Source organism: Spirosoma sp. KUDC1026, assembly GCF_013375035.1.
Taxonomy (GTDB): domain Bacteria; phylum Bacteroidota; class Bacteroidia; order Cytophagales; family Spirosomataceae; genus Spirosoma.
This window is the reverse complement of the sequence record NZ_CP056032.1, coordinates 621,227-717,500: the sequence shown is the minus strand read 5'-3', so window position 1 is coordinate 717,500 and position 96,274 is coordinate 621,227. Positions and strand designations below refer to the sequence as shown.

91 protein-coding genes, 1 tRNA gene and 1 riboswitch (2 of these 93 cut by a window edge) are annotated in these 96,274 nt (G+C 50.7%); of the genes, 36 read left to right on the top strand and 56 right to left on the bottom strand.

What is annotated here, in order from left to right:
* Positions 1 to 699, bottom strand: partial view of an aminotransferase class IV gene (locus tag HU175_RS03105; RefSeq protein WP_176565192.1) — the 5' portion only. The gene continues 132 nt to the left of window position 1, outside the view; the window shows 699 of its 831 coding nt (coding positions 1-699); the start codon lies at positions 697 to 699; the stop codon falls past the left edge of the window.
* 79 nt (positions 700 to 778) lie between these two features.
* Positions 779 to 2,446, bottom strand: coding sequence for an energy-dependent translational throttle protein EttA (ettA, locus tag HU175_RS03100; protein WP_176565191.1), 1,668 nt, complete (start codon positions 2,444 to 2,446; stop codon positions 779 to 781).
* Between the two features lie 74 nt (positions 2,447 to 2,520).
* On the opposite strand from ettA, the gene HU175_RS03095 reads away from it, so the two are divergent.
* Together HU175_RS03095 and HU175_RS03090 are read left to right on the top strand one after the other, a co-directional pair.
* Positions 2,521 to 3,798: a DUF349 domain-containing protein gene (locus HU175_RS03095; protein ID WP_176565190.1), complete on the top strand. Its 1,278-nt coding sequence runs from the start codon at positions 2,521 to 2,523 to the stop codon at positions 3,796 to 3,798.
* A 79-nt stretch (positions 3,799 to 3,877) separates the two neighbouring features.
* The gene (locus HU175_RS03090; protein WP_176565189.1) at positions 3,878 to 4,150 is read left to right on the top strand and encodes a hypothetical protein; all 273 of its coding nucleotides are present in this window, start codon (positions 3,878 to 3,880) and stop codon (positions 4,148 to 4,150) included.
* On the opposite strand, the gene serS is transcribed toward HU175_RS03090, so the two are convergent.
* The 8 genes from serS to HU175_RS03050 form a co-directional block, all read right to left on the bottom strand.
* Complete coding sequence (serS, locus tag HU175_RS03085) at positions 4,147 to 5,433, bottom strand: serine--tRNA ligase (protein WP_176565188.1); 1,287 nt, start codon at positions 5,431 to 5,433, stop codon at positions 4,147 to 4,149. The genes HU175_RS03090 and serS overlap by 4 nt on opposite strands.
* A 2-nt stretch (positions 5,434 to 5,435) precedes the next feature.
* Positions 5,436 to 5,657 (bottom strand): hypothetical protein, encoded by a 222-nt coding sequence (locus HU175_RS25080; RefSeq protein ID WP_410528594.1) that lies wholly within the window; start codon positions 5,655 to 5,657, stop codon positions 5,436 to 5,438.
* A gap of 167 nt (positions 5,658 to 5,824) precedes the next feature.
* Complete coding sequence (locus tag HU175_RS03075) at positions 5,825 to 6,133, bottom strand: nucleotidyltransferase domain-containing protein (RefSeq protein WP_176565187.1); 309 nt, start codon at positions 6,131 to 6,133, stop codon at positions 5,825 to 5,827.
* Between the two features lie 43 nt (positions 6,134 to 6,176).
* Positions 6,177 to 7,517, bottom strand: coding sequence for an aspartate kinase (locus tag HU175_RS03070; protein ID WP_176565186.1), 1,341 nt, complete (start codon positions 7,515 to 7,517; stop codon positions 6,177 to 6,179).
* 111 nt (positions 7,518 to 7,628) lie between these two features.
* Entirely contained in the window at positions 7,629 to 8,129 is a 501-nt protein-coding gene (gene ribH, locus HU175_RS03065) for a 6,7-dimethyl-8-ribityllumazine synthase (RefSeq protein ID WP_176565185.1), read from the bottom strand.
* Positions 8,130 to 8,226: 97 nt separating this feature from the next.
* Positions 8,227 to 8,922, bottom strand: a complete 696-nt coding sequence (locus HU175_RS03060; protein ID WP_176565184.1) for a tetratricopeptide repeat protein — start codon at positions 8,920 to 8,922, stop codon at positions 8,227 to 8,229.
* Between the two features lie 82 nt (positions 8,923 to 9,004).
* Entirely contained in the window at positions 9,005 to 9,232 is a 228-nt protein-coding gene (locus HU175_RS03055; protein WP_176565183.1) for a DUF4926 domain-containing protein, read from the bottom strand.
* Between the two features lie 41 nt (positions 9,233 to 9,273).
* Entirely contained in the window at positions 9,274 to 10,119 is an 846-nt protein-coding gene (locus HU175_RS03050; protein WP_176565182.1) for an IS982 family transposase, read from the bottom strand.
* 157 nt (positions 10,120 to 10,276) lie between these two features.
* Positions 10,277 to 10,373: riboswitch (TPP riboswitch) on the top strand.
* A gap of 63 nt (positions 10,374 to 10,436) precedes the next feature.
* On the opposite strand from HU175_RS03050, the gene HU175_RS03045 reads away from it, so the two are divergent.
* Positions 10,437 to 12,833 (top strand): TonB-dependent receptor, encoded by a 2,397-nt coding sequence (locus HU175_RS03045; protein ID WP_228724306.1) that lies wholly within the window; start codon positions 10,437 to 10,439, stop codon positions 12,831 to 12,833.
* A 37-nt stretch (positions 12,834 to 12,870) separates the two neighbouring features.
* On the opposite strand, the gene HU175_RS03040 is transcribed toward HU175_RS03045, so the two are convergent.
* Complete coding sequence (locus HU175_RS03040) at positions 12,871 to 14,010, bottom strand: cystathionine gamma-synthase (protein WP_176565181.1); 1,140 nt, start codon at positions 14,008 to 14,010, stop codon at positions 12,871 to 12,873.
* A gap of 57 nt (positions 14,011 to 14,067) precedes the next feature.
* On the opposite strand from HU175_RS03040, the gene HU175_RS03035 reads away from it, so the two are divergent.
* Entirely contained in the window at positions 14,068 to 14,739 is a 672-nt protein-coding gene (locus tag HU175_RS03035; RefSeq protein WP_228724305.1) for a TVP38/TMEM64 family protein, read from the top strand.
* On the opposite strand, the gene HU175_RS03030 is transcribed toward HU175_RS03035, so the two are convergent.
* Positions 14,683 to 15,534, bottom strand: a complete 852-nt coding sequence (locus tag HU175_RS03030) for an alpha/beta fold hydrolase (protein ID WP_176565179.1) — start codon at positions 15,532 to 15,534, stop codon at positions 14,683 to 14,685. The genes HU175_RS03035 and HU175_RS03030 overlap by 57 nt on opposite strands.
* 31 nt (positions 15,535 to 15,565) lie before the next feature.
* On the opposite strand from HU175_RS03030, the gene HU175_RS03025 reads away from it, so the two are divergent.
* The 3 genes from HU175_RS03025 (at position 15,566) to HU175_RS03015 (ending at position 18,360) form a co-directional block, all read left to right on the top strand.
* Entirely contained in the window at positions 15,566 to 15,988 is a 423-nt protein-coding gene (locus tag HU175_RS03025) for a MaoC family dehydratase (RefSeq protein ID WP_176565178.1), read from the top strand.
* 104 nt (positions 15,989 to 16,092) lie between these two features.
* Positions 16,093 to 17,262, top strand: coding sequence for an acyl-CoA dehydrogenase (locus HU175_RS03020; protein WP_176565177.1), 1,170 nt, complete (start codon positions 16,093 to 16,095; stop codon positions 17,260 to 17,262).
* Between the two features lie 171 nt (positions 17,263 to 17,433).
* Complete coding sequence (locus HU175_RS03015) at positions 17,434 to 18,360, top strand: helix-turn-helix domain-containing protein (protein WP_176565176.1); 927 nt, start codon at positions 17,434 to 17,436, stop codon at positions 18,358 to 18,360.
* Between the two features lie 74 nt (positions 18,361 to 18,434).
* Here the strand turns inward: HU175_RS03015 and HU175_RS03010 are convergent, their stop codons facing one another.
* The 5 genes from HU175_RS03010 to HU175_RS02990 all read right to left on the bottom strand — a co-directional run bounded on the left by HU175_RS03010 (position 18,435) and on the right by HU175_RS02990 (position 21,276).
* On the bottom strand, positions 18,435 to 18,860 hold the full coding sequence (locus HU175_RS03010; RefSeq protein WP_176565175.1) for an energy transducer TonB: 426 nt from the start codon (positions 18,858 to 18,860) through the stop codon (positions 18,435 to 18,437).
* Positions 18,857 to 19,609 carry a geranylgeranylglyceryl/heptaprenylglyceryl phosphate synthase gene (locus HU175_RS03005; protein ID WP_228724304.1) on the bottom strand — a complete coding sequence of 251 codons (753 nt, stop codon included), beginning with the start codon at positions 19,607 to 19,609 and terminating at the stop codon, positions 18,857 to 18,859. Before HU175_RS03005 ends, HU175_RS03010 begins: the two co-directional genes overlap by 4 nt.
* Positions 19,587 to 20,114, bottom strand: a complete 528-nt coding sequence (locus HU175_RS03000; protein WP_176565173.1) for a hypothetical protein — start codon at positions 20,112 to 20,114, stop codon at positions 19,587 to 19,589. The genes HU175_RS03005 and HU175_RS03000 overlap by 23 nt, the downstream gene beginning before the upstream one ends.
* A gap of 79 nt (positions 20,115 to 20,193) precedes the next feature.
* Positions 20,194 to 20,619: a phage holin family protein gene (locus HU175_RS02995; RefSeq protein WP_176565172.1), complete on the bottom strand. Its 426-nt coding sequence runs from the start codon at positions 20,617 to 20,619 to the stop codon at positions 20,194 to 20,196.
* A 270-nt stretch (positions 20,620 to 20,889) separates the two neighbouring features.
* On the bottom strand, positions 20,890 to 21,276 hold the full coding sequence (locus HU175_RS02990) for a TraR/DksA family transcriptional regulator (protein WP_176565171.1): 387 nt from the start codon (positions 21,274 to 21,276) through the stop codon (positions 20,890 to 20,892).
* A gap of 331 nt (positions 21,277 to 21,607) precedes the next feature.
* Between HU175_RS02990 and HU175_RS02985 the strand changes: the two genes are divergently transcribed.
* Positions 21,608 to 22,882: a Glu/Leu/Phe/Val family dehydrogenase gene (locus HU175_RS02985; protein ID WP_176565170.1), complete on the top strand. Its 1,275-nt coding sequence runs from the start codon at positions 21,608 to 21,610 to the stop codon at positions 22,880 to 22,882.
* A gap of 73 nt (positions 22,883 to 22,955) precedes the next feature.
* On the opposite strand, the gene HU175_RS24930 is transcribed toward HU175_RS02985, so the two are convergent.
* Both HU175_RS24930 and HU175_RS02980 read right to left on the bottom strand, forming a co-directional pair.
* On the bottom strand, positions 22,956 to 23,087 hold the full coding sequence (locus tag HU175_RS24930) for a hypothetical protein (protein ID WP_255433107.1): 132 nt from the start codon (positions 23,085 to 23,087) through the stop codon (positions 22,956 to 22,958).
* 141 nt (positions 23,088 to 23,228) lie between these two features.
* On the bottom strand, positions 23,229 to 24,707 hold the full coding sequence (locus HU175_RS02980) for an arginine decarboxylase (RefSeq protein ID WP_176565169.1): 1,479 nt from the start codon (positions 24,705 to 24,707) through the stop codon (positions 23,229 to 23,231).
* A gap of 301 nt (positions 24,708 to 25,008) precedes the next feature.
* On the opposite strand from HU175_RS02980, the gene HU175_RS02975 reads away from it, so the two are divergent.
* Complete coding sequence (locus tag HU175_RS02975) at positions 25,009 to 26,391, top strand: UDP-N-acetylmuramate--L-alanine ligase (RefSeq protein WP_176565168.1); 1,383 nt, start codon at positions 25,009 to 25,011, stop codon at positions 26,389 to 26,391.
* 14 nt (positions 26,392 to 26,405) lie between these two features.
* Positions 26,406 to 26,966 carry a TIGR00730 family Rossman fold protein gene (locus HU175_RS02970; RefSeq protein WP_176565167.1) on the top strand — a complete coding sequence of 187 codons (561 nt, stop codon included), beginning with the start codon at positions 26,406 to 26,408 and terminating at the stop codon, positions 26,964 to 26,966.
* A 57-nt stretch (positions 26,967 to 27,023) separates the two neighbouring features.
* On the opposite strand, the gene HU175_RS02965 is transcribed toward HU175_RS02970, so the two are convergent.
* Together HU175_RS02965 and HU175_RS02960 are read right to left on the bottom strand one after the other, a co-directional pair.
* Positions 27,024 to 27,941, bottom strand: a complete 918-nt coding sequence (locus tag HU175_RS02965; protein ID WP_176565166.1) for a PfkB family carbohydrate kinase — start codon at positions 27,939 to 27,941, stop codon at positions 27,024 to 27,026.
* Positions 27,941 to 29,143 carry a hypothetical protein gene (locus HU175_RS02960; RefSeq protein ID WP_176565165.1) on the bottom strand — a complete coding sequence of 401 codons (1,203 nt, stop codon included), beginning with the start codon at positions 29,141 to 29,143 and terminating at the stop codon, positions 27,941 to 27,943. The genes HU175_RS02965 and HU175_RS02960 overlap by 1 nt, the downstream gene beginning before the upstream one ends.
* A 257-nt stretch (positions 29,144 to 29,400) precedes the next feature.
* Here HU175_RS02960 and cysS point away from each other — a divergent pair, with 257 nt between their 5' ends.
* From cysS to HU175_RS02945, 3 genes are all read left to right on the top strand, one after another.
* Positions 29,401 to 30,888 (top strand): cysteine--tRNA ligase, encoded by a 1,488-nt coding sequence (gene cysS, locus HU175_RS02955; RefSeq protein ID WP_176565164.1) that lies wholly within the window; start codon positions 29,401 to 29,403, stop codon positions 30,886 to 30,888.
* Positions 30,889 to 30,957: 69 nt separating this feature from the next.
* The gene (locus tag HU175_RS02950) at positions 30,958 to 31,974 is read left to right on the top strand and encodes a M28 family peptidase (protein ID WP_176565163.1); all 1,017 of its coding nucleotides are present in this window, start codon (positions 30,958 to 30,960) and stop codon (positions 31,972 to 31,974) included.
* A 58-nt stretch (positions 31,975 to 32,032) separates the two neighbouring features.
* The gene (locus HU175_RS02945) at positions 32,033 to 32,407 is read left to right on the top strand and encodes a hypothetical protein (protein WP_176565162.1); all 375 of its coding nucleotides are present in this window, start codon (positions 32,033 to 32,035) and stop codon (positions 32,405 to 32,407) included.
* 17 nt (positions 32,408 to 32,424) lie between these two features.
* Here HU175_RS02945 and nadD read toward each other — a convergent pair whose 3' ends face one another.
* From nadD to HU175_RS02910, 7 genes are all read right to left on the bottom strand, one after another.
* A complete protein-coding gene (gene nadD, locus HU175_RS02940) occupies positions 32,425 to 32,997 on the bottom strand; it encodes a nicotinate (nicotinamide) nucleotide adenylyltransferase (RefSeq protein ID WP_176565161.1) in 573 nt (190 codons plus the stop codon).
* Between the two features lie 68 nt (positions 32,998 to 33,065).
* Positions 33,066 to 33,665 carry a guanylate kinase gene (gene gmk, locus HU175_RS02935; RefSeq protein WP_176565160.1) on the bottom strand — a complete coding sequence of 200 codons (600 nt, stop codon included), beginning with the start codon at positions 33,663 to 33,665 and terminating at the stop codon, positions 33,066 to 33,068.
* Between the two features lie 96 nt (positions 33,666 to 33,761).
* Positions 33,762 to 33,965, bottom strand: a complete 204-nt coding sequence (locus tag HU175_RS02930) for a hypothetical protein (protein WP_228724303.1) — start codon at positions 33,963 to 33,965, stop codon at positions 33,762 to 33,764.
* 168 nt (positions 33,966 to 34,133) lie between these two features.
* A complete protein-coding gene (locus HU175_RS02925) occupies positions 34,134 to 34,820 on the bottom strand; it encodes a sigma-70 family RNA polymerase sigma factor (protein WP_228724302.1) in 687 nt (228 codons plus the stop codon).
* Positions 34,821 to 35,069: 249 nt separating this feature from the next.
* A complete protein-coding gene (locus HU175_RS02920; protein WP_176565159.1) occupies positions 35,070 to 35,576 on the bottom strand; it encodes a hypothetical protein in 507 nt (168 codons plus the stop codon).
* A 107-nt stretch (positions 35,577 to 35,683) separates the two neighbouring features.
* Complete coding sequence (locus HU175_RS02915) at positions 35,684 to 36,484, bottom strand: (Fe-S)-binding protein (RefSeq protein WP_228724301.1); 801 nt, start codon at positions 36,482 to 36,484, stop codon at positions 35,684 to 35,686.
* 100 nt (positions 36,485 to 36,584) lie between these two features.
* Positions 36,585 to 37,964, bottom strand: coding sequence for a 4Fe-4S dicluster domain-containing protein (locus HU175_RS02910; RefSeq protein WP_176565158.1), 1,380 nt, complete (start codon positions 37,962 to 37,964; stop codon positions 36,585 to 36,587).
* A 140-nt stretch (positions 37,965 to 38,104) separates the two neighbouring features.
* On the opposite strand from HU175_RS02910, the gene HU175_RS02905 reads away from it, so the two are divergent.
* Positions 38,105 to 38,177, top strand: a tRNA-Phe gene (locus HU175_RS02905).
* Between the two features lie 243 nt (positions 38,178 to 38,420).
* Here the strand turns inward: HU175_RS02905 and HU175_RS02900 are convergent.
* From HU175_RS02900 to HU175_RS02885, 4 genes are all read right to left on the bottom strand, one after another.
* Positions 38,421 to 40,229, bottom strand: a complete 1,809-nt coding sequence (locus HU175_RS02900) for a MutS-related protein (RefSeq protein WP_176565157.1) — start codon at positions 40,227 to 40,229, stop codon at positions 38,421 to 38,423.
* Between the two features lie 93 nt (positions 40,230 to 40,322).
* Positions 40,323 to 40,739 (bottom strand): Fur family transcriptional regulator, encoded by a 417-nt coding sequence (locus HU175_RS02895; protein WP_176565156.1) that lies wholly within the window; start codon positions 40,737 to 40,739, stop codon positions 40,323 to 40,325.
* A 23-nt stretch (positions 40,740 to 40,762) separates the two neighbouring features.
* The gene (locus HU175_RS02890) at positions 40,763 to 42,562 is read right to left on the bottom strand and encodes an ABC transporter ATP-binding protein (RefSeq protein ID WP_176565155.1); all 1,800 of its coding nucleotides are present in this window, start codon (positions 42,560 to 42,562) and stop codon (positions 40,763 to 40,765) included.
* Positions 42,563 to 42,626: 64 nt separating this feature from the next.
* On the bottom strand, positions 42,627 to 43,622 hold the full coding sequence (locus HU175_RS02885; protein ID WP_176565154.1) for a gliding motility protein: 996 nt from the start codon (positions 43,620 to 43,622) through the stop codon (positions 42,627 to 42,629).
* A gap of 37 nt (positions 43,623 to 43,659) precedes the next feature.
* On the opposite strand from HU175_RS02885, the gene HU175_RS02880 reads away from it, so the two are divergent.
* A complete protein-coding gene (locus tag HU175_RS02880) occupies positions 43,660 to 44,541 on the top strand; it encodes a porin family protein (RefSeq protein ID WP_176565153.1) in 882 nt (293 codons plus the stop codon).
* A 78-nt stretch (positions 44,542 to 44,619) separates the two neighbouring features.
* On the opposite strand, the gene hisF is transcribed toward HU175_RS02880, so the two are convergent.
* Both hisF and HU175_RS02870 read right to left on the bottom strand, forming a co-directional pair.
* Positions 44,620 to 45,444 (bottom strand): imidazole glycerol phosphate synthase subunit HisF, encoded by an 825-nt coding sequence (gene hisF, locus HU175_RS02875; RefSeq protein WP_176565152.1) that lies wholly within the window; start codon positions 45,442 to 45,444, stop codon positions 44,620 to 44,622.
* A 3-nt stretch (positions 45,445 to 45,447) separates the two neighbouring features.
* The gene (locus HU175_RS02870; protein ID WP_176565151.1) at positions 45,448 to 45,870 is read right to left on the bottom strand and encodes a GNAT family N-acetyltransferase; all 423 of its coding nucleotides are present in this window, start codon (positions 45,868 to 45,870) and stop codon (positions 45,448 to 45,450) included.
* Between the two features lie 208 nt (positions 45,871 to 46,078).
* Here HU175_RS02870 and HU175_RS02865 point away from each other — a divergent pair, with 208 nt between their 5' ends.
* Positions 46,079 to 47,137 carry an IS4 family transposase gene (locus tag HU175_RS02865; protein ID WP_176565150.1) on the top strand — a complete coding sequence of 353 codons (1,059 nt, stop codon included), beginning with the start codon at positions 46,079 to 46,081 and terminating at the stop codon, positions 47,135 to 47,137.
* Between the two features lie 501 nt (positions 47,138 to 47,638).
* Here the strand turns inward: HU175_RS02865 and HU175_RS02860 are convergent.
* The 8 genes from HU175_RS02860 to HU175_RS02825 all read right to left on the bottom strand — a co-directional run bounded on the left by HU175_RS02860 (position 47,639) and on the right by HU175_RS02825 (position 52,132).
* A complete protein-coding gene (locus HU175_RS02860; protein ID WP_176565149.1) occupies positions 47,639 to 47,896 on the bottom strand; it encodes a hypothetical protein in 258 nt (85 codons plus the stop codon).
* A gap of 32 nt (positions 47,897 to 47,928) precedes the next feature.
* A complete protein-coding gene (locus HU175_RS02855) occupies positions 47,929 to 48,594 on the bottom strand; it encodes a hypothetical protein (RefSeq protein ID WP_176565148.1) in 666 nt (221 codons plus the stop codon).
* An 8-nt stretch (positions 48,595 to 48,602) separates the two neighbouring features.
* Complete coding sequence (hisA, locus tag HU175_RS02850) at positions 48,603 to 49,325, bottom strand: 1-(5-phosphoribosyl)-5-[(5-phosphoribosylamino)methylideneamino]imidazole-4-carboxamide isomerase (protein ID WP_176565147.1); 723 nt, start codon at positions 49,323 to 49,325, stop codon at positions 48,603 to 48,605.
* 43 nt (positions 49,326 to 49,368) lie between these two features.
* Positions 49,369 to 49,794, bottom strand: coding sequence for a four helix bundle protein (locus tag HU175_RS02845; protein WP_176565146.1), 426 nt, complete (start codon positions 49,792 to 49,794; stop codon positions 49,369 to 49,371).
* Between the two features lie 33 nt (positions 49,795 to 49,827).
* Positions 49,828 to 50,424: an imidazole glycerol phosphate synthase subunit HisH gene (gene hisH / locus HU175_RS02840; protein ID WP_176565145.1), complete on the bottom strand. Its 597-nt coding sequence runs from the start codon at positions 50,422 to 50,424 to the stop codon at positions 49,828 to 49,830.
* Positions 50,425 to 50,629: 205 nt separating this feature from the next.
* Positions 50,630 to 50,983: a DUF5615 family PIN-like protein gene (locus tag HU175_RS25075; RefSeq protein ID WP_176565144.1), complete on the bottom strand. Its 354-nt coding sequence runs from the start codon at positions 50,981 to 50,983 to the stop codon at positions 50,630 to 50,632.
* Positions 50,934 to 51,206, bottom strand: a complete 273-nt coding sequence (locus HU175_RS02830; protein ID WP_176565143.1) for a DUF433 domain-containing protein — start codon at positions 51,204 to 51,206, stop codon at positions 50,934 to 50,936. Before HU175_RS02830 ends, HU175_RS25075 begins: the two co-directional genes overlap by 50 nt.
* 14 nt (positions 51,207 to 51,220) lie before the next feature.
* Positions 51,221 to 52,132 carry a DUF72 domain-containing protein gene (locus tag HU175_RS02825; RefSeq protein WP_176565142.1) on the bottom strand — a complete coding sequence of 304 codons (912 nt, stop codon included), beginning with the start codon at positions 52,130 to 52,132 and terminating at the stop codon, positions 51,221 to 51,223.
* A 161-nt stretch (positions 52,133 to 52,293) separates the two neighbouring features.
* Between HU175_RS02825 and HU175_RS02820 the strand changes: the two genes are divergently transcribed.
* The 3 genes from HU175_RS02820 (at position 52,294) to HU175_RS02810 (ending at position 56,463) form a co-directional block, all read left to right on the top strand.
* Positions 52,294 to 54,915: a valine--tRNA ligase gene (locus HU175_RS02820; RefSeq protein ID WP_176565141.1), complete on the top strand. Its 2,622-nt coding sequence runs from the start codon at positions 52,294 to 52,296 to the stop codon at positions 54,913 to 54,915.
* 227 nt (positions 54,916 to 55,142) lie between these two features.
* Entirely contained in the window at positions 55,143 to 55,661 is a 519-nt protein-coding gene (locus tag HU175_RS02815) for a D-glycero-alpha-D-manno-heptose-1,7-bisphosphate 7-phosphatase (RefSeq protein WP_176565140.1), read from the top strand.
* A 133-nt stretch (positions 55,662 to 55,794) separates the two neighbouring features.
* Complete coding sequence (locus tag HU175_RS02810; protein WP_176565139.1) at positions 55,795 to 56,463, top strand: phosphatidylserine decarboxylase family protein; 669 nt, start codon at positions 55,795 to 55,797, stop codon at positions 56,461 to 56,463.
* Positions 56,464 to 56,533: 70 nt separating this feature from the next.
* On the opposite strand, the gene HU175_RS02805 is transcribed toward HU175_RS02810, so the two are convergent.
* The 5 genes from HU175_RS02805 to HU175_RS02785 all read right to left on the bottom strand — a co-directional run bounded on the left by HU175_RS02805 (position 56,534) and on the right by HU175_RS02785 (position 61,484).
* A complete protein-coding gene (locus tag HU175_RS02805; protein WP_176565138.1) occupies positions 56,534 to 57,340 on the bottom strand; it encodes an SMP-30/gluconolactonase/LRE family protein in 807 nt (268 codons plus the stop codon).
* A gap of 200 nt (positions 57,341 to 57,540) precedes the next feature.
* Positions 57,541 to 58,641, bottom strand: coding sequence for an alginate O-acetyltransferase AlgX-related protein (locus tag HU175_RS02800; RefSeq protein ID WP_176565137.1), 1,101 nt, complete (start codon positions 58,639 to 58,641; stop codon positions 57,541 to 57,543).
* A 3-nt stretch (positions 58,642 to 58,644) separates the two neighbouring features.
* The gene (locus HU175_RS02795; protein ID WP_176565136.1) at positions 58,645 to 60,087 is read right to left on the bottom strand and encodes an MBOAT family O-acyltransferase; all 1,443 of its coding nucleotides are present in this window, start codon (positions 60,085 to 60,087) and stop codon (positions 58,645 to 58,647) included.
* A 105-nt stretch (positions 60,088 to 60,192) separates the two neighbouring features.
* On the bottom strand, positions 60,193 to 60,813 hold the full coding sequence (locus HU175_RS02790; RefSeq protein WP_176565135.1) for a hypothetical protein: 621 nt from the start codon (positions 60,811 to 60,813) through the stop codon (positions 60,193 to 60,195).
* A gap of 38 nt (positions 60,814 to 60,851) precedes the next feature.
* Positions 60,852 to 61,484, bottom strand: coding sequence for an MgtC/SapB family protein (locus HU175_RS02785; RefSeq protein WP_176565134.1), 633 nt, complete (start codon positions 61,482 to 61,484; stop codon positions 60,852 to 60,854).
* A gap of 141 nt (positions 61,485 to 61,625) precedes the next feature.
* Between HU175_RS02785 and uvrA the strand changes: the two genes are divergently transcribed.
* The 3 genes from uvrA to HU175_RS02770 all read left to right on the top strand — a co-directional run bounded on the left by uvrA (position 61,626) and on the right by HU175_RS02770 (position 65,947).
* Entirely contained in the window at positions 61,626 to 64,544 is a 2,919-nt protein-coding gene (gene uvrA, locus HU175_RS02780) for an excinuclease ABC subunit UvrA (RefSeq protein ID WP_176565133.1), read from the top strand.
* Positions 64,545 to 64,722: 178 nt separating this feature from the next.
* Positions 64,723 to 65,646, top strand: a complete 924-nt coding sequence (locus HU175_RS02775; protein ID WP_176565132.1) for a DnaJ C-terminal domain-containing protein — start codon at positions 64,723 to 64,725, stop codon at positions 65,644 to 65,646.
* Position 65,647: 1 nt separating this feature from the next.
* Complete coding sequence (locus tag HU175_RS02770) at positions 65,648 to 65,947, top strand: chaperone modulator CbpM (RefSeq protein WP_176565131.1); 300 nt, start codon at positions 65,648 to 65,650, stop codon at positions 65,945 to 65,947.
* Here HU175_RS02770 and HU175_RS02765 read toward each other — a convergent pair whose 3' ends face one another.
* A complete protein-coding gene (locus HU175_RS02765; protein ID WP_176565130.1) occupies positions 65,948 to 67,273 on the bottom strand; it encodes an APC family permease in 1,326 nt (441 codons plus the stop codon).
* A 104-nt stretch (positions 67,274 to 67,377) separates the two neighbouring features.
* On the opposite strand from HU175_RS02765, the gene crcB reads away from it, so the two are divergent.
* From crcB to HU175_RS02740, 5 genes are all read left to right on the top strand, one after another.
* On the top strand, positions 67,378 to 67,752 hold the full coding sequence (crcB, locus tag HU175_RS02760; protein WP_176565129.1) for a fluoride efflux transporter CrcB: 375 nt from the start codon (positions 67,378 to 67,380) through the stop codon (positions 67,750 to 67,752).
* Positions 67,753 to 67,819: 67 nt separating this feature from the next.
* A complete protein-coding gene (locus tag HU175_RS02755; RefSeq protein ID WP_176569107.1) occupies positions 67,820 to 69,076 on the top strand; it encodes a M14 family zinc carboxypeptidase in 1,257 nt (418 codons plus the stop codon).
* Positions 69,077 to 69,285: 209 nt separating this feature from the next.
* Positions 69,286 to 72,174, top strand: a complete 2,889-nt coding sequence (locus tag HU175_RS02750; protein ID WP_176565128.1) for a TonB-dependent receptor — start codon at positions 69,286 to 69,288, stop codon at positions 72,172 to 72,174.
* A gap of 52 nt (positions 72,175 to 72,226) precedes the next feature.
* Positions 72,227 to 73,921 (top strand): IPT/TIG domain-containing protein, encoded by a 1,695-nt coding sequence (locus HU175_RS02745; RefSeq protein ID WP_176565127.1) that lies wholly within the window; start codon positions 72,227 to 72,229, stop codon positions 73,919 to 73,921.
* Positions 73,922 to 74,286: 365 nt separating this feature from the next.
* Positions 74,287 to 74,781, top strand: a complete 495-nt coding sequence (locus HU175_RS02740; RefSeq protein WP_176565126.1) for an RrF2 family transcriptional regulator — start codon at positions 74,287 to 74,289, stop codon at positions 74,779 to 74,781.
* An 82-nt stretch (positions 74,782 to 74,863) separates the two neighbouring features.
* On the opposite strand, the gene HU175_RS02735 is transcribed toward HU175_RS02740, so the two are convergent.
* Complete coding sequence (locus HU175_RS02735) at positions 74,864 to 76,384, bottom strand: DUF4301 family protein (RefSeq protein ID WP_176565125.1); 1,521 nt, start codon at positions 76,382 to 76,384, stop codon at positions 74,864 to 74,866.
* Positions 76,385 to 76,561: 177 nt separating this feature from the next.
* On the opposite strand from HU175_RS02735, the gene HU175_RS02730 reads away from it, so the two are divergent.
* Positions 76,562 to 77,281, top strand: a complete 720-nt coding sequence (locus tag HU175_RS02730; protein WP_176565124.1) for an HAD family hydrolase — start codon at positions 76,562 to 76,564, stop codon at positions 77,279 to 77,281.
* On the opposite strand, the gene HU175_RS02725 is transcribed toward HU175_RS02730, so the two are convergent.
* From HU175_RS02725 to HU175_RS02705, 5 genes are all read right to left on the bottom strand, one after another.
* Entirely contained in the window at positions 77,278 to 78,063 is a 786-nt protein-coding gene (locus HU175_RS02725; RefSeq protein ID WP_176565123.1) for an amidohydrolase, read from the bottom strand. The two genes, HU175_RS02730 and HU175_RS02725, sit on opposite strands and share 4 nt — an antisense overlap.
* Positions 78,064 to 78,173: 110 nt before the next feature.
* On the bottom strand, positions 78,174 to 78,746 hold the full coding sequence (def, locus tag HU175_RS02720) for a peptide deformylase (RefSeq protein WP_176565122.1): 573 nt from the start codon (positions 78,744 to 78,746) through the stop codon (positions 78,174 to 78,176).
* 8 nt (positions 78,747 to 78,754) lie between these two features.
* Positions 78,755 to 79,168, bottom strand: coding sequence for a Holliday junction resolvase RuvX (ruvX, locus tag HU175_RS02715; RefSeq protein ID WP_176565121.1), 414 nt, complete (start codon positions 79,166 to 79,168; stop codon positions 78,755 to 78,757).
* Between the two features lie 162 nt (positions 79,169 to 79,330).
* Complete coding sequence (locus HU175_RS02710) at positions 79,331 to 79,930, bottom strand: NTP transferase domain-containing protein (protein ID WP_176565120.1); 600 nt, start codon at positions 79,928 to 79,930, stop codon at positions 79,331 to 79,333.
* 8 nt (positions 79,931 to 79,938) lie between these two features.
* Positions 79,939 to 81,096: an XdhC family protein gene (locus HU175_RS02705; RefSeq protein ID WP_176565119.1), complete on the bottom strand. Its 1,158-nt coding sequence runs from the start codon at positions 81,094 to 81,096 to the stop codon at positions 79,939 to 79,941.
* A gap of 159 nt (positions 81,097 to 81,255) precedes the next feature.
* Here HU175_RS02705 and HU175_RS02700 point away from each other — a divergent pair, with 159 nt between their 5' ends.
* The 7 genes from HU175_RS02700 (at position 81,256) to HU175_RS02670 (ending at position 90,033) form a co-directional block, all read left to right on the top strand.
* Positions 81,256 to 81,666: a ketosteroid isomerase-related protein gene (locus HU175_RS02700; protein ID WP_176565118.1), complete on the top strand. Its 411-nt coding sequence runs from the start codon at positions 81,256 to 81,258 to the stop codon at positions 81,664 to 81,666.
* Positions 81,667 to 81,668: 2 nt separating this feature from the next.
* Positions 81,669 to 82,274, top strand: coding sequence for a GNAT family N-acetyltransferase (locus HU175_RS02695; protein ID WP_176565117.1), 606 nt, complete (start codon positions 81,669 to 81,671; stop codon positions 82,272 to 82,274).
* A gap of 58 nt (positions 82,275 to 82,332) precedes the next feature.
* Positions 82,333 to 83,505, top strand: coding sequence for a Gfo/Idh/MocA family protein (locus HU175_RS02690; RefSeq protein WP_176565116.1), 1,173 nt, complete (start codon positions 82,333 to 82,335; stop codon positions 83,503 to 83,505).
* A 145-nt stretch (positions 83,506 to 83,650) separates the two neighbouring features.
* The gene (nagB, locus tag HU175_RS02685) at positions 83,651 to 85,624 is read left to right on the top strand and encodes a glucosamine-6-phosphate deaminase (RefSeq protein ID WP_176565115.1); all 1,974 of its coding nucleotides are present in this window, start codon (positions 83,651 to 83,653) and stop codon (positions 85,622 to 85,624) included.
* Between the two features lie 195 nt (positions 85,625 to 85,819).
* Positions 85,820 to 89,344, top strand: a complete 3,525-nt coding sequence (locus HU175_RS02680) for a DEAD/DEAH box helicase (protein WP_176565114.1) — start codon at positions 85,820 to 85,822, stop codon at positions 89,342 to 89,344.
* An 18-nt stretch (positions 89,345 to 89,362) separates the two neighbouring features.
* On the top strand, positions 89,363 to 89,695 hold the full coding sequence (locus tag HU175_RS02675) for a DUF433 domain-containing protein (protein WP_176565113.1): 333 nt from the start codon (positions 89,363 to 89,365) through the stop codon (positions 89,693 to 89,695).
* On the top strand, positions 89,695 to 90,033 hold the full coding sequence (locus HU175_RS02670; protein WP_176565112.1) for a DUF5615 family PIN-like protein: 339 nt from the start codon (positions 89,695 to 89,697) through the stop codon (positions 90,031 to 90,033). Before HU175_RS02675 ends, HU175_RS02670 begins: the two co-directional genes overlap by 1 nt.
* A 21-nt stretch (positions 90,034 to 90,054) precedes the next feature.
* Here HU175_RS02670 and HU175_RS02665 read toward each other — a convergent pair whose 3' ends face one another.
* Positions 90,055 to 91,002 carry a CPBP family intramembrane glutamic endopeptidase gene (locus HU175_RS02665; RefSeq protein WP_176565111.1) on the bottom strand — a complete coding sequence of 316 codons (948 nt, stop codon included), beginning with the start codon at positions 91,000 to 91,002 and terminating at the stop codon, positions 90,055 to 90,057.
* Positions 91,003 to 91,189: 187 nt separating this feature from the next.
* On the opposite strand from HU175_RS02665, the gene HU175_RS02660 reads away from it, so the two are divergent.
* Positions 91,190 to 91,543, top strand: a complete 354-nt coding sequence (locus tag HU175_RS02660; protein ID WP_176565110.1) for a SnoaL-like domain-containing protein — start codon at positions 91,190 to 91,192, stop codon at positions 91,541 to 91,543.
* A 68-nt stretch (positions 91,544 to 91,611) separates the two neighbouring features.
* On the opposite strand, the gene HU175_RS02655 is transcribed toward HU175_RS02660, so the two are convergent.
* Positions 91,612 to 96,274, bottom strand: partial view of a hypothetical protein gene (locus tag HU175_RS02655; protein WP_176569106.1) — the 3' portion only. It continues 158 nt past the right edge of the window; the window shows 4,663 of its 4,821 coding nt (coding positions 159-4,821); its start codon lies beyond the right edge, outside the window; the stop codon is at positions 91,612 to 91,614.

Here is a 96,274-nt window from a genome sequence, read left to right as displayed (position 1 = left end):
GGCTTCTTCGGCGTCGTACAATTCGGACAGCAAAACTGGACGTTCTACAACCTCGAAATCCTCTTGGGCCAACTGCATGACCGTGCGTCGAGTAATACCATGCAGGATATTTTTGTCTGGTGTAATAAGCTGATCACCTTTTACGATAAAGAAATTACTACGGCTCAATTCACTGATTTCGCCGTCTTTATAATACAGAATATCGGATGCTCCAGCAGCTCGAATAGCTTCGGCCATAAGAATAACGTGCTTATAATCTGTAGTCTTTACTTCGGCCATCTCACGAACATAGTCATCCAGTATCACTTTCACACCCTGCTCGTATTGATTCGTTGGTACAGGATGAATGTCCTCCGTCATAATCAACAGATTGGGCTTGACAATACTGATACTATCGGCTGAGTACCCACCTGTCATAACAAACCGGAATCCCACATCGGTACCACCGTTGCGGGTGCTACGTTCCAGCAGATCCATCACAATTGCGTAGGTTTCATCCTTAGTGACAGGCAGAGACAGATGCATACGCGTTGCTGAGTTCTGAAAGCGCTCCCAATACCAGTCCCACTGAAAGGGCCGACCGTTATAAGTGAGAAAATAGTCAAACAAGCCATATCCACGTAACAGCGAGAGATCTGTAACGCCAATAGCTAACTGATCGACGGGAGCAACTGTACCATTCAAATATCCGTAATGCATATGGGAACAAAACTAAATACCGTGCCTGACGAAACTGATACGTAATACATATCAGTTTCGTCAGGCACGGTAAATGACTTTATACGAGTTTCTTGTATTTAATACGGGTTGGAGTAGCTTCGTTACCCAACCGTTTCCGACGGTTTTCCTCGTACTCAGAAAAATTACCTTCAAACCAATACACCTGCGAGTCGCCTTCGAAAGCCAAAATATGCGTCGCTATACGATCCAGGAACCAGCGGTCGTGGCTGATGACTACGGCACAACCCGCAAAATTCTCCAGACCTTCTTCCAGCGCCCGGAGCGTATTAACGTCAAGATCGTTCGTTGGCTCATCAAGCAGAAGTAGATTTGCACCTTCTTTAAGTGTCATAGCGAGGTGCACTCGATTTCGCTCTCCACCGGATAACGTACCAATTTTCTTTTCCTGATCGGCACCGGCGAAGTTGAAGCGGCTGACATAGGCGCGGGCGTTGCTTTGTTTACCGCCCATCATGATCCACTCATTACCGCCGGAGATGGTTTCATAAACGCTCTTGTCTGGATCAAGACCATCGTGTTCTTGGTCGACGTAAGCCACCTTCACGGTCTCACCAACGTCGAATGTACCAGCATTGGGTTTATCCCGGCCAGTAATGAGTTTAAACAACGTCGTTTTACCAGCGCCGTTGGGACCAATAATACCAACGATACCGCCCTGGGGTAGCCGGAAATTTAAATGTTCGAACAGAAGGCGATCACCGAAGGCCTTGGCAACATCTTCTGCTTCGATTACTTTCGCACCCAAGCGTGGACCAGCCGGAATGAATATTTCAAGCTTTTCATCGCGTTGTTTGGCATCTTCGCTCAGCAATCGCTCATAGGCTCCTAAACGTGCTTTTGATTTCGCCTGACGAGCTTTAGGAGCCATACGTACCCACTCCAGTTCACGCTGTAGAGTTTTCTGGCGTTTGGATTCGGTTTTTTCTTCTTTGGCTAGGCGAGTTTGCTTCTGATCGAGCCAGGAAGAGTAGTTTCCTTTCCAGGGGATACCTTCGCCCCGATCGAGTTCCAGAATCCAGCCCGCTACATTATCCAGGAAGTAACGATCGTGAGTAACGGCAATAACGGTACCGGCGTACTGACGAAGGTGCTCCTCGAGCCACAAAACGGATTCAGCATCCAGGTGGTTGGTTGGTTCATCCAGCAGTAAAACGTCGGGCTGCTGTAGCAACAGGCGGCACAGGGCTACCCGTCGCTTTTCACCGCCGGACAGGTTATCGATGAGGGCATCGGACGGAGGGCAACGTAACGCATCCATTGCCCGTTCGAGCTTCTGGTCGAGTTCCCAGGCGTTATAATGGTCAAGTTTTTCCTGGACCTCACCCTGACGTTCGATGAGTTTATCGAAGTCGGCGTCGGGATCACCAAAGGCCTCGTTGATCTCGTCAAACTCTTTGAGCAGGTTGACAACTTCCTGAACACCTTCCTCTACAACCTCCCGAACAGTTTTACCCGGTTCAAATTTTGGCTCCTGGTCGAGCATGCCAACCGAATAACCGGGCGAGAAAACAACTTCGCCCGTATAGCTTTTATCCAGTCCGGCAATGATGCGCAGCAGGGTGGACTTTCCAGAGCCGTTCAGACCCAATACCCCTATTTTTGCACCATAAAAAAAGGAAAGGTATATGTTCTTTAGGATTTGTCGGTTAGGGGGAATATTTTTACTCACGCCCGCCATGGAGAAGATTATGGTTTCCTGGCTCATTAATTTCTGATAGATTTGTGGTTGGCAAATGTGCCCAAATTTAACCCTCAGCGCAGCCTTAACCAAAAACAGTAATGGAAAACGCTTCACTGGTAGACGAATACGGTTACGTCAAAGACGGAAAGGTATTTTTAAAGGGCTACCTGAATTACGAAGACCGCCAGATCGGCGAAGTCAAACGAACCGAGCAGGAAGCGCTCGATTATTTTAAAAACCGCTTCATTATTGCCGAAAACAAAGTCAGCCAGCTAGAGAAAGACATCACCGAAGCTCAGAACAAAGGCTCTTATCTGACTAAGCTTGTTCAGCTCCGAAAGAAACTGATTGGCTTCGACGCACTCGGTGACTTTCCTCCTCTGCTCGAGCGACTGGATGCGCAGGAGTCTCTCCTGGCTGATCTCATATCGGTCAATCAACTCAAAAACTTAGAAATTAAACGGGCGCTGATTGGTGAAGCCGAAGCGCTGGTTGATAGTACAGACTGGCGCCCAACGGCCGATGCGCTCCAGGAGGTTAAAACCAAATGGATTAAAACAGGACCCGTTGATAAATCGGTTGAAGCGGAAATCGAGGGACGTTTTCAGGAGTTGCTGGATAATTTCTTTCAGCGTCGTCGTGAGTTTTTCAACGAGCAAAATAAAATCATTCAGGAACGTCTGGATAAATACGACGAGTTGATTCGCCTGGCGTTCCGGGCTAATCGGCTTGGTGATCTGGACGCTGCATTTCAGGAAGTTCGTCGGTTGAATAACGCCTGGAAACAGGTGGGAGAAGTACCGATCAAGAAGAGCGGAAAGCTGTATAAGTCGTTCAAAAAAGCGACGACGACGTTCTACGCCAAGTATAACGAAGCCAAAGGGATCGTTATCGAGAAGAAAATCGATCCCCGGATTGAGGCCCAGATGAAGATGGCCGACGAGGCAGAACGGCTAGCTAAACAGGACGATATTGTAGCAGCGGCCGACCGGGCCAAGGTGTTGCTCAATAGCTGGAAGGAGATTAAGATTCCGTTCAAACTGCAGGATAAAGACATCAACGAGCGTTTCCGGGCTGCCTGTGATAAGATTTTCGAGTTAAGCTACCTGAATCGCGTTCTGACGCGCAAATACCCGGCTTTTGAACTGAAAAGCCAGCCAGAACAGATCCGGACGAAAATCCGGGAAATGGAATACCTGGTCAAGCGGGAAAAAAACGATCTCCAGTTTGCCCTGCAGGACGCCGACGGACTTGATCCAAATGACCCGAACGATAAGATGGTGCTTAATAAAATCAATACGCAGAAGCGGAAAATTGCGATGAAGGAAATAATTCTGAAAGAGTTTCAGAAGCAACTGACTGCGGTTGGTTATTAGACGTTAATTCCCCCAAACGACGAAACGTGCCCTGGATTGCTCCAGGGCACGTTTCGTCGTTTGGGGGTGTTTATACAGTATGGAAACGAATTTGAAACAACTTGAACCCGTCTCCGAATCTGAGTTTCGGGAAGCCATTATTCCGGGAAAATTTGTCCGGATTGAATACTTGACGGATCTGAATGAGTTTATCAAAGCCGACGTACTGATCAAAGAGTACTTAAAGCAGGACGGCGCGGAATCAATCAAACTGGCCACGGGCGAAACGATTCCACTCGACCGCGTTGTCAGCTTGGATCGACGGCTATCACCGAATTTTCCCGGTTATGGCAACTACTCCTGCGACTGTTAACTGAGTTGTTCAAAGCCGCAGTAAGGAACCAGTACACTCGGTATGCGAATACCCTCCGGCGTCTGGTTATTCTCCAGAATCGAGGCCAGAATACGCGGTAACGCCAGCGCCGAGCCATTCAGTGTATGTAATAGCTGCATTTTGCCGTCAACTTTGGAACGTAGCTTCAGGCGGTTGGCCTGATACGTTTCAAAGTTTGATACCGAGCTGACTTCCAGCCAGCGCTGCTGAGCGGCCGACCAGACTTCCATGTCATACGTTAGTGCCGAGGTAAAGCCCATATCGCCCCCGCAGAGACGTAGCACCCGATAGGGAAGCTCCAGCTTTTGCAGAAGCATTTGTACGTGCAGGCTCATCTCTTCCAGTGCGGCATACGAATTTTCCGGCTTTTCAATACGCACCAGTTCAACTTTATCAAATTGGTGCAACCGGTTCAGGCCACGAACGTGGGCACCCCACGAGCCCGCTTCCCGCCGGAAACAGGGCGTATAACCAGCATTCCTAATCGGCAGCTGCCCTTCTGGTACGATCGTGTCCCGATAAATATTAGTGATCGGTACCTCGGCCGTTGGAATCAGATAAAACTTCTCCTCATTGATCAGATACATCTGTCCTTCCTTGTCGGGCAACTGACCTGTAGCAAATCCTGAATCCTCGTTGACAACGATAGGCGGCTGAATTTCGAAATAGCCTGCATCTAATGCTTCGTCGAGGAAGAAGTTAATTAATGCCCGCTGAAGCCGGGCACCTCTCCCCCGGTAAACCGGGAAACCGGCACCAGTAATTTTAACCCCTAATTCAAAGTCGATCATCGACCCGCCAAGACCGTCATATTTCTTGATTAGCTCCCAGTGCGGTTGGGCGTCGGCATGGAGTGTCGGTTTTTCGCCATGTTCCAGTACTACTTCATTATCATCAGCTGAACGACCTTCCGGAACGCTGTTGTGGGGAAGGTTTGGAATCGTTACCAGTACGGCCTGAAGTTGCTGTTCGGCCTGGGTCAGCAGCTCGTCCAGCTCTTTGGAGCGACTTTTCAGTACTGCCGTTTCGGCTTTGGCGGCTTCGGCAGCTTCCTTCTGTCCGCTTTTCATCAAAGCCCCAATTTCCTTTGCTTTTGCATTGGACTGAGCCAGCACCTCATCTAATTCCTTTTGGGCATCCCGGCGCTGCTGATCGAGGGCCAGCACCTGATCGACAACTGCCTCGGCGTTCGCAAAATGCTTTTTGCGCAGACCGGCCAGCGTCGTTTCTTTATTATCGCGTATGAAAGACAGTTGAAGCATCGTTAACGTGCGTTGATAATAGTTTTGATGACTGAAATAAACATTTCGGTCTCGGGATATAAAGGGAGAATATCTTCTTCTGTAAGCGTAGTGAACGCCCCATAATCGCTATCATGGCGAGCGCTGGACAGGCGTGAATAAAGTTTACTCCATTTGATTTCGACACGGCCAGTTTTAACAAAATGCAGTTCAAACATCGCTTTAGCACCAGCATGCGATTTAATTAGAATATCCTCACCGGTCAGCAGAGCAGAGATAATCTGATAAACGGCCTAATACAAGCGATTAGCTGCGCTAAACCAATCCTGATCATCAATCAAGTTTTTCACAGTCTTTAATAGAGCATCTGCTCGCTCAATCCGATACGTAATTAAGTCTTGCTTGTAGGAATTCATAGTCGCCTACCTTCGTCTAGAACGTTCTTGTACAAATCCGTTACTGCATACCGTGGCTGTTCGTGCTTAGGCCAGACGATCGGGCTTATTACTCGTCCTGATTCGAGTTCTAGCTCTGTTAATTGATCACTAAATACCCATCGTTTACCCGAAGAAAGATCGAGTTGTGTAAAGATTAGAAAATCCCAGTCAGAATCATCCCGTGCGTCGCCCCTCGCTCGTGAACCAAACAGCCATATTTCAGCTTCGGGATCAACCTTGTTAATGTACCGTTTGACTTCCTGCAAGAACAACGCGTCGTTCATGTCACATGAGTTTTAATCAATCCTATAACAGCCTTCTACAAAATTATGCGATAAACAAGCCCTCATTCAGCGCGTTCAGGGCGTCGGCTTTGTAACGACCGTGGATGAGTATTGATAAGTTGCTTTCGGTGCCGCCGTACGAAACCATCCGGATTGGAATGTTCTTCAATGCGCTAAAAACACGTAACGCAACCCCTTCATTGTCGGCACTGAAGTTTCCAACAATACAAACAATCGTCTGATCATGGTCGGGTTCTTCCAGTGTACAGAAAGTGCTCAACTCATCTGAAATTTCCTGCAAACGATCCGTATTGTCTATGGTTACTGAAACGGATACTTCTGAGGTGGCCAGCATATCAACCGGCGTTTTGTACTTCTCGAAAATCTCGAAAATCCGACGCAGAAACCCATAGGCATTCAACATACGGGTCGAGTGAATATACAGGGCTGTGATACCATCTTTGGCGGCAACGGCTTTGAATACCTGGTTTGATTGCTCTGCCGACGTAGGTCTGTCGGCGATGAGCGTACCGGGGGCGCTGGGCTCCATTGTGTTTTTTAACCGCACAGGAACACCAAACATACGGGCGGGCGTGATCGTCGATGGGTGCAGAATCTTAGCACCGAAATAAGCCAGCTCAGCTGCTTCATCAAAGGTCAATTCACGTACCGGAAAGGTGTTTTTAACGATTCTTGGGTCGTTATTGTGCATTCCATCGATGTCAGTCCAGATCTGGATTTCTTCGGCCCGGATAGCACCACCAATTAGCGAAGCTGTATAATCGGAACCGCCCCGTTTGAGGTTATCAACCTCAGCCCGTGGATTCCGGCATATGAAACCCTGCGTTACGATGATCTGCTTATCATCGTGCTGCGGCAGCATATCGGCCAGTTTTTGTTCCGTAAATGAGATAACTGGTTCGTTGTCCGCGTCGATCTGCATGAATTCAAGTGCAGGCAGGAGGACCGACGGAACACCTTCTTCGTTCAGGTACGACTGGAAAAGTTGCGTACTCAGCAATTCACCTTCGGCTACCAGCTCTTTTTCCTGCTTCAGCGTAAAGGGCTTAATTGTCGTTAGCGAGCGGATAAATGAAAACTCCTTATCAACGATCTGCCGGCCAGCCGCCTTACCGGCTTCGGTACTGTACAACTCACCGACAAACGTATCGTAATGCGCTTTGAGCGCGTCGATTGTCTGATTCGCCTGAGCCTCGTTGTTTTCTTTGAGGGCTTCACCAATAGCCAGGAGTGAGTTCGTTGAACCCGACAGCGCTGATAATACGACAATTTTACGTGTATCATCAGCCGTAACCAATCGACGGATGGACTGCATGCGTTCGGGCTTCCCGACCGATGTACCGCCAAATTTCCAGACGTGCATTTTTAAAGAGTGAAAGAGTGAATGAGCGAAAGAGCGAAAGAGCGAAAGAATGAAACTTAGCTGATCGCTCTTTCACTCTTTCATTCTGCATCGGCGGTCCGATTTCGCTCTTTATATTTTGCTATAAACTTGCTTCTGTAAGCCGAGCATTTTGATGGCGGTGATGGCGGCTTCATCACCTTTGTTGCCGTGTTTGCCGCCCGCCCGGTCAAGGGCCTGCTGCTGATCGTTTGGGGTCAGGACGCCAAAAATGACGGGCTTGCTGGTTTTTAAACTAACATTGGTCAGGCCCTGCGCTACGGCGTGGTTGATGTAATCGTTGTGCTTTGTTTCACCCTGAATCACGCAGCCCAGGGCGATCACTGCGTCGATATCATCACGCTGCGCAAACCACTGCGAGCCCAGTGTCAGCTCATAACTGCCCGGAACGTTCGCCCGAACAATGTTTTCTGCCTTAACACCGTACTGAAGCAAGGTTTGGTGAGCGCCGTTGTAGAGCGCTTCTGTCACTTCGGTATTCCATTCGGAAACCAGAATGGCAAAACGCCGGTGACTGACATCGGGTAGCGCATCCGTTGAGAAGACGCTGAGATTTTTTAGTTCAGAAGCCATATAACCTTGAAAATTTCGTCTGTGGGAGAATGAAAACAAAAAAGGACAAAACCCCGATCGGTTTTGTCCTTTGCTGTATTTATGGTGTCAAATACGCTTACGACTCACCGACCGCTGCCTCCAGCAACGATTTGTATTTTCGAGCACTAACGGCTTCGGTCGACTGCGCGTATTTTTCGATGATCGTGTTGTACGTATCGATCGCTTTATCGTTCTGTTTAGCTTGTTCCTGGGCAACAGCCAGTTTCATCAGGTATGATGGGCTAAAGAATTTATTCGGCTTGTAATCAGCGGCCTTCTGATAGTAGCTAGCTGCCTCTTCGAAGTCTTTTTTCTCCATATACGCATCACCAATGAGCGAGTAGGCACGCGCCTGCACCAAGAGGTCCGATGAACTGAAGTTTTTGAGCTGATCAATAGCTTCGTCGTATTTACCCTGTTTCAACAGAGCAGTTCCAGCATAGAAAGCAGCGAGGTTACCAGCGGGTGTCGAACCGTAATTGTCAGCAACGGAAATCAGACCGGGTGTTTTGCCATCGCCATTCAGCGCCTGCTTCAGAGAATCAGCTTCGAGTTGATAGACAGACGGAAAAAGCTCAACCTGGGCGGTTTCATCCTGACTGCTCACGTAATACCGATAGCCGAAGAAACCGACAATCAGCAGCACAATACCACCAAGGACGCCGAAAAGGACATTCCGGTTCTCCTCAAAAAAATATTCGGCCCGTTCAAACTGACCAGTTAACGCGTCCGGGTCTTCTAAAAAATCCAATCCGCTGTTCTTCTTGCTCATGCTTTTGCAATTTGGATTGCAAAATTAGAAATAATTAGACTTGTGGAAAAGTGTAAGCCTCAAAACTTTACATAAAGATTTTTTATCCAATGGCTGTATCACGGACAGACATTACTTCGGACGGTCGAACGCAGCGAATCTGATGCGGCAGTAAAATTTCGATGGCTACCGTTTCGCCAGTCAACGTAACAAACTCAACCTCGAATCCTTTTCCGTCTCCGTATACAGTCAAAATCGTGCCAACATCACCCTGTTTCAGTCGGCCGTCACCAGAATCTTCCTGGAGTACAACCAAATCAAACTCATTCATATGGGTACTAACTGATTTGTTTAATTAATCTAAGTTGTATGTCATAAGCTTGTTTCGAGGGCATAAGCCAGCAGAAACAAGACGATCTTGATCAGAAAACCGGCTTCCGTAACCGCATGAATCTTTTTGGGAAACCGCATCGTGATTTGACCGCCGGGCGGCCCCGTGAAGGCTTGCTCAATACGCTGACGCAACGCCTTTTTGTAAGCAACTTGCCAAGCTGGGTCGGGCCGCTTGCTGTTGCGTTTACGTTGAATCTGCAGGTAAATCTGTTCACAATCGGCATAAAACGTTTCCTGTTCATAGTCCGTATAACCAGCATCGCCAAACACCTCGCTGCCCGCTGTCAAGTTCAGGTGCATCATCTGCAAGGCCGTTACGTCCACCATCGAGCCAGGTAAAAGAAAAAACTGCACCGGCTGTTTATCAACAGTGGTGATGAGTTGAACGCGAAACCCAAAGAAGAACCGACGTTTGGATGCGATCTTACCCCGGTAGTCTTCCCCTTCTACCAAGCGCGAGCGACCAATGCGAATGTTATCACAGACGGCCACAGGGAAGGAGTCAATCAAGTACTGGCCACCCAAGTTGAGCGCTTTAAAAAAGTCAGCCAGATAGTAAAACAACACACTCAGTGTGTGCGCCAAGCGATGCAACCGCCGATTAAAAGCCGACTTTTCCAGCATCAGAACGCCTTGCTTGTCAGCCATATAGAGCATAGCAGAGGCTTGATTTCCGCCGAAGAAGCGGGCCGATATGATGGCGGTCGTCAGCACGATACTATCCGGTACTTTTGGTGTGGCCTGTGGTTTGCAGGAGCCACGATGATTGGTTTCCAGAAAAAAGTCATCCAGAAAGCAGTAAATTGCCAGCACTTTTTCAGACATAGCCAGAGCGGGTTATCAATGTTTTCGCACCTCAAAGGTACGCCTGCTCTACGCTATGTCTTTTTTTGTGCTCGTATCAATCGGCTTTCATGCAACTTAGATTAATTAACGACACATCAATGATCTTGTTTTTAGAAATGGTGTAGATTTGTGCCGCTAATCTTCTAAGGGGTGCCCTAAAACGACGGGCTGAGATTATACCCATTGAACCTGATCCGGGTAATGCCGGCGAAGGGAAACGGAGTTCATGTATACTAACTTTTTGACAACCAAAAGGTAGGTTTGGCCCCTTGGCCTATCATCATGTTTTTTTCGCAATGAAAAAACCGATGATTGGGCGGTATAACCGCTTTTATCTGTTGGCAGCCCTGTGTTGGCTGTCAGTGCTACCCGCATGGGCGCAGTTTACAATTTCAGGTTCTGTGGTTGACGCCGACGGAGCCGAGACCTTACCCGGCGCGGCCATTACCATTGAAGGGACTTACAAAGGCACCTTCACAAAGACAGATGGTACGTTTCAGTTAACTAACGTACCGTCGGGACCTTTGTCTTTACGAGTTTCGCTCCTGGGCTACGAGCCCCAAATCAGAGAGCTGCAACCAACGCAGAACGAAACCATCTCGATACGCCTTCAGAGGACCGCCGTTGTTGTGGATGAAGTAACGGTGAGCGCTACCCGGGCCGATCAGAAGTCAGCGATTGCCTACACGAACGTATCGCGCCGGGATCTGAACAAGCTTAACTTAGGACAGGATATTCCGCAGCTGCTCAATTTCACGCCTTCTATTGTTACTACCTCCGATGCGGGTGCTGGCGTGGGTTACACAGGCATCCGGATTCGGGGATCGGATGCCACGCGGGTAAACGTAACGCTGAACGGAATTCCGTACAACGACGCTGAGTCGCAGGGAACCTTCTTCGTGAATATGCCCGACTTTGCGTCGTCGGTGAGTAGTATTCAGATTCAGCGGGGCGTTGGTACGTCGACGAACGGGGCCGGCGCGTTCGGTGCTTCGCTGAACATTCAGACAAACCAGCTTCAGGAAAAGCCGTATGCCGAAGCAAATGTCTCGGCGGGTTCGTTCGGTACCCGAAAAGTGAACGTACTAGCCGGAACGGGTCTGCTCAATAACCATTTCGTACTTGATGCCCGCCTGTCCAAAATTTATTCGGATGGCTACGTCGATCGGGCTTTCTCGGATCTGAAATCGTTCTATATCTCCGGTGGCTACTACACCAAGAAAAGCTTTTTCCGGCTGAATGTTTTCTCCGGGCAGGAGCAGACTTACCAATCGTGGGGTGGAGTACCCGCAGATTTACTACGTACCAACCGGACATACAATGTCTATACGTACGACAACGAAACGGATAACTATCAACAGGATAACTACCAGCTCATTACGTCGCACGAGCTGAGCCGAAACTGGCGACTGAATGTGTCGGCCTTTTACACGAAAGGGCGGGGGTATTACGAGCAGTATCGCCCGAATGACCGGTACAGCAATTATGGTCTGCCCAACGTCGTGATCGGCGATTCGGTCATCACGCGGACGGACATTATCCGCCGTCGCTGGCTGGATAATGACTTTTACGGCAGTGTATTTTCGCTCGACTTTAACAGCTTTAAAAAGCTGACAATGAACATTGGTGGGGGCTGGAACCAGTATAAAGGCGCTCACTTCGGCGAAATCATCTGGGCGCGGGTTGCCGGAAACACGAACATCCGGGATCGATACTACAATGACGACGCTACCAAAACGGATTTTAATCTGTATGCCAAAGCGTTCTATCAGTTCACATCGAAACTCAACGCCTACGCCGACCTGCAGGTTCGGCGCATTGATTACTCGTTCCTGGGTTTCAACAGTCAGCTACAGAACGTACAGCAGGATGCCAACCTGACATTTTTTAATCCTAAAGCTGGTCTGACGTACACACTCAACGATCAAAATTCGGTGTATGCGTCGGTTGGGGTTGGCCACCGCGAACCAAACCGGGATGATTATACACAATCAACTCCCGTAAGTCGCCCTAGAGCAGAGGCTCTGATCGATTACGAAGCAGGCTACAAACTGCAAACTACCCGGCTGGCGTTTACGGCAAACGCGTATTACATGAACTACCGGAACCAGCTCGTATTGTCGGGTCAGTTGAACGACGTTGGCGCTTATAATCGGGTGAACGTACCGAGCAGCTACCGGGCCGGTGTCGAACTAGAAGCCGGGGCGCGTCTGACGAATCAACTGCAATGGAATCTGAACGCCACGTTCAGCCAGAACAAAATTCGGAATTTCACGGAGTACCTCGACAATTTCGACAACGGGCTCCAGGAAGCACGGCAGTACAGCAAGACAGATATTGCCTTTTCGCCCAACGTAATCAGTGGTTCCCAGCTGATGTACACACCGGTGAAAGGGCTTGAGTTAAGCTTGCTGTCGAAATATGTAGGCAAGCAATATCTGGACAATACGTCGAATGAAAGCCGGAAACTGGATTCGTATTTCACCAATGACATCCGACTGATTTACTCGCTGAAACCGAAATTTGCGCAGGAAATTACGTTTACGTTGCTGTTCAACAATGTCTTCAATGAGTTGTACGAGTCGAATGGATATACGTATGCCTACATTTCAGAAGGAGCCGTACGAGCCGACAATGGCTACTATCCACAGGCCGGACGAAACTTCCTGGCAGGGGTGAGGGTACGATTTTAATCAATAAAAAGGGTCGGTTTGCGCCGACCCTTTTTTGTTATCCGATTGCCTGTTCCAGATCCTGGATTAAATCTGCTATGTCCTCAATACCGACGCTGAGCCGGATCAGGGTGTCCTTCAATCCGTTCTTTTCCCGCTCTTCTTTCGGAATACTGGCATGGGTCATGCTGGCGGGGTGCGTGCAAAGGGATTCGACCCCTCCTAGCGATTCACCCAGGGAGAATACGTGGAAACTCTCCATCACCCGAACCGCTTCGGGCATGGAATCGCCTTTGAGTTCGAAGGAGAGCATGCCGCCGAAACCGCGCATCTGCCGCTTCGCCAGCTCGTGTCCCGGATGGTCGGTCAGACCTGGATAATAAACCTGACCCACCTTAGGATGCTGCGCCAGGTATTGAGCTACCTGGAGGGCGTTCTCACCGTGGCGCTGCATCCGGACGTGCAGTGTTTTGATACCTCGCAATACCAGGAAACAATCCTGCGGGCCCGGTACGGCACCACAGGCATTTTGAATAAATTCCAATCGCTTGGCTATCTCATCGTCATTCAAGACAATAGCGCCCATAACCGTATCGGAGTGGCCACCGAGGTACTTAGTTGCCGAGTGCACCACGATATCAGCGCCCAGATCGAGTGGGTTTTGTAAATAAGGCGAAGCAAACGTATTATCGACAACGAGCCGGATGCCACGCTGTTTCGTGATCACAGCAATAGCCGTAATATCAACCAACCGAAGGAGTGGGTTTGTTGGCGTTTCAATCCAGACCATTTTCGTCGCGGGCGTAATGGCCGCTTCCAGATTGGCTGGGTCGTCTAAGCTGATAAATTTAAAGGTCAGGCCAAACTCCTGGAAAACCCGCACCATAATCCGGTATGTGCCGCCGTAGAGGTCGCTACTGGCAATAATTTCATCGCCGGGTTTGAAGAGTTTAAGAATGGCGTCGGTAGCACCCAGTCCCGACGCATAACAAATTCCATGTTTGCCGTTTTCGAGCGCAGCCAGGTTATTTTGCAACACGGTTCGCGTAGGGTTCTGCGTCCGAGCGTATTCATAGCCTTTATGCTTACCCGGCGATTCCTGAACGTAGGTTGACGTTTGGTAAATAGGCGTCATGATGGCGCCCGTTGTTGGGTCCGGTTCGATCCCCGCGTGAATGGCTTTTGTTCCGAATTTCATGCCCGAAGGTAGTAAATGGCCATCAACAACATCAGGCCTTTTGAGGTTTGTTACGTAGTGAACCCTTATATACGATCTAAAATCACGGGCCCAGCCATTGCGGGCGTATTACTATCCATAACACCCGTCGTCTTTACGTCGGTGCTGACTTACTATGCGGTTGTTTACGAGAAATTCATTGCTGAATTTACGGGTTGGGAGTGGGCACTGATTACGTTAGTGTGCACCATCACATCGGCGGCTTTGACCCCGCCCACTATTCTGGCGCTCATCTTCGGTTATTTTCTGGGGTGGAATGCGGTGCTGCCCATCTTCATCATCAACCTGGGAGGAATTCTACTGATCAATTTACTGGTCCACTGGATTGACCACGACCGATTTCTCAAATTCCTGCGTCGTAATCCCAAAGCGCAGTCGGTACTGGATCGGATTCGGGGGAAGGAGCTTGAGGTGATATTTTTCGCCAAACTCTCACCCATTCTGCCCTTTGGTCTGACCAATCTTTTATTCGCGCTATCGGGTGCGCGGCTTAAAAACATTCTGCTGGGCGGCTTCCTGGGGATGACGCCCCGTTCGTTGCTGGCTGTCTGGTCGGGTCACGAGGCCCACGAAATACGCACGCTGCTGGATAATCCGAACAGTAGTCTCTGGACACAGGTAGTCGTTATTGGGCTAATCGTTGTGTCCATTGCCGGGCTGTGGCAGGTAGTGCGCCGGGCGCTTCGCTAGCTCGCCGGCGGTTAATTCAATCAGCCGGTTGTGTCCGCTCCTGAAAATCGTTAACTGGTACGTTGTCAGAAGACGAAACAACGGGCGGACGTAGTATCCTGGAATTATCCGGTCGAACGCGCCCAGAAATATCCAAACCGGTACAGTGCGTTTTGCTAAAGCCGCACCCAACTCGTCGATGGCTGGCCAGATAAGCCGGGTTTGCGTCCAGACCTGGTACACCAGCTGCCGTTGGCCTGGCGTACTGATTGAGTGCTCCACAAAGCGCATAAACGTTCGGTTCAGAAGCCCCATTCTGGTCAGACCGTGCCCCAGATTTGTTAGAACCGATAGATGCCGCAGGACGTAACAAAACAGGCTCCTGCCAATAGCTGATCTGGTAGCCAGGTCATACCAATGATTGCGAACAATGCCGTCAGGAGCAATCAGATATAAATCTGTAATCCAGTCTGAAAACAGCTCTGCTGTTATCAGGGCAAAGCGGCCGCCCAGACTAAATCCCATTAAGGCAAACTGCTTTATAGAGTGCGCCCGTAGAAAATCGCTTACTAACCTTTCCCAGTCCGTTTTAGTTAGTAGTTGATCAATGCTTGATTGGCTATTTCCATGATGAGGCAGATCAAAGGCGTAGACTGTATACCGATTACCAACCGCTTTCTGTAGTGACCAGTAAACGCGGCTCGTCTGACCAAACCCGTGAAAAGCCAGCAATGAAGCTGGGCCGTTACCAAAAATTCGGTATGCGATTCGGTAATGCCCAAACGAAAAATAGTAAACAGCATCGGCTCCGGTCATACCGGTAAAGTTGCATAAAACTCAACGACTCATGCAAACCTTCGCCACTCTGGCTGAATTTTTCGCGCAGGCTGGGCAACCGCTCGGCGAAACCGGCTACATGCCAATTACTCAGGAAATGATTGACCAGTTCGCCTTGGTAACGGGCGAACCCACACAAGCGGGTGCTTATAATTTTCTGACGTTGGCACTGGCCCCCAAGCTGCTCGATCAACTCATTAACATTGAATCGGTTACGTCGATGGTAACCTATGGCGCTAACAAAATTCGCTTCCATGAAGCCGTGACTGTTGGCAGTCAGTTACGATTGAAAGCTTGGCTGCACCACGCCGAGCCGCAAAATGATAACGAAGACACAAACGGCGTACGAGCTGTAATCGAATGTGCCTTCGAGGTGGAAGGCGAGCAAAAACCTGCCTGTGTTGCCGAGCTACTCGTACTGCTGTTTGAATAAGTGTAAGATCAGACGACTAATTTTCAGGAAAGTCAAATAGTATGCGTGCATACTGTTTGACTTTTTTTATTTTAGTGAGCAACACGAGTATTTTCTGAAACCATATGGCAACGACAGGAATGGAGTTACAGGGGTTAAATTTCAATTTGTCGGAAGAGCACCGGGCGGTGCAGGAAGCTGCCCGCGATTTTGCCCATAGTGAGCTCCTACCGGGTGTTATTGACCGCGATAATGCCGCCCGTTTTCCAGCAGAACAGGTCAGACGGATGGGCGAACTAGGGTTTATGGGAATGATGGTGCCGCCTGAGTACGGCGGTAGTGGTCTCGATACGGTTTCATACGTGCTGGCGCTGGAGGAACTATCGAAAATTGACCCATCGGCTGCGGTAATTATGTCGGTCAATAACTCGCTGGTTTGCTTTGGGCTGGAAGCGTATGGTACTGAAGAGCAAAAACAAAAATATCTGGTCCCATTGGCAACGGGTGAGGTAATAGGTGCTTTTTGTCTATCAGAACCAGAAGCAGGGTCGGATGCTACGTCTCAGTCGACAACGGCAGAGGACAAGGGCGATTACTATCTGGTGAACGGAACCAAAAACTGGATCACCAACGGCGGGTCGTCAAGCATTTGCCTGGTTATTGCCCAGACGGACCGGGAGAAAAAACACCGCGGCATTAACTGCCTGATCGTGGAAAAAGAAACGCCGGGCTTTGTGGTCGGCAAGAAAGAGGATAAAATGGGTATTCGGGCGTCGGATACCCACTCGTTGCTCTTTACGGATGTGAAAGTGCCCAAAGAGAATCGTATTGGCGACGATGGCTTTGGTTTCAAGTTCGCGATGACGACGCTAAACGGTGGGCGGATCGGCATTGCTGCTCAGGCGCTTGGTATTGCCGCCGGAGCTTACGAACTAGCCCTGAAATACAGCCAGGAACGGAAATCGTTCGGAAAACAAATTTTTGATCATCAGGCTATTCAGTTCAAACTGGCCGATATGGCCACCCGGATCGAGGCCGCCCGGCTGCTTGTTTACAAAGCCGCCCGACTGAAAGACGAACATAAGGATTATGTGCAGGCAGCAGCCATGGCCAAACTATTTGCGTCGGACATAGCGATGTGGGCAACAACCGAAGCCGTGCAGATTCACGGAGGCTATGGTTATGTAAAAGAATTTCACGTGGAGCGGCTCATGCGCGACGCGAAAATCACCCAGATTTATGAAGGTACGTCAGAAATACAAAAACTAGTTATAGCCCGCGAACTGATTAAGTAAGTAGTTTTCTTAGTAAAATATAATTATTTGGAACCTAAAAAGCGTCTTCAATCCAAAAATGTGCTTTTTTTTATGTTTTTCGAACTTTTAATGTTGTATTAGTTTTGTACAAATTATTAGTTTTGTACAACTTTAAGGGGGCAACAACATTAGGACATACTTCTTTCGACTATGGAAGACTACAATAAAATCATCGAATCACTGGGCGTTAAGTTTATCAAGGCCCGTAACATTCGAATTCTACAACCGATTACGATTAAAAACTTCTACGATGTCGAGAACACGCTGCTGATTCTTTACAACGGTGAAGTATCAATTGGCGATGAGCGGATCAGTGTCGACGTAGGGGATATGCTGTTCATTCCCGGCGGAAAACACGTAACCGTTACATACGGCGATCCGGGAACGTCGAAAATGGTGTCGAATGAAGAATTCATGACGCACCGGGAAGCCTACTGGGAAGGTAATCACGACCCTAAACTAATCGGCAAACTGTCGGATTCGTTTGGGTATGTGTCATTCGAAGCCAAAGTATTTGACTCCGTAAACTTCTTCAACTCGCTCGACGTACCGCCATTCATTATCAAACAGGAGGATCATCTGGCGATTACCATCAACCAGATTCTGGCCGAAGAAATGACCGACCTGGCAGGTAAAGGCCGGATCATTAAGATCAAAACGGAAGAGATCGTCATTGAAGTTGTCCGGTATATTCTGAAAAACCGACTGTTCGTTGAGCAGTTGGTAACGAACAGTACCTATTTTAAAGACCCACGTCTGATCGATATTTTCGCTTACATCAAAGACAACCTGGGCGGTGATTTGTCGAACAAGGTGCTGGCGAACGTAGCGAACGTATCGGAAGATTACGTCGGACAGTATTTCAAAATGTTGACTGGTATCAATCCACAGGATTATATCGAATACCAGCGTATGGAAGCCGCTGTAGGTCTGCTACGGACGAGTAAGAAAAGTATTCGGGCAATCGGGGCCGAAGTTGGTTACAAAGACACGGCTTACTTCTGCCGTCGTTTCAAAATGATGTTTGGTATTCCAGCCGGTAAAATGCGCCGTCGGGAGTCGCTGATGAATGTATAAGGCATAGTCAGCCCTAAACTCAGAGAGCCAGCGAGGTCAAACCCGCTGGCTCTCTGAGTTTAGGAACGTAGTCCCTACTGTAAATTTACCGTGATGGGAAGCGTATAAAAAACGGCAACGGGTTCATTGTTCACTTCGCCCGGACGCCAGCGCGGCATTTTCTCAACGGCGTTGATTACAGTCTTCATAAAAGCTTCCATGCCCTTCTGAGTCGATTTATCAATCGATTTTGTCACCACCCGTACGTCACGCACGGTTCCGTCTTTGTCAATAATAAATTTGGCATCAACCGGATCAGCATTTCGGTTCTTACGAATCAGCGAGCCGGGATATTTGATGTTCTGAGCCAGGTATTGAGTCAGAGCCATTTGCCCACCCGGAAACTCAGGCTGTCGTTCGGCCACGGTATACACCATTTCTTTGCGTGCCTGTGCGTATGAGGTAGAACATAACGACAAGCCGCAGGCGCTGATCAGGAGAAAAGAAAAGAGAAGTTTCATGACGTTTGAACAACAGATTGATTGAGTTGCTGTACTACGTTCGATAGTTCGGGCAACAGGTCGGGATCTTTTTCCAGCCCATTTCCAACAACGATCATGTCGGCGCCAGCTTTCAGGGCCTCATAGGCTTTTTCGCCGGAATTAATGCCGCCACCGACGATGATGGGTGTGTCAACAACGGACCGGACGGCCGCAATCATTTCCGGTGACACCGGACGACGTGCTCCGCTACCTGCATCGAGGTAGATGAGTTTTAAACCCAGCATTTCACCCGCCATAGCCGTACAGGCAGCTACGCCCGGTTTGTCGTGGGGCAACGGAGTTGTGTTGCTGATGTAGGAAACAGTTGTTTGTGTACCGCTGTCGACCAGCATGTAGCCCGTTGGCAGGATTTCAAGGCCGCTTTTTTTCAGGAGTGGAGCTGCAATAACGTGCTGTCCAATTAAAAATTCGGGATTACGACCGGAAATAAGCGACAGGAGAAGTAGTGAATCGGCCGAGGGATCAATGTGTAGGGGATTACCCGGAAAAAGAACGACGGGTTTTGCCGAATGCTCTCGAATGGTGGCAATGACTTCCTGGTGACTATAATCGGTGACCAGACTGCCTCCAACCAGAAAGGCATCGATAGGGTAATCGTTGGTGCGATGAAGTAACTTAACAAGACTGTCCTGCTCCACCTTATCTGGGTCAAGCAGGACAGCAAGTGCTTTTTTTCCCGACAGCTTATGCTCCCGGAGTATAGTCAACAGGCTGTGTGGGCGCTGACTCGTGATATTCTGTTGGGCTCGCGGCTGGGTTGACGGCATTATTTTGACGGATGCGGGCTATAAAGCTGGTCAGCTGTTCGCGGGCAATGTTCGTTAGTACTGACGTAATCAGACCACCGATCAAACCACTCGCGGCCGCTGATTTCTGGGTCTTATCTGCTTGCCGCTTCACAGCTTTGTGAGTTGAAGGAGCCGTGTTGGGGGCGTCTTCATCGTACTCATCATAGTCGTAATCCGCTTCGTCGGGCTCGCCGTATTTCTCAGCGTAGCGGTACTCGGCAGATTTAGGCAGAACAGCATTGACAACCAAATATACGGCTAAACTGACACCCGCTACAAACGCAACAGTCTTGCCAACCTCTGAGGCATCTTCTTTAATCGTGTCTACTCCATCCGTAATTGATGATTTAAACCGTTCGGTTGCAGCCATTAATTGGGCACGTCGCTCGGTTGTGTCAGCAAATAGTATTTTAGGGTCTTCCATGTTGTTATTTTCTACGTATTAGTTTCACGGTACAGACAAGTCCGCTGATTGTTGATAGTAAGCTTGCAGGCAGGCTAGCTTATGGGTTAATCGTCGGATCTGGGTTTATTAGGGAACGGTTCTGATCCTGCAGATCCCGAATAGCGTCCCGTTTTTCTTCTTCTTTCTTTTCCTGGCTTTTCTTCATAGTGCTGTAAGCAATCACCCGAATTTTGGCCTTAAAAAAGTTTTTGGCAGCAAACCATAGGATAGTCGTCAGCAGGAAGAACAATGCTACAATCAGAAAGCCTAGATAGCGGCTGTTGGTCACCTCATTCAGATAAGCGGCCAGGAGGCTAAACAGAAAAATCATTGTCATGCTACCCAGAAGCGCCAGTACGATGCCGTGAATCCCGACAACAACGCCTTCTTCGATCTTGCTGCGAGTTTCCAGTGTGAACAGTTCGATACGCGCTTCCAGATAACGAAATATATTTTCCCGAATCTCCTCTAAATGTTCTAGCATGATTGTGCTTATCAAAAAAAGTATCCCTGCGATATTTACTAGAAAACAGCGTGTTTGTTTTTAAAAACACAAAAAATCCTACAGTGCATACCCATCTGCCAATAGGCTGGCCGACTTGGCTATTAGAAACTTACTGACAAAAAAGCGACCGATCCGGTAAATAACCGAATCGGTCGCTTGCTAAACGTAAAACAAAACAAGGGCTGGAATGTGCAGTATAGATTACATCACATAGATCAGTCGGGAAAGGGTAAGAAATAACCGGGACACTTAGTTAGACTGCCGAAGTTTAGCTTCAATCGTTTGCTGTGTGTGTGGGACCGCGCGAAGCCGCTCTTTGGGAATAAGCTTTCCTGTGTCTTTGCAAATGCCGTAGGTCCCGTTTTTGATACGTACCATAGCTGCGTCCAGCTGTTGAATGAACTTCTGCAGCCGGGCTGCTAATTGATTGAGGTTTTCTCGCTCACTGGTATCAGCGCCGTCTTCCAGAAGTTTTGAATTGCCGGACGTATTATCCGTACCACTGTCGTTGCGCTTGCTGAGTGTTTCTTTGATGTAATTCAGTTCACTCCGGGTAGCATCCAGCTTTTGACTGATAAGCTCCTCAAACTCTTTTAGATCTTCCTCAGAGTATCTTTTTTTCTCTTCTTTCACCATCGCCTAAGGTTTGCTTTTACAGTGTGTACGTATTACACACAAAATTAAAGGATTGTCACCGGTATTTCAATAATTGTGTTGGGGGAACAAACCTTTTTTAAATTTTTATCAAATTGTCAAATTCTATTTTTACCAATAAATATTTGGTTTTAGTGATTACTTTTTGGCAAGTATTTGGCGTACCAAAAAATGAACGTATAAATTAATCTAATTAATAATTTAAACTAATTGGAGATAAAATAGACTTATATTAGGAATGGTGCTGATTTGTTAATTTTGCAACACACTTCGCCAAGAAATTGGTTTTTAATAGGTTAAGTAACACATAGCCATGGCTTATATTGAACCAGCTCCGATAAAAGATAAAGAGAATCCACTCGAATCGATGATGTCCCGATTCGATGCGGCTGCCCACTTGCTGGGTATATCAGCAGAAATGTATGATATTCTCAAAGTGCCAGCCCGCCAAGTAATTGTCGGCCTGCCCGTTACAATGGATAACGGTAGCATCAAAGTTTTTGAAGGATACCGCGTTATTCACTCCAACATTCTGGGACCGGCAAAGGGTGGTATCCGGCTTGATCCTGGTGTACACCTCGACGAAGTACGGGCGCTGGCAGCCTGGATGACCTGGAAATGCGCCGTCGTTGATATCCCATACGGTGGCGCTAAAGGCGGTATTGCCTGCAACCCCCGTGAGATGTCAGCGGGTGAGATCGAGCGGTTGATTCGCCAGTACACCGTAGCCATGCTCGATGTAATTGGCCCGGACCGCGATATTCCGGCACCCGATATGGGGACCGGTCCCCGTGAAATGGCGTGGATCGTGGACGAATACTCCAAATCGAAAGGCATGACCGTAAACAGCGTCGTAACGGGCAAACCGTTGGTACTGGGTGGCTCGCTGGGCCGCACGGAAGCTACAGGCCGGGGGGTTACGGTAGCGGCTCTGTCAGCCATGGATAAATTGCGGATGAACCCGTACAAAACGACGGCCGCTATCCAGGGATTTGGTAACGTAGGCTCGTTTGCAGCCGAACTGCTCCACGAACGGGGCGTCACGGTCGTTGCCGTCAGCGATATTTCGGGCGGGTATTATAATTCGAACGGTATTGACATTACGGCTGCGGTAGCTTATCGAAATGGGAACAAAGGCTCGCTGGAAGGCTTTGCCGGAGCCGAAAAAATTTCAAATGAGGAACTACTCTCGCTGCCGGTCGACGTACTGGTGCCAGCTGCGAAAGAGGACGTCATTACGGAAGACAATGCCGCTTCGATCCAGGCAAAAATGATTGTGGAAGGGGCCAATGGACCAACCTCAGCCAGCGCCGATGAGATCATCAACAGCAAGGGTATTCTGGTGGTGCCCGATATTCTGGCGAATGCGGGTGGTGTTACGGTTTCCTATTTTGAATGGGTACAGAACCGGATTGGCTACAAATGGACGCTGGACCGGATCAATCGCCGGGCTGACCGGGTTATGAAAGATGCCTTTGATCGCGTGTTCGATACGTCACAACGGTACCAGGTGCCCCTTCGGTTAGCAGCCTATATCGTTGCTATTGATAAAGTAGCCAGCACCTATAAATTCCGGGGTGGCTATTAAGAAGCCGAATTGTCAAAAAGAAGAAGGGCCGACACGCAATACGTGTCGGCCCTTCTTGTAAATACGACTTTGGTTAAGCACGAACCTGCGTTGCTGCTGGAACTGGCTTCAGCACAGAACCATATGCCGGGCAGTTGCTCCGACGCGAACAGGCACCCAGCGAAAGCGTCGCCAGCGCAACCGATAAGATCAGTAATTTTTTCATGAATACGTTAGCTTGTTTAGTGGTTGACTAGGTATGCGACTATAACCAGATAACGATCTGACTGATAGAAACGTACGTCTATTCAACCACTTTATACAGTAATGATGGTGCAAAAACTACGCCATCTCAATAGAGTTAGTCTTATTCCTTGGCCAGTTCGGCTTCTTCCTCGCGTTCTTCAGCGGCTTCTGTTGCTTCCAGTTCGGTCATGCCGGGCTCTGCATCACCATAGCCCAGAATCTTCAGCATTACCTCGCTGTTTTGCTCCGGCGCAAACAGGCGCGTACGCAGGTTGCCGTGTTCATCCTTGTCGACGATGACGTGCTGGGGGGCAGGTACCAGGCAGTGCTGAATACCACCATAGCCACCCAGCGATTCCTGATAGGCACCCGTATGGAACAAACCTACGTACTGATCCTCGGCGTCCTGATCGAAAATAGGCAGGTATAAATCAGCACTGTGCGGCTCGGTGTTATAGAAATCGTGCGAGTCGCAGGTGAGGCCGCCCAGGTTCACTTTCTGGTATGGATTATCCCAGTTATTAACCGACAGCATGATGTATTTCTGGCCCAGGCCCCATGAGTCGGGGAGCTGCGTAATGAATGAGCCGTCAATCATGTACCACAACTCTTTGTCGTTCTGGAGTTTCTGGTCGATTACTTTGTAGATAACCGCACCACTTTCGCCAACCGTATACGAACCAAATTCGGTGAAAATATGCGGTACTGGCACGTTGTTCTTGTTGCAGATCCACTGAATACTTTCCACAATCTGGTCGATCATGGCCTGGTAGTCGTAGGTGAACTGGAACGACGTCTGGATAGGCATGCCACCACCAATATCGATCGAATCCAGATCCGGGCAGATCTTCCGTAGTTCGCAGTACTTATACATGAAGCGACTCAGTTCACTCCAGTAGTAGGCACTATCTTTAATTCCCGTATTGATGAAAAAGTGCAGCATTTTCAGCTTAAACTTCTCATTGGGCTGAATTTTAGTGCGGTACAGTTCATTGATGTCGCTGTAACGGATACCCAACCGGGAGGTGTAAAACGCAAAATTTGGTTCTTCGTCTGTGGCAATACGGATACCGAAGTTGACGGAATCGGCCGTAATGCTATTTTCGTAAGCCTCAATCTCTTTAAGGTTATCGAGCACCGGGATGCAATTCGAAAAACCTTCATTGATCAACTCGCTGATGTACTGCGTGTAGAGCGGCCGTTTATAGCCGTTGCAGATGATGTAGGTGCTCTTGGAAATCTTGCCGAGCTTGTACAGCTCCCGCAAAATGGGGATGTCATAAGCCGATGACGTTTCCAGATGAATATTATTTTTCAGAGCCTCTTCGAGTACAAACCGGAAGTGCGACGACTTCGTACAATAGCAGTACGTATAGGACCCCTTGTAATTATACCGCTTCATAGCATTCCGGAACAGTAGCTTGGCGTGCTCGATATGCTCCGTAATCTTCGGCAGGTAAGTGAGTTTGAGAGGGGTACCGTACTGCTTGACAATATCCATCAGCGGGACATTGTTGAACATCAGTTCGTTGTTTTCCACATTGAACTCCCGGGTTGGGAATTCGAATGTCTGGTCAATCAGATCATAGTATGTCTTCATCCCTATGGTTGACGCGTAAAAAAGGGGTTTGTGCGATCAAAAACAGGCGCGAATTTGGTGCCTATCCTCGGGCTTTACAAGGAAAGCCTTTTCATAAGTTAGTGAACGAAAAAGAAGGGGGTTTGATTCGGAGTACTTATAAATTTTACATTGGGAGAACAACAGACTTGTCCATGAATTGGAGTCTGCGGCCTATCTGCCCAAACTAACGTTGGCGCTGTTGGTTTCCCTTTGGTAAGGGGTGGCCGTCAAACCAAAAAGAACGCCTACTTTTGCCACCCGACACCGAATTTATCTTATAATGTCCCAGGCCATCCACTTCATTGCCATTGGCGGTAGTGCTATGCATAGTCTCGCACTGGCGCTTCAGAAACAGGGATATATCGTTACCGGCTCCGACGATGTTATCTACGACCCATCCCGAACCCAGCTGCAGAAGCACGGTCTGCTGCCGGCAGAATTAGGCTGGTTTCCGGAGAAAGTAAATCAGGCCGATATGGTTATTGTCGGCATGCATGCCCGTCCGGATAATCCGGAATTGCTACGGGCGCAGGAACTAGGCTTACCAATTTATTCCTACCCCGATTTCATTTATCAGCAAAGTCAGCAGAAGCAGCGGGTTGTCATTACGGGTAGCCACGGAAAAACAACTGTAACGGCCATGATTCTGCATGTTATGCAGTACCATAATCGTTTGTTCGATTTTCTGGTGGGCGAGCCGGTGGCGGGTTTGCCGGGAACAGTTCGACTATCGGCGGGGCCGAACGGACTGGTTGCGCCCGTTGTCATTATTGAAGGCGACGATGTGTACTCATCGCCGATCGATCCTACGCCTAAGTTCCTGAACTATAAACCCCACATTGCCCTGATCAATGGCATTGCCTGGGACCACGTCAACTTATATCCAACCTGGGATGCGTATGTCGAGCCTTTTGAACAACTGGCTGAAGATATGCCTAAAGCCGGTATCCTGATCTTCGACGAGTCCGACAACATGCTGGATGTTATCGGCCAGAAGGACCGAACTGATATTACGAAAATACCGTATCAGGCACATCCCAGTGAGGTTGTCGACGGGCAGACGTATTTGATTACCAAAAAACGCAGTGGTGTGCCATCCCGCCGGATCCCGGTGTCAGTCTTTGGGGAGCATAACATGAAAAACATTGCCGGGGCAATGGCCGTCTGCGATCGGCTGGGTCTGACCGAGGATCAATTTTACGAAGCCATTCCGTCGTTTGTAGGAGTTACACAGCGAATGGAGAAGATTGCGGAATCAGACAGGCGTACTATTCTGCGGGATGCGGCTCACGCGCCCGCCAAGGTAGAAGCCGTGACGGAAGCCGTTCGGAAGCAGTATGCGCAGCAGCGATTACTGGCCGTTGTGGAACTGCATACGTACAGCAGCCTGAGCAAATCGTTCCTGGGTGAGTACGAAGGTACACTGAACCCAGCCGATAGTGCCGTTGTGTACGTAAACAGCAACGGGCATCCGGTCGAGATTACGGCGTCGGATGTTAACGAAGCGTTTGCGCACAAAAACCTGCGCGTATTCACGGACATAGCCGAACTACAGACCTACCTGATCGACCAGCGTTCAACGGCCGACGTGTTTCTGCTGATGAGTTCCGGCTCGTTTGGAGGTATAGATATTAACGAACTAGCCAGCCAGTTACTCGGCTGATAACCAATACAATTGTGGCAACTCAAAGTCTTGTGGTGTACTGCGCGTCCAGCGTGGGCGTCAATCCAGTTTATAACCAGGTCGCGACTGAACTGGGCGAAAAAATGGCCGCCCGGAACATCCGGCTGATCTACGGCGGAGGTGGTTTTGGTCTAATGGGAAACGTTGCCGACGGCGTTCTGCAAAATGGTGGGGAGGTAACGGGCGTTATTCCTAACTTCCTGGCCGATCTCGAAGTGGCGCACAAAACGCTCACGGAGATTCACTTTGTGGAGACTATGCACGAACGGAAATACAAAATGGTGCAGCTGGCGCGGGGCGTGATTGCCCTGCCCGGCGGCTACGGCACGCTCGATGAACTGTTCGAAATTCTGGCCTGGCGGCAATTGAAAATCTACGACGGACCGGTCGCGATCATTAATACGAATGGTTTCTACGACCTGATGCTTCAGCAATTAGACCGTATGGTAGCCGATGGTTTTCTCAAAGCCGAAAACCGGGAGCTACTGCTGGTAGCTGAGTCGGTTGATCAAGTACTGGAACAGATCGCTGATTTCTGGGAAAGCGCGTATTAAGAAAACGAAAAAGGCTCTCACGTTCAGCGAGAGCCTTTTTCGTTGCAAAAATGTCTGTTACTGCAGTCCAAACGCCGATAGCTTCACGAACTCACTAACCCGCGCCTGGATCTCGTCCTGGCTCAGGTTCATGATCCGCTCGGTACCGAACTTTTCTACACAGAAGGACGCCATTGCCGATCCATAAATGATCGCACGTTTCATATTATCGAAGGAAATATCATCTGTTTTGGCTAGGTAGCCGATAAAACCACCCGCAAACGTATCGCCTGCGCCGGTCGGATCAAATACTTCTTCGAGCGGGAGAGCCGGAGCAAAGAATACCAATTTGTCCTGGAACAATAATGCACCGTGTTCACCTTTTTTGATAATGACCGTCTTAGGCCCCATCTCCCGAATTTTAGCGGCCGCTTTTACCAGCGCGTATTCTTTGGTCAGCTGCCGGGCTTCTTCGTCGTTCACGACTAATACGTCAACCAGCGGCAGTAGCGTCATCAGATCGGCATTGGCGATATCGATCCAGAGATTCATCGTATCGAGTACGATCAGCTTAGGCCGCGTAGTCATTCGCTCAATAACCGTCCGCTGAATGGCCGGGGCGGTGTTGCCCAGCATCAGGTATGTACAACCCTGATACGACTCCGGAATAATCGGGTCGAAATTTTCCATTACGTTCAACTGCACATCCACCGTATCGCGGGTGTTCATGTCGTTGTGGTATTTTCCCGACCAGAAAAACGTTTTTTCGCCCTTCCGAATTTCCAGCCCATCGGTATTAATACCATGCTGCTGAAGATCATTGATCATGCTCTGTGGGAAATCATCACCCACAACAGCAACCAGGTTGTTTTCATCCGTGAAATACGACGCTGATAGTGTAATGTACGTAGCAGCACCACCAATGATTTTATCGGTTTTGCCGAAGGGGGTTTCCAGCGCGTCGAAGGCGACGGAGCCAACAGTTAATAAGCTCATTATTTGTCTTTTTTACGCCCAATGACGGGGCAGCGTTTAAACGGTTTTGTCTCGTCGAACAGTTTGCGATACGTAATGTGAGTTTTTACGATTTTCGACCCCAATTGGCTCACAAACCGAACCATGATGGGATTAAAATCACCCACCCAGTTCATCTCCAGTTCGGTGTATTGAAAATTAGGATTATGATCGGCCTCATGGGGCATCCGTAGGGCAATGGCCGCTTCTACGCCCTTACCCTGATGCTCGGGCGCTACACCAAACACAACGCCAAACGCCTTGTGGTTGGTCTTCATGACCATGTGCCACAGGAATTTCAGCTTGCCGATCAGGTCTAGTTTGCCATTCACGTGCTTGAATACCTGATTGAGTTCGGGTAGGCAAACGAAAAAAGCCACCGGCTCGCCCTGGTAATAAGCGAAGTAGATGATCTTCTCATCGAGAACCGGCTTTAGCTTTTTCATGAGCAACTGCGCCTGCTCGGCCGACATTTCATGAACACCGCTGTGGCCACCCCAGGCGGCATTGTAAATATGCCGAAACTGCTCGGCCGCAGCGGGTAAGTCCTTTTTGTCAATTGTCCGGAAGCTATAGTCCGGATTCTGGTAGATACGTTGTGCCCGGTCTTTCACCGCCTGCGACATATCGACCAGCTTCGACCAGGTGGTGGGAATTCCGAACGTAAACTGCTTAAAATAATCTTGAAAGCCGTAATTTTCGAAGAATGCAATGTAGTACGGCTTCGTGTACGGCATGCAGTAGTTGGGTTCGCGGTCGAACCCGTCGACTAGCAGCCCCCACCAGCGATCGCGGTCACCAAAGTTGATTGGACCATCCATGGCTTCCTGCCCCCGTTGCTGTAACCAGGCTTTCCCGGCGTCAAACAGCATAAAAGCGGCCGTTTGGTCGTCAATGCACTCAAAAAATCCAACACCACCCGTAGGTTGATCGTTGTCGAGCGTGCTGATGGCGTAGTCCACGAAAACCGCAATCCGGCCAACGGTTTTCTGCTTATCGTCCAGCAGCAAGTACCGAACACATTCGCCGTTTTCGAAACGCTTATTACGTGCCGGATCGAAAACTTCTTCTACGTCGGCATCCAGCGGCCGAATCCAATTCGAATCGTTGCGGTAGAGCCGCACGGGAAACTGGATAAATTCTTTCTGATATTGGGCACTACTGCCCACTTCCACTAGCTGCATGGCCGAACCTGAGCGGGTCAATTCTGAAAACAAAAGGCGAATATACGTAAAAGGGCCGGGCCACCCAGATTGAGCCCAGGAAGCGGGTACCATTTTCCAGTCGACAATGTGTAGATTTGCAGACGTTTTGCAGCTTACTTTTGTTGGCGCAAGAAAGGAGGTACGTTCCGGTAAAACTGGTACGTTATCTGCCGGAATGTAGCTGTCGCTAACCAGATTTTCTGCCTGCCTTGCCGGGTGGGATGACCATCAATCGAATGCAACCACTTCACGTATACAATACGCTTACCCGCAAAAAGGAACTGTTTGAACCCCTCAACGCGCCCTACGTTGGGATGTACGTGTGCGGTCCGACGGTATATAATTACGTTCACCTGGGCAACGTTCGGACGTTTCTGACCTTCGATACGCTCTATCGGTATCTGACGTTCATTGGCTACAAAGTTCGTTACGTTCGTAACCTGACCGACGTGGGTCACCTGGTGGGTGACGGTGACGAGGGCGAGGACAAAATTGGACGGATGGCGAAGCTGGAAAAAGTGGAGCCGATGGAAATCGTACAGCGCTTCACAAATGATTTCCACACCGTGATGGCGCAGTTCAATACCTTTCCGCCCAGTATCGAACCGACGGCTACTGGCCACATGGTCGAGCAGATCGAAGCGGTGCAGGAGCTGATTGAGAAGGGACTTGCCTACGAGTCGAACGGTTCGGTTTATTTCGATATTGAAACCTACAATAAAAAGGGCGGTAACTACGGCAAACTGTCGGGCCGGATTCTGGACGATCTGATGAACGAAACCCGCGAACTCGACGGGCAGTCGGAGAAACGTAGTCCGCTCGATTTCGCCCTCTGGAAACGGGCTGCTCCTGAGCATCTGATGCGCTGGAAAGCGCCCTGGAGCGACGGGTTTCCCGGCTGGCACCTGGAATGTACCTGCATGAGTACGAAGTACCTGGGTAAACAGTTTGACATTCACGGTGGGGGTATGGACCTGAAGTTCCCGCATCACGAGTGCGAAATTGCGCAGGGCGATGGACTGACCGGGAAAGACCCCGCCCGGTACTGGATGCACTCGAACATGCTGACCGTGAACGGGCAGAAAATGTCGAAGTCGCTGGGTAACTCGTTCCTGCCCGCCGAGTTGTTTGCGGGTAACCACAAACTGCTCGATCAGCCGTATAGTCCCATGACAGTACGGTTTTTCATGCTGCAATCACATTACCGCAGCACGCTCGATTTCTCAAACGATGCCCTGAAAGCAGCTCAGAAAGGTTACCGGCGCCTGGCGAATGGGTTGCGCGTGATCAAATTGATGGCGTATGATGGTTCTGCCGACGTAGCGCCCGATGAGAAGAAACAGCAGGACATTCGGCAGGCGGTACAGTCGTTCTACGAAGCCATGAACGACGATCTGAACACGGCCGTCGCCATCGCGCAGTTGTTTACCTTACTGAAGTACGTAAACATGCTCTATCTGAACCAGCTGTCGGCGTCGGCGCTTGGCGAGGAGATCTTTACGCTGCTCAAAGATTCCTTTACGACGTTCATGGAAGACGTGCTTGGACTAAAAGAGGAAGGTGCTGATAATCAGCCGGTGCTGGAAGGGCTGCTGACGCTGTACCGGGAGTATAAAGAGCAGCGTCAATATGATAAAGTCGATCAGATTCGTTCGTATTTCAAAGCACAGGGGCTGGCCATCAAAGACATGAAACACCAGATTGACTGGGCCTACGAAGAATAACCGGAATAGCCATGAGTTTGGCGTTTTGTCCAGAGTAGATACGTATTAGCAGCATCTGAATTCCTTACCATGAAAAAAATAATCGTCGCTGTATCGCTGATCGCGTTGACGTTTGCCTGCAAATCAAAAGAACAACAGGATGATACCGAAGCAAGCCAGAAAGTCACGATGGCTGCTGCGCCCGCTTTCAATGCTGATTCAGCCTATGCGTACATTGAAAAGCAGGTAGCATTCGGCCCACGGGTGCCGAACACACCGGCCCATGTCCAGACGGGTAACTACCTCGTCAGTAAACTAAAGCAATTTGGCTGTGAAGTAACCGAGCAGACGTTCGTGGCCAATACCTGGGACGGTAAGAAACTGAACGCCCGGAACATCATTGGTAGTATTAATCCGGGTGCGACCAAGCGTATCGTACTGGCGTCGCACTGGGATTCGCGTCCGCACGCGGATCAGGACCCCGATGCGGCCGATAAAAACAAGCCTGTAACGGCCGCCAACGACGGGGCCAGCGGTGTTGGTGTGTTGCTCGAACTGGCGCGGACCATTCAGGCCGCTAAAGACAAACCAGACGTTGGGATTGATATTGTTTTCTTTGACGCTGAAGACTGGGGTAGTGGTGAAAAAGTATCAGGTGATTACGAGGAAAAAAGCGGCAATCAATACGATTATTTAGGCTTCTGTCTGGGATCGCGCTACTGGGCCAAAAACCTGCACAAACCTGGTTATTCGGCGTATTACGGTATTTTGCTGGATATGGTCGGCGCAAAAGGTGCAACGTTCGCCAAAGAAGGTTACTCAATGCAGTTTGCCCCAACGGTGGTCAATAATGTCTGGCAAACGGCTAGCCAGCTTGGCTACAGTCAGTTCTTTGTAGATACGCCGGGCAGCCAGATTGTTGACGACCATATAGCCCCGAACACCATCGCCAAAATTCCAATGATCGATATTATTCATACGAACATTGGTTCAGGAGGATTCTTCCCCGGCTGGCACACCGCCGAAGATAACATGAGTTATATTGATCGCAGTACGTTGAAGGCGGTTGGTCAGACGGTAATGCAGGTGTTATATAATGAACAATAGAACAGATCAATCTACTGAGGTCGTGCAAACCAGTAAACGATGGCTTCCTGTATCTCTTTTGACTGTACTGGCAGTACTTGCCTGGGTGCTGAGCAGTTGCGTATCTGCACCGGATACGTTCGGGAAATTGGATCTGAAAAAATGGCGGAGCGATCGGGGGGGCTGTAATGGCGTCCGGCAATCGATTCTACCAGATTTCCGGGCCGAAATGCAGAATCTGAAGGGAAAGACGGCTAATACGGTAGGCGACTTGCTTGGCCGGCCGGACATTAATCAAATTGCCGACCGGAACCAGAAGTTTTACATCTACTTTCTGGAAAAGGGTACCCACTGCGATACGCCCGGCGCTAAATCCGAAAGTCCCTCAGTCGCGATCCGGTTCAGTGCCATCGGCCTGGCTACGGAGATTACGTTCCAGAATGGAATCCCGTGAGGTAAACCAAAAAGAGATTAGAGATAGAATTTTTTGCGGGTAATCATTTCTTCCACGGCATCCGGCACCATGTAGCGAATTGAGCGATTGGTCCGGATGCAGTCGCGTATGAACGTAGCTGAGATATCGAGTAAGGGCGCTTCGACCAGTTTGATAGCAGGATGGGCTTTCAATGAACTCTCGACCGAACGGGGTCTGGGGTAAACGTACACACCGTAGTAGTCCAGAATTTTGTCATAGTTCTTCCAGTTAATAAACTGATCCAGATTGTCTTCACCCATGATAAGCCGGAATGTGTGCTGGGGGTATTTTTCACCCAAACGTACCAGCGTATCAATCGTGTAGCTCGGTTTAGGCATTGAAAACTCGATATTAGTCGCCCGCAATCGGCTGTTATCGTTAATAGCCTGCTCCACCATATCGTATCGGTCAAATTCGTGCAGCAGACTTTTGGTCTTCTTGAATGGGTTCTGGGGCGACACCACAAACCAGACCTGCTCCAGATCTGTTGCTGTTGCCATGGTGTTGGCAATGATAAGATGCCCCATATGAATGGGGTTGAATGACCCAAAAAACAGACCGATTTTCATTAACACGTACTAAAAAGAATGACGCCTTCCCTAGAAAGCGTCATGGCTGATATTCTGTTTATTAATTGCTATAACACGGTCGATTTAGCCGGTACTTTATTCTCATTTACAAAGTCATTGACCAACCGCTGAGCTTTCTGAAGTGAGGTTTCCAGATCGTCGTTAACCAGTATTACGTCGAAACGGTCCTGAAAACTCATTTCGAAGTGAACTTTGAACAACCGTTTTGACAGGCTCTCTTCTGTTTCCGAACCGCGGCCGATGAGTCGCTGACGTAACGTTTCTTCGTCAGGTACTTTCACAAAAACCGCCAGCGCTTTGTCGCCGTAGTACTCTTTCAGTTTCAGGCCGCCCTGCACATCAACGTCGAATAGGACGTGCTTACCACTGGCCCACACGCGCTCAATCTCCGATTTCAGCGTACCGTAAAAAGCACCTACGTATACTTCCTCCCACTCGACAAACTCGTTGTTATCAATCTTTTCTTTAAAGTCTTCGGGCGTTAGAAAATAATAATCTTTCCCATTCTGCTCACTACGTCCCCGGCGGTCGCGGGTACAGGCGGAGATCGAAAAACCAAGGTTTGCGTTCTCGGCCAGCAGGTGTTTGACGATAGTTGTCTTACCAGAACCAGAGGGGGCTGAGAATATAATGAGTTTACCGTCCAAAATGTAATCGTTTGTGGCTATATATTAAAAAGAAATTGGGGTAATTAAGGGCGGTTGATCCGTTTCCTTAATTACCCCAACAAAAGTACAATGCTGTTAGCTGAAACTTAAAATCCGGGATTTTATCGTTGCTACTAGCTGCTCAGGGCAGCACTTTTTTTCCATTCGTTTAGTCAACAACTCTTTCACTTCCTGTTCGAGATGATACATCTTGATGCAGGGCTGGCAACTTTCTAGATTGACTTTAAGCTTGGCGAGTTGTTGTTCGGTGGCTTCTCCATCCAAAATCAACTGAATCATTTTAAGACAGTCAGCCTGGTGACTGCAATTGTGCTTCATCTCAGGCTTTGTGCTGGAGGAGGATGACGATGGCAACGACGTTTGCATTGGAAAAGTTCTATTTATTCCAAGAATATTAATACCGTTAAGTTATTAGCAGAACCAAAGTATAGTGAGAAAAAGTTCGGTTTACTCTTCATTTTCTTCATTATATCCCATTGAAGAGGCATAGTCACGCAGTTTCTCTTTCAACAGGTTACGGGCCCGGTGTAAGCGGGATCGTACTGTGCCGATTGGAATATCCAGAATCTTAGCCATCTCCTCATACGTGAATCCTTCGATGTCACAAAGAATGATGACCGTCCGGAAGTCAACCGGCAGCGAGTTGAGAGCCGTAGCTACCTCATCGCCGATCAGATCAGAAACCGACTCTGCCCGTAGGTCGACCGTATGCTCAGTTTCAGAATCTTCAGAATTATATGTCGTTTCGACATCCTGATAGTCAACTTTCGCCGGCTCCTTACTCTTTTTACGGTAGTCGTTAATGAAGCTGTTCTTCAGAATTCGAAACAGCCATGCTTTTGCGTTAGTTCCTTGTTCGAACGAGGAAATAAAACGGAAGGCCTTTAAATACGTATCCTGCACGAGATCGTTGGCGTCGTCCTCGTCTGTAGTTAACCGAAAGGCAAAGTTGTACATGGAGTCTATGTGGGGCATAAACTCTCTGTTAAATATTTGATATTTCTGCTCGTCGGTATAACCACGAGCTGGGGTGTCGGTCGAGGGCTGTTCGGCAGCAGGCGAGCCGTCGATTGGCAGCGTTTGGTCGTCGTCGCGAGTTGGCGTATCTGACATAACTTCGGGCATAGTCGCCATAAAAGTAAGGGTTAATTACCGTATACCGTTGGTTCTGGTCAGCGATTTCACTGACAGGATCAGCAACGATTTATTGACAGCTCATAAAAGCTTGACTGCAAAAATCAGTCCTTTGTTCAAAAAAAGTTCATAATCAGCCAGATATGCCGATTTGTCAGTGAACGTTTCGTTAGACACTAATGTTAAAGCCGGTCAGCTGCCGACAGATAATTTGTGGCAACTGACCGGCTTACTTAAATTTAAGGCTGTCTAAATCGATGTAGCAACGTTAAAATAACGTTTCAGCCACGATTCACCAGCAGGCTGCTGCCAGGCTGACAAAAATTCCGCTTTTGTCTTAACAAGCGTATTAAGCAGAATCGAATCTGACGTAATGTGTCCTTCAGCAACGGCCGTTTTTAAAAGCGGCAATGGATACGTAGTAACTGAGCCATCGCTGCTCAGAATAGCCGCCGACCGATCAAAGAAATCAACACCACCTGCCAACTGCTGCCCAATGTCCCGTATTGTCCGGGCCGAAGAGTCAATTGAGCAACCGCTGGGTAGACTATAACCCTCATCTACGCCGACAACAACAAAACGGTTCAAAACAACTTTAGCCGACGCCAATAGGGGCTGGCCATGGGCTGCCCACTGGTTTAAGGCTGGCTGTAGTGCCAGTTCAACGGCCTGTACGTCTTCGCTCGTTAGCGGCTGGTTAGCCTGATACACCCAAACACGGGCGTCGTCGGGAAGTTTATCAAAATCTATCCACATAGTTTTTGTGCTTTGAGCAAGGGGCGGAGGGGTAGGGGCGTGGGGTAAAGGGTTAGGAAATGGTGTATTACCTATACCCTTTGCCCCGGGCCCTTCGCGAAATAAAGTCACAACCCCTGTTTTTGGGCAATGAGTTCCGAAACGTCATATACCTGAACCGAATCCTCACGATTCTTATTCTTAACCCCGTCAGACATCATAGTCATGCAGAATGGACAGGCAACGGCGATCGTATCGGCGCCGGTGGCCAGGGCTTCTTCCACGCGTTCTACGTTGACATCCTTGGTACCAGGCTCCGGTTCCTTAAAGTACTGACCACCGCCAGCCCCGCAGCAGAGTCCATTAGCCCGTACACGTTTCATGTCGACTAAATCAGCATCCAGCGCGGACAATACGTCCCGTGGTGCTTCGTATACCTTGTTGGCCCGACCCAGATAACAGGAATCATGAAACGTAATCTTGCGACCTTTGAATGACTGACCGTCCTGTACGCGAATACGGCCTTCGTTGATCAAACCCTGTAAGAACTGCGAATGGTGAATGACTTCGTACCGACCGCCCAGCTCCGGGTATTCGTTTTTGAGCGTATTGAAGCAGTGCGGGCAGGCCGTCACGATTTTCTTTACGTTATAGGCGTTCAACACCTGAATATTTGATACGGCCTGCATCTGAAACAGGAACTCATTACCAGCCCGGCGGGCGGGGTCGCCCGTGCAGGCCTCTTCTGGCCCCAGAACGGCGAATTTGATACCAACGTGATTTAAAATGCGGACAAAGGCAATCGTTACGCGTTTATACCGGTCATCAAACGAGCCCGCACAACCGACCCAGAACAGGACCTCGGGGTCTTCGCCCGCTGCCGCCATGTCGGCCATCGTGGGTACGCTATATTTTTCTTCAGCTAGCATAATAGTAAGGTTGGATAGTTGAAAAGTTATCGGATCGTATAGTTAACGAGCGTGGAATCATTCACCACCGAGATACCTATATACCCGTACAGCTCTACAACTAGAATTTAACTTCGTTCACTTGCTCGGCCCAGTTGAAGCGGTCGCTTGGCGAGAATTTCCAGGGGGCCATGTTGTTTTCAATATTGCTGAACATAGCATTCCAGGCAGCCGGTGCCTGCGATTCCTCCATGACGCGGTAGCGCCGTAGCTGAAGAATAATGTCAAGTGGGTTAATATTGATCGGGCAGGCATTAATGCATGCCTGACAGGTCGTACAGGCATTTAATTCCTCTGGTGTGATGTAATCACCCAGCAACGACTTATCGTCTTTGTAATCGTATCCGTTCGCCTTCCAGCCTTTCTGAATATCCTCCAGCCGATCGCGCGTATCCATCATAATCTTTCTGGGCGACAGTTTTTTGCCCGTAATATTCGCCGGACAAGCAGCCGTACAGCGACCGCATTCGGTACAGCTGTAGGCGTTCATCAGGTTAATCCACTTCAGATCTTCGACGTCCTTCGCCCCAAATCGACCGATTTCAGCCGATTGCTCGCCATTGTCATTCGCTTGTGATCCGTCAGGCTGCGTAGACAGCGGTAAACCCAGCGCCAGTTGCACTTCTTTTGTGATCTCTGGCATATTCTGCATTTCGCCTTTTGGCTGCAGATCAGAGAAGTACACATTAGGAAAGCCCAGCGCGATGTGCAGATGCTTAGAGTATGTTACGTAGATCGCAAAGGCCAGAATACCCAGGATATGTAACCACCAGGCCGCTCGCTCGTAAGCCACCAGCGCTCTATCGCCGAAGCCTGCGAATAACGGTTTCAGGTATTGACTGATTAGGAAGTCAGGAACGACGCCCTGCAGTTCGCCGTAGTGGCCAACGCCCCGGTCACGCAATACGCTGTCCGATGCGTTCCAAGTCAGGAAGGCAACCATCAGAAAAATTTCGGCGGTTAGGATGATGGTTGCGTCTGAAACAGGCCATCCCCGTAATTCGCGATGCCGACTAGCCTGAAGCCGACTAACACGAGCGATGAATCGACGGCACAGAAAAACAACACACACGGACAACACACCAAACGCCAGCACTTCAAATACGTCGATCAAAATTGGATAAATCGGGGTGATGTAAGGCGCAAAAAGCCGGTGGGTTCCTACTACACCATCCAGGATGATCTCCAGAATCTCCAGATTGATAATGATAAAACCAGCATAAATGACAAAGTGCATGACACCAACCAGTAGATTAGTGAACATCTTCTTTTGCCCGAACGCTACGAGCAACATAGTCTTCAAACGCTCGTCAGCATGATCGAATCGGTTCTCCGGTCGACCTAACTTAATCGCCCGGCTGATGAGCTGAACCCGCTTGGTAATGAACCAGGCGACAACCCCTAATGCAGCTACGAATAAAATTTGCTGAATGATTTCCATATATGCGTTACACTTACTAGTTTGATTATCAGTAGGATTTTGTCTTTGTGTAAATATTTATTTGTCTTCTTGTAGATAAATATTTGTACAAAGACTTTAATCGCTTACTTTTGCACCACGTTAAGACGGTCCGCCGTTGCGGTGATGTAGCTCAGTTGGTAGAGCAAAGGACTGAAAATCCTTGTGTCGGCGGTTCGATTCCGTCCATCACCACCTTCTCATAAGCCCTTCCGCTCGGAGGGGCTTTTTTTATGCCCAGATTTTCTTGAACAGTCATCCTACTACAGAGCTAGTTATTACATTAACTCTAAAAACAGTATGCATGCATACTGTTTTTAGGATGAGCAAATATACAACTCTGTCCCAGCTAAACAACCCCAGTTTGGGGTTGTTTAGGACAAAGGGATGAGAAAAAAGAATATTTTCAGCGGTCTATTCGTAAATAAAGGAGGGAAGCTAGGACTGAACCGCATCGATGTTAATGCCGATTGCGCGCATTAATTGACTGGCGTTGAAGCTCTCACAGATTCCGCTACGAAGGTAATAATCGAAGATTAGCTCACCCTGCTTTAGATCTGACTGGAAATGGTAATTATGCACAAAGCCAGACGAATCGCCGAGTTGACCCAGTTCCAGATCGTGCGTTGATACAAATCCGGAGGCAGTCGTTTGGTGAAGCTGCCGAATCAGGGCTTCGGCTCCCCGATGCCGATCAGCTGAGTTGGTACCTTTCAGGATTTCATCCAGAAAATAGAGCACGGGCAGTGCACCCAATTGCTGCGACAAGCCAATCAGCGTCTGTAGACGCTTAAGCTCGGCATAAAAAGAGGACGTGCTTTCTTCAAGAGAATCCTGCGTACGCATGCTGGTAAAGACTTGCACAGGCGAACAAGTAAAACGCTCAGCGGAGACAACGGCACCAGCAAAGGCGAGTACGACGTTAGCACCGACTGTTCGTAAAAATGTACTCTTTCCCGACATATTGGAGCCAGTGATCAATACGGTCTGACCTGAACCTTCCAGCGAGAGTGAATTGGCTACACTATGCCCGGGAATTAGTAGAGGATGGGCTGCAGCAGTAAAATCCAGCGCAAATTCAGTAGTTGTCAGATCGGGCGTTACGTATGTTGGGTGAGCATACGAAAAACCCGCCAGGCTGTTGAGCGCTTCTAACTCGCCGAGTACCGTAAACCACTGTTCTAGCTTCGGGCCGTGCTCCTGCCGCCAGCGTTCGAGCCGGATCAGGTAATGCATATCCCAAAGCGAGAAAACGCCGAAGAAAAGGTAGAAATAAGGATTTTGGCGGTAGTTCAACCCTTCGGTTAGTTTGGCCAATTGGCCAATGATACCCGAAATCGGTTGCGAATTTGTCACTAACGTATTACGAATTGCCTGGATTTTTGGGCTGGTCCCCGTTAGTTGTTCAGCTTGTTGAAAGAGTACCCTGAACCCTTTTAAAGCGCTTGAGATGGTATACGTCTGGTTGCTGACAAGGGCTGCCTGACTGGCAATTGTTCGCAAAATCAGGGCGTGCACCGCCAGAGAAAGAAGTACAGCAATACCTGGTACGTAACCGGTAAGCCAGGCAATAAATAGTAATAGCGTGATTAGGGGAAATAGAAAACGAACAACGTTCAGGTAAGCGGGTAGGGGCGCTGCCGGTGCTGCTGCCCAAGCAAAAAGGGCGTCAGGGGGACGGTTGATGGACCCCTCTAAATGAGCCAATGCTTCAATTTGTTGTCGCCACTCGATCTGAGGGTTAAGCTCAGCGGCTGCTTGTTGCCGACTTCGAACGATAGCCGGATCGGATGGAGCCAACAGCCAATTGGCCAGGTGTTGCTGTCCAGAGTGGGTGTGGGTTCGGTTGAGTAGACGAAATAATGAGTGCTTGCCAAATACGTCCAGATCGCCCGCGTAGAAATGGGTAGGCGAGCTAAATTTCTCGCCTGTTTCAGTACGTAGATACTGCCGTTTTAGTCGGCCTGCTTCATCCTGATTTACAACGGCCAGATGATGATTCAGATCCCGCTCCCGCTTGATCGCCTGATGCTTTTTAAGTAAAACCATGAAGCCTATAACTCCAATCAGGAGAATTGCTGCGGCCGCTAGTTGCTGATTAGCTTGAATAAGCCCCCAAAGGGTAATAGCCGTGCCTACGAACCAAACTAACCGCCAAAAAGCCAGTTGGTTATGACGGTTTTGCGCTGCCTGTTCTGCCTGTTGAAATTGCTGAATACGTTGGTTAAAAATGGACTCAGGAGTCATACTACTGTCGAGTAATAAAAAAGTCGGCAGTGGAAGCACCGCCGACGTAAAACTATAAACTATACATTGTTATCTGCCCGGTGAGCAATTTTCCTATTTGTTACACCCCTGACAAACACCCTGAATTAATAAGTTCGTCTCTTTTCGGTTGTATCCATCGGGCAAGGCCACAGACGGAATTTGGACGTCGTCCAGGCAGGTCGTCTGACCACAGTTTTCACATTTAAAATGTACGTGGTCGTGGTGATGATGACCATCGGCGCAGGTTTCCCGGCAGAGCGCGTACTTCGTGCCGCCCTCGTCGTCGAGCACCCGATGGATGATACCTTTATCCAGAAAGGTACGTAGCGTCCGATAGATGGTTACCCGGTCATGGTCTGGACTCAGGCCGTTTTCTACGTCGTTATGGGCTAGTGCATGGCCGGCCCCCAAAAACAGATCCAGCACCTCCTCACGACCGGTAGTATGGCGGAGACCAAAATCTTTCAGAAGTTTAGCGGCAACAGTCATAATCAGTCAGGACGATTAACGTATTACTCAATGGGTTCGAACTGCAATTTAACCAGGTTGGCATAGACACCATTTTCCTGGGTAGCTAATTCATCGTGCGTACCGGTTTCAACAATCTGGCCTTCGCGAATCACGTAGATCGTGTCTACTTTCCGGATCGTTGCCAGCCGGTGGGCAATAATAATGGTCGTCCGATTCTGCATCAGCTCGTCCAGCGCTTCCTGTACCAGTCGTTCCGATTCGGCATCCAGCGAGCTGGTTGCTTCGTCGAGCACCAGAATGGCCGGGTCTTTCAGAATCGCGCGGGCAATGGCGATACGCTGCCGCTGACCACCCGATAACTTAACACCACGCTCACCCACAACGGTTTCAAATCCTTCCGGAAATGACTCGATGAACGCCAGGGCATTGGCCTTGCGGGCTGCTTCGCGTACTTCGGTATCGGTTGCATTGACTTTGCCGTACTTGATATTTTCCATAATCGTACCGCCAAAAAGCATCACCTCCTGAGGCACAACGGCAATGTTTTTCCGAAGATCGGTAATGTTAAAGCTGTTCAGGTCGCGCCCGTCGACAGTGATATGGCCACCGCCAAGTGCGTAGTATCGCATCAGTAACTGAACGATAGTCGACTTACCAGCTCCACTCTGACCCACCAGTGCGATTTTATGCCCCGCGGCTACATCCAGCGAAATACCTTTCAGGACGGGGACGTCAGGACGGGTAGGGTAGGAGAACGCTACGTCGTTGAAACGAACATGCCCATGAACCGGGACAAACAAGGGCGATTCCTCGGCGGGATTAACTTCGGCATCTTCGCCCAGAATTTCGAGAATCCGTTCGGAAGCCCCTACCGTTTTTTGCAGTTGTGCATACAGATCGCCCATACCGGCTACCGAGCCGCCAATGAACATCGTATAGACCAGGAACGTAAGCAAGTCGGCAAAGGGCATCTGATTGTCCAGTACCAGTGAACCACCGTACCAGACTACGCCGATGATGCCGCCAAAGAGGGCGAAGATGACGAACGAAACAAAGATCCCCCGGAACGTAGCCGCGCGCAGAGCCGTTGCCACCACCCGCTGCAGAGCCGACCCATACCGGTCTATTTCCAGCCGTTCGTTCGTGAATGCCTTCACGATATTGACTGATTGCAGCGTTTCTTCAACAATAACGTTGGCCGAGGCCAACTGGTCCTGCGCCTGTTTCGAGAGCGAACGGATAAATCGTCCAAAAACGATGGCTGCGACAATAATGACTGGGAAGGTACCCAGCATAAACAGCGTCAGTTTCCAGGAAACGTAAAAAATAATACCCGTACCGATCAGCAGCGTAGCAATCTGCCGAAATAATTCCGCCAGGGTGAGCGTCAAGACATCCTGCAACTGGGATATGTCAGCCGAAATGCGGCTGGTCAGTTCACCCACCCGGCGCTGTTCGAAGAAGGGAACCGGTAACGTAATGATTTTGCTGTAGGTAGCCTGCCGCACGTCTGCCATGGCCCGCTCGCTGACCTGCGAAAAAAGATAAATGCGGAAAAACGAAAAAATGGCCTGAGCCACCAGTACGCCGACAAAAAATAAGGTTACCTGGTTAAGCGTGAAATCTGATTTTCCCTGGATAACACTGGTGATCTGACCGATTAGCAAGCCGAAGCTCATGGTCGTTCCGGCGGATAAAATCAGGAAAATGAAGCCTATTGCGTACTGAAATCGGTACGGTTTGACGAACCGGAAAATGCTGAGTACTTTTTTAAAGCCAGCCCGATCTAATTTTCGTTTATCGTTGACATCGTCGTCAACTGCTTGTCTGCGTTTTGCCATTGTTGATGCTCGCGCTCACATAGCGCTTCTGAGTGGACTATCCTTGTCGGCTTGTCCGTAAAAACTATTCGTCGTCTTTCTGCCCCTTATAACCTGACTCGGCGAAAATCTGCCGGGCATCGGCGTTACGCATTAAATCGGCTATGCCAACGCTGGTATGTTTATCATGATAAAGACCAACGATTCGCCAGCCAACCCACCGACCTATAGCGCCCGGACAGGCCGAACCGATCTCGGCGGTATATGGACGCTCATTCAAATATCGCTGTTTTATGGATGGGTTTGTCTGATACAGCAGTTGATTGTCAATAAAATGTCCCCAAACCAGGTCCTGGGCATTAAACGTTTCGGTGAGTTGCTTGTCTGTATAACCGATCACCAGACTATCTGCTACGTTAGGCAGCATGGTCTTGGTAAAGACGTAACTTTTGCCGTAATAGACCATATCGGCCAGCAACGTCTGGTCGGTGCGATTGGTGGCGTTATACTTGTCGGACAGGGCCGTAACGATCGCAGGGGCAATAAACTCTTGTTGGTATCGACGCAGAATGTAAGCCGGATATTCGGGTCCCTTAGGACGATACTTGGCCGTCGGACCCGCGAAATAGTCGAGGCCAATAACAATGAGGCTATCCGTAACGACCAGATCGGGGCCAAGAAAGCCGCTGACAACGGTAACGACTTTGGGCGTCCGGAAATCCGGAAAGTCTTTTTTTATGTTAGTAAATGCTTCGGACAATTGGGCATTGAGATCGCTCAGGTCGCCAAACTGCTGCTGGAGCTGACTACTAAACTCGTTGAGGGCCGGGTTATTTACCCGTTCTGTCAATTCACGGACAAGGGCTGTATCATTACTGGTCTCGTTCGCGTTAAAGTACAATTGAGCAACTGAAGGGTTCTGATTCAGAAAAGCCTGAATCTGGGCGGGAGTTTTAGCCGTAAACAGTTGCTGGTCGAGCCGGACGAAGGTTATTTCCTCCTGTTTTGTGCACGATAAAAGGAAAAATAAACAAAGAGTACCAACTAGGCCGATGAAGCCGGGAAGCGTCCGTAGTCGCATGAAATCAGGGTTTTCTGTCTTGAAAACAGACAAAATTATGAAAAAAGTTGCAGGCCTAAGTTTGATTTTCGTCATGCTGGTAGTTGCCGAAAGTTGGTCACAGACACCGTCACGGGCTCTCTACCAACTGCGGACAAAGGAGTCGGGTGTAACCGAACGGCGCTTTCGCAAGATCCTCGGCGACAATTACGATGGTCAGGATCAGAATCGACGCGATTACAACGATGATCGCAAAAAACGTCGGCGTAAACAGGCCGTTGGTGCCACTGCCGACGCCACTCCAGACTATGCCTGGCCAACGCACCTGATCGAAATGGGGATTCGATTCGCGCCTTCGCTGAATCTGAATACCGCTTCGGGCGTGGGTAACTACGCTGGTTTCCGTGATAACGGCGCGGGGGTACGAATGAGTATTGGCCCTACGCTCGATTATTATTTTTTCAAAGATCGCTACGCGTTTGGTACGGGGCTTTGGTACACGATCAAACGTTCCGGTTTTCAGATGCCGGGCTCGTTTGGTGAGACGCGCTTTACGCCCGGAGCCAGCTACAAAGAGTCGATCTATAATTTGCAGTATCTACAATTGCCTGCCACGGTGAAGATGTTTGCGAATAACATTGCCCCCGGAGTCCGGCTCTACGTACAAACAGGTGGCTTACTAAGCCTGAAACTCGCCGAAAAACCACTGGAGCAGGAGCGTAACGCGCTGTACCTGGCGGAGAGTGGCGGCAACCGACGTCAGTACAGTTTCGGCGACATTGAATTGTTGCTAGGCACTGGCGTTCAGTACAAGATCAACGAGAGTAACGCCTTTAACCTGGGCGTGAGTTACCAGCGAGGGTTGTTGAACATTGCGCGCGGGAATCAACTGGTCTCTAAAAGCCGAATCGTTGCGCTGGAGCTAGGCTTCCAGTTTTAGAGAATTATGGAAAGACGTAAGAGAAAAGAGCGCTGCCAGCGACTGCTTTCTCTTACGTCTTTCCACTTACCTCTCCTGTCAAATTCTCATATCAATACCTTTCTCGCGGAGGTAACCTTTCAATTCAGGAATATCGATTTCCTTGAAGTGGAAGATACTCGCGGCCAGACCCGCGTCAGCTTTACCTGTCGTGAACACATCGACAAAGTGATCCATCGTACCGGCTCCCCCCGACGCGATGACCGGAATATTGGCCGCGCCCGAAATCTGGGCCGTCAATTCCAGTGCGAACCCGGCCTTGGTGCCGTCGGAGTCCATCGAGGTCAGCAGAATTTCACCCGCCCCCCGTTCTTCCACTTCTTTCGCCCAGGCGATAGTACGTAGCTCTGTTGGCCGCCGACCACCGTGCGTGTGGACGATGTGCTGGGCGGCTTGGGGCGTTGGGGTATAGGGCTGGGGTTCTGCGATACCCCCTAAACCCACTGCCCCCAACCCTTCGCCCACATACCGGGTGTCGATGGCTACGACAACGCACTGACTGCCGAACTCAAGAGCTAGTTCATTAATCAAACCGGGGTTGCGAACGGCTGATGAGTTAATCGAGATTTTGTCGGCACCGGCGTTGAGTAGCGCTGATACGTCGGCTACCGACGAAATGCCGCCACCCACCGTAAACGGAATGTTGATGGTATGTGCTACGTTCCGGACCAGGTCGATCAGCGTCTTGCGTTCGTCGACAGTAGCGGTAATGTCCAGAAAAACCAGTTCGTCGGCTCCCTGTTCGGCGTAGATGGCCGCTAGAGCTACCGGATCTCCAGCGTCGCGTAGGTTGACAAAATTAGTACCCTTAACCGTCCGCCCGTCTTTAATGTCCAGGCAGGGAATAATGCGTTTGGTAAGCATGGTTCAGTATTTTTCGATCAGCTTGCGCTGCATGAAAAGATCAGGATTGTCGAGGGGCGTAAAGCCAAATTGAGTGTATAGTGAATGAGCGTCTTTGGTGACAAGTACCCAGCGACGCAGGCCTTGCAGATCGGGATAGTTTGAAATCGTTTCAACCAGAAACTTAGACAAGCCTTTACCCCGGTGGCTGGGCACCACAAACACATCAGACAGATAAGCAAACGTAGCAAGGTCGCTGATGACCCGGGCAAAACCAACCTGCTGCTCACGGTAATAAATCCCGAAGCAGATCGAGTTGTCGATAGCCCGCTGAACCAGTTCACGCGGGATGTTCAGCGCCCAGTACGAATCCTGGCTTAAAAACTGGTGGATGACATCCAGATTAAGTTTCTTTTTATCCGTGCTGATAGTGTAGTCGTTGGTCATTTTACCTGGTGTATATTTCTCTAGCCTCGTCGCGTCCTACTATGTCCGATCGGAACAACAATATAAAATCGCGTACTCTACCGGAAGAAAAAGATGGGGCTGGTTTGAAAAGCAGAAAAAGCTGAATTTTGAGGTGCTCAAACCAACCAAAACCAGCTTTCTCTGATGAACCCGGAGGTCTTTACAAAGGTAAAAAAATTTTGATCTTGTGCCGCTAGCCACTAATCTGGCCCGTCAAAAGTGTTTTGTAGGGGCTGTCACGGGGCTCATCCACGCCAAGAATGTGCAATTACCTCAGATCGCTAAAGGCTTCAATAGCCATCGATCCAATCAAGCTAATGAACGACGACTTCAGGCCTTTTTGACTGATTACCGCTTTGACTATGATCGAATTGCTCTACTACTGACCTTGTTCATCCCTCGTGGCCGAATCACGCTTTGCCTAGACCGTACCGAATGGGATTTCGGCAAATGTCAAGTCAATGTGTTAATGATAACAGCCCGCTGTGGCGAGGTCGCAGTACCTCTGTTTTGGGAGTTGCTCAACAACAAAAGCGGCAATTCCGCCGTGAGTGATCGAGTCGATGTGCTGGAAAAGACTATTAACTTATTGGGCCTGGCCCGGATCAGTTTACTGGTAGCCGATCGAGAGTTTGTGGGAGCTAAGTGGGTTAAAGTACTCATCGACAAGCAAATACCTTTTTGTCTTCGCTTGCCAAAAACTCACCCCATTCGGTTGCGAAACGGAGAATGTTGGCTAGTGGATGACTTATTAGTGGCGCACAAACAGCGGTTTTATCAACACGTACTGGTGGATGGGCAGTGGGTCAACGTCTATCTTAAACAACTCGATAAGCACGAGATACTGTATTTGATTGGTAGTCCAGACGCCCATGAGTTAGGTAGGTTGTATCGTCGTCGATGGTCAATTGAGACGCTTTTCCAAAGCCTTAAAGCGCGCGGATTCGATCTGGAGTCTTCTCATTTACAATCGCTTGATAAGCTAAAGAAATTGATTGGTCTGGTAGCCATGGCCTTTGGTTTTTGTCTGGTGGCGGGTCATCATTATCACCGCAAGGTGCGATTGATTCCCCTGAAAGGTCACGGTTACAAGAGTCTAAGTTATTTCCGGAAGGGCAAAGATGAGTTGCAAGACTGGCTAATGGGCAAACCCATTGCTCTGTACGCTGTCTGGGAAGCCGCTTTAGAACGTGCTTACCGATGGCTAAAGTGGCAACTAACTTACCCGGTAGAAATCTTCCGGTAGAGTAAAAATCGCGTAGAATACCAACCATATTCTGTAACTCTTCGGCCTGGAGTTCACGTTCAGAATAGTGATATGGATTGACGCTGGTATAAACTCGATAGCTGTTTGCACCGAATATCTCGAATAGATAGTATTCGCCATCTCCAACGATATTTCTTTTTTTCTGCTATCCTATACCCTTTGAGCGTAAAGCTCCCGTCTGCCTGCATGCCAGCCTTAACTGTATCTGTAATTGGCTGGGGCTTATACGGAGGGTATAACCGGTCAAATACAACACGCTCATCTGGTAGCGTGAGAATGTTCCTCCTCATCAGCCTGTCCCAAAACGCATGAGTGGGAGTAATCGTTGGTCGTTGCCTTTTTGCGGACCGAAAGTTCTCTCTCTTCCAATTGATTACGTACCGTCTGGCTTTGAGTCTCTTCTTTATCTTACGCAGAGTATAGGCTACCTGAGCATCACCATACTTCAGGGCCACACGGTTCCATATCCGCACTTCATATTCACCTTCTTTTAGGGCTGGATATTTCAAATGCATCTGTTTTTGTTAGCTTTGGAAACAGGCTTTTTGCTGTCGAGTCAGCCGAAGTGCCAGCCCATATTTCTGCACTTAACAATAAAAAGCCAAGAAGGTAGAGTAGCTGTTTCATAACATGTCTATGACATATAGATATCACTTTCTCCACTGTAACTCGCTCTTTATAAACCCCTTCATCGATGATGATACCAAACAGGGCCATGTCAGGCACGAATGGTGTCATCGTCAATCATTTTATCTTGTGCTGGTTGCCTTTTATCGCCCTATCTGATCGGACCTGAAAATGATGCTCAAGCCGTTAAGGATGCCTGTTACTTGATGCAGCTCTTCAGAATCAGGATAGGCCTCTATGTAGCTGAACGGATTGCTATAACCGTAGGACCTATAAGTATTGTGGCCAAATACTTCAAACGAATATCCTTCACCATCGAGAACAAGTATTCGCTTTCTTCGGCTACGTCGTGCTTTTACAGTAATCTCACCGTTGTTAATTTCATTCCAGGTTGAGTCTTTTGGCTGTCTGGTATGTACTTCTTCCAGTACGGTTGAGAGATTCGGCAACGTCAGTAAGTAATGTTTTTGCAGCTGGTCCCACAAGGCGGTCGTAATCTTTGCCGTTGGCTTTACACGAATGGCGTATTGAAATCCATCTTTGTTAGACTCGATCAAGTACTTTGCGACTGTAAATCGCTTCTTCGTTTTCCGTAAGACGTAAGCAAGGTGGGCGTCTCCATATTTCAGCGCTACCGTTTGCCAGATACGTACCTCGTACTCTTCCGGTTTCAACTTCGGCGCTTTCAACCCCATCTGCATTGCCAGGTTTTGGAAGCGACGCTGCTGGGTTGAATCAGTCAAGATTCCGGCGAACGTGACAGGCAATCCTATCAGCGAGAGAAACAGAAAAAGCAGCGACCACTTCATTGCAACAATCAGGCGTTGTGAATAGCCGACAATTCCTTCAACGTAACGCGGCCTTCGTAAATCGCTTTGCCGACGATGACGCCAAACAGACCCATATCGGCCAGCGTTTCTACATCGGCCATGTTGCTGACACCCCCGCTGGCAATGATATTCAGATCGGGCAGTTGGTCCTGTAAGTTGCGGTACAACTCGAATGAAGGACCTTGTAGTAATCCGTCCTTCGCTACGTCGGTGCTGATAACATACTTGACGCTTTTCTCGACCCACTGCTGTACGAAATCATACACCCATACATCGGTGCCTTCTTCCCAGCCACTCACCGCGATTTTTTCGTTTTTAGCATCGGCCCCCAGTATGATAGCTTCCGGTCCGTACTGCGTCAGCCAGCGTTCCAGGACATCGGGTTGCTTGACGGCAATGCTACCCCCTGTGATCTGTTTCGCACCGCACTCAAACACCACGCGCAAATCGTCATCCGACTGAACACCCCCGCCAAAATCAACGTGCAGACCGGTTTTAGTAGCAATCAGTTCCAGCACTTTCCAGTTGATGACACGTTTGGCTTTAGCGCCGTCGAGATCGACTAGATGCAATCGCGTCAGACCAGCGTCTTCAAACTGCATGGCTACGTCGAGGGGCCGGGCGTTGTATTCTTTTTTCTGGTTGTAGTCGCCCTGCGTCAGCCGAACGGCTTTGCCGTCAATCAAGTCGATAGCGGGAATGATATGCATGAAAAATTGGAGAGGAGAGATTTAAGACTAGAGAAAAAAGATTCTATATGGAAAACGTCTGGAAGTATAGTTTGGTCCAGAGTGGGAAGGGTAGAAAGAAAATAGACAGAAAACCTCTGCTGAGCTTTCGCTGGAGTCCAAACAACATTCGTTGAATTTCTTGTACTTTGAGTATGACTGGGTCAAGTTTTTCTTGCTCCAGAAAACCTAAATCATAAGCGAGCAACAGCTGTGTTTCGACTTCATAAGCAGAAGAAAGACTAATTGATAAAAATCGAACAAAATCTCGGTCAGAGCGGCCCGAGCCTTCTGCAATATTGGACGGAATAGAAATTGAAGCACGTCTCACCTGAGACGTTAAACCAAACCGTTCATCTTCCGGAAACCGTGTTGTAAGCACATAAATATCCTTAACAAGTGCACGTGCTACCTGCCACACTTTGAGTTCTCGAAAATTATGCGCGTCCATTATTGGTGGATTTTATCTATCGTCTTTTGTCTATTATCTTTTCTCCAATTGAAGAAAGTTTTCGAGAATGCGTTGGCCGACGTTACCGCTGATTTCGGCGTGAAATTGAGCGGCATAGAAGTTATCTCGGTGCAGCATAGCGCTGAATGGTCGGCCGTACTCGCAAACAGCCGTTGTGTAGTCACAAACATCGGCCGCGTAGCTGTGGACGAAATAGACATACGCGTTTTCGGCCATTCCTTCCGTAAGCGGACCACGTAACGAATACAGATTATTCCATCCCGTATGTGGTACTTTCAAACCTGAGTCAGCAGGTAACCGCCGGACGTCAATGTCGAAGATACCCATGCAGGTCGCGTCGTTTTCTTCTGAGTGACGACACATCAACTGCATACCCACACAGGTACCCAATACGGGTTGTTTCAGCGATGGAATTAGTTTATCCAAACCGCGTTGTCGCAGATACGCCATAGCTGTACTGGCTTCACCCACTCCCGGAAAAATTACCTTGTCAGCCGACCGAATCTCGGCTTCATCGTCGGTAAGCAGGTAACTGGCTCCCAGTCGATCGAGCGCGTACATAACCGACTGAACATTACCAGCGTTGTATTTAATAATTACAGTTTTCATATAATGAAAAACCCGGCTCATTGGCAGAACCGGGCTTTGTGTGTATCAGCGTGAAGAATCAGTCAATACGAATCACAGAAACAACCCATCGTCTGCCGTCAGTGCCGGGCATGATGATGAAAAAAATGTGTTTCTGTTGTAATCATAGAGCAAATTTATGGTTGTCGGCTGGCAAATCAAAATAACATGGCTCAGTCCAGGCTGGCTAGGAATCAAGTTTCCGTATCCTGATCTTTTGCGTTGTCACGGTTGTAAAACAGCCGATCAAGTCGTTAATACGTTCTGAAAGGAGTTTGGTAAGGATGAATTCCATTTGGGCTGTCTCCTTGAAACTATAACGTAGAAAAAGAATGCTGACCCCCTTTACGTGGTGAGCAAATACCCATTCGCCAAAATCTTTGTCCTCAGTTAGGATAATGCGGGGTGGGTTTCGCGATAGCTCAATTACTTCCTCATCGTGGATGCCACTGTTCGACTCATTTATCGAGTGTACCTGAATACCGAGCTGTCTAATAGCCGCGATAAGTCGATGATCTATATTCTCGTCGGCGAGAATCATTCAGCATAATCATTTCTTCAGTGGCTAGTAAGTCTGACGCGTAGGTCAGTGCTGCAAAAACATCAGCTTCCGCCAACGTTGGATACGTTACCAGCAAATCGGTCGTTGTTGCTCCTTCAGAGAGTTTACGCAGTATCAATTCAACAGTTATCCGGGTGCCTTTAATAACAGGCTTTCCCAGCATAACCTGGTGATTCGCAGTGATTCGATCTCTGTAATTCATGCTACAATGTACAACTAAAATAAACTACCCTGCACCACTTGGGGCTGAAGAACGGGCTCGCGGAGGTTGAGGCCACAATGTTTGTTCAGCTCGCGAACCCAGTACAGAATTAGTTCAGGAGCCGTATCGTTGTCGCCACCGCCGTGTATAAATAAGTAAGCCGTTTGCAAGCCTTTCTCAAACCAGGTTTTCAGTCGCTGAACCCAGGCGTCAGTGCGGGTGTAGTCGGTAGGATGACCTTCATTCGCAATAAAGCGTAATGTCAATACTGGACTGCTTAGTCCCATGTGAAGAACATCGCGCCGGCCGGCCACATCCGAGATAACAACGTGCCGACGCAGGTTGTACAGCCGCTCTAAGGTATGTGTCCAGATACTGGTTTTACTGAACCAGTCGGGATGACGGAATTCAACGGCTACACTTAATTCGTCGGGTAAAGATTTCAGATACGTTTCGAGCAACGGCCATTTGTCTGGGCCGAAGGTGGGAGGGAGCTGTAGAAACGTCATGCCCAGATACTCTTCCAGTCCTAAAACCGCGTTAACAAATTCTTCGGTCAGGCTCTCGGTTGCAATCAACTGCCGCTCGTGGCTAATGGCCTGAGGAAATTTTGGGCAGTAGACAAAGCCGTCGATGGCATCGGCTTTCCACTTGTCGATCATACCCGGCGTGGGAATCTGGTAATGCGTCAGATTTAGCTCGATGGTGTTGAACTGACGGGTGTAATAATGCAGAAAATCACGCTCTTTGGCGGTAGATGGATAGACCTTACCAACGTAATCTTTGTTGGCCCAGATCGGACCACCAATGAACACGGCCGGACGACGCGGGGGTTCAACGTCGGTCCATATCCGAGCATTGAACGCCATACCGGGGGGTAACGCAAAGTTTACGGCATCAATGTTCGTAGTTTTCCCAAATTCCATAGCCGTCTTGATGAAGTATAAGCATAAAACGGCTAAAGGCATCCTTTCGTTTTTACGCCCTAGCCAATTTAACTAATTTTGCTGTTCTAGTTCTATGACGGGGTACATTCTGTATACCAGGGGGTTCTGACTGGAACAGTGCACCTGATTCTGACCGCTTTATGATCTCAAAAACATACACTCCTCAAGACATTGAGGAAAAATGGTATAAATACTGGATTGATAACCAGCTTTTTACCTCTACGCCCGATGATACCCGCGAGCCGTATACAGTAGTAATTCCGCCACCGAACGTAACGGGCGTGCTGCACATGGGCCACATGCTCAACAACACCATTCAGGATGTACTGGTCCGGAAAGCGCGGATGGAAGGCAAGAATGCTTGTTGGGTACCGGGTACGGACCATGCCAGTATTGCTACCGAAGCCAAGGTGGTTGCCATGCTCAAAGAGCGGGGAATTGAGAAAAAGGACCTGACTCGGGAAGAGTTTCTGGCCTATGCGCTGGAGTGGAAAGACAAATACGGCGGAATTATTCTGTCACAGCTCCGGAAGCTGGGCGCTTCCTGCGACTGGGATCGGACAACCTTTACGATGGACGACCATTATTATGAGTCGGTTATCGACGTATTCGTTGATCTGTACGAAAAGGGCCTGATTTACCGGGGTATCCGCATGGTGAACTGGGACCCGCAGGGACGTACGGCCGTATCGGATGAGGAGGTTATTACGAAAGAGGTTCAGCAGAAACTGGTTTACATCAATTACCCGATCGTTGGGCAGGAAGGCGAGTTTATCACGATCGCGACGGTACGTCCGGAAACGATCATGGCTGATGCGGCTATTGCCGTTAACCCGAACGATGAACGATACACGCACCTGCACAGCAAAAAAGCGTTGATTCCGCTCATCAACCGCGAGATTCCCATTATTACGGACGAATACGTAACGATGGACTTTGGTACGGGTGGTCTGAAAGTGACACCCGCCCACGACCCGAATGACTACGCACTTGGTATTAAACACAATCTGCCTGTGCTGGACATTCTGAACGACGACGGTACGCTGAACGAGAAAGCGCAGATTCTGGTCGGTCAGGATCGGTTTGCCGCCCGGAAGGCGATTATCAAACTGCTGGAAGAGTCGGGAAATCTGGTCAAAACGGAGGAGAACAAGTCGAACGTGGGCTTCTCGGAGCGGACGAACGCGGTCATCGAGCCGAAACTGTCGCTGCAGTGGTTCCTGAAAATGGATGAACTGTCGAAACCCGCGCTCGAAAACGTGATGAACGACACGATCCAGCTGTATCCGCCAAAGTTCAAAAATATGTACCGGTCGTGGATGGAGAACGTGCATGACTGGTGTATTAGCCGGCAGCTCTGGTGGGGCCAGCGGATTCCGGCATTCTACCTGCAGGATGGTACGTTTGTCGTGGCACGTAACAAACATGAAGCGCTGGAGAAAGTACAGCACGAAAAACTGCTGTTTGCCATGACCGAAGCCGATCTGACTCAGGACGAGGACGTACTGGATACCTGGTTTTCGTCGTGGCTGTGGCCAATGGAAGTGTTCAAGGGCATCAGCGACCCAGACAATGCGGACATCAACTATTATTACCCAACCAACGACCTGGTTACGGCACCCGAAATCCTGTTTTTCTGGGTGGCCCGGATGATTATTGCCGGGTACGAGTACAAAGGTGAAGCACCGTTCAAGAACGTATATCTGACGGGAATTGTCCGCGACAAACTCGGTCGGAAAATGTCGAAATCGCTGGGTAATTCACCCGATCCGCTCGTACTGATCGATCAGTTTGGCGCCGATGGTGTCCGGACAGGTATGCTATTCAGCTCACCTGCTGGAAACGACCTGCCTTTCGACGAGAAGCTCGTTGAACAGGGCCGTAACTTCAGCAATAAAATCTGGAACGCTTTCCGGTTGGTGAAAGGCTGGACGGTAACGGATACAGCAGCCGAAGCGAGTAATTCAATGGCCATCGACTGGTTTGAATCGAAACTAAACGTTACCCTAGTCGAGATCGAAGACTTGTTCGGAAAATTCCGGATTTCGGAAGCCCTACAGGCGATTTACAAGCTAATCTGGGATGATTTCTGCTCACAATACCTGGAGTTGATCAAACCGGGTTATGAGCAGCCGATTGATCGAGCGACTTATAACGCAACAATCAATTTCTTCGAGAAGCTGATGTGCCTGGCGCATCCGTTCATGCCGTTCATTACAGAGGAAATCTGGCAGGACATCCGCGAGCGGAAAGAAGGCGACAGTATCTGTATTGCGTCATTTCCGAAAGCGGGGTCTGTCAATACGCAGCTGCTGACTGATTTTGATACGTTGTTTGAGATCATTACCAACGTTCGTAATATTCGTAACTCCAAGCAGATTTCGCCAAAAACGGAACTACCGCTGACGATTAAAACGACGGATGCTACCCGGTTTCAGACATTCGAGGGCCTGATCCGGAAGATGGCAAACGTATCATCGGTTACGTACACGACCGAAAAAGCCGATGGCGTTCAGTTTCTGATCAAGAGCGATGAGTTCTTCGTGAACATTGCTGGTGAAATCGACGTCGAGCAGGAAAAAATCAACCTGCAGAAAGATCTGGAATACCAGACCGGCTTCCGGGATGCAACGCTTAAGAAACTTTCCAACGAGAAGTTTGTAGCTAACGCCAAGCCTGAAATCGTGGACCGGGAGCGCCAGAAACTGGCCGACGCCGAAGCGAAGATTAAGGCGCTGGAAGAACAGTTAAGTAATCTTTAAGTTGTATAAACGGGCTGGCCAAAAGGTCGGCCCGTCTGCTTTCGGCTCAGAAAACGCGTTTTTCTGCCCGGTAAAAACCTGTGGGATCCTGTCAAAGCGTTGAAATGTAAAAATGGATGAGCTGCGTAAATGAGGCAGTTATTGTTAAATAGTATAAAATTTACAAATAATAATTATATTTTGGCAAAGTTTTGGTTGGTGTGGAAGCCAAACTAGTCAACAACGCTATGAGTAAATGTGTCTTTTTGGATCGGGACGGCGTACTGAACGAAGACCGGGCCGATTACGTCTATCGAATCGAAGATTTCATTATTCCTGACGGTGTAGCCGAAGCGCTGGCACAACTGAAAGCTGCGGGCTATATGCTGATTATTATTACCAACCAGGCAGGCATTGCCAAAGGACTCTACACGCGTGACGACGTAATGGCCTGTTATCAATACCTGCAGGATCAGTGCGGTCATTTGATCGATGATATCTATTACTGCCCGCATCATCCGGATTACGACAGCCAGTCGCTTACCCGCAAGCCTGGTTCGTTGCTACTGGAGAAAGCAATGGCCAAATACAACATCCGTTCAGATCAATCCTGGATGATTGGTGATGCCTTACGTGATATGCAGGCTGGCCGTCGCGTAGGGGTAAGAACGGTACGAATTGCGCAGGAGCCTCAGCTTTCAACTGACTGTGACGGCTGTGCCCCGAACCTGCTTGAAGCGTCTCGTTTCGTGCTTCAGTATGCCTGACTGATAAATCCGTTGGGTTTGGTAACAAGTCGGCGGTAGGTGGGTTAATTACTGCGAGTCGCGGCCGGAAAGTGCGTTTTCCGGCAAAAGCCTTAGTTTTGCTGTAAAACACCGAAACCGTTTTCTATTCTGTATGCGCTTACATCGCGAAGGTAAAACCATTATGCTGACCACGGGATTAATTCTCCTGGCGCTGGATGTGTTTGCTTATTTCTACCTGTTTCCCGGAAATACACTGGCAATGATCATCACCGTTATTGCTAGTCTGATTATTCTTCTGCTTGTCGTTCAGTTCTTTCGGGTGCCAAATCGACAGCTGACTCAGCATGAGGCCCAGGTCATTGCACCCGCCGATGGGACGGTTGTGGTGATTGAAGAGACGGACGAAGACGAATATTTCAAAGGACGTCGTCGGCAGATTTCGATTTTTATGTCCCCGCTGAACGTTCACGTCAACCGCAACCCCGTTTCGGGTATTGTGAAGTACTTCAAGTACTACCCAGGTAAATACCTGGTAGCCTGGCACCCAAAATCCAGTACCGAAAACGAACGTACCACAGTCGTTATTCAGGCGGCCAATGGCGTGGAAGTGCTGTTCCGGCAGATCGCCGGGGCTGTAGCCCGCCGGATCGTCTGGTACGTGAAAGAAGGGCAGCCCGTCGAACAGGGCAGCGAAATGGGCTTTATCAAGTTCGGATCGCGCGTCGACGTATTCGTGCCGCTGGACGCTGACGTGAAAGTAAACATCGGCGATCGGATGCGTGGTGGCGTAACGGTCCTGGCCGAACTGAACAAAGACTAAACGGTCTTACTTTTGAACAGGATCACAGAATTTTCAGGCAATCAAAATCCTGTCAAAAAATATACACTCGTTAAAGGCGAACGCTCAGAAGTTCGCCTTTTTCTGTTTCTGTAACTACCAGGCCCAGCTCGCCGGAGGGATCAAAGACGCAGTCCGAAGGATTACTGCCGGGCAGATCAATATCGTGCACAAACAGGCCGTCTTCTGAAAATACCCGAATAACGCCCGCTCCAAAAACGGCTACGTATAGATTGCCGTCTGGTCCGACTGCCAACCCGTTGGGGCCAGGCATAGTAGCGTTGGCGGTCCCCTCAATAACCGTAGCCCAGACCCGCAGGTTTTCCCAGCTCAGTGACTGGCTATCCCAGTACCCCTGCCAGATCCGCTGACGGTGGGTCTCCGTAATCAGTAAGGTTGTGTTATCAGGCAATAACGCTAGTCCGCTCGGGTAGGAGAGACCTTCGGCGATGATTTCCAGCTTACCCGCCGACGTATAAACGGCTACGTAGCCAGGCGATGGATTTTCAGAAGGGCCCGGACAGCTAAAGATCAGCTGTCCGGCAGCATCCACGAGGAGGTTATTAGGATAATTAAGTGGCTCTGCGCTAAGCTCACTAACCATCGTTTCAATAATTTCACTGATAGTGTTTATCCGGCAAATAGTATTCTTGCCCGAATCGCAAAACCAGATATAGCCGTCGCGTGCTACGGCACCGCTGGGCTTTCCCCCGGTTTTTATTCGTTTGGTGCTACCATCTTTCTGGCGACAAAAGAGATTCTCACCCTCTTGCTCTGTACACCATAGTGAACCAGCTTCATCGAATGTGGGTCCTCCCGGAAATTTTAATCCTGTAGCAAGTACACGTATTTCACCCATAGTACACCAGTTGCGCACCCATCTACTAGCACACTGGAGTAATTCCGTCGCGGCTAACGTATTGGCACCCCTATCTGGTAAAGAAATACGTTGTCCACCCTTTTGTTCAGAAAATTTAGTATAAAAGCACTATGCGCAGCGAAAAAAAAGCCTGTTGCTAAGCTCTAAGCGTTTGATAGACAAGAGGATTTTCCGTCAGGTCAAAAGTTGCCGAGAAAGCTGATATTTCGCTCCACAACTTCAATGACAACAACGTTCGGACGCTCTTTGCGAACAAGGGATGAATTCAGCTGACTGCCTCGCACGAAGAACGACTCCCTAAAGTAGGCTGGCAGGAACTGCATCATACTGTGGCTGAACGAATCGCCGACGAACAGCAGTTTACCCGACCCGGAACCGGCAAAACGGGTTGACGGAAAACCGGAAACCTCGTTAGGCTCTGTAGCAACCTGGCGGGCGGTCCGGTTGCCGCTGGGCTGGATGTAATAGTAAACGGGGTCTTTCTGCTCATCCTGGACCGTCAGCATACGTACCAAATCGCCACCAACTCCCTTTTGCTGCTCAATCCGGAAGTCGCTTGTCTGCATAGGCGGGACAGCGGGCTGATCCTGCCGGATGCGTTCGAGCAGTGCCGCGCTGCCAATCAGGGTACCGTAGTCATTCCAGTGCGTGTCTGTCTGGTTGTAAACGACATGGCGAGGTTTGGCACTAATCAGCGTATCCCGTACGTCGATAAAGGGCAAATCGGTTTGCTGAACGGCCTGTTTCAGTACGTCTAAGCGGGAAGGAGCGGAACTGGCTTCCATGCGGTCGGGTAAAAACTCGGGATAGATCGAATGCGAATCGGGCGCGACCATGACGTAGAGCCGAATACCCTGCTTTGCCAGTTCCTGCTGCCGCATGAGCAGGTGATTGGTGATGTATCGCGCCGAATCGACGGACAGCGGCTGTAGGCCCCTATGCTGGTTAATAACGTTGTTGTAGCTGTTGCCCAGATAAAACCAGCCGCTTTTACCGACCACTACTTTTTCGGGTAAAGGAGATTCGCCCAAAACATTCAGTTTCCAGCGACTGTAGGCGTAAAACAGGGCATTGCGCCAGCCGAAATTTTCCTTGTAATACTGGTCGAACTGCCGGGTAAAACTACGAACATGCGGAAAATTCAACGGCGGAACCCCGCTGATCTGTCGGTTTTCGGTACTGCCGAATCGCGCGGTCAGACCAAATAACTGATCGAGGGTAGGTAAGAGTAGCAGAATACCAAATAGGAAAGCAAGGAGCGTTGAGCGCGTTGAGGTCATCGTTCAGAAACGGAAATAAATGAACGGATTGTACGTATCGGCGGCCAGGTACGCTATCGCCGATATAAACAGCAGCAGCAGACCGCTAATATAAACCAGATCCAGTGTCAGACGGGCGGGAGTTGTTACCACGCGTGTCATCAGCCGGCGCCAGTATTTCTGGAACGTATGATATACGGGGGTTGCCAGCACAAACCCCAGTACCAGAGAAACTAGAACCTCAGTGCTGGTAAAATACGTCAGCGGGTAAGCGTAGTTCGCTGATTCTGGTCCGAGACCGATCATTTTTTTTAGGTAAATCAGGGCTGAGGTAAGATCGACAGCCCGGAAAAACACCCAGCCAATAAGCACTACCACCAACGTGTACGCGTGCGCAACTGGAGCCCACAGTTGATCCAGCCGTTTGCGCAGCCCGGCTCGTTCGATCATCAGGAAAAGACCGTGGTACAGCCCCCAGACAATGAAATTCATACTGGCACCGTGCCACAAGCCCGTTACAAAAAATACGATCAGCAGGTTGCGGTACGTACGAGCTTTGCTGGCCCGGTTGCCGCCCAGCGGAATGTAGAGATAATCCCGAAACCAGCTCGATAGGGAAATGTGCCAGCGACGCCAGAAGTCCTGGATGGAGCGGGAGATATAGGGGTAGTCGAAATTCTCTTTAAAATCGAAGCCGACCATTTTTCCCAGACCGATGGCCATGTCGGAGTAGCCCGAGAAATCAAAATAGATCTGAAGGGTGTACGCAACAATACCCAGCCAGGCCGTACTGGCCGGATAACTGTCGGGAGGTGCGTTGAAAATAGTATCGGCCAGACTGGCGAACGTATTGGCCAGCAACACCTTCTTCGCCAGGCCAATGATGAATCGTTCAGCACCAACGCCAAATTGTTCGACCGTGGTTCTCCGATCGGATAGCTCCGGGGCAATGTCAGCGTAGCGAACGATCGGGCCCGCAATCTGGTGCGGAAACATCGCTACGTACGTACCGTAGTCCAGAAAACTACGATTCGCCTTGATCCGGCCCCAGTAAATATCGAGCGTATAGGAAATGCCCTGAAAGGTATAAAAGCTGATTCCGATAGGCAACGCAATCTGCGCCATGTTGAGGTTCGTTGCGCCCGGAATCGCAAACGCTTCGGCAAAACCACGTACCGAATCGACCAGGAAATTACTATACTTGTAGTAGAACAGCAGCGACAGACTCCCAACCAAGGAAAGCAGGAGCCCCGCTTGCCGACGACCGTTTTCGACCAGTCGGCCCGCGATAAAGTTAATCAGCGCCGACACCAGCAGCACCAGCACAACCAGCCCTTCTCCCCAGGCGTAGAACAGTAGACTCGCCCCGAATAGAAAGGCGTTGTGCCACTGCCGGGGCAGCAGGTAATAGATAATCAGGAAAACAGGTAGGAATAGAAATAGAAATATGGCCGAACTAAATAGCATACTAACGGATAGTAAGTCAGGCCAAAGGTAAAAAAAAGGCCGGATAGGCGGTTGCACCCACGCACGTCGGGTGATATTTCCTCCTGTCCGGCGCTCTGAAATAGCTTAAAAGAACGACAGCCGAATAACAAAGGGGTTACCGTAAATAGCCTGCGACAGGGCCCGATTCTGATTGTAGTTCAGGTTATACAGCGCCGTCAGGTTCACGCTAAACCGACGCGAAATGGGCTGTGAGTAAGTCAGACCAAGGAGCGGTGCTGTGAGACCATAACTTAACCGCTGCGGGCTGCCATCTTCAATAACCTGGACGTTACTGCGCTCTATTTCGCCATGCAGGTAGAGGTTGGGAATAACAGCCGGTAAGGCCTCGTACATAACAAAGCCCCGTCCGCCATACTGGTTGTAAGTCGTTGGGTAATAATAAGGAGCCTTGTAACGGGTGTACGTATAGTTAGCGCCCACGCCGACAATCAGATGCTCACTGGCCTGATAGGCAACAACTGGTGAAGCGCCGAGACTGAAGGGATTGCCGAAGCGGAAACCGGTAATGCCCCCGCCGTAGCGCAGTCGTTGACCAAATGGCAGCGGTTCACCATCAACGGTCTGAGTACGTAACGGCTCCCGGCCCTGATCCCGGCGATCTTCCGGGTCGGCGGTGAGCTGACCAAAGGCAACGCTGCTGCTTAATACGATAAGTAATACCAGTAGATTCTGTATGGATTTCATGTCAGGTTCAAAAAACTAAACTTATACTCAGTAACGAATCAAAACGTGAATTCTTTTATGGCCGGATCGTTCAATAAGAGGTCTGTGCATTTTTGGTGGCCCTTCTGCGAGCCCCGTACGCGCCAGTTGCCCTTAATCTCGTTGCCGATCCGTTGCTGCTGCCCCCGCGAGATCGACATGCCGTGTTCCCGAAAGAACTGTTCATACTGCTGGAGCGTCCGGTGGCCAACAGGAGCCACAATGCGGTATTCCCGTGTCTGACTGACCTGCTGTAGCTTACGGGCCAGCCCCGACATCAGGATCAGCGCGACAAAGATGAAAATAAAACCAACGAGGGCAATATCGTAGTAACCCGCCCCCAGGCACATACCCAACGCCGAAACGGCCCAGACGGTAGCGGCCGTGGTTAATCCCTTTATCCGGTTGTTGGTCCGGAAAATGATGCCTGCCCCCAAAAAGCCAATCCCGTTAACAATATTAGCCGCAATCCGACCACTATCGTCCAGATCGATCCGCTGGGAGACGAGTGTGAACAACGTTGAGCCTACGCTGATCATAATCATTGTACGAAACCCCGCCGACTTGCCGTGGTATTCACGCTCTGCCCCAATAATGCCGCCCATCAGCAAAGAGGCTACCAGCCGGAAACTATCTGCCAGATCAAATTCCATAGCGCCTGAGGAATAGTGTATCTATCCGATTAAGAAAGTAGATAACTGCGTTTCTGCCCGTGTCAGAATACCCGGTTCGGAGAAACCATATTTCGAAATTAACCGTTAGAAATTAGATAGAGTTTACCCAACTGACGTAGAATGACTCAGACCACGGAAACGGAACGCTCTAGTTCTGTTGACCATCTTGATCCCAAGCAATTTATTATCATCAAAGGGGCGAGGGTGCACAACCTTAAAGGGATTGACGTAGCCATACCCCGTAATAAGCTAGTTGTTCTGACCGGATTGTCCGGCTCGGGCAAATCATCGCTGGCGTTTGATACACTGTTTGCCGAAGGGCAGCGCATGTACGTCGAAAGCCTAAGCAGCTACGCCCGCCAGTTTCTTGGCCGGATGGAAAAGCCGGAAGTAGAGTACATCAAAGGCGTATCGCCGGCCATTGCTATTGAGCAGAAAGTATCGACTCGCAACCCGCGCTCAACGGTGGGAACATCTACCGAAATTTATGATTACCTGAAACTGCTCTTCGCCCGCGCCGGAACGACTTACTCGCCGATTTCGGGTAACGAGGTTCGTAAAGACACCGTCACGGACGTCGTGAATTTCATGTATAGTTTCGACGCCGGTCTGGGCGGTACTCCGCAACGGGTCATGATTCTGGCCCCGCTACGGATTCGCGAAGGTCGTACGCTGGCATACGAACTGAACATCCTGCTTCAGAAAGGCTACACCCGAATTGTGGCCGATGGGGAGATGAAGCAGATTGAGGACGTATTGGGCGAGGAGGGAAGCGCAGAGGTGCTTACCTCTACTCACCTTGAAATCCTGGTTGACCGGGGTACGGTTATTTATGATGAGAATGGCCAGCCCGACGAAGATAATCAATACCGTTTCTCAGATTCTGTACAGACGGCTTTCAACGAGGGGGAAGGCACCTGTCGCGTTGATATCGTTGGCAAAGAGTCGCGCATGTTCTCTGATAAATTCGAGATGGATGGTATTGCGTTCGAGGAGCCGAGCGTCAATCTCTTCACGTTCAATAACCCGTACGGAGCCTGCCGTCGATGCGATGGCTTTGGCAAAGTGCTGGGTATCGATCCCGACCTCGTTATCCCCGACAAGAACCTGTCCGTGTTTGAGGGCGCTATTATGCCGTGGCGTAGCGAGAAAATGAACGAGGAGTTCCTGAAACCCCTGCTTCGTAACGGTATTCGCTTCGACTTCCCGATTCACCGCCCCTATAAAGACCTGACCCCCGCCGAGCAGGAACTGCTCTGGACGGGTAACAAGTACTTTGATGGCTTGAACGCTTTCTTCTCGTTTGTCGAGAGCCAGACCTTCAAAGTGCAGTACCGCGTCATGCTGTCGCGCTACCGGGGCAAAACGACCTGTCCCGAATGCCGGGGCTCGCGTTTGCGGAAAGATGCCGGTTATGTTAAGGTTGGCGGCAAATCCATCACCGACCTGGTGCTCATGCCCCTTACGCACGTAACGACGTTCTTCCGCGAGCTGGAATTGCCCGCGCACCTGGAACAGGTTGCGGGCCGGATTCTGACGGAGATCAAAAACCGGCTGGATTATATGGAACGCGTTGGGCTGGGTTACCTGACGCTGAACCGGCTGACCAATACATTGTCGGGCGGAGAATATCAGCGGATCAAGCTGGCTACCTCCCTTGGATCGGCGCTGGTTGGGTCGATGTATATTCTGGACGAACCCAGCATCGGACTGCACCCCCGCGATACAAAACGGCTCGTCAGCGTGCTGGAAACCCTGCGCGACATGGGCAATACGGTAATCGTTGTCGAGCACGAAGAAGAAGTGATGCGAGCGGCTGATCAACTCGTTGACATCGGCCCCGACGCCGGTTCGCTGGGCGGCCACCTGGTTTTTCAGGGGACATGGAAAGAGATCGAAGAGGGCAAAGGGCATAGGGTAGAGGGCAATAGCTCCACGCCCTACGCCCTCAACCCCATGCCTTCCCACACCCTCGACTTCCTAACGGGTCGGGAAACGGTGCCGGTGCCGACGTTCCGGCGCCGGTCGGCGAATTTTATTGAGTTGAAAGGCGCGCGGGAAAATAACCTGAAAGACGTGGACGTGCGTTTTCCGCTCAATACGCTTACCGTCGTGACGGGCGTATCAGGTTCGGGTAAGAGTACGTTGATTCGAAAAGTACTGTATCCGGCGCTGGTTCACCAGAAAGGCGAAGTGACCGAAGAGTCGGGCAAGTTTGATAGCCTGGGCGGTTCGCTCGACCGCATTACGTCGGTGGAAATGATTGACCAGAATCCCATTGGTAAGTCGAGCCGCTCAAACCCCGTTACGTACATCAAGGCGTACGATTATCTGCGTCAGGTGATGGCCGATCAGCCGGTGGCCAAATCCCGGGGTTACAAACCCAGCCATTTTTCGTTCAACGTGGATGGTGGTCGCTGTGAAGTCTGCCAGGGCGAAGGCGAGGTTAAGATCGAAATGCAGTTCATGGCCGACATCTACCTCAAATGTGAGGGATGTAACGGCAAACGCTTCAAACAGGAGGTCTTGGAAGTTACGCTGCGCGATAAGAACGTATCGGACATCCTGGACATGACTGTCGATGAAGCGGTCAACTTCTTCGCCGACGTTGATCTGAAAATGATGGATAAACTGATGCCACTGCAGGAAGTAGGGCTGGGCTACATCGGTCTGGGACAGTCGGCCAATACACTGTCGGGGGGGGAAGCGCAGCGCGTTAAGCTGGCGTCGTTCCTAAGCAAAGGCAACCCGAACAAAGGTGGTACGCTGTTTATTTTCGATGAACCAACTACCGGACTGCACTTCCATGATATTCGTAAACTGCTGAAAGCCATCAACGCGCTGGTTGACCAGGGCGACTCGGTCATCATTATCGAGCACAACATGGAAGTGATCAAAAGCGCCGACCATGTTATCGACATTGGCCCCGAGGGGGGCGAAACGGGTGGATACATTACCTTTACCGGTACGCCGGAAGAAATGGTGAAACTGCCCGAGGGCGAAAACTTCACCGCCGATTACCTGCGCGGTAAGGTATAGCAGAAGCCATGCAGGAATGAATGGGTTGAATCCAAACCAGACAGGTTTTAGGGTTCAACCCATTCGTCGTTTATAGCGTGTAGGTATTGCCAACTTTAGCGCCGGTTTTGCTGTTTTATACGTGGTGGGGGCCAGGGCGTTTTCACCAGCAACATAACCCATTACCACAACACTGAACATGGACTTTATCGATTATTACAGCATACTGGGTGTGCCAAAAACGGCCTCGGACGACGAAATAAAAAAGGCATACCGAAAGCTGGCCCGTAAGATGCACCCGGATCTGAATCCGAACGACGCGGAGGCCAGCAAGAAATTTCAGCAACTCAACGAGGCCAACGAGGTTCTGAGCGATCCCGAAAAACGAAAAAAATACGATCAGTACGGCAAAGACTGGCAGCACGCGGAACAGTTTGAACAGGCCAGACAACAGCAGCAACAGCGACAGGCGTACAGCCAGGCTGGTGGTGACGGTGGCTATGACTTTTCGGGTGGGTTTGGCGGAGCTGACTTCTCCGATTTTTTCTCGTCGATGTTCGGGCAGGAGGCCGGTGGCTATAGCGGTCGCCGACAGGCTACATTCCGGGGGCAGGATTACCAGTCCGAACTGCGCCTGAGTCTGCAGGACGCCTATACGACCCACAAGCAGAACCTGACCCTCGACGGGAAAACCATCGGTATTACCATCAAAGCGGGTGTCGAGAATGGACAGAAAATTAAACTGACGGGTTACGGTGCACCCGGCGTGAACGGCGGCCCCAATGGTGACCTGTACATTACGTTTGTGATTGCCGATGACAGCCGCTACAAACGGAACGGCAATGACCTCTACGTGACCGAAGAAATCGATCTATTCACAGCCCTGCTGGGTGGTCAGAAAGTGATCGAGACACTAAGCGGGAAGGTCAAAGTGACCGTGACCCCCGAAACGCAGAACGGCACTAAAATTCGGCTGAAAGGCAAAGGCTTTCCAGTGTATAAACAGGAAGGTGCATTCGGCGATCTCTACGTGCAGTGGCAGGTGAAATTACCGACGAACCTGACCGACGAGCAGAAAGAGCTGATCAAGCAATTACAGACCCTAATCCTAACCAATGACTAACATGAACGCTGAAGACCTGATTCCAGTACGCGACTTCTGCGTGTACCACCATATTGAGATATCGTTCGTTCAGTCGCTGGAGCAGCGCGGTCTGGTCGAAATAACCACCGTTGAGCAGGTACTATTTGTACCGCCTTCGCAGGTGGCCCGGCTCGAAAAACTGGTACGGCTGCACCAGGAACTTGAGATTCACGCCGACGATCTGGACGTAGTCAGTAACCTGCTTGATCGGGTTGAGGACCTGCAGCAGCAGGTTTCCCGTTTACAGAATCAGTTATCGTTCTACCGCCAGTTGGCGTAGCTAATTCTCTATGCCGGTGCTCCGTTTAATCAGCCGGTAAATGGGGTAGCTAACGGCGATAAAGCCGAGGGCGTACATGCTGCTCGAAAAATCGCCGATTACGACACCCATCAGAAAGGCCAGCGAAATAATCAGCAGAGTCCAGGTTGATACTGGGTACCCCCAGGCGCGTACGGGGCGCGATAAGTCGGGCTCCGTACGCCGAAGCTGGATCAGCGATGCAAAGCCCGACGCGTAACAGAGCACGAAGAAAAACGTAGCAATGTCGGAGAGTTTCCCGTACGTATTGGTCAGAATCATCAGCATGGACGTGCCGGCGGTCAGTAGCGTAGCATTCGTTGGCGTTCCCCCTTCGTTAACAGCAGTAACAAACCGGAAGAACAGTTTATCGCGACCCATCGCAAAAATGACGCGGGGGTTAAACATAATCTGCGCGTTGATAATGCCCATAATCGAAATCATCAGCAGAGCCGTAACAACCTGCGCGCTGCCCGGTCCGAACAGTAACTGCACCGCGTCGGCTGCCGGAAGTTTCGACTGGGCCAGCGTGTCCATTGGCAGGACGTACAGCAGCGCCAGATTGACCAGAATGTAAATACCAATGATGAGCAGTACCCCGCTGATCATCGACTTCGGCAGGTTACGGCTGGGATCAACGTCTTCTTCCGTAAAATAAGCCGCCGTGTGCCAGCCATCATAGGTATAAAAAACGGCCTGTAAGGCTGACAGAATTCCCAGCCAGAGTCCACCCTCAGCTAGTGGGCGGATGGTTTCGGTTGGACTGGCTGCCCGGGCCTGGTCCGGCGTAATCAAAAAACAGACAAGTACGAAAGCCAGTAGCCCCACGGCTTTCAATACGCTCATTACCTCCTGCGCCCGACTGGCCAGCCGAACCCCAACCCAGTGGAAGGCCACAAAAGCCGCCAGGATTCCGATGGCGATCAGTTTCTGGTAGTTGACCAGAGCAGGCGACAGCAAACCGATATACTCGCTCATCACAGCGGCCCCGAATGCCATGGCTGAAATACTGCCCAGCCAGCTACTGATGCCGATGACAAAGCCGGCGTAATTTCCAAAAGCCCGGTGGGTGTATACATACCAGGCCCCAGCCTTGGGCAGCATAGTTCCCAGCTCCATCACCGACAGCGAACCCGCCAGTGCATACGCACCAACAATCAGCCAGACGGCGATGATGAGCGTAGGGTCGCCGATGTCCTGCGCAATGGGACCGGGCTTGCGCAAAATACCGGTGCCAATAGTGCCGCCAATGGTAACGGCAATGCCGAAACCGACACCGAGCAGTTTCTTGAGTTGGTTCTGGGGCATGAAAGTTTAAAGTCAGGAAGGTATTCACACAATGATAGCGAAAAACCCGGCACTAGAGCGGAACCGTCCCGGCCGCGTTGGCCTTTTTTCGTATGTTTGTTTGCATGAAAGCCTATCTGCTTGTGTTCGTGGGAGGTGGTCTGGGGAGTCTGCTGCGTTACGTTGCTGGTCGGTTTCTTCCGGCAACAATCAACGAAGTACCTTTCCCGAGCGCTATTCTCCTGGTCAATATCGTAGCCAGCGCGTTGTTAAGCGCCGTTGTGGGCTGGACGCTGGCCCGCTCGACCGGTGATGAAGCCCGGCTGCTGATCGGGGTTGGATTCTGCGGGGGGCTGAGTACGTTTTCCAGCTTCAGCAACGATACCGTCGTGCTTCTTCAAAATGGCCGCACAGGTATGGCTTTCCTGAATATTGGCCTGAACGTCGCACTGTGCCTGCTGGCATCAACCGGTGGCCTTCTGCTGGGACAAAAACTGTAACGGCATGCAGCAAACCCCCTACATGCTATACCGAACAGGAATACGTAGCCTGTTCTTTCTTTTTCTGATGACAACCGCTTACGCCCAAACAGACGCCCGTCGACTGCACGACGCGCACGATACGTATAAACAGCAGCACTTTACCCACCGCCGGTTCAAGCACAAGGATATTGTACCATTGCTGGATTCGCTGAACGGGAAAGGGCCACTGGACGTCAGTCAGGTCGGTGAGTCGCTGGAGAAGCGGGCTATTTACCAGGTCAAAGCCGGAACTGGGGAAAACAAAGTCCTGCTCTGGTCGCAGATGCACGGCGACGAAGCAACGGCCACGATGGCACTGTTTGATATTTTCAATTTCCTGACCGCGTCGGGCGATGAGTTCGACAGTCTGCGGCAAACGATTCTGACCAATACGACTTTGTACTTTATCCCGATGCTGAACCCAGACGGGGCCGAACGATTTCAGCGCCGGACGGCATCGGACATTGACATGAACCGGGATGCACTCCGCCTGCAAACGCCGGAAGGAGCGCTGCTTAAAAACCTGCAGCAGACCCTGAAACCGCTGGTGGGGTTCAATCTACACGACCAGAACCCTCGCTACGGCGTCGGAAAAACCGGCAAACAGGCGGTAGTGTCCTTTCTGGCGACAGCCTACGACCAGGCACGTAACGTAAACGAGGTACGACAGCGCTCTATGCAGCTCATTGCGGGTATGAACCGGACGTTGCAGGCGTTCATTCCCGATCAGGTGGCGCGCTACGACGATGAATTTGAACCTCGTGCCTTTGGCGACAACATTCAGAAATGGGGCACGACGCTGGTACTGATCGAATCGGGTGGCTACAAAGGCGATACAGAGAAAATGACCATCCGCCGACTGAATTTTGTGGCGATTCTGACCGCACTGGAATCAATTGCTACGGGGGCATATGAGCAGGAATCAACGGACGACTACCAGGCAATTCCCGAAAATGGGCGGCAGCTGTTCGACGTACTGATCCGGAACGCCACAATTATCCGGAACGGTAAACCGACTGTCGTTGATGTAGGCATCAATCGGCTGGAAGTGAATACTGATTCGGCGCGCAGCTTCCGCTATCGTAGTGTCGTTGAGGACATCGGCGACCTATCAACCTTCTACGGGCTGGACGAAATCGACGCAACCGGCCTCCGACTAAAGACCGATCGCCCACTTCGGCTCGGGCAGACGGCGAGCTTCACCCTCCTGAGAGACAAAGAGATCGTTCATACATTTGTAAATGGTTTCTGGGACGATCAGATTCCTGCTAATGCCAAAAACGAAGGCGACCAAACAAAATAGACCCTATTAGGCAATAGGCCACGAACAACCGGTGTTGTTGGAGCATACTACCAAATTAAACGTACATTAAATACTAGCTTATGGGTAATGTGCTGATTTACAGTATGTATGTGCTTCCGGTAAACATAATTGAAGCGTAACTTTGGGGTAACATTGGCGTAATATTGGTCAGGTAGTTTTGCGACGCGAAAGCGACACGCAAAACCAATATGAACCGAAATTTAATTGTTCTCTTCTTTACGCTGTTCTCTCTGACAGCATGGGCGCAGACCGGTACCGTACGAGGTACTGTCAAAGACGCCAAAACCAAAGAATCTCTAATCGGCTGTACCGTCCGTATTGATGGTACCCAACTCGGCGGAACAACCGACATCGATGGGGGCTTCACCATTCAGAACGTACCGGCCGGTACCCAGAAAGTAGTTGTCTCCTACATTTCTTACCAGACGAAAGAAATTCCGAACGTTCGGATTGAATCGGGAAACACAACGGTGATCGATACCGAGCTGGACGAAGAAGGTAAATCACTCCAGGAGGTAGTTGTCCGGGCCAACAAAGCCACTAACACCGAAATCGCCGTTATTACGGAAGTTAAGCAAATAAAAGCGCTAGCCGTAGGTATCTCGGCGGCTCAGATTCAGAAATCGCAGGACCGCGATGCGGCTGCCGCCATCCGCCGGGTACCTGGTGTCAGCATCCTCGATAACCGGTTTGTCCTGATCCGGGGTTTAGGCTCCCGCTATAACTCTGTACTGATCAACGACGTAATTGCCCCATCGACCGAGGTTGAAACCCGTTCGTTCTCATTCGACATTATTCCCAGTAACATTCTTGACCGGATGATCGTCTACAAATCCGGTTCAGCCGAACTGCCCGGTGATTTTGCGGGGGGGATCGTAAAAATCTACACCAAGCGTCGCCCAAGCAGCAACTTCATTGACGTAGGCTTGACGCTGGGCTACCGCCCTGGCACAACAGGCGAACAGACGCAGTCGCACCAGCGTGGTGGCCTGAGTGCGCTGGGACTGTGGTCGCCTAAACAAACAATTCCAACCAGCTTCCCAACTCGGTCGGGTGATTTTAACGCCCTTGGTGCTCCGCAACGAGCGGCTTATGCCAAGCTGTTGCCCAATTCATGGGGATTAACGAATGTTTCTGTCATGCCCGATATCCGGTTTGCACTCAATACGGGTCGCCGGTTCGACATCGGGAACGTACAGGTTAGTAACCTGACCAGCATTAACTACAGCCTGACGAATCAGATAACGAATATTGACCTGCGCGTTTATGAAAACGGGGCAGTTGCCAACTCAGTCAATCAGGACTATAAAGATGCCAGCTACGCTCGTCAGTCGCGGTTAGGCTTACTGCACAACTGGTCGCTACGCTTTTCGCCCACGTTTACGCTGGAGTGGAAAACACTCTTTAACCAACTGGGTAACCAGGAAACGGTTGTCCGGCAGGGGCAGAATTTCGACTCGAACGCTGATATCCGCAGCTACTCGCAGCGGTTCGAGAACCGCAGTATTGCCACAACGCAGGTTTCCGGTGATCATCAGTTGAATGAACTGACGAAACTAAACTGGATTGCTGGTTACGGGTATTCGGGACGCTGGGAGCCCGATTGGAAACGGGCGCGCTACCAGGCTCCTCTGAACAGTGGTGAAAATGGTGTGTATACGCTGGTTACGCCCCTGTCGCCTAACCCAATCGACGTAGGCCGTTTCTACTCAAAACTAAATGAACAGACAATCTCGCTGATCGGTAACTACGATCACACCTTCGGCAACCCAACGGACCGGGAACCTGGTCACCTGAAAGCCGGTATCTACGCGGAGCAACGGGTCCGCGATTATTCGGCTCGCTTCTACGGCTACAATAGTATTGCGGGCACAACCAGTGATGGAGCCATTGTGCAGCAGCAGCCTATTGGTTCGATCTTTTCGCCCGCTAACGTAAGCGGTCAGCCCGGTGGCTTCTCGCTGCTGGACGGTACGTCGGATCTTGATTCGTATCGGGGTGGCAACACCTATGGCGCTGCCTACGTTAGTGGTGACTTTAACCTCGGCAGCCGTACGAACGTAACATTGGGTCTACGTGGTGAGTATAACATTCAGGAGTTGAAAATTCAACGGCTGGGTGTCGATCAGCAACTGGTTAACCGGCGAATTTTCAGCCCGCTGCCATCCCTGAACGTTACGCATAAGCTTACTGACAAACACAGTGTACGACTAGCCTATTCGGCTACCGTTAACCGGCCCGAACTGCGTGAATTGGCCCCTTTCCAGTACTTCGATTTCAACCTGCTGGCTGTCGTAACGGGGAACACCGAACTCACGACGGCAACGATTCAGAACGTCGATTTGAAATGGGAGTACTATCCAAGTCCGAATGAGTTGATTTCGGTTACAGGTTTCTACAAACACTTCCGGAATCCAATTGAAAGCTTCCTGCTGCCAACGGGTAATGGATTCAGCTACACGTTCATCAACGCACCATCGGCCCGGAATTTCGGGGTAGAAGTTGAAATGCGGAAAGGCTTCAGCCAGTCGGGCAGTAAATTCCTCCAGAATTTACAGGTGGTAGCCAATGGTTCGCTGATCGACAGCCGGGTAACCCTGGGTGATTTTGTTCGCGCCCCGGATGCTACGTCAACGGTGATCGATGTGCCGCTGAAAGACTTAGCTGACCGGACCCGTCCCCTGGCAAACCAATCGCCTTACCTGGTCAATGCGGGTGTGTATTATCAGGAGCCGAACAGCGGTCTGCAATGGAACGTACTGTATAACATTTACGGACCTCGCATCTTCGCCGTAGGTACTCGGAATAACCCCACCATTTACGAACTGCCCCGCCACGCGATTGACCTGAACATCAGTAAAACCTTTAATCAGAAAATCGATGTGCGGCTAGGTATCCAGGATATACTGAATCAGGCAACCCGCTACGCACAGGATTTCAACGGGAACGGACGGGTTGACCGCGATCTCACCTCGCAATCGGTGAACGCAGACCAGATATTCCGGCGCTTCCGCCGTGGCCAGTACGTAACGCTGACGGGTGTGTACACCTTCGGCCGACGCACGATCGTTCCTTAATGTCTTTACCAATTAATTGCCTTTATACTAATACTAACTAAATCAATTACTCATGAATCGATTCACTCGGTGGGGAAATCTAATTTTACTCGTAGTAGGGCTTATCAGCTTTATTGCAGCCTGTAAAAATGAAGATTCACCCGCTCCAGTACTCAGCGTTACGGGTATCAGCCCAACCTCAGCCCCTGCTGGCACAACGGTTGTCATTACAGGTACTAATTTCAATGCGACTCCAGCCAGCAATACTGTAACGTTTGGTACGGTTTCGGCATCGGTCGTAGCTGCCTCAACGACGCAACTGTCGGTTATTGTGCCAACTGGTGCAGGTACACCAATTTCGGTAACGGCAAATGGACAGTCTGCTCAAGGCCCGGCTTTCTCAATCAGCGCTAAACCGGTTGTAACTAAAACAGGTAGCCTTACGGTAAGTGAAACCTGGACCTCCGGTAATGTCTATTTACTGCGCGGATTTGTGAACGTTAAACCGGGCGTTGTCATCACTATCCAGCCAGGAACGATCATCAAAGGCGGAACCGTTGACGAAGATCCAACCGGATCGAAGCGGGGTGGTACGCTGATCGTTGAACAGGGTGCCCGACTGGAAGCAGTTGGTACAGCCCAGCAGCCAATTGTCTTTACCTCAAACCGGGCGGCTGGTTCGCGTAAATCGGGTGACTGGGGCGGAATTGTTCTGATCGGTAAAGCGCCCCACAACCGGCCAGCCAGTCAGTCGGCAGAAGGTGGTATCGGTATCCAGTTGGGTGCTTTCACTGAATCGACCGATAACTCAGGTTCGCTGCGTTACGTTCGTATCGAGTTTGGCGGTATTGCGCTGACGAGTGAGGCAAACAGCGAAATTAACGGATTGACGATGTACGGCGTTGGTTCGGGAACAACCATTGATCACGTACAGGTTTCGTACAGCGGTGATGACTCGTTCGAGTGGTTTGGCGGTACCGTCAATGCAAAATATCTGGTTGCCTTCCGTGGTTTTGATGATGATTTCGATACGGACTGGGGCTATACCGGTAAAGTTCAGTTTGGCGTATCGCTCCGCGACCCGCAGGTAGCTGACCAATCGAGCTCAAACTGTTTTGAATCGGATAACTTCAACTCAGGCGAAAACGCAGGTGGCGTTGCCCTGACGGCCAATAACGGTCTGCCATTGACGCAGCCAACCTTTGCCAATATCAGCGGTTTCCTGACGAGCGGTACGCCAAGTACGGCCTCGACATCGGGCACGGGCGGTAGCGGACCGTATCAGTCCGCCATGCACCTGCGTCGGAACACGGCGATCAGCATTATCAACTCGGTATTTGTTGGCTGGCCTGAAGGACTTCGCCTGGACGGCACTACAACAGGTACGCTGAACAACGCTAGCACGGGTGCTCTGGAAGTACAGGGCGTAACAGTAGCTAACTCGTTGACAGCGGTTCGGGGAGCCGGTAACATCACCAACGATCAGGCAACGGCTTATTTCTCGCTGGCTGCCCGTAAGAATACGGTAATCGCTTCGTCGGACCTGGCCTCGCTGTTATTAAACGCGAACAGCTTTAGCCTGACAGCGCCAAGTTTCCTACCAGGAATCAGCTCTCCGTTACTGGTATCGGCTAATGCTGCTACGGGCGGAAAACTGTCTGATTCGTTCTTTACGTCGGCTCCTTACCGAGGTGCGTTCAACGGAACGGATAACTGGCTGTCGGGCTGGACAAACTTCAATCCGCAGAATACGAATTACGATCAATAGTCTATTCACACTTTCATATTGGTGTCGCACGAAAGGGCCGGGGCTTTGCTCCGGCTTTTTTCTTACTACTGCCCGCTAAACTAAAATGAGGTAAAAGAGAATGTTAACTTACTTCTTTGGCAGAACCGTTACCTTTATCGCACAAATCGTCTAATACCCAACTAGGTCGATGAACTTTAGGAAAGTTATCGATTGTTCAGACAGGCAGCAGGAGCTGAGCACAGGCAGTTTAAAATATAGTCCATCTATTTTTCATAAAAGATCAGGATTTCTTGGCTGATTGTGAAGGGATTACTAATTTGCTCGCCTTCTCTGTTAAGTACTAGTACTTAGTGAACCACCAAAAACTTATATAAACCGTAACAATGATCTCTAAGAAAGCAAAATATGCCCTTAAAGCCCTTAAGGTTTTGACCGAAGAATACGGCAAGGGTCCTGTGTTGATTTCGTACATTTCGGCAAAGGAAAACATACCTAAAAAATTCTTAGAGGCCATTCTGCTCGAGTTACGTAACCACGGTATTCTGCAAAGCCAGAAAGGCAAGGGTGGTGGCTACCTGTTGCGGGTCGATCCGGGCCGGGTCAATCTGGCGCAGGTACTGCGGGTTATTGATGGTCCCATTGCGCCAACGCCCTGCGTATCGTTCAACTTCTACGTGAAGTGCGACGATTGCGAAGACGAAATCGCCTGTGCATTGAAACCAGTTATGGAGCGTGTACGTGATGCCAATCTGGGGGTTTATGAAAATACGACCTTACTATCTTTCCAGAATCCGTCGTCGCTCGAAACGAAAGAGATTCCTATTGGCAGCAAAGCCACAGATTTAGCCGAAACAGCAACGGCAAAGATGATGGCCTAGGCATAACGCATTCAATTGATATACTAAAAAGGCACGTAGACAATTCTACGGGCCTTTTTATAGATATACGATACGGATTTTCTTAATCCAGTTGAGGTTGGTGTTCTTTCCGCAGCAGGTCATTCACGGTTTTAACCGGATTAAACGTAATCAGCGGTACCTCCACGAAGATCGTGTTCCAGTCGGCCATAGCGCCGTTCCAGAGACCCGGCAGCTCCTGTGCTTTCAGTTCCTTACCATCTTTTGATTTCTCGGTGATAAAGCCCGTCAGCGGATCGCGGTAGGCGGGCAGGTCGAACTTTTTGCCGTTCCGATCGCGAATACCACAAACCAGATCGACGGGGTTGAAATGCGTAGCTTCGTCGAAGATGGATTTCTGACCTGCGTCGGTCAGGTCGATCTGGGCCGACTCCACAACCTGCAGCGATACTGAACCATCCTGATTTTTTGCCCAGAACGGGCCACCACCAGGCTCGCCAACGTTTTTTACCATGCCGCACACCCGAACCGGACGGTTCAGTTTTTGCCGGTAATAGGCGAGTTTTTCGGCTTTAGGTAGTTCATCGAATCCATCTGGAGGCAGGGTGAACAGCGTCCGGCGGAATAGTTCGTCGGCTTCGGCCAGGTAGCCATCGCTCACGTCGTCTGGTCCTTCGAGCAGGCCCTGCAGGCGGGTGATCTGCTGCTGCGCGTCGAGCAGGACAGCCGCCAGGACTTTCTTATACGTAATGGTTTGTTCTTTAATATCGTCCAGCACGACGTTATCGATGTTCTTGATAAAGATAATGTCGGCGTCGATGTCGTTCAGGTTTTCGATCAATGCACCGTGCCCCGCTGGCCGGAACAGTAACGAGCCGTCGTTATTCCGGAAAGGAGCATTGCTCAGATCTACCGAAATCGTGTCAGTAGATTTTTTCTGCTCCGAGAAACTGATGTCGAACGTAACGCCCAACCAGGCTTCATAATTCGGCTTTTCGTCGCGGATGAGCTGTTCGAACCGGCTGCGGTGTTCGGGCGATACGGTAAAATGAAGCGTAGCCGTCCCGTCTGAATTGGCGTAAGCGGCCCCTTCAACCAGATGTTCTTCAACCGGCGTACGGGGACCATCGGTGTAGCGGTGAAATTTGAGCAGCCCTTTGGGCAGGCTGCCGTAATCCAGGCCTTTGCTGGTGAGCAGGTATTGAAGAACAAGCTGGCGATTGTTGTCGGCCAGGGCTTTATCGAGGTCGTCGCCACCGGCAGCCATCGCGGCCTTCAGGTCGTCATAGAAGGCGAAGTCGCCAAGCCGCGCAAACACCTCGTCCGTTGCTTTATCGAACTTGCCATCCAGCGCAGCAAACAGCGATTTAAACATACGGGTAGCTGCGCCCGATGCCGGTACGAATTTAACCAGATCCTTGGTATGAGCCGCTTCGTCGAATCGCCGGATATAGCTGGTCAGTTGTTCTTCGGGAACGCGTACAATGCCATCGCCGACAGTGGCTGCCTTAATCACATTAAGGTAAGGAAATCCGTCGACGAAATGGGTTATCTGTTGGTCGATCTGTTCGAGGGATACGCCCTGTTTCAGAATCTGGTCCTGGTCTTGTTCGGTAAATTGCATTGTGTACGCGAAAAAATAAGTCGTTAGGATGGGTGGCAAATTGGCAATTTCAGCAACGAGACGCAAATCAATTTATCGCTGAGTATAAATGCGCTCTCGCAGCTGATTTGGTAATACACAAAGCCGCAAAAAAGTCGGCAGACAGCTACCTTTACGGCCAGACTAGCTAGCCTACGCATGCTCCGACCCGAGTCACTCAAATTGATTGCTTTCGATGCCGACGACACCCTATGGGTGAACGAGCCAAACTACGTCAATGTTCAGCAAACCCTGAGCGAACTCCTGGCGCACTACGTCGACCCCAAGCAGATGATCGATCGGTTTTACGTGACGCAGATCAAAAATCTGGATCTGTTTGGCTACGGAGCCAAGGGGTTTATGCTCTCCATGATCGAAACGGCCATTGAGTTAACCAATGGAGCCGTGACGGGAGCGGAAATTCAGCAGATCATTGACGTCAGTAAAAGCCTGCTGAACTACCCCATCGACGTACTGGACGGGGTGCATGAAGTGCTGGATACGCTGTCGCGCCGGTACGACCTGATGATCATTACTAAGGGAGATCTGTTTGACCAGGAAAGCAAGATTGCCCGGTCGGGGGTAGGAAACTACTTCAAGCACATGGAAATCGTCAGCGAGAAAGACCCAGCGGCTTATAGGCGGATTCTGCAGCGCTACGGTATTCAGCCTAGTGAGTTCCTGATGATTGGTAATTCGGTGAAATCGGACATACTGCCGGTTCTGGAAATAGGTGCCTGGGCGGTTCATGTACCTTTCGAAATTACCTGGGGCCACGAGCTGGTGCCGGGAGAACGATTGGCGGGTAGAACATTTCCCCGAATGACCACTATCCGGGAGGTATTGACCTGGCTTGACCTGCCTGAGTCGGCCTGCTAAACGGTCAGCGTGTAGGTATCGGCATCCAGATTGGCCGGGAACGAGCGTCGGAACGCATTCAGGTCGTCCAGCGAAATCCGCTGCTGGTGCACGACTTCGGTGTCGGTTTCCCGAAACAGCACCTCGCCTTTAAAATCAATGACCGCCGAATCGCCCGTATAGTGATTCCCTTTCGGGTCGTCACCCACCCGGTTGACGCCCACCACGTAGCTCAGGTTTTCAATAGCTCGGGCCTGTAGCAGCGTATTCCAGGCATAACGCCGGGCAGATGGCCAATTGGCTACGTAGAGCAGGAGATCGTAGGCGAAATCAGTTGAATCGGCCTGTTTGTTGCGGCTCCAGACAGGAAACCGGAGGTCGTAGCAGATCAGCGGACAGATGCGCCAGCCTTTCCATTCCTTAACAATCCTTGATGTCCCACCGACGTAGGTTTCGTCCTCGTGGGCCATGCGAAACAGGTGTCGTTTGTCGTACACATCAAACTGACCGTCGGGCTGCATCCAGATCAGGCGGTTAACATAATTCCCTTTCTCCTGCACAACGTAGCTGCCCGTTACAACGGCACCCGTCTGCGCGGCCATCTGTTTCAGCCACCGGAACGTCGTCAGATTCATGGGCTCGGCCACGGCGGCAGCCTCCATCGTAAAGCCCGTCGTAAACATTTCTGGCAGCACAATCAGATCGGTTGGTTCGGGCAGCGAAAAAATCTGTTCTTCGAACATCGCCCGGTTCGCCACCGGATCATGCCAGTAAAGATTTGATTGGAGGAAGGTAAGGTGCATAGGGAGGAGTCAGAAACAAGGAGGAAGGGAGAAAGGAACAAGGAAAATAAAGCGACCTGTTGCGGTCTGATCATTACCTTGTTCCTTTCTCCCCCTTCTCCTTGTTCCTTTTATTTCGGAAACTTCATCCGGTATTCGGCGTCGGTTTTGCCTTTGGTGATTTCCGACAGCTTGCGCTTGATCAACTGCCGACGCAACGGGGGCAGGTAATCGGTGAAGAGCTTGCCGTCGAGATGATCATATTCGTGCTGAATGATCCGCGCGGCCATGCCGTCGAATTCTTCTTCGTGTTCGTTCCAGTCCGTATCAAAATAGCGAACCACAACGATTTCGGGGCGGAACACCTCACCCCGGATGCCGGGAATACTCAGGCAGCCTTCCTCAAAGCCCCAGTCATCACCTGCTTCCTCAACGATCTCCGGATTGATGAACACTTTTTTGAAACCAACCAGACTTTCGTCAATGTCTTCCTCTGCTTCGCCTTCGTTCAATGGCTCGCCATCAACGACAAACATCCGAATGCTTTGTCCGATCTGGGGGGCCGCCAGACCAATACCCGAGGCCGCATACATCGTCTCGAACATATTTTCGCTCAACGTTTTTACGTCGATGCTGTTGGGCTCTATTTCCTGTGCCCGTTTCCGGAGAACCGGATCGCCATAGGCAACAATTGGGAGAATCATACCACCTTTTACTTTTTACTTTCCATGTACGACTGCAGAATAATGGCCGCACTAACTTTATCAATGTTGCCCTTCTCGCGTCGGTCTTTTTTACTGCTTCCTCCCGCAATCATTGCCTGCAGTGCCATGACCGAAGTGAACCGCTCGTCATGCCAATAAACGGGAATGTCGGGCAAAGCGTTCTGCAAATGCGTCACGAACTTCCTGACCCTTGGCGTGTTATCGGTATCTGTTCCATCGAGCCGCTTCGGCAGGCCAACGATAAATGCTTCGACTGGCTCACGTTCTATATACGTTTTCAGGTATTTCAGCAACTCATGCGACGGTACCGTTTCCAGCGCCGATGCGATAAGTTGCAGCGGGTCCGTAACGGCAATACCCGTTCGTTTTGCGCCGTAATCAATTGCCAGGAGTCTTGCCATTCGACTACAAAGGTACGAAGGGCGGGGCAGGGGGCAAAAGGGTTGTGGAACTGCGGGCTGCGGTGTGGGATTCGATTGAAGAATGCAGGGTCTACCGGCCTGAGCCAGATCGTACGAGTCAAAAGGCTTGGCCAGCGAACCCAGTCATCGATTTTCGACCGGTTATGGTTTTAAGTTGCTGTTTCGCCAGTGCGCTACGTCATCCCAGGTGTCGAGGTCGATATTGGCCTGCGGGAAAAGGACGTCGGCGCAGTCGTTCTGGTAGTGTTGGATAAGCTTGCGAGCGCCAATATCGCCCGTAAGTTCGGCAAACTCCGCTTCGTAACGACGAGCAAACAGAGCCGGTACGCCAAGGGGCCCCGTATCACCGTAGCGGCAGGCGACAATTCCTCTGCCGGTTTGCCAATACGTGTCGATAAGCTGCTGCAACAGCTTCGTTGTTACGTAGGGCTGGTCTGTCAGCAGGATCAGAAAAGCATCGAAAGAAGAGGACTGCAGCGACTGCAGGCCGGTCTGGATGGACGAGGCTAAGCCCGACTGCCAGTTGGTATTGGGCGCTACGTGAACCGGTAACTGGTCAAGTTCGGGTTGAATCTGTTCCTGATTGCCACCCAGCACGACTGTTACGGGCCCTGCTTCCAGCGCCAGTGCTTGCTGGGCCATATGCCGAATCAGCGTTGTCTGGTCAATGGCCAGAAGCTGTTTGGGCTGACCCAGACGGGTTGAGCCTCCGGCCGCCAGAATAATCGTAGCAATCGGCATGAATTGGTTTACAAATCGGAGGTGACCACCTTGGTCGACAGGTGCTGTGTGGTGCGACTGCTGAGCCGTTCGTGAATGGGACCCGATTTGTGTTTCAGTGAACCGCCCGACCGCCTGGAAAAAAAGCTTTTTACTTCGGCAATGATTGACAGGGCAATTTCGTCGGGCGTTTCGGCTCCCAGATCCAAGCCGATGGGTGCGTGTATCCGGTCCAGTTCGGTCTCGCTGAAAAATAGTCCTTCCTTCTCGAACTCCGCCTGCATCTTATCGAAGCGTTTGCGCGGGCCCAACATGCCGATGTACGGGATATCAGTCGTCAGCAACGATTGCAGCACCGCCTTGTCGTAATTGAAATTATGCGACATCAGTACAGCCGCTGTCCGTTCGGTAATTGTCAACTGATCGAGCACGGCGGTCCGGTCCGCAAAGACGACGCAGGTAGCTACCGGAAAACGGACGGGAGCCAGATGCGCCACACAGTCGTCGGTAACCGTCACCTGCCAGCCCAGTTCGCGTCCGAGTTTAGCTACGGGAATAACATCGTAACCCGCGCCCATAATGATCAGCTCGATACCCGGGTCAATACGCTCAATGAAAATATCGGCAGTGCCAGCCGCGACGACATACGTTTGTGTATGCGGCTTGCCGGTATTAAATACGGTTTCCATATCGTCGGCCAGCCAGTCGGGCACCAGACTGGCATCCGTTTCGGTCAGGACAAAACGCTGACCGGGCATGAGCTCACTGCTGGGCTCACTTTTGATCACGGTTGCCAGGGCCCGTACGTCCCGCTTCTGCACAAATTCCCGAAGCATGGTGATCGGATTTTGCGCTACGGTCGGGTCGATGGGCTCAATCAATACGTCGATAATGCCGTTACAGCCCAGGCCAACGCCAAAACTATTGGCACTGTCGTCCATGGTATCGTACGTAACAACGATAGCTTTACCGTCGAGCATAACCTGACGAGCTTTACGCAGCGCGTCGCCTTCCAGGCAGCCACCGCTGATTGCACCTTCCCAGCGACCATCGTCGGTGATGAGCATCCGGGCACCGGGGCGCCGGTACGACGATCCCTCAACCCAGACGACGGTGGCCAGGGCCGCCCGGCGCTGCGAAAAATCGACCTGGTCGTAAACGTCAAGTATGCGGCTAATTTCCTTCATGAAGTGATGGACTATGACATCCCGCTATAACAACAGCGAATGGGTAAATCTGTTTGGCTGGTCGACCGGTCAGTAAGGCTCCGGGCGGCCTTTATACAACTCAATTTACGCGGATCCGCTATCTTTGCCAACTTGTTTCGCATAAACCTGTTTTCGTGTATGACCGCTTTTGACACCGTTTCAAGCTATTACGATGCTTTCAACTGCAAAGACTGGACGGCCATGCTGGACCTGCTGCATACCGACGTCCGGCACGACAGCAACCAGGGCAGTACCCGAATCGGCAAGGATGCTTTCGCTACGTTCCTGCAGCACATGGATGACTGCTACGACGAAACGCTGACGGATATGGTGATTATGACGGAGCCAACCGGCACCCGTGTAGCCTGTGAGTTTGTTGTGAACGGTATTTACAAAAAAACAGATGGCGATCTTCCTGACGCCACTGGTCAGACCTATGTATTACCGGCTGGTGCATTCCTGGAAGTAGCCGGTGGGAAGATTACCCGCGTGACAACCTACTACAACCTGCCACTCTGGGAATCACTGGTGCTGGGCCAGCCTGCTTAGTTGTGGAGAAAACACCGCTTACGTTCGTTCGGCTGACGGGTTCGGAGTTTCGCCGTGTTTTCGATGAACTGGCGGCCTTGCGCATTGCCGTCTTCTACGATTTTCCATACCTCTACGAAGGCTCTGTCGCCTACGAAAAAGAATACCTGGAAACCTACGCCCGCGCCGAGCGGTCGTTCCTGTTTGCCGCCTACGACGGCGATCGCATGATTGGCGCTACCACAGCGTTGCCCCTGCTGGACGAAACGGCCGAGGTGCAGGCCCCCTTTCTGGCCGCTGGTTATGATCCGGACACTGTATTTTATTTTGGCGAAAGTATCCTGCTGCCCGACTACCGGGGCCGGGGCCTGGGGCATCGCTTTTTCGACGAGCGGGAAGCCCATGCCCGTCAGTTTGGTCAGTATACGATGACCTGTTTCTGTGCGGTGCAGCGGCCCGACGACCATCCATTACGGCCGTCGGATTATCAACCACTGGATCTGTTCTGGATGAAACGCGGCTACCGGCGCGATTTCTCCCTGCAAAGTATTTTTTCGTGGCCCGACCGTAACGAGACTGAATCAACCGGTAAAACCATGATTTACTGGACCCGTCCGCTGGACTCGTGATAACATAAACCCGTTAGGCAGGGTTGTTTCCGTGGATACAATCAACGTAATGAAAACCATGGAAACACCCATAACGACGGACAATACGTCGTCGAATAAGATATCGGAAGACCGTATCATTGGCATTGGTGTTATCGGCATGGGCGGCTTTGGCCTGTTTGCCGTTCAGCAATTTCTGCAGACGCCCAACACAAAGCTGGTTGCTATAGCCGGGTCGAAGCGGGAAGAGGCCATTACAACCGCCAAACGTTTCGGCGCCGAACAGCTTGGGGGTCTGGAAGAACTGGTTAACCACCCCGACGTTGATCTTGTCTATATCGCTACCCCTCCGTTCATGCACTATGAACAGGCGATGCTGGCTCTCAACGCCGGTAAGCATGTTATTTGCGAGAAGCCACTAGCCATGAACCCGGAGCAGGGCCGCGAAATGATTGAGCTGGCAGCCAGCAAGGGGCTGCTAATGGTAACGAACCTGATGCAACGCTACAATCCTATGTTTGCCCGGATCAAACACCTGATCGACAAAAAGCTGCTGGGTGAGTTTCTGCATGGCTACTTCGAAAACTACGCGGGCGACGAAGGGCTTTCGCCCGAACACTGGTTCTGGGATCGGACGAAGAGTGGCGGCATCTTCATTGAGCATGGTGTCCACTTCTTCGATATGTTCGCGGGCTGGCTGGGCGAAGGAACGGTGAAAGCTGCCCAGATTCTGAAACGTCCGAATAGCAACGACATTGAAGATCAGGTACAGGCAACGGTTGAATACGGCGACGACGAAACCGGGCGTAAGCTGGTCAATTTCTACCACGGCTTCACGCAGACCGGCCGGATGGATCGGCAGGAGATGCGGCTACTGTTCGAACGGGGCGACATTACGTTGCACGAGTGGGTGCCAACCCGAATGGTTATGCGCTGTATGGCCGATGAAGAAACAACCCGCGCCCTGCTGGAGCTTTTCCCCGGTGCGCAGCTGAACGTAACGGCGAACATTGGCGGCAAAGACCGGCCCCTGCGCGGTCGACACAAAGAGTTCGACGCCTACCAGCAGATTGAACTTAAATTTGGTTTCGGCGACGAAAAGCAGCATCTGTACAGCGAACTACTGCGGCTTATGTTCCGCGACCAGATCAGCGGAGTAAAGTATCCCGAAACGCATCGGCTGGTAACAGAGCAGAATGGACTTACTTCGCTGCAAACAGCTATGGAAGCTGATCAGTTGGCGAGGAAGTAAGGAGATGGGACAAAAGATCAAGACCTATTTATAAATTTTTTTAAAAATATGGTAGTTTACCCCCCTTTCGGGCAGGGTTGCGTGTGTTAACTACCTGATTTTTTTCGACCTTTGTCCCATCATACTTAACTCTCCGCCTACCATTATGATCACGGAGTCTCTGCTACTCGACAACCCGGAAGGGCAGTTACCGGGTGCATCACCCGCGGGTGGACCGCTTCAGTCGGCCATCACGTACGAAAAAATTCCCACGAATATCTACGCCGATGCGAAAGCTGCCAGCCGGGCGGTAGCACAGGAAATTGCCGCGCTGATTCGTCAGAAACAAAGCGAGGGTAAGAACTGTGTGCTGGGTCTGGCAACGGGTTCTTCGCCTAAAACGGTCTACGCCGAACTGATTCGGATGCACCGTGAGGAAGGTCTAAGCTTCCGGAACGTGATTTCGTTCAACCTGGACGAGTACTACCCTATGCCGCCGGATTCGCAGCAGAGCTACGTTCGGTTCATGAAAGAGCAATTATTTGACCACGTTGACATTCCGGCCGGGAACTACCACCTGCCCGATGGAACCGTCAGTCTGGATCAGGTAGCAGCTTTCACAAAACAGTACGAAGCGGAAATTGAAGCTGCTGGCGGTCTGGATTTTCAGCTGCTGGGTATCGGGGGGAACGGTCACATCGGGTTCAACGAACCGGGTTCGCTGATCAATTCGCACACCCGTCTGATGATGCTCGATAACTCGACGCGGGCGGCTGCCTCGTCGGATTTTGGCGGTCTGGTCAACACACCCCGTAAAGCCATTACGACGGGGGTTGCTACGATCCTGAGCGCCAAACGGGTGGTTCTGCTGGCCTGGGGTGAGCGGAAAGCACCGGTTATCCGGGAAGCGGTTGAAGGACTGGTGACGGAGTTAAATCCGGCCTCGTACCTGCAGACCCATGCCAACACGCTGTTCGTGATCGATACGGCTGCTGCTTCGGGCCTGACCCGGATGAAAGCACCCTGGTTGGTTGATTCGGTGGAATGGACCAACAGCATGAAGAAAAAGGCGGTTACGTACCTGTCGCAGGCACTTGACAAGCCAATTCTGAAACTGACCGACCGCGATTATAACGATAACGGGATGAGTGACCTGCTGGCGCAGTATGGTCAGGCATACGACATCAATATTGACGTATTCAATCAGCTGCAGCACACCATCACGGGCTGGCCCGGTGGTAAGCCGAATGCTGATGATACCAACCGGCCGGAACGGGCCGAACCCGCTAAAAAGCGCTGCCTGATCTTCAGCCCACACCCCGACGACGACATCATTTCGATGGGTGGTACGTTCCAGCGGCTGGTCGACCAAGGGCACGACGTGCACGTTGGATACCAAACTTCAGGTAACATTGCCGTTGCTGACGATGAAGCACTGCGTTTCGCTGACTTCGTTGTCGATTTTAACAACAAGTTTGGTATTGAAAGCCCCGAAGCCCACCGGATTTTCCAGGATGCTATCGTGTCGCTGCGCGCCAAAAAAGATACCATCGTTGATACGGCCGAAGTACGTTACGTAAAAGGCCTGATCCGGATGGGTGAAGCAAAAGCCACCTGCCGGTTCGTCGGTATCCCGGTTGAAAACGCGCACTTCATGAACCTGCCGTTCTACGAAACGGGCAAAGTAGCCAAGAACCCGATCGGCGAGGAAGATATTCAGATCACGATGAAGCTGATCGAAGAGATCAAGCCGCATCAGATCTACGCGGCTGGTGATCTGGCCGATCCGCATGGTACCCATAAGGTTTGTCTGGACGCGATTATGGAAGCCGTTCGTCGTCTGAAAGATCGTGATTTCATGAAAGACTGCTGGGTATGGCTCTACCGGGGTGCTTGGGCGGAGTGGGATATTCACGAAATCGAAATGGCCGTACCAATGTCGCCCGACCAGGTGATGCGGAAACGGTTGGGTATCTTCAAGCACCAGTCGCAGAAGGATGGTGTCGTGTATCAGGGAACCGACTCACGGGAGTTCTGGCAGCGTGCCGAAGAACGCAACCGGGGTACGGCCAGCCTGTACAATCACCTGGGCCTGGCCGAATACGAAGCCATCGAAGCCTTCGTCCGCTGGCATTTCTAGACGAATCTTCGGCAAAAAAAAGCCACTCTCTAGCGGGAGTGGCTTTTTTTTGCCGAAACAATGTTGCCCGGAAGAACGTAGGAAGGAGAGGGGGAAAAGCAGGGAATCATGTAGCCTGTCAGTGCCGTACTGACAAGAGGGGCACAACTGACCCACTATTTTTGCGTTATATCAGAATCAGGAGTTTGTAAATATATGGCAGAACGGATAACGTACGGCAAGACCTGGTGGGGGCAGCAATGGCTGAATGCGCTGACGAATATTGATATGGCTAATCGCCTGCCACGGGGCAAAACCTACGCGAACAAAGGCGCCGTGCAAAACCTGGCGATCAGCGGTAATCAGATCAGCGCATCGATCAAAGGTGCCGCTCCCCGGCCGTATCGGACGAAATTGTCTGTACCGCTCTTTTCGGATGCCGAAAAAGGAAGCCTACTAACTGAAGTGCGTCGAAATCCGGCCATGCTGGCGCAACTGCTGAACCGAAAACTACCGCCGGAGCTGGTTGCTTTCGCTAATGACCAACGCATTGATTTGTTCCCGGAGTCGTTCCGGGACCTGGCGATGGGCTGTTCCTGCCCCGATGCGGCCGTTCCCTGCAAACACCTGGCGGCCGTTATCTACGTTATTGCCAACGAGATCGACCGAAATCCGTTTCAGGTATTCTTGCTGAAGGGGCTGGATATTCTGGCCGAGCTTCAGAAAGACCAGATTGAAACGGGGGGCGGGTCGCTGGAAAGTGTACTTTCCTTTCATGATCTGGGCACCGAAGATTTGCCCGACGACGAAGACTGGAAACCGGAAGCCGGCGTTCGGGCTTCGCTCGATTATGCTACCGTGCCTACTCTGACCGAGCAGTTGCTGGGTCTGCTGTCGCCGGACGTTACGTTTGCCAAAGGCGACTTTTTTAAATCCCTGACCAAAGCGTATCGACTTTTCAGCCGCCCGGTGGCCGAAGAAATTACCGGTGAATTTGCGAACCCTGATCCAAGCGACAGCATCGAGTTGCAGCTCGATGAAACGATGAAGGTTAAAAAGATCAGTGTGTTCAGCGAGCATGGCGACCAGCGGACATTGGCTGATTTCTCGATGAGTAACCTGACGCATTGGCTTAGTACGTTGACCGATGCCGACTGGGACGAAATGAGTGATTCGGTCCGGGCGCTGTACCTGACGCAGCAGTTTTCGGCGGTATTGTTACGTCGGGGGGCGGTGGTGCCGCAATTGCTCCGGGTTGGGGCAGCCGAAGAACAGTACCGGGTGCGCTGGATGCCCGCTATCGTCAACGAAAGTGTTCGTCGGCTGACCCAGCAACTCGCAACGCAGTTGCCACCCACGTTGCTAACCGTACGCTGGCAAAAAGAATGGCTGGCCCTGCCGGATGAGCAGCAGGTGTTAACGCTATGTTCGCTGTTCCTGCGCCGGACGATCAAACCAACCACCATTGAGCTTTGGGAACGCTGGCCACTGGAAGATGCTGATCGGTTGTTCTTCGGGGTGGAAACGTTACGTTTTGAAGGTTTTGGCCGGAAGGAGATGCCGCTGGCCATTCAGCTTTGGCTCAATGATTTCTTCCTGACGCAGAAACGCTTTGTACCCATGCTGGTCGTTGAGGACAGCGAACTCGGGACCGAGTTCCGGCTGAGTTTGCTGATTCGAGACCGTGAGAGCACGGAAAATGCCCCCGTTCCACTACCTGAACTGCTGAGTCAGAAAAAATACGCCCGAATCCGGGTCGCCGTGTTGCAGGACCTGCTGGTACTGTCGCGCCACTTTCCGGATTTAGCTAAACTCACCCAAACCGACGGCCCCGCTTATCTGGCGTATGAGCCGGAAGCGTTCGTAAAGGTGCTGCTCGATACATTACCCCGGATGCAGTTACTGGGTATTTCGCTGCTATTGCCCCGGTCGCTGCAGCACTGGGTGCGCCCGCAGGCGGGGGGGCGGCTGAAAGCAAAAGTGACTGCTACGGATGCGTTCATGCGGCTGGATGACATGCTGACTTTTGATTGGCAGGTGGCTCTGGGGGATGAGATGGTCAGCGTAAAGGAATTTCAGAAGCTGGTGAGTAATTCGACCGGCCTGGTTAAGATCAAGGATCAGTACGTGCTGATTGATCCCAACGAGTTGAGTAAACTCTACAAGCAACTTGAAAATCCCCTCGAACTAACCGGCTCTGACCTGCTCAGAGCCGCGCTGACGGAAGAATACAAAGGGGCACGCCTGGGCCTTTCGTCCGATGTTCGGGCGCTGATCAAGCAGTTTACCGATAGTCCGGCTCAATCATTACCCGATTTTCTGAACGCGCAGCTGCGGCCCTATCAGCAGCGTGGGTACGACTGGCTGGTGAAGAACACCGCGCTGGGAATGGGAAGCCTGCTAGCCGATGATATGGGGCTGGGTAAAACTCTGCAGGTCATTACGTTCCTGCTCAAGCTGAAACAGGAAGGCCGCTTCAAAAAACAAAAGGGGCTGGTGGTATTGCCCACTACGTTGCTCACCAACTGGCAAAAGGAGGTAGCCCGTTTTGCGCCCGATCTGCGGGTGAAGATCTACCACGGCCCGAACCGGAAACTGACCGATAGTAAGGCTGGCGACGATGCGTACGATCTCCTGCTCACTACGTACGGTGTAGTACGCAGCGACCTGGAAACGCTGAAGAAAATGACCTGGGCAGTAGTCGTTATTGACGAAGCGCAGAATATTAAAAATGCTGATACCGAACAAACCAAAGCCGTAAAAGCGCTGAAAGCCCCGATCCGGCTGGCGCTGAGTGGTACGCCCGTCGAAAACCGGCTGTCGGAGTTCTGGAGCATCATGGACTTCGTGAATAAGGGGTATCTGGGCGGATTAACCAAATTCAACGAAGAGTTCGGGAAACCAATTCAGCAGGAACGCGATCAGCAGAAACTTGACCAGTTCCGGCGGATTACGAGTCCGTTTTTGTTACGTCGGGTAAAAACGGACCGGAGCATCATCAGCGACCTGCCCGATAAGATTGAGAACAACCAATTCTGTGCGCTCACGACGGAGCAGGCGGCTCTCTACCAGAGCGTGGTTCAGGAAAGTCTGCGCGCTATTGAGGACAAGGAAGGCATTGCCCGCCGGGGGCTGGTGCTAAAACTGATGACGGCATTGAAGCAGATCGGTAATCATCCGCACCAATACCTGAAACGGGGGAATGACGCACCCGCGTTATCCGGCAAAGCTACCTTATTGCTCAACCTGCTCGAAACCATTTACGCCAACCACGAAAAAGTGCTCATTTTTACCCAATACAAAGAAATGGGCGAGTTGTTGAAGCAGTTCATCCAGCAGGCGTTTGGTCAGGAACCGCTTTTTCTGCACGGGGGTACTTCGCGTGCCGACCGGGACGAGATGGTTGAGCAGTTCCAGAAAAATCGCTCGGATCACACCTTTATTCTGTCGCTGAAAGCGGGGGGGACAGGGCTTAACCTAACCCAGGCGAACCATGTTATTCACTACGACCTGTGGTGGAACCCTGCCGTTGAGGCACAGGCTACCGACCGCGCTTTCCGGATCGGGCAGACGAAGAACGTACTGGTGTACCGCCTGATGAATCAGGGAACGCTGGAAGAGAAAATTGACGCCATGATCCGCAGCAAAAAAGAACTCGCCGACCTCAGCGTCAAAACCGGCGAAACCTGGCTGGGGGATCTGAATGATGATGAACTTAAGGAACTGGTGAGTTTGGGATAAAAACAATAGCTTTATACCATGAGTACAGCTGTTCTAGAAGCCGAAGAATTACTAAATCGACTGTCGAAGGCCGAAAAGGCTCAGGTTCTCCAATGGATTGTGCAGGACCTGGGCAATACTTTTGCGGGCATTGAGCGCGAGCCCGGTGTGCTGGGGGGACAGGCGTATGTCGTTCGCACTCGAATTCCGGTGTGGCTACTCGAACAGACACGTCGACTTGGTGCTACTGAAGCTGATTTACTGAATGCCTACCCTGCTCTCCGAGCAGCTGATTTGACAAACGCTTGGGCATACGTGCGTGCGAACTCCGTCGAGATTTATAACGCCATTGCCGAAAACGATCTGGATTGATGGCTCGTCTGCTTGCTGATGAAAACTTTCCGAAGCCTGCCGTCGAATTCTTACGTGATCTGGGGCACGACATTCAAACCTTACTAGAGCTTGGGCTGGCTGGTCAGGCTATTCCTGATGGTGAGGTATTACGCCTGTCTACGTCAATGGATCGATGCCTGGTAACCTTGAACCGAAAAGACTTTATTAAGCTACATAGCCAACAACCTAAACACGCTGGTATTATCATTTGTAAAGTGGATGCTGATTTTCAAGCATTAGCCCAGCGCGTAGATGACTGCTTACCACAGGGGTTCCTAAACGGACAGTTGCTCCGGGTTCAGCGGTTGCCTGAATGAATAATCTCAACCGAACTCTGATCACACTGTATGGATTTTCTGCAGAAATGCCGCCAGCTCCATACTCCAGGCAATGCCGATGTGAATGAGCAGCCCACCCCAGATGCTGCGGGTACTCAGGGCCAGCATCCCCAATAGATAGCCGCCAAAAATGGACGAAATCGCTTCGCCCAATGGTCTGCCGAAGTGGATGGAACAGTACCAGACCACCATCGGCAACACGGCCCCCCGGCCCAGTACCTGACCCATACCGATAACCAGAAAGCCGCGAAAGAGTAGCTCGGTAGGAACAAAGTCCCAGCCGTAGCAAAGCTCATAGATTAAGGCTGTTACCCACTCGGAGACGCCGAAGAATTCATTGGCGTTCGTGTCATGATACGTCGGGTACGAAGCCAGAAAATCGGGCTGAACGGAAGCGAACGCAATCAGCGGAATCATTAAACCGAGCAGGACCGCATAGAGCGCCAAGCCTTTTTTACTGGGTGCCAGGCCATAAAAGCTAGATAACTGGCCCTGCGGCCGGTCGATGAATCTATAGAAAAGGTATAGGGGTAATATGATCGTCAGGATTGACTGAAGATTATGCAGGCAGTAGTACGCAAAGACGTAAATATGCCCGTCGAAGAGTTGCCGGCTCCAATGACTATGTGCGTAAAAACCAGAGTATATGGAGTAGCAAATCAGCGCGGTACTACTACGTAACCAGAACTTACGATTGCGCCACGGCTCCGGTCGTTGGCAGTAATACGACCAGATACCAACGCTACCGTAATAGACCGTTGCGTAAAGCAGAAAATACAGAGCTGGCCAGCGTGGATCGCCCTGGAACGCATCGATGTAAGAATCCTCCAGATCAAAGTAATAGTTGATCGTAAGGAGCAGGGCAACCCAGAACGTCATTGCTGCGTAAAGGCCCGGTCGGAAATCGGCTTGTATATGATCGCGGAGGTCGCGGAGAAGAGCCTTCATGGGTGGATACAGCAAACGGATAAGGGAAGTTGCGCCGACGGGGCCTGAATGAAACCCCTTTACCGCGAGTGTTAAAAGCGCCGAATGAACTGGGGTTACCCGGGCAAAAGATTCCGCAACGCTGGGGGAGTTGAGCATAAGTTGGTATCTTTTGGCCCACTACATGCTGGGATCTATCTACGCTGCTATGACCACCTTGTTTGTTGCTCACCGACTGGTTGCCCTCTGCCGCGAGGGACTTTTTCTGGATGCTCAGCTGGAATTGATGGCTGATACCTGTGTGCAGCTGGAACCGGTGACGAGTATCGCCGAAAATGTGTCGGGCCTGAAGGCTATTCAACAGAAGGAACGTCGGCTACAGGCTAACATTCAGGAACTACACAGCATCATCGTATCGGAGCCGACGATCGTTGGGGCTTTTTTCAGCGTCACCATGCACTTCGATCTGACGCTGTACGACCGGGGCCGGGTTCAACTGGAGGAACTGGTTGTGTACGAAGTACGACAGGGCAAAATTGTGCGGGAACAGTTCTTTTACTGAGTTGGTGATACGCTGCGATGGTCGTAACAAGAAAAAGCCCTTCCCCGCATTGGGAAAGGGATTTCGATTTAAAAGCCTTCGCGTTCGGCTTCTTTATCTTTTTTCTTCTCTTTCTTTTCTACCACTTTCTGACCCGGCTGCGGCTTGGGTTTTGGAGCCGCTTTGACTTTCGTTTTGTACTGATCCAGATAACGGTCGACAAACATGGTTTTCTCATCGATCGTAGCGGGTACTACTTCAATCGTCGCCTTGGCGCTGTTTTTCGAACCGGCCATCAGCTTGTCGTTTGTTTCCTGATCAGACGTAATGATCGCCAACTGACTGAGCGAACCCGGACCGTTGCCCGGTTTGAAATCATAAAAGACCCAGTGATCGGGCGAGGCTTCCAGATAAATGCTGGCTTCATCGCCATTGACCGATTTGCGGATTTCGACAAAGCCGTCCATCTGGGCATTGATGTCGGTAGCCGCTACGTTCGAAACGCCCAACTGGCCTGTGCTGTAAAAGCTATTGAATTTGTTCGACCAGCGAAGATTGGCGTTGGCCAGTACCAGCGCTACGTTCAGTTTTGGCGAAGCCAGGTTGAGCGCTACGTGTTGGTTCTGGGCCTTTGTCCGGTACGCATCAACGGCCTGCTGACCAATTAAAGGTGTTAACTTATCTGACAGGCGGTTCAGATCATCATCGGCCGCTTCGTCATTGCCTTCCTCCTGATTGGCTGCCACCAGTTTCGCGCCGATGCTGGTGTTTATCGCTTCCGGAACCGGGAAGGTAAACGCTAACAATGTATTCAACCGATACGTACTGCTATCGATATTCATTCGCGCCGAGCCCGACGACATCAGGTATTCGGCCGGAGCCGAGTTAAGCAGATTGAGCTTCCCGGCAAAGGTCATAATTCCCTTCGGATCGTTGAACGTAAAGACGTTACTGGATACTTCGGCGCTGCTGTCTACGGCGACGGCTTTATCGTCGCTGCCTTTCGAAACGATGCGGTAGACCTTGTTCTTTTCGTCGTAGCTCATGACCCCGGTTGCTACAAACAGGTCGCCGTCGCGGTCATCCTCCTTGGGTGAGAGGAACGTTGGGTAAAGGCCCGCGCTGCCTTCCCGGTAATGAAGACCGGCTACCAGTTGCTGACCACCTTCGTTTTTCAGGCTCTTATCTACTTTTACCTCCAGTCGCTCGGCCACCTTTTCCTTGAACGGAATCCAGCCGCCAATCAGATCCGGTCGTTTTTTGAGGGCAGGTTTGATGGCACCTTCCAGCGCCAGGTCTTTTTCGGGTGCCTGCATAAGAATACTACCTTTGAACAGCATGTTCGGCGCCAGTTGCAGGTTATCCATTTCGTCGACCTCCGCGCGTGCTACGGTAAAATAGGTCGTCGTTGCTTTAGCCGACGTTTTTCGGCGGGTCGCTTTGCTGGCATCAGCCGTCAGGACCGGTGCTTCTTTCAGTTCAAAGCTACCCATTTTGATGCTGGCCGTGTCGCCGGTTGCCGTAGCAAACTGGTAAGTAGCATCGCCCGCAAAACGAGTTCTGGACAGGACCTGAATATTACCCTGCTTGAGTTTGTGAAACAGACTGATCGTGTCCAGTTCCAGGCGGGCGTTTTTCAGGGGCATCATCTCGCCGTTGCGTTTAATGGCAATTAGCCCTTTTTCGGGAAAAATGCGGGCGTCGGCTGACGTTACGTAGGGAACGCCACTGATGTTCAGCGTCATCTTGTCGATGTCGTACAGGGCGGCCCCGCCGTTAAAGGTCAGCCCTTCCTGTTCGTCGGCGGTAGCCGTAAACGTTGATGTCTTGACGTTGCCTTTCATGGCAATCGTCTTTGCGTTCAGGTTCCACTGCGCCTGATTGATGTTCGTTTTGTAGGCCGCAAACGGGAACTCCATCGACGGGGCAATTGAATCGGTTATGCTTTCCTTTTTGTTGATAGCCAGCCCGACAATGCCTTTGATCTGGTTGAAGTTTACATCCAGATCTTTCCCCAGCAGAATAGGCTTGCCCGCCTGCTGATCGGATGTGATGGTGAATTGGGCTTCCTGCGCCAGAAAACCATCTTTGTTGAATTTGATGCTCTTGGAAGACGCTTCCGAATCTTTCCGACGTAGCGTTCCGTCGCCAAACAGCCCTGTAGACCGTGCTACCAGCTTCCCTTCCAGATTCGTGGTTGCGTTGTAGAAGTTGAAGTTGTTCTTCGAGGTGGAAATGATCATGCTGTCCGATTTGGGCAGCCACTTCAGGTTATAATCACTAAACACTACCTGCGGAAAGTACGTCTGCGACGCCCCCGCCTTACCAACCAAACCCTCTTTAATTTCGCCTTTATCACCCGAAGCAATCAGCGAATCTGTGGTAAACAGCATCTTCTGATTGTTCAGCGTGGCCGTCAGGTGGTTCAGCACCCCTTCCGCTCGCAGACCGCTTTTATCCATCGAAATCTCGCTGGTAAACTTAACGTTCGACTTGTTGCCGTACACTGGATAACCCGTTGCCGGGGCTTTGTGTACGAACCCCAGCGTATTATCCGGCATCGTCTTCAGCTCAGCTTTGAACGGCGGCAGTATCCCGTCCGAGTAGAACGTACCGATAAAGGAGATGTCGCCCTGACCAATGCTGTCGTTGTCGATTGCCGGGATCTTAAAATACACTTTCTGGTTGTACGCCAGATTTCCCCGAATCGGCTGGTTGAAATAAACCGTCATCCCTTCGGGCATCACCAGGCGCTGAGTGTTCTTTTTCCCGGCAATTCGACCCGATTTGTTATCGGCGCTACCGAAATAAACCGTTCCCGGATTTTCGTACTTGATGTCACCCCCAACTTCCCCTTCTTTCCCCTGAGCCGCCAGTTTTGCCGACGAGAACGTAATGGAGTCAATCTTGTTCAGGTTCATGGCAAACTTGTCGTAATCGAACTTCAGATCACGACCGGCGTACCGTAATGTGCCGGCTTTTAACTGGCCATTAAGGGTAAAAGCCCGTCCTTTACCAACCCGTAAGGTTTTATCGGAAGGAACACCGTAAATCTTCAGGGAATCAGATAAAGTAAACCGGTCGACCCCGCGAATCGTCAGCACCTTATCATCGAGGTTGATGCTCGCGTTTTTGGTGCTGTCATTGGAGGCAAACAGCGACTGAACCTGGAAATTGTCGTAATCCCGCTTCTGCGTGTAAGCCAGGATATACAGTGCGCCTTTCCGGCTAAGCCGCATGAGGCCCGTCCTGTCATCGCGGTCCAGATAACCTTCCAGTATCATTCGGTTCAGCGCTCCCCGGAGTGCAACCGGACTTACTTTGGCAGATTTGATAAGGTCGTCTTCCAGAAACGTCTGCTGCTTCTTCGTCGATATGTAATTACCCACAATCTGCAGCGGGTGAAAACCGTAATCGACGGTTAAATCGGAATAGCGCTGGGGCTGAAAATAATCGAAGGATTCGAACCGGACCGGTACCTCGCGCTTGGCTCCAACCTGGTAGAAATCAACCTTCCGGCGGGGGAGATCCCAGCGGGTTACTTCGGGCAGAATATAAAATTTGTGGTAGGAGTCGGCGTACGGAACACGGGCGTATTCTGTGCGCTTTGCCTGATTCAACCAGGCTACCCGCGTAGCTTTGTCGAATTTGAACGCAACCGCCGGGTGGGTGATGGAGTCGGTATCGACATAGCCCGTAAAAGCGACCGACTGCGCGGTAATCAGCGAATCCCGGAAATCAAACCGGCGGCTAACGGCTTTAAAGGCAGGCTTGCCCTTGTGTTTGACCGTCAGCACGGCGGGCTGGCCACTGGCCGACGAACCGAGCAACTGCGTACCTGATAATGCCAGGCCACCCTGGTAATCAACGTCGGCACCCAGGCCGGGAATTTTTACGTCGTTCTGCCAGGACATAAACCGGGGAGACGTAATGGGCGCGTTCTTTTTCCGGCTGACGTACTCAAACACGCCTTTGATGGGTTTCGTAGTGCCGTAGGTCAGCGTCACATCATCGGCTTCCAGACGCGGATTCATTGTTGCCAGCGCATACTCGCTCAGCGTGACAAAGATGTCAGGCCGCTCGACCAGTTCCCAGGTGAATTTGCCGCCTTTCCCGACCAGCAGCCCGTCTTTAATAGCCAGATCACCTGTGGTGTTAGCCAGCACAGCCGAGTCACCACCAGCTACTATGGCCAGCGAAACACCTTTCAGGGTTAACAGCGCGCCCGATACGGTCGGAATAGGCCGACGTTGGGGAACGTACTGAACCCCCAATGAACGAACCTGCCCCGAGTCGCCGGCAACGGGATCTTCCCAGCCATCAAAACGCGACCGTTCGGCCGCTGCTTTGGCTAGCGCGGCTGAGTCGGTTGGCGTGACTGTGCCCGTCGCGGCTGTCGGCTGCGTGGCATCGGCATAGCGGAACTCGAATGTCCCCCCCTGCGCATACAGCTTGTTGTAATTACTGGCGTAAAGTTCGCGCCGTTCCAGAAAGCGCCGAACCGTTTCCAGACTACGGGCGTAAGTCTTGCTGTCGGTCGTTTCGAACAGCTTTTCGTCGACGGTCAACAGACCATCAATCGCCGGAGCAGACATGGCAGGCTGCTGGGTTGTCAGACCGGCGTACAGGGCTTCGTAAAGGGGCGTAAAGAACGTAGCAGCAGGCAGCCGCTTCTGGTTCATCTTCAGACTCAACGTAATAAGCCGGGTCTGCTGCTGCGCCGACAGCCGGTTCTCCGACCAGATGGTTTGG

Coding starts and splice junctions, on each gene's coding strand:
- HU175_RS02755 (WP_176569107.1), top strand. CDS start 67,820: ATGACAACCGCTTACGCCCAAACAGACGCCCGTCGACTGCACGACGCG.
- HU175_RS02990 (WP_176565171.1), bottom strand. CDS start 21,276: ATGGTGAAAGAAGAGAAAAAAAGATACTCTGAGGAAGATCTAAAAGAG.
- HU175_RS02895 (WP_176565156.1), bottom strand. CDS start 40,739: ATGACTGTTGCCGCTAAACTTCTGAAAGATTTTGGTCTCCGCCATACT.
- def (WP_176565122.1), bottom strand. CDS start 78,746: ATGATTCTCCCAATTGTTGCCTATGGCGATCCGGTTCTCCGGAAACGG.
- HU175_RS02885 (WP_176565154.1), bottom strand. CDS start 43,622: ATGCGACTACGGACGCTTCCCGGCTTCATCGGCCTAGTTGGTACTCTT.
- HU175_RS03020 (WP_176565177.1), top strand. CDS start 16,093: ATGGCAACGACAGGAATGGAGTTACAGGGGTTAAATTTCAATTTGTCG.
- HU175_RS02975 (WP_176565168.1), top strand. CDS start 25,009: ATGTCCCAGGCCATCCACTTCATTGCCATTGGCGGTAGTGCTATGCAT.
- HU175_RS02855 (WP_176565148.1), bottom strand. CDS start 48,594: ATGAAGTGGTCGCTGCTTTTTCTGTTTCTCTCGCTGATAGGATTGCCT.
- HU175_RS25075 (WP_176565144.1), bottom strand. CDS start 50,983: ATGATTCTCGCCGACGAGAATATAGATCATCGACTTATCGCGGCTATT.
- HU175_RS02705 (WP_176565119.1), bottom strand. CDS start 81,096: ATGAAGGAAATTAGCCGCATACTTGACGTTTACGACCAGGTCGATTTT.
- HU175_RS02915 (WP_228724301.1), bottom strand. CDS start 36,484: ATGCTAGCTGAAGAAAAATATAGCGTACCCACGATGGCCGACATGGCG.
- uvrA (WP_176565133.1), top strand. CDS start 61,626: ATGACTCAGACCACGGAAACGGAACGCTCTAGTTCTGTTGACCATCTT.
- HU175_RS02735 (WP_176565125.1), bottom strand. CDS start 76,384: ATGCAATTTACCGAACAAGACCAGGACCAGATTCTGAAACAGGGCGTA.
- HU175_RS03070 (WP_176565186.1), bottom strand. CDS start 7,517: ATGCACGTCTGGAAATTTGGCGGTACATCGGTCGGGAAGCCCGAACGC.
- ettA (WP_176565191.1), bottom strand. CDS start 2,446: ATGAGCCAGGAAACCATAATCTTCTCCATGGCGGGCGTGAGTAAAAAT.
- HU175_RS02790 (WP_176565135.1), bottom strand. CDS start 60,813: ATGAAATCCATACAGAATCTACTGGTATTACTTATCGTATTAAGCAGC.
- HU175_RS02710 (WP_176565120.1), bottom strand. CDS start 79,930: ATGCCGATTGCTACGATTATTCTGGCGGCCGGAGGCTCAACCCGTCTG.
- hisH (WP_176565145.1), bottom strand. CDS start 50,424: ATGAAAACTGTAATTATTAAATACAACGCTGGTAATGTTCAGTCGGTT.
- HU175_RS02670 (WP_176565112.1), top strand. CDS start 89,695: ATGGCTCGTCTGCTTGCTGATGAAAACTTTCCGAAGCCTGCCGTCGAA.
- HU175_RS02800 (WP_176565137.1), bottom strand. CDS start 58,641: ATGACCTCAACGCGCTCAACGCTCCTTGCTTTCCTATTTGGTATTCTG.
- HU175_RS02925 (WP_228724302.1), bottom strand. CDS start 34,820: ATGGCGACTATGCCCGAAGTTATGTCAGATACGCCAACTCGCGACGAC.
- HU175_RS03090 (WP_176565189.1), top strand. CDS start 3,878: ATGGAAACGAATTTGAAACAACTTGAACCCGTCTCCGAATCTGAGTTT.
- HU175_RS02870 (WP_176565151.1), bottom strand. CDS start 45,870: ATGACCAACGACTACACTATCAGCACGGATAAAAAGAAACTTAATCTG.
- cysS (WP_176565164.1), top strand. CDS start 29,401: ATGCAACCACTTCACGTATACAATACGCTTACCCGCAAAAAGGAACTG.
- hisA (WP_176565147.1), bottom strand. CDS start 49,325: ATGCATATCATTCCCGCTATCGACTTGATTGACGGCAAAGCCGTTCGG.
- HU175_RS02700 (WP_176565118.1), top strand. CDS start 81,256: ATGACCGCTTTTGACACCGTTTCAAGCTATTACGATGCTTTCAACTGC.
- HU175_RS02820 (WP_176565141.1), top strand. CDS start 52,294: ATGATCTCAAAAACATACACTCCTCAAGACATTGAGGAAAAATGGTAT.
- ribH (WP_176565185.1), bottom strand. CDS start 8,129: ATGGCTTCTGAACTAAAAAATCTCAGCGTCTTCTCAACGGATGCGCTA.
- HU175_RS02810 (WP_176565139.1), top strand. CDS start 55,795: ATGCGCTTACATCGCGAAGGTAAAACCATTATGCTGACCACGGGATTA.
- HU175_RS02950 (WP_176565163.1), top strand. CDS start 30,958: ATGAAAAAAATAATCGTCGCTGTATCGCTGATCGCGTTGACGTTTGCC.
- HU175_RS03010 (WP_176565175.1), bottom strand. CDS start 18,860: ATGAAACTTCTCTTTTCTTTTCTCCTGATCAGCGCCTGCGGCTTGTCG.
- HU175_RS03025 (WP_176565178.1), top strand. CDS start 15,566: ATGCAAACCTTCGCCACTCTGGCTGAATTTTTCGCGCAGGCTGGGCAA.
- HU175_RS03040 (WP_176565181.1), bottom strand. CDS start 14,010: ATGAAATTCGGAACAAAAGCCATTCACGCGGGGATCGAACCGGACCCA.
- HU175_RS03030 (WP_176565179.1), bottom strand. CDS start 15,534: ATGACCGGAGCCGATGCTGTTTACTATTTTTCGTTTGGGCATTACCGA.
- HU175_RS02860 (WP_176565149.1), bottom strand. CDS start 47,896: ATGACACCATTCGTGCCTGACATGGCCCTGTTTGGTATCATCATCGAT.
- HU175_RS03060 (WP_176565184.1), bottom strand. CDS start 8,922: ATGAGCAAGAAGAACAGCGGATTGGATTTTTTAGAAGACCCGGACGCG.
- nagB (WP_176565115.1), top strand. CDS start 83,651: ATGATCACGGAGTCTCTGCTACTCGACAACCCGGAAGGGCAGTTACCG.
- HU175_RS02830 (WP_176565143.1), bottom strand. CDS start 51,206: ATGAATTACAGAGATCGAATCACTGCGAATCACCAGGTTATGCTGGGA.
- HU175_RS02880 (WP_176565153.1), top strand. CDS start 43,660: ATGAAAAAAGTTGCAGGCCTAAGTTTGATTTTCGTCATGCTGGTAGTT.
- HU175_RS03075 (WP_176565187.1), bottom strand. CDS start 6,133: ATGAACGACGCGTTGTTCTTGCAGGAAGTCAAACGGTACATTAACAAG.
- serS (WP_176565188.1), bottom strand. CDS start 5,433: ATGCTTCAACTGTCTTTCATACGCGATAATAAAGAAACGACGCTGGCC.
- HU175_RS02845 (WP_176565146.1), bottom strand. CDS start 49,794: ATGGACGCGCATAATTTTCGAGAACTCAAAGTGTGGCAGGTAGCACGT.
- HU175_RS02660 (WP_176565110.1), top strand. CDS start 91,190: ATGACCACCTTGTTTGTTGCTCACCGACTGGTTGCCCTCTGCCGCGAG.
- HU175_RS24930 (WP_255433107.1), bottom strand. CDS start 23,087: ATGAAAAAATTACTGATCTTATCGGTTGCGCTGGCGACGCTTTCGCTG.
- HU175_RS03050 (WP_176565182.1), bottom strand. CDS start 10,119: ATGTCTGAAAAAGTGCTGGCAATTTACTGCTTTCTGGATGACTTTTTT.
- HU175_RS02680 (WP_176565114.1), top strand. CDS start 85,820: ATGGCAGAACGGATAACGTACGGCAAGACCTGGTGGGGGCAGCAATGG.
- ruvX (WP_176565121.1), bottom strand. CDS start 79,168: ATGGCAAGACTCCTGGCAATTGATTACGGCGCAAAACGAACGGGTATT.
- HU175_RS02725 (WP_176565123.1), bottom strand. CDS start 78,063: ATGCACCTTACCTTCCTCCAATCAAATCTTTACTGGCATGATCCGGTG.
- hisF (WP_176565152.1), bottom strand. CDS start 45,444: ATGCTTACCAAACGCATTATTCCCTGCCTGGACATTAAAGACGGGCGG.
- HU175_RS02750 (WP_176565128.1), top strand. CDS start 69,286: ATGAACCGAAATTTAATTGTTCTCTTCTTTACGCTGTTCTCTCTGACA.
- HU175_RS03055 (WP_176565183.1), bottom strand. CDS start 9,232: ATGAATGAGTTTGATTTGGTTGTACTCCAGGAAGATTCTGGTGACGGC.
- HU175_RS02795 (WP_176565136.1), bottom strand. CDS start 60,087: ATGCTATTTAGTTCGGCCATATTTCTATTTCTATTCCTACCTGTTTTC.
- HU175_RS02730 (WP_176565124.1), top strand. CDS start 76,562: ATGCTCCGACCCGAGTCACTCAAATTGATTGCTTTCGATGCCGACGAC.
- HU175_RS02825 (WP_176565142.1), bottom strand. CDS start 52,132: ATGGAATTTGGGAAAACTACGAACATTGATGCCGTAAACTTTGCGTTA.
- HU175_RS02785 (WP_176565134.1), bottom strand. CDS start 61,484: ATGGAATTTGATCTGGCAGATAGTTTCCGGCTGGTAGCCTCTTTGCTG.
- HU175_RS02910 (WP_176565158.1), bottom strand. CDS start 37,964: ATGGAAATCATTCAGCAAATTTTATTCGTAGCTGCATTAGGGGTTGTC.
- HU175_RS02960 (WP_176565165.1), bottom strand. CDS start 29,143: ATGCAGCTAGTGGAAGTGGGCAGTAGTGCCCAATATCAGAAAGAATTT.
- nadD (WP_176565161.1), bottom strand. CDS start 32,997: ATGAAAATCGGTCTGTTTTTTGGGTCATTCAACCCCATTCATATGGGG.
- HU175_RS02985 (WP_176565170.1), top strand. CDS start 21,608: ATGGCTTATATTGAACCAGCTCCGATAAAAGATAAAGAGAATCCACTC.
- HU175_RS02770 (WP_176565131.1), top strand. CDS start 65,648: ATGAACGCTGAAGACCTGATTCCAGTACGCGACTTCTGCGTGTACCAC.
- crcB (WP_176565129.1), top strand. CDS start 67,378: ATGAAAGCCTATCTGCTTGTGTTCGTGGGAGGTGGTCTGGGGAGTCTG.
- HU175_RS02965 (WP_176565166.1), bottom strand. CDS start 27,941: ATGAGCTTATTAACTGTTGGCTCCGTCGCCTTCGACGCGCTGGAAACC.
- HU175_RS02890 (WP_176565155.1), bottom strand. CDS start 42,562: ATGGCAAAACGCAGACAAGCAGTTGACGACGATGTCAACGATAAACGA.
- HU175_RS02805 (WP_176565138.1), bottom strand. CDS start 57,340: ATGGGTGAAATACGTGTACTTGCTACAGGATTAAAATTTCCGGGAGGA.
- HU175_RS02765 (WP_176565130.1), bottom strand. CDS start 67,273: ATGCCCCAGAACCAACTCAAGAAACTGCTCGGTGTCGGTTTCGGCATT.
- HU175_RS03095 (WP_176565190.1), top strand. CDS start 2,521: ATGGAAAACGCTTCACTGGTAGACGAATACGGTTACGTCAAAGACGGA.
- HU175_RS03000 (WP_176565173.1), bottom strand. CDS start 20,114: ATGGAAGACCCTAAAATACTATTTGCTGACACAACCGAGCGACGTGCC.
- HU175_RS02665 (WP_176565111.1), bottom strand. CDS start 91,002: ATGAAGGCTCTTCTCCGCGACCTCCGCGATCATATACAAGCCGATTTC.
- HU175_RS02920 (WP_176565159.1), bottom strand. CDS start 35,576: ATGTGGATAGATTTTGATAAACTTCCCGACGACGCCCGTGTTTGGGTG.
- HU175_RS03015 (WP_176565176.1), top strand. CDS start 17,434: ATGGAAGACTACAATAAAATCATCGAATCACTGGGCGTTAAGTTTATC.
- HU175_RS02980 (WP_176565169.1), bottom strand. CDS start 24,707: ATGAAGACATACTATGATCTGATTGACCAGACATTCGAATTCCCAACC.
- HU175_RS02995 (WP_176565172.1), bottom strand. CDS start 20,619: ATGCTAGAACATTTAGAGGAGATTCGGGAAAATATATTTCGTTATCTG.
- HU175_RS02775 (WP_176565132.1), top strand. CDS start 64,723: ATGGACTTTATCGATTATTACAGCATACTGGGTGTGCCAAAAACGGCC.
- HU175_RS02815 (WP_176565140.1), top strand. CDS start 55,143: ATGAGTAAATGTGTCTTTTTGGATCGGGACGGCGTACTGAACGAAGAC.
- HU175_RS02690 (WP_176565116.1), top strand. CDS start 82,333: ATGGAAACACCCATAACGACGGACAATACGTCGTCGAATAAGATATCG.
- HU175_RS02740 (WP_176565126.1), top strand. CDS start 74,287: ATGATCTCTAAGAAAGCAAAATATGCCCTTAAAGCCCTTAAGGTTTTG.
- HU175_RS02675 (WP_176565113.1), top strand. CDS start 89,363: ATGAGTACAGCTGTTCTAGAAGCCGAAGAATTACTAAATCGACTGTCG.
- HU175_RS02745 (WP_176565127.1), top strand. CDS start 72,227: ATGAATCGATTCACTCGGTGGGGAAATCTAATTTTACTCGTAGTAGGG.
- HU175_RS03045 (WP_228724306.1), top strand. CDS start 10,437: ATGAAAAAACCGATGATTGGGCGGTATAACCGCTTTTATCTGTTGGCA.
- HU175_RS02900 (WP_176565157.1), bottom strand. CDS start 40,229: ATGACTCCTGAGTCCATTTTTAACCAACGTATTCAGCAATTTCAACAG.
- HU175_RS02930 (WP_228724303.1), bottom strand. CDS start 33,965: ATGATTCAGTTGATTTTGGATGGAGAAGCCACCGAACAACAACTCGCC.